The organism is Nitrospira tepida (assembly GCF_947241125.1).
Taxonomy (GTDB): domain Bacteria; phylum Nitrospirota; class Nitrospiria; order Nitrospirales; family Nitrospiraceae; genus Nitrospira_G; species Nitrospira_G tepida.
In genome coordinates this window covers 4,288,373-4,401,658 of sequence record NZ_OX365700.1, presented here as the reverse complement: position 1 = coordinate 4,401,658, position 113,286 = coordinate 4,288,373, and the positions used below count along the sequence as shown (strand labels likewise).

The 113,286-nt window shown below is 62.2% G+C and carries 113 protein-coding genes and 2 pseudogenes (2 of these 115 only partly in view); 72 read left to right on the top strand and 43 right to left on the bottom strand.

All coding sequences use genetic code 11. The annotated features are described in order from the left end of the window. From QWI75_RS20865 to QWI75_RS20845, 5 genes are all read right to left on the bottom strand, one after another. Positions 1-1,929: the 5' portion of a pyruvate kinase gene (locus QWI75_RS20865; protein ID WP_289271299.1), read on the bottom strand. 12 nt of this gene lie to the left of the window's left edge; only the first 1,929 of its 1,941 coding nucleotides appear in the window; it begins with the start codon at positions 1,927-1,929; its stop codon lies off the left edge, out of view. 42 nt (positions 1,930-1,971) lie between these two features. Then, entirely contained in the window at positions 1,972-2,949 is a 978-nt protein-coding gene (locus tag QWI75_RS20860; protein WP_289271298.1) for an alpha-ketoacid dehydrogenase subunit beta, read from the bottom strand. A gap of 106 nt (positions 2,950-3,055) precedes the next feature. Beyond that, positions 3,056-3,976, bottom strand: coding sequence for a pyruvate dehydrogenase (acetyl-transferring) E1 component subunit alpha (pdhA, locus tag QWI75_RS20855; protein ID WP_370693658.1), 921 nt, complete (start codon positions 3,974-3,976; stop codon positions 3,056-3,058). 44 nt (positions 3,977-4,020) lie between these two features. Then, positions 4,021-5,787, bottom strand: coding sequence for an acetate--CoA ligase (acsA, locus tag QWI75_RS20850; protein ID WP_289271296.1), 1,767 nt, complete (start codon positions 5,785-5,787; stop codon positions 4,021-4,023). Between the two features lie 230 nt (positions 5,788-6,017). Beyond that, positions 6,018-6,923 carry a universal stress protein gene (locus QWI75_RS20845; protein ID WP_289271295.1) on the bottom strand — a complete coding sequence of 302 codons (906 nt, stop codon included), beginning with the start codon at positions 6,921-6,923 and terminating at the stop codon, positions 6,018-6,020. Between the two features lie 439 nt (positions 6,924-7,362). On the opposite strand from QWI75_RS20845, the gene QWI75_RS20840 reads away from it, so the two are divergent. From QWI75_RS20840 to QWI75_RS20800, 10 genes and pseudogenes are all read left to right on the top strand, one after another. Next, a complete protein-coding gene (locus QWI75_RS20840; RefSeq protein WP_289271294.1) occupies positions 7,363-7,674 on the top strand; it encodes a hypothetical protein in 312 nt (103 codons plus the stop codon). Positions 7,675-7,714: 40 nt separating this feature from the next. After that, positions 7,715-8,149: a CBS domain-containing protein gene (locus tag QWI75_RS20835; RefSeq protein ID WP_289271293.1), complete on the top strand. Its 435-nt coding sequence runs from the start codon at positions 7,715-7,717 to the stop codon at positions 8,147-8,149. Between the two features lie 429 nt (positions 8,150-8,578). Beyond that, positions 8,579-9,016: a CBS domain-containing protein gene (locus tag QWI75_RS20830; protein WP_289271292.1), complete on the top strand. Its 438-nt coding sequence runs from the start codon at positions 8,579-8,581 to the stop codon at positions 9,014-9,016. Positions 9,017-9,182: 166 nt separating this feature from the next. Continuing rightward, a complete protein-coding gene (locus QWI75_RS20825; RefSeq protein WP_289271291.1) occupies positions 9,183-9,674 on the top strand; it encodes an aminoacyl-tRNA deacylase in 492 nt (163 codons plus the stop codon). A 232-nt stretch (positions 9,675-9,906) separates the two neighbouring features. Beyond that, positions 9,907-12,789 (top strand): annotated as a pseudogene (locus QWI75_RS20820) (Eco57I restriction-modification methylase domain-containing protein); the annotation flags it as partial. 84 nt (positions 12,790-12,873) lie between these two features. Beyond that, positions 12,874-13,617 (top strand): Fic family protein, encoded by a 744-nt coding sequence (locus QWI75_RS23045; protein WP_441946980.1) that lies wholly within the window; start codon positions 12,874-12,876, stop codon positions 13,615-13,617. 446 nt (positions 13,618-14,063) lie between these two features. Beyond that, positions 14,064-15,050, top strand: a complete 987-nt coding sequence (locus QWI75_RS20815; protein ID WP_289271289.1) for an oxidoreductase — start codon at positions 14,064-14,066, stop codon at positions 15,048-15,050. A gap of 227 nt (positions 15,051-15,277) precedes the next feature. After that, positions 15,278-17,293 (top strand): toll/interleukin-1 receptor domain-containing protein, encoded by a 2,016-nt coding sequence (locus QWI75_RS20810; protein ID WP_289271288.1) that lies wholly within the window; start codon positions 15,278-15,280, stop codon positions 17,291-17,293. 644 nt (positions 17,294-17,937) lie between these two features. Further along, on the top strand, positions 17,938-18,192 hold the full coding sequence (locus QWI75_RS20805; protein ID WP_289271287.1) for a hypothetical protein: 255 nt from the start codon (positions 17,938-17,940) through the stop codon (positions 18,190-18,192). A 14-nt stretch (positions 18,193-18,206) separates the two neighbouring features. After that, complete coding sequence (locus QWI75_RS20800; protein ID WP_289271286.1) at positions 18,207-18,419, top strand: DUF2283 domain-containing protein; 213 nt, start codon at positions 18,207-18,209, stop codon at positions 18,417-18,419. 93 nt (positions 18,420-18,512) lie between these two features. Here the strand turns inward: QWI75_RS20800 and QWI75_RS20795 are convergent, their stop codons facing one another. The 6 genes from QWI75_RS20795 to QWI75_RS20770 are packed head-to-tail and all read right to left on the bottom strand — an operon-like array spanning position 18,513 to position 24,236. Further along, positions 18,513-19,850, bottom strand: a complete 1,338-nt coding sequence (locus tag QWI75_RS20795; RefSeq protein ID WP_289271285.1) for a nicotinate phosphoribosyltransferase — start codon at positions 19,848-19,850, stop codon at positions 18,513-18,515. After that, on the bottom strand, positions 19,847-20,428 hold the full coding sequence (locus QWI75_RS20790) for an isochorismatase family protein (RefSeq protein ID WP_289271284.1): 582 nt from the start codon (positions 20,426-20,428) through the stop codon (positions 19,847-19,849). The genes QWI75_RS20795 and QWI75_RS20790 overlap by 4 nt, the downstream gene beginning before the upstream one ends. A gap of 48 nt (positions 20,429-20,476) precedes the next feature. Next, on the bottom strand, positions 20,477-20,959 hold the full coding sequence (locus QWI75_RS20785) for an adenosine-specific kinase (RefSeq protein WP_370693657.1): 483 nt from the start codon (positions 20,957-20,959) through the stop codon (positions 20,477-20,479). 33 nt (positions 20,960-20,992) lie between these two features. Beyond that, entirely contained in the window at positions 20,993-21,157 is a 165-nt protein-coding gene (locus QWI75_RS20780) for an FmdB family zinc ribbon protein (RefSeq protein ID WP_289271282.1), read from the bottom strand. A gap of 5 nt (positions 21,158-21,162) precedes the next feature. Then, positions 21,163-23,658: a Lon protease family protein gene (locus QWI75_RS20775; RefSeq protein WP_289271281.1), complete on the bottom strand. Its 2,496-nt coding sequence runs from the start codon at positions 23,656-23,658 to the stop codon at positions 21,163-21,165. Positions 23,659-23,687: 29 nt separating this feature from the next. Beyond that, on the bottom strand, positions 23,688-24,236 hold the full coding sequence (locus tag QWI75_RS20770; protein WP_289271280.1) for a cold shock domain-containing protein: 549 nt from the start codon (positions 24,234-24,236) through the stop codon (positions 23,688-23,690). 242 nt (positions 24,237-24,478) lie between these two features. Here QWI75_RS20770 and QWI75_RS20765 point away from each other — a divergent pair, with 242 nt between their 5' ends. After that, positions 24,479-25,567, top strand: a complete 1,089-nt coding sequence (locus tag QWI75_RS20765) for a phosphotransferase family protein (RefSeq protein WP_289271279.1) — start codon at positions 24,479-24,481, stop codon at positions 25,565-25,567. Between the two features lie 58 nt (positions 25,568-25,625). On the opposite strand, the gene QWI75_RS20760 is transcribed toward QWI75_RS20765, so the two are convergent. Further along, positions 25,626-26,489 (bottom strand): universal stress protein, encoded by an 864-nt coding sequence (locus QWI75_RS20760; protein ID WP_289271278.1) that lies wholly within the window; start codon positions 26,487-26,489, stop codon positions 25,626-25,628. 482 nt (positions 26,490-26,971) lie between these two features. On the opposite strand from QWI75_RS20760, the gene QWI75_RS20755 reads away from it, so the two are divergent. From QWI75_RS20755 to QWI75_RS20720, 8 genes are all read left to right on the top strand, one after another. Then, entirely contained in the window at positions 26,972-27,475 is a 504-nt protein-coding gene (locus QWI75_RS20755) for a universal stress protein (protein ID WP_289271277.1), read from the top strand. Positions 27,476-27,496: 21 nt separating this feature from the next. After that, positions 27,497-27,925 carry a cupredoxin domain-containing protein gene (locus tag QWI75_RS20750; protein WP_289271276.1) on the top strand — a complete coding sequence of 143 codons (429 nt, stop codon included), beginning with the start codon at positions 27,497-27,499 and terminating at the stop codon, positions 27,923-27,925. A gap of 22 nt (positions 27,926-27,947) precedes the next feature. Next, complete coding sequence (locus QWI75_RS20745) at positions 27,948-28,895, top strand: universal stress protein (protein ID WP_289271275.1); 948 nt, start codon at positions 27,948-27,950, stop codon at positions 28,893-28,895. Between the two features lie 52 nt (positions 28,896-28,947). Further along, positions 28,948-29,445 (top strand): Hsp20/alpha crystallin family protein, encoded by a 498-nt coding sequence (locus QWI75_RS20740; protein ID WP_289271274.1) that lies wholly within the window; start codon positions 28,948-28,950, stop codon positions 29,443-29,445. Positions 29,446-29,611: 166 nt separating this feature from the next. After that, positions 29,612-29,830 (top strand): DUF2934 domain-containing protein, encoded by a 219-nt coding sequence (locus tag QWI75_RS20735; RefSeq protein ID WP_289271273.1) that lies wholly within the window; start codon positions 29,612-29,614, stop codon positions 29,828-29,830. Beyond that, a complete protein-coding gene (locus QWI75_RS20730) occupies positions 29,814-31,181 on the top strand; it encodes a hypothetical protein (RefSeq protein ID WP_289271272.1) in 1,368 nt (455 codons plus the stop codon). Before QWI75_RS20735 ends, QWI75_RS20730 begins: the two co-directional genes overlap by 17 nt. Before the next feature lie 134 nt (positions 31,182-31,315). Beyond that, entirely contained in the window at positions 31,316-32,476 is a 1,161-nt protein-coding gene (locus tag QWI75_RS20725; RefSeq protein WP_289271271.1) for a 4Fe-4S dicluster domain-containing protein, read from the top strand. Continuing rightward, positions 32,469-33,374, top strand: coding sequence for an FAD/NAD(P)-binding protein (locus QWI75_RS20720; RefSeq protein WP_289271270.1), 906 nt, complete (start codon positions 32,469-32,471; stop codon positions 33,372-33,374). The genes QWI75_RS20725 and QWI75_RS20720 overlap by 8 nt, the downstream gene beginning before the upstream one ends. On the opposite strand, the gene QWI75_RS22990 is transcribed toward QWI75_RS20720, so the two are convergent. Together QWI75_RS22990 and QWI75_RS20710 are read right to left on the bottom strand one after the other, a co-directional pair. Beyond that, entirely contained in the window at positions 33,332-33,790 is a 459-nt protein-coding gene (locus QWI75_RS22990; protein ID WP_370693597.1) for a DUF5615 family PIN-like protein, read from the bottom strand. The two genes, QWI75_RS20720 and QWI75_RS22990, sit on opposite strands and share 43 nt — an antisense overlap. Positions 33,791-33,793: 3 nt before the next feature. Then, a complete protein-coding gene (locus QWI75_RS20710) occupies positions 33,794-34,051 on the bottom strand; it encodes a DUF433 domain-containing protein (protein ID WP_289271268.1) in 258 nt (85 codons plus the stop codon). A gap of 202 nt (positions 34,052-34,253) precedes the next feature. Between QWI75_RS20710 and QWI75_RS20705 the strand changes: the two genes are divergently transcribed. The 9 genes from QWI75_RS20705 to tcmP all read left to right on the top strand — a co-directional run bounded on the left by QWI75_RS20705 (position 34,254) and on the right by tcmP (position 42,842). After that, positions 34,254-35,096 carry an NADH-quinone oxidoreductase subunit B family protein gene (locus tag QWI75_RS20705; RefSeq protein ID WP_289271267.1) on the top strand — a complete coding sequence of 281 codons (843 nt, stop codon included), beginning with the start codon at positions 34,254-34,256 and terminating at the stop codon, positions 35,094-35,096. Beyond that, a complete protein-coding gene (locus tag QWI75_RS20700) occupies positions 35,065-36,381 on the top strand; it encodes a Ni/Fe hydrogenase subunit alpha (protein ID WP_289271266.1) in 1,317 nt (438 codons plus the stop codon). The genes QWI75_RS20705 and QWI75_RS20700 overlap by 32 nt, the downstream gene beginning before the upstream one ends. 2 nt (positions 36,382-36,383) lie before the next feature. Next, the gene (locus QWI75_RS20695; RefSeq protein ID WP_289271662.1) at positions 36,384-36,878 is read left to right on the top strand and encodes a hydrogenase maturation protease; all 495 of its coding nucleotides are present in this window, start codon (positions 36,384-36,386) and stop codon (positions 36,876-36,878) included. Between the two features lie 114 nt (positions 36,879-36,992). Beyond that, positions 36,993-37,700, top strand: coding sequence for a DUF1122 family protein (locus QWI75_RS20690; protein ID WP_289271265.1), 708 nt, complete (start codon positions 36,993-36,995; stop codon positions 37,698-37,700). A gap of 40 nt (positions 37,701-37,740) precedes the next feature. After that, on the top strand, positions 37,741-38,847 hold the full coding sequence (gene fbp / locus QWI75_RS20685) for a fructose-1,6-bisphosphate aldolase/phosphatase (protein WP_289271264.1): 1,107 nt from the start codon (positions 37,741-37,743) through the stop codon (positions 38,845-38,847). A 67-nt stretch (positions 38,848-38,914) separates the two neighbouring features. Continuing rightward, positions 38,915-40,210 (top strand): diphosphate--fructose-6-phosphate 1-phosphotransferase, encoded by a 1,296-nt coding sequence (gene pfp / locus QWI75_RS20680; protein ID WP_289271263.1) that lies wholly within the window; start codon positions 38,915-38,917, stop codon positions 40,208-40,210. Positions 40,211-40,243: 33 nt separating this feature from the next. Next, entirely contained in the window at positions 40,244-41,095 is an 852-nt protein-coding gene (locus QWI75_RS20675) for a universal stress protein (RefSeq protein ID WP_289271262.1), read from the top strand. 176 nt (positions 41,096-41,271) lie between these two features. Next, positions 41,272-42,060: a DUF5131 family protein gene (locus QWI75_RS20670; RefSeq protein WP_289271261.1), complete on the top strand. Its 789-nt coding sequence runs from the start codon at positions 41,272-41,274 to the stop codon at positions 42,058-42,060. A 5-nt stretch (positions 42,061-42,065) separates the two neighbouring features. After that, positions 42,066-42,842 (top strand): three-Cys-motif partner protein TcmP, encoded by a 777-nt coding sequence (gene tcmP / locus QWI75_RS20665; RefSeq protein WP_289271260.1) that lies wholly within the window; start codon positions 42,066-42,068, stop codon positions 42,840-42,842. A gap of 10 nt (positions 42,843-42,852) precedes the next feature. On the opposite strand, the gene QWI75_RS20660 is transcribed toward tcmP, so the two are convergent. Then, positions 42,853-44,127, bottom strand: a complete 1,275-nt coding sequence (locus QWI75_RS20660) for an IS256 family transposase (protein WP_289271259.1) — start codon at positions 44,125-44,127, stop codon at positions 42,853-42,855. A gap of 113 nt (positions 44,128-44,240) precedes the next feature. Here QWI75_RS20660 and QWI75_RS20655 point away from each other — a divergent pair, with 113 nt between their 5' ends. Beyond that, a complete protein-coding gene (locus QWI75_RS20655; protein WP_289271258.1) occupies positions 44,241-44,702 on the top strand; it encodes a hypothetical protein in 462 nt (153 codons plus the stop codon). A gap of 3 nt (positions 44,703-44,705) precedes the next feature. Here QWI75_RS20655 and QWI75_RS20650 read toward each other — a convergent pair whose 3' ends face one another. The 3 genes from QWI75_RS20650 to QWI75_RS20640 all read right to left on the bottom strand — a co-directional run bounded on the left by QWI75_RS20650 (position 44,706) and on the right by QWI75_RS20640 (position 47,774). After that, a complete protein-coding gene (locus QWI75_RS20650) occupies positions 44,706-45,350 on the bottom strand; it encodes a response regulator (protein WP_289271257.1) in 645 nt (214 codons plus the stop codon). Continuing rightward, the gene (locus tag QWI75_RS20645; protein ID WP_289271256.1) at positions 45,347-46,828 is read right to left on the bottom strand and encodes a PAS domain-containing sensor histidine kinase; all 1,482 of its coding nucleotides are present in this window, start codon (positions 46,826-46,828) and stop codon (positions 45,347-45,349) included. Before QWI75_RS20645 ends, QWI75_RS20650 begins: the two co-directional genes overlap by 4 nt. A gap of 388 nt (positions 46,829-47,216) precedes the next feature. Further along, entirely contained in the window at positions 47,217-47,774 is a 558-nt protein-coding gene (locus QWI75_RS20640; RefSeq protein ID WP_289271255.1) for a hypothetical protein, read from the bottom strand. A gap of 477 nt (positions 47,775-48,251) precedes the next feature. On the opposite strand from QWI75_RS20640, the gene QWI75_RS20635 reads away from it, so the two are divergent. From QWI75_RS20635 to QWI75_RS20615, 5 genes are all read left to right on the top strand, one after another. Beyond that, positions 48,252-49,082: a carboxypeptidase-like regulatory domain-containing protein gene (locus QWI75_RS20635; RefSeq protein ID WP_289271254.1), complete on the top strand. Its 831-nt coding sequence runs from the start codon at positions 48,252-48,254 to the stop codon at positions 49,080-49,082. 286 nt (positions 49,083-49,368) lie between these two features. Continuing rightward, the gene (gene lpdA / locus QWI75_RS20630) at positions 49,369-50,778 is read left to right on the top strand and encodes a dihydrolipoyl dehydrogenase (protein ID WP_289271253.1); all 1,410 of its coding nucleotides are present in this window, start codon (positions 49,369-49,371) and stop codon (positions 50,776-50,778) included. Positions 50,779-50,809: 31 nt separating this feature from the next. Beyond that, entirely contained in the window at positions 50,810-51,916 is a 1,107-nt protein-coding gene (gene pdhA, locus QWI75_RS20625; RefSeq protein ID WP_289271252.1) for a pyruvate dehydrogenase (acetyl-transferring) E1 component subunit alpha, read from the top strand. Further along, positions 51,909-52,889, top strand: coding sequence for an alpha-ketoacid dehydrogenase subunit beta (locus tag QWI75_RS20620; protein ID WP_289271251.1), 981 nt, complete (start codon positions 51,909-51,911; stop codon positions 52,887-52,889). The genes pdhA (QWI75_RS20625) and QWI75_RS20620 overlap by 8 nt, the downstream gene beginning before the upstream one ends. 33 nt (positions 52,890-52,922) lie before the next feature. Further along, positions 52,923-54,359 (top strand): 2-oxo acid dehydrogenase subunit E2, encoded by a 1,437-nt coding sequence (locus QWI75_RS20615; protein ID WP_289271250.1) that lies wholly within the window; start codon positions 52,923-52,925, stop codon positions 54,357-54,359. 104 nt (positions 54,360-54,463) lie between these two features. Here QWI75_RS20615 and QWI75_RS20610 read toward each other — a convergent pair whose 3' ends face one another. The 13 genes and pseudogenes from QWI75_RS20610 to QWI75_RS22980 all read right to left on the bottom strand — a co-directional run bounded on the left by QWI75_RS20610 (position 54,464) and on the right by QWI75_RS22980 (position 61,513). Next, on the bottom strand, positions 54,464-54,901 hold the full coding sequence (locus tag QWI75_RS20610) for a CBS domain-containing protein (RefSeq protein WP_289271249.1): 438 nt from the start codon (positions 54,899-54,901) through the stop codon (positions 54,464-54,466). A gap of 53 nt (positions 54,902-54,954) precedes the next feature. Then, positions 54,955-55,311, bottom strand: coding sequence for a four-helix bundle copper-binding protein (locus QWI75_RS23060; protein ID WP_502890239.1), 357 nt, complete (start codon positions 55,309-55,311; stop codon positions 54,955-54,957). Between the two features lie 88 nt (positions 55,312-55,399). Then, a complete protein-coding gene (locus QWI75_RS20605; RefSeq protein WP_289271248.1) occupies positions 55,400-55,783 on the bottom strand; it encodes a DUF6496 domain-containing protein in 384 nt (127 codons plus the stop codon). Positions 55,784-55,810: 27 nt separating this feature from the next. Then, the gene (locus tag QWI75_RS20600; RefSeq protein WP_289271247.1) at positions 55,811-56,146 is read right to left on the bottom strand and encodes a DUF3175 domain-containing protein; all 336 of its coding nucleotides are present in this window, start codon (positions 56,144-56,146) and stop codon (positions 55,811-55,813) included. Between the two features lie 246 nt (positions 56,147-56,392). Continuing rightward, a pseudogene (locus QWI75_RS22985) lies at positions 56,393-56,554 on the bottom strand (DUF1272 domain-containing protein); the annotation flags it as partial. Positions 56,555-57,172: 618 nt separating this feature from the next. After that, the gene (locus QWI75_RS20595) at positions 57,173-57,655 is read right to left on the bottom strand and encodes a hypothetical protein (RefSeq protein WP_289271246.1); all 483 of its coding nucleotides are present in this window, start codon (positions 57,653-57,655) and stop codon (positions 57,173-57,175) included. A 312-nt stretch (positions 57,656-57,967) separates the two neighbouring features. Then, the gene (locus QWI75_RS20590; protein WP_289271245.1) at positions 57,968-58,198 is read right to left on the bottom strand and encodes a hypothetical protein; all 231 of its coding nucleotides are present in this window, start codon (positions 58,196-58,198) and stop codon (positions 57,968-57,970) included. Between the two features lie 320 nt (positions 58,199-58,518). After that, complete coding sequence (locus QWI75_RS20585; protein ID WP_289271244.1) at positions 58,519-58,779, bottom strand: helix-turn-helix domain-containing protein; 261 nt, start codon at positions 58,777-58,779, stop codon at positions 58,519-58,521. 17 nt (positions 58,780-58,796) lie between these two features. Then, positions 58,797-59,078, bottom strand: a complete 282-nt coding sequence (locus QWI75_RS20580) for a type II toxin-antitoxin system RelE family toxin (protein WP_289271243.1) — start codon at positions 59,076-59,078, stop codon at positions 58,797-58,799. A gap of 191 nt (positions 59,079-59,269) precedes the next feature. Next, a complete protein-coding gene (locus QWI75_RS20575) occupies positions 59,270-59,488 on the bottom strand; it encodes a DUF2283 domain-containing protein (RefSeq protein WP_289271242.1) in 219 nt (72 codons plus the stop codon). Between the two features lie 223 nt (positions 59,489-59,711). Further along, entirely contained in the window at positions 59,712-59,933 is a 222-nt protein-coding gene (locus tag QWI75_RS20570) for a hypothetical protein (protein ID WP_289271241.1), read from the bottom strand. A 213-nt stretch (positions 59,934-60,146) separates the two neighbouring features. Beyond that, on the bottom strand, positions 60,147-60,560 hold the full coding sequence (locus tag QWI75_RS20565; RefSeq protein ID WP_289271240.1) for a hypothetical protein: 414 nt from the start codon (positions 60,558-60,560) through the stop codon (positions 60,147-60,149). Between the two features lie 617 nt (positions 60,561-61,177). Next, positions 61,178-61,513, bottom strand: coding sequence for a class I SAM-dependent DNA methyltransferase (locus tag QWI75_RS22980; RefSeq protein ID WP_370693656.1), 336 nt, complete (start codon positions 61,511-61,513; stop codon positions 61,178-61,180). 85 nt (positions 61,514-61,598) lie between these two features. Between QWI75_RS22980 and istA the strand changes: the two genes are divergently transcribed. Together istA and istB are read left to right on the top strand one after the other, a co-directional pair. Then, entirely contained in the window at positions 61,599-62,936 is a 1,338-nt protein-coding gene (gene istA, locus QWI75_RS20560) for an IS21 family transposase (protein ID WP_289266912.1), read from the top strand. Next, entirely contained in the window at positions 62,933-63,715 is a 783-nt protein-coding gene (gene istB, locus QWI75_RS20555) for an IS21-like element helper ATPase IstB (RefSeq protein ID WP_289266911.1), read from the top strand. Before istA ends, istB begins: the two co-directional genes overlap by 4 nt. A gap of 74 nt (positions 63,716-63,789) precedes the next feature. Here the strand turns inward: istB and QWI75_RS20550 are convergent, their stop codons facing one another. Further along, on the bottom strand, positions 63,790-64,425 hold the full coding sequence (locus tag QWI75_RS20550) for a CGNR zinc finger domain-containing protein (RefSeq protein WP_289271239.1): 636 nt from the start codon (positions 64,423-64,425) through the stop codon (positions 63,790-63,792). A 158-nt stretch (positions 64,426-64,583) separates the two neighbouring features. On the opposite strand from QWI75_RS20550, the gene QWI75_RS20545 reads away from it, so the two are divergent. After that, a complete protein-coding gene (locus QWI75_RS20545) occupies positions 64,584-65,051 on the top strand; it encodes a VOC family protein (RefSeq protein WP_289271238.1) in 468 nt (155 codons plus the stop codon). A gap of 46 nt (positions 65,052-65,097) precedes the next feature. Then, complete coding sequence (locus tag QWI75_RS20540) at positions 65,098-66,015, top strand: pyridoxamine 5'-phosphate oxidase family protein (RefSeq protein ID WP_289271237.1); 918 nt, start codon at positions 65,098-65,100, stop codon at positions 66,013-66,015. On the opposite strand, the gene QWI75_RS20535 is transcribed toward QWI75_RS20540, so the two are convergent. After that, entirely contained in the window at positions 66,002-66,484 is a 483-nt protein-coding gene (locus QWI75_RS20535) for a nucleoside deaminase (protein WP_289271236.1), read from the bottom strand. The two genes, QWI75_RS20540 and QWI75_RS20535, sit on opposite strands and share 14 nt — an antisense overlap. Before the next feature lie 268 nt (positions 66,485-66,752). On the opposite strand from QWI75_RS20535, the gene QWI75_RS20530 reads away from it, so the two are divergent. The 9 genes from QWI75_RS20530 (at position 66,753) to QWI75_RS22970 (ending at position 75,471) form a co-directional block, all read left to right on the top strand. Then, positions 66,753-67,985 (top strand): glycosyltransferase family protein, encoded by a 1,233-nt coding sequence (locus tag QWI75_RS20530; protein WP_289271235.1) that lies wholly within the window; start codon positions 66,753-66,755, stop codon positions 67,983-67,985. After that, complete coding sequence (locus QWI75_RS20525; RefSeq protein WP_289271234.1) at positions 67,982-69,268, top strand: glycosyltransferase family protein; 1,287 nt, start codon at positions 67,982-67,984, stop codon at positions 69,266-69,268. Before QWI75_RS20530 ends, QWI75_RS20525 begins: the two co-directional genes overlap by 4 nt. Positions 69,269-69,375: 107 nt before the next feature. Further along, complete coding sequence (locus QWI75_RS20520; protein WP_289271233.1) at positions 69,376-70,083, top strand: mechanosensitive ion channel family protein; 708 nt, start codon at positions 69,376-69,378, stop codon at positions 70,081-70,083. 373 nt (positions 70,084-70,456) lie between these two features. Further along, complete coding sequence (locus QWI75_RS20515; protein ID WP_289271232.1) at positions 70,457-71,467, top strand: sodium:calcium antiporter; 1,011 nt, start codon at positions 70,457-70,459, stop codon at positions 71,465-71,467. Positions 71,468-71,490: 23 nt separating this feature from the next. Beyond that, positions 71,491-74,262 carry a cation-translocating P-type ATPase gene (locus tag QWI75_RS20510; RefSeq protein ID WP_289271231.1) on the top strand — a complete coding sequence of 924 codons (2,772 nt, stop codon included), beginning with the start codon at positions 71,491-71,493 and terminating at the stop codon, positions 74,260-74,262. 49 nt (positions 74,263-74,311) lie between these two features. Further along, positions 74,312-74,512: a dodecin family protein gene (locus tag QWI75_RS20505; protein ID WP_289271230.1), complete on the top strand. Its 201-nt coding sequence runs from the start codon at positions 74,312-74,314 to the stop codon at positions 74,510-74,512. Between the two features lie 95 nt (positions 74,513-74,607). After that, positions 74,608-74,883, top strand: coding sequence for a hypothetical protein (locus QWI75_RS20500; protein WP_289271229.1), 276 nt, complete (start codon positions 74,608-74,610; stop codon positions 74,881-74,883). 253 nt (positions 74,884-75,136) lie between these two features. Continuing rightward, positions 75,137-75,295 carry a DUF4258 domain-containing protein gene (locus QWI75_RS22975; RefSeq protein WP_370693596.1) on the top strand — a complete coding sequence of 53 codons (159 nt, stop codon included), beginning with the start codon at positions 75,137-75,139 and terminating at the stop codon, positions 75,293-75,295. Further along, positions 75,292-75,471: a hypothetical protein gene (locus tag QWI75_RS22970; protein ID WP_370693595.1), complete on the top strand. Its 180-nt coding sequence runs from the start codon at positions 75,292-75,294 to the stop codon at positions 75,469-75,471. Before QWI75_RS22975 ends, QWI75_RS22970 begins: the two co-directional genes overlap by 4 nt. A gap of 1,031 nt (positions 75,472-76,502) precedes the next feature. Here QWI75_RS22970 and QWI75_RS20495 read toward each other — a convergent pair. From QWI75_RS20495 to glgX, 9 genes are all read right to left on the bottom strand, one after another. After that, positions 76,503-76,982 (bottom strand): FKBP-type peptidyl-prolyl cis-trans isomerase, encoded by a 480-nt coding sequence (locus tag QWI75_RS20495; RefSeq protein WP_289271228.1) that lies wholly within the window; start codon positions 76,980-76,982, stop codon positions 76,503-76,505. Between the two features lie 107 nt (positions 76,983-77,089). Then, complete coding sequence (locus tag QWI75_RS20490) at positions 77,090-77,719, bottom strand: peptidoglycan-binding protein (protein ID WP_289271227.1); 630 nt, start codon at positions 77,717-77,719, stop codon at positions 77,090-77,092. 44 nt (positions 77,720-77,763) lie between these two features. Beyond that, positions 77,764-78,051: a hypothetical protein gene (locus QWI75_RS20485; protein WP_289271226.1), complete on the bottom strand. Its 288-nt coding sequence runs from the start codon at positions 78,049-78,051 to the stop codon at positions 77,764-77,766. A gap of 18 nt (positions 78,052-78,069) precedes the next feature. After that, the gene (locus QWI75_RS20480; RefSeq protein WP_289271225.1) at positions 78,070-78,591 is read right to left on the bottom strand and encodes an FKBP-type peptidyl-prolyl cis-trans isomerase; all 522 of its coding nucleotides are present in this window, start codon (positions 78,589-78,591) and stop codon (positions 78,070-78,072) included. Between the two features lie 4 nt (positions 78,592-78,595). Beyond that, the gene (locus QWI75_RS20475) at positions 78,596-78,784 is read right to left on the bottom strand and encodes a hypothetical protein (RefSeq protein ID WP_289271224.1); all 189 of its coding nucleotides are present in this window, start codon (positions 78,782-78,784) and stop codon (positions 78,596-78,598) included. A 53-nt stretch (positions 78,785-78,837) separates the two neighbouring features. Beyond that, a complete protein-coding gene (locus QWI75_RS20470) occupies positions 78,838-79,266 on the bottom strand; it encodes a CBS domain-containing protein (protein WP_289271223.1) in 429 nt (142 codons plus the stop codon). A gap of 362 nt (positions 79,267-79,628) precedes the next feature. Continuing rightward, positions 79,629-80,300, bottom strand: coding sequence for a response regulator transcription factor (locus QWI75_RS20465; protein ID WP_289271222.1), 672 nt, complete (start codon positions 80,298-80,300; stop codon positions 79,629-79,631). Beyond that, positions 80,297-81,430, bottom strand: coding sequence for a sensor histidine kinase (locus QWI75_RS20460; protein WP_289271221.1), 1,134 nt, complete (start codon positions 81,428-81,430; stop codon positions 80,297-80,299). The genes QWI75_RS20465 and QWI75_RS20460 overlap by 4 nt, the downstream gene beginning before the upstream one ends. 5 nt (positions 81,431-81,435) lie before the next feature. Continuing rightward, entirely contained in the window at positions 81,436-83,607 is a 2,172-nt protein-coding gene (gene glgX, locus QWI75_RS20455; RefSeq protein ID WP_289271220.1) for a glycogen debranching protein GlgX, read from the bottom strand. Between the two features lie 462 nt (positions 83,608-84,069). Here glgX and treZ point away from each other — a divergent pair, with 462 nt between their 5' ends. The 4 genes from treZ to QWI75_RS20435 all read left to right on the top strand — a co-directional run bounded on the left by treZ (position 84,070) and on the right by QWI75_RS20435 (position 89,100). Further along, positions 84,070-85,956, top strand: coding sequence for a malto-oligosyltrehalose trehalohydrolase (treZ, locus tag QWI75_RS20450; protein ID WP_289271219.1), 1,887 nt, complete (start codon positions 84,070-84,072; stop codon positions 85,954-85,956). A gap of 95 nt (positions 85,957-86,051) precedes the next feature. After that, the gene (locus QWI75_RS20445) at positions 86,052-86,966 is read left to right on the top strand and encodes a mechanosensitive ion channel family protein (protein WP_289271218.1); all 915 of its coding nucleotides are present in this window, start codon (positions 86,052-86,054) and stop codon (positions 86,964-86,966) included. A gap of 38 nt (positions 86,967-87,004) precedes the next feature. Beyond that, positions 87,005-88,054 (top strand): putative zinc-binding metallopeptidase, encoded by a 1,050-nt coding sequence (locus QWI75_RS20440; RefSeq protein WP_370693655.1) that lies wholly within the window; start codon positions 87,005-87,007, stop codon positions 88,052-88,054. Continuing rightward, positions 88,051-89,100, top strand: coding sequence for a D-alanine--D-alanine ligase family protein (locus tag QWI75_RS20435; protein ID WP_289271216.1), 1,050 nt, complete (start codon positions 88,051-88,053; stop codon positions 89,098-89,100). Before QWI75_RS20440 ends, QWI75_RS20435 begins: the two co-directional genes overlap by 4 nt. A 42-nt stretch (positions 89,101-89,142) precedes the next feature. On the opposite strand, the gene QWI75_RS20430 is transcribed toward QWI75_RS20435, so the two are convergent. Further along, positions 89,143-90,195, bottom strand: a complete 1,053-nt coding sequence (locus QWI75_RS20430) for a potassium channel family protein (RefSeq protein ID WP_289271215.1) — start codon at positions 90,193-90,195, stop codon at positions 89,143-89,145. Positions 90,196-90,482: 287 nt separating this feature from the next. On the opposite strand from QWI75_RS20430, the gene QWI75_RS20425 reads away from it, so the two are divergent. From QWI75_RS20425 to QWI75_RS20325, 21 genes are all read left to right on the top strand, one after another. Beyond that, positions 90,483-90,749 (top strand): YtxH domain-containing protein, encoded by a 267-nt coding sequence (locus tag QWI75_RS20425; RefSeq protein ID WP_289271214.1) that lies wholly within the window; start codon positions 90,483-90,485, stop codon positions 90,747-90,749. A 75-nt stretch (positions 90,750-90,824) separates the two neighbouring features. After that, entirely contained in the window at positions 90,825-91,061 is a 237-nt protein-coding gene (locus QWI75_RS20420; RefSeq protein WP_289271213.1) for a hypothetical protein, read from the top strand. Between the two features lie 830 nt (positions 91,062-91,891). Next, positions 91,892-92,203: a twin-arginine translocase TatA/TatE family subunit gene (gene tatA, locus QWI75_RS20415; RefSeq protein WP_289271212.1), complete on the top strand. Its 312-nt coding sequence runs from the start codon at positions 91,892-91,894 to the stop codon at positions 92,201-92,203. A 162-nt stretch (positions 92,204-92,365) separates the two neighbouring features. Continuing rightward, a complete protein-coding gene (locus QWI75_RS20410) occupies positions 92,366-92,692 on the top strand; it encodes an isoamylase early set domain-containing protein (RefSeq protein WP_289271211.1) in 327 nt (108 codons plus the stop codon). A 77-nt stretch (positions 92,693-92,769) separates the two neighbouring features. Beyond that, on the top strand, positions 92,770-93,408 hold the full coding sequence (locus tag QWI75_RS20405; protein ID WP_289271210.1) for a TetR/AcrR family transcriptional regulator: 639 nt from the start codon (positions 92,770-92,772) through the stop codon (positions 93,406-93,408). 26 nt (positions 93,409-93,434) lie between these two features. Continuing rightward, on the top strand, positions 93,435-94,685 hold the full coding sequence (gene glgC / locus QWI75_RS20400) for a glucose-1-phosphate adenylyltransferase (RefSeq protein ID WP_289271209.1): 1,251 nt from the start codon (positions 93,435-93,437) through the stop codon (positions 94,683-94,685). Between the two features lie 22 nt (positions 94,686-94,707). After that, complete coding sequence (gene treY, locus QWI75_RS20395; RefSeq protein WP_289271208.1) at positions 94,708-97,605, top strand: malto-oligosyltrehalose synthase; 2,898 nt, start codon at positions 94,708-94,710, stop codon at positions 97,603-97,605. Continuing rightward, positions 97,602-97,892, top strand: a complete 291-nt coding sequence (locus QWI75_RS20390) for a hypothetical protein (RefSeq protein ID WP_289271207.1) — start codon at positions 97,602-97,604, stop codon at positions 97,890-97,892. Before treY ends, QWI75_RS20390 begins: the two co-directional genes overlap by 4 nt. Beyond that, the gene (locus QWI75_RS20385; protein WP_289271206.1) at positions 97,889-98,554 is read left to right on the top strand and encodes a DUF5752 family protein; all 666 of its coding nucleotides are present in this window, start codon (positions 97,889-97,891) and stop codon (positions 98,552-98,554) included. The genes QWI75_RS20390 and QWI75_RS20385 overlap by 4 nt, the downstream gene beginning before the upstream one ends. Before the next feature lie 18 nt (positions 98,555-98,572). Next, entirely contained in the window at positions 98,573-100,258 is a 1,686-nt protein-coding gene (gene treS, locus QWI75_RS20380; RefSeq protein WP_289271205.1) for a maltose alpha-D-glucosyltransferase, read from the top strand. A 41-nt stretch (positions 100,259-100,299) separates the two neighbouring features. Beyond that, positions 100,300-101,499: a glycosyltransferase gene (locus QWI75_RS20375; protein WP_289271204.1), complete on the top strand. Its 1,200-nt coding sequence runs from the start codon at positions 100,300-100,302 to the stop codon at positions 101,497-101,499. Positions 101,500-101,577: 78 nt separating this feature from the next. Further along, a complete protein-coding gene (locus QWI75_RS20370; RefSeq protein ID WP_289271203.1) occupies positions 101,578-102,855 on the top strand; it encodes a glycosyltransferase family protein in 1,278 nt (425 codons plus the stop codon). Next, positions 102,848-103,555, top strand: a complete 708-nt coding sequence (locus tag QWI75_RS20365; RefSeq protein ID WP_289271202.1) for a mechanosensitive ion channel family protein — start codon at positions 102,848-102,850, stop codon at positions 103,553-103,555. The genes QWI75_RS20370 and QWI75_RS20365 overlap by 8 nt, the downstream gene beginning before the upstream one ends. Positions 103,556-103,615: 60 nt before the next feature. Then, positions 103,616-105,709 carry an alpha-1,4-glucan--maltose-1-phosphate maltosyltransferase gene (locus tag QWI75_RS20360; protein WP_289271201.1) on the top strand — a complete coding sequence of 698 codons (2,094 nt, stop codon included), beginning with the start codon at positions 103,616-103,618 and terminating at the stop codon, positions 105,707-105,709. A 34-nt stretch (positions 105,710-105,743) separates the two neighbouring features. Further along, a complete protein-coding gene (locus tag QWI75_RS20355; protein ID WP_289271200.1) occupies positions 105,744-107,426 on the top strand; it encodes a putative maltokinase in 1,683 nt (560 codons plus the stop codon). 70 nt (positions 107,427-107,496) lie between these two features. After that, entirely contained in the window at positions 107,497-109,425 is a 1,929-nt protein-coding gene (gene glgB, locus QWI75_RS20350) for a 1,4-alpha-glucan branching protein GlgB (protein WP_289271199.1), read from the top strand. A gap of 332 nt (positions 109,426-109,757) precedes the next feature. Next, positions 109,758-110,063: a hypothetical protein gene (locus tag QWI75_RS20345; protein ID WP_289271198.1), complete on the top strand. Its 306-nt coding sequence runs from the start codon at positions 109,758-109,760 to the stop codon at positions 110,061-110,063. 159 nt (positions 110,064-110,222) lie between these two features. Further along, a complete protein-coding gene (locus QWI75_RS20340) occupies positions 110,223-110,657 on the top strand; it encodes an alpha/beta hydrolase family protein (protein ID WP_289271197.1) in 435 nt (144 codons plus the stop codon). 44 nt (positions 110,658-110,701) lie between these two features. Beyond that, positions 110,702-111,955, top strand: a complete 1,254-nt coding sequence (locus QWI75_RS20335) for a TolC family protein (protein WP_289271196.1) — start codon at positions 110,702-110,704, stop codon at positions 111,953-111,955. A gap of 17 nt (positions 111,956-111,972) precedes the next feature. Beyond that, on the top strand, positions 111,973-113,175 hold the full coding sequence (locus QWI75_RS20330; protein WP_289271195.1) for an efflux RND transporter periplasmic adaptor subunit: 1,203 nt from the start codon (positions 111,973-111,975) through the stop codon (positions 113,173-113,175). 4 nt (positions 113,176-113,179) lie between these two features. Further along, positions 113,180-113,286 carry the 5' portion of an efflux RND transporter permease subunit gene (locus QWI75_RS20325; RefSeq protein ID WP_289271194.1) on the top strand. The gene runs 3,061 nt beyond the window's last position, so only the first 107 of its 3,168 coding nucleotides appear in the window; the start codon lies at positions 113,180-113,182; the stop codon falls past the right edge of the window.

The following is a 113,286-nucleotide window of genomic DNA, read 5'->3' as shown; positions in this document are numbered from 1 at the left end:
CGAGCCGGCATACCGTGCGGCCTGAGGCGCAGCCTCACGAGCGGACTCGTCACCGAACCGGTCGAACAGACCATGCTGCGCGGTGATCTCGCGAAAGACCTGCCGTTTCTTGATCCGTTGCCGCTCTCGGGAGCCCAACAGGTCCGCCAGCGTCTTGACGGCTTCAAGGACATATTCGCCCTTGTTCAGCATGACGCATTCCGCCCGTTGGCCCGTCGCCGCGTCGGTGATTTCGGCTCTGGCGGGCAGGCCGCTCTTGGCCAGGTTCTCAAGCACCTGCGTAGCCCAGATGGCGGGGATGTGGGCGGCTTCGCAGATGCAGAGAATATCTTCCTGAACCAGAGCTAAGTGTTCGAAGCCGACCTCGACGGCCAGATCCCCCCGCGCAATCATTACCCCGAACCTCGGCAGGTCCAAGCCTGCCATAATCAGTTGAGCCAGCCGATGAATGGCCTCTCGCGTTTCGATCTTGATCACGATCCCGATATCCGGATCGCCGAGCTCCTTGAGGGCCGAGCGCAGATCATCGAGGTCGCGCGGCTGATGGACGAAGGAGAGACCGACCGCGGTGGCATGGCCGACGACAAACCGCAGGTCATCCTGGTCCTTCTCGGTCAAGGCCGGGATATCGATCGGGGAATCAGGAAAATTCAGCCCCTTTTCGGCGCGGATGCGGGCGGGGATGTGATGAGGAGCCGTGATCTCGAGCTCAAGATAATCCGCTTCGATGCTCCGCACGACCCCCGCGATCTTCCCATCATCGATGAAGATTCGATGGCCAAGCGCGACCGATTCCAACACGGCCGGCAACGTGCAACTGATCCCGGCCGGTCCATCGGCCTCCGCCGGATGTCCGAGGCGGGCGGGATCTCGATACAGGCGTAACCGGTCTCCGGCCTGCACCCGCAGCGCGACCGGCTGTGAAACCACCGGTCCGACCCGGAACAGGTGCCCCTGCGCGGATACCAATTCGGTGCCTTCCTCGATGTAGGCGGTCCGGTTCAGTCCGACGCGCACCCGCATCGGGCTCACTCGCTCAAGCACCCGCAGCGCTCGCCTGCGCCCGCGCGTGTCCGTGAACGTGAGGTCCTCGCCAAGCGAAAGGCTCGCCACCCGGTCCTGTTGAGGGAGGGCGATGATGAATCGGGACGGTTCCCCGGGTTCACGGACGCGCCTGGTCTGCTCGGTCTCGGTCGTCAGATAGCCTTCAAGGACGCAACGGGGTCGCCCTCGCAGATCCTTCTCGACCGAGAGTTTCAAGGGGCGGGTAGTGGGCCGGAGGGGGCCGGTCCGAACTTTCGGCCCGGCCAAGTCCATGACGATGCGGCAGCGCCGTCCGACGCTCTCGCCCCGTCGTGCCAGCCGCTCCTCGGCATCCCGAACGGCTTGAATCAGCCTCAGCCACTCGCGGCTGCTGTCGTGCGCACAGTTGATCCGCGCGATGTCCATGCCCTTGAGCAGGAGTTGCTCCAGCAATTCCGGTTGCCGCAGGGTGTCGAGATCCAACGTGACCATGATGCGGGTCTGGTGATGGGGACGGGGACGACCGAGCAACCTCGTGGCACGCTGGGACAGCAACGAACGCGCTTGGGCAAAGTCCGGAGCCTTGAGCGGAATATCCGGCGGCTGGTAGCCAAGGTTCTGCAATACTTTTCTCAGGCTCGCGATCACGGACCCTTCCAGCCGACCGAGCGAGGAGAGGCCCCGCTCGACCAATTCCAGTTGCAGGTCCTGTAAGTCGTGCTCTCGCAGCGCCAGGTAGGCCAGCAAATTATCCCGGCTGCATTGACAATCGGGATCGGAGGAGGGAAAACGTCCTTGAGCCTGTGCGGCCTTTCGGGTGATGTCCTGGAACAACGAGACCAATTTCTCCCTGAGCGGATCGGGATGAGTCGCGCCCGGTTCCGTCGCTGACGATGCATGGGACATCCTGTTGACCTCTGCGCCTGTCTTGTCAGGGACGCTTGCCGATCATTTGGAGACCATCGACCGTGCCGTCTTGACGATCGTCGCCACCTGCGGGAGCGCCGCATCTTCGAGATGCTTGGGATAGGGCAAGGGCACCTCCGCGCTGCAGACCCGCGTGACCGGCGCGTCCAACGCATAGAACGCCCCTTCCATGATCCGGGCGCTGATCTCGGCGGCAAAACTGCCGGTCCGCCAGGCCTCGTCCACGATGACGGCACGATGGGTCTTGGTCACCGACGCCAGCATCGTCGCCTCATCGAGCGGCCGCAAGAGGCGCAGGTCGATCACCTCGGCGTCGATGCCATCCCCGGCCAGTTGCTCCGCCGCGGCCAGGGCCTTCCAGAGGCACCCGCCGAAAGTGATGAGCGAGATATCGTGTCCCGGCCGTCGCACGGCCGCCGATCGGATGTCCACCGGTCCGGCTGTCTCATCCAGCTCACCTTCCATCGGATACAAAAACGCATGTTCGAAGATGAAGACCGGGTCTGGCTGTTGCAGCGCGCTCAAGAGCATCCCCTTCGCGTCGGTCACGGTGGCGGGGGTCAGCACCGTGATCCCGGGAATGTGCGCGTACCAGCCTTCCAAACTGTGGGAATGTTGCGCCGCCACCTGCCGGCCTCCGCCGGTGGCCATGCGGACGACCAACGGGACGTTGAACTGGCCGCCGGACATGTGGCGGATGGTCGCGGCATTGTTGAGGATCTGATCCAAGGCCAGCAGGCTGAAGTTCACCGTCATGACCTCGACGATCGGGCGCAACCCTCCCAGCGCGGCCCCGATCCCGGCCCCGACAAAGGTCGATTCCGAGAGCGGCGTGTCGCGGATGCGATCCGGGCCGAACTCGTCCACAAATCCTTTGCTGCAGCCATAGGTGCCGCCGTATTTCCCGACGTCTTCGCCCATGAGGAACACGCGCGGATCATTCACGAGCGCCTCGCGCAATCCGGCGCGGACAGCCCCTCGGTAGGTGATGGTAGGCATGTCGTCTCAGTGAAAAGTGGAAAGTGGAAAGCGAGGAGGGACATCCTCACTTTCGATTCTCTCGCCTCTCACTTCCGGCTCTTCACTTTTCACTCCTCACTCCTTGCTATTCCGTGTACACATCCTTCTCCAGGTCCTCGACCGGCTCCCAGGGGCTTGCGTCGGCAAAGGCCACGGCCTCGTCGATTTCGCCCGCAATCTGCCGCTCCAGTTTCGGAAGATCTTCGGAACCGATGGCCTTCCATTCCCGCATGAGCCCCTCGAGGGCGGGGATCGGATCGCGCGCCTTCCACTCCTCCACCTCCGCCTTGCTTCTGTAGAGCTCCGGGTCGTACATCGAGTGCGCGCGAAACCGATAGGTCTGGCATTCGAGAAAGCGGGGTCCGGCTCCGCGCCGGACCTCGTCCACGGCGGCTTGCGTCGCCTCCATGACCGCCAACACATCCATGCCGTCCACCGCCTGGGCCGGCATCCCGTAGGCGCGGGCCTTGGCCGCCAAGTCCGTCTGCGCCTGATGGCGGGCGAGCGCCGTCCCCATCGCATAGAGGTTGTTTTCGCACAGGAACAGCACCGGCAGGTTCCAGAGCGAAGCCAGATTCAAGGATTCGTGGAACTCTCCCTCGGCCACCGCCCCGTCGCCGAAAAAGCAGGCGGTCACGCGCGGTCGATGCTGCATCCGGTCCGCCAGCGCGAGGCCGACCGCGACCGGGAGGCCGCCGCCGACGATCGCGAGGCCGCCGTAGAAGCGCCGCGATGCGTCGAAGAAATGCATCGAGCCGCCGCGCCCCCTGGCACACCCGGTCACTTTGCCGAACAGTTCCGCCATGAGGCTCCTCATCGGCGTGCCCCGCACGAGCGCATGGCCGTGCTCCCGGTAGGTCGCGACGACGGCGTCGGCGGGCGCCAAGCAACGAACGGCCCCGGCCGCGACCGCCTCTTCGCCGATATACAGGTGCAAGAACCCGCGGATCTTGCCCAGGCTGTACAGCTCGACGCACTTCTCCTCGAAGCGCCGGATGCGCAGCATCTGGTACAGCAGATCCAAGGCGGTCAGGCGATCGACGGCGCGGGTCACGACGAGCCCTCCAAGGTCGAAAGGTCGCCCTCCGGGAGCCCGAGCTCGCGGGCCTTCAGGAGGCGCCTCATGATTTTTCCGCTTCGGGTTTTCGGCAGGGAGGGAAGAAACGCAATCTCCTTCGGCGCCACGACCGCGCCCAGCCTGGTTCGGGCGAAGCCGAGCAATTCCTTCTGAAGCGAAGGAGAGGCCTCATAGCCGTCCTTCAACGAGACGAAGGCCTTGACGATTTCCATCGCGACCGGGTCCGGCTTGCCGATGACGCCCGCTTCGGCCACCGCCTGGTGTTCCATCAGCACGCTCTCGACTTCGAAGGGACCGATCAAGTGTCCGGAGGTCTTGATGACGTCGTCCGACCGGCCGACGAACCAGAAATAGCCGTCGGCGTCCCGCTTCGCGAGGTCTCCCGTGAGGTACCAGCCGCCGGCGAAACATTTTTGGTACCGGGCTTCTTCGTTCCAGTAGCCGCGGAACATCGACGGCCACCCTGGTCGCAGGGCCAGCTCGCCCTGGACGTCCGGACGGTCGACGACTTCCACCCGGCCGGCTTCGGTCTTCCGCACGATCGCGGCCTCGATCCCGGGCAACGGCTTCCCCATGGAACCGGGCCGCACGTCCATCGCCGCGAAGTTGGCGATCATGATGCCGCCCGTTTCCGTCTGCCACCAGTTGTCGTGAAAGGGATGGCCGAACGCCTGCCGGCCCCACAGGACCGCCTCCGGATTCAACGGCTCACCGACGCTCGCGCAGAAGCGCAACCGCGAGAGGTCGAACTTGCGCGGCAGATCGAGCCCCGCTTTCATCAGCATGCGAATCGCCGTGGGGGCTGTGTACCAGACGGTCACGCGATGATCCTGCAAGAGGCGGTACCAGCGTTCCGCGTCGAAGTCGCCCTCGTCCACGATGCTGGTGACGCCGTTGGCGAGGGGCGCGATGATGCCGTAGGAGGTCCCAGTGACCCAGCCGGGATCGGCGGTGCACCAGAAGATATCGTCCCTGTGCAGGTCGAGCGCGAGCTTGCCGGTGATATGGTGCGCGACCACGGCCTTGTGGACGTGAATCGCCCCCTTGGGCCTGCCGGTCGTGCCGCTGGTGAAATGCAGCAAGGCGCGGTCTTCCGGATCGGTGGGAGCGATGGCGTGGCTCTCCGACGCGGATTCGAGCAGCCGATGAAAGTCCAGCGTGCCGGGGAGGTCGGTCCGTCGGCGATCCGGCCCGACGAGCAGCACGTGGCGCAGATCCGGCAGGCTGTTGCGCAGGCCGGCGACCTTGCGCTGATAGAGCGGTTCCGTGGTCACCAGCGCCGTCGCGCCGCCGATGCTCATCCTGGCCCGAATCGGCTCCGGCCCGAAGGCGGAGAACAGGGGACAGAACACGGCGCCCTGTTTCAGCGTGCCGAGCGCCGCGATATAGAGTTCGGGGATGCGGCCGGCCAGCACATACACACGGTCTCCTTTCTCAACGTCCAATGCCCGCAGGACGTTCGCGAACCGATTGCTCAGCCGATGCAGCAGGTCATAGGAATAGTCTTCGACGCGCCCGTCCTTCGAGATCCAGCGAAGGGCGACATGGTGACTCTTTGGACCGAGCGCATGTCGCACCACCGCCTCATGCGCGATGTTGAGGCCCCGGTCATCCGGGAGCCCCTCCAGCTCGCGACGGGCCTCCTCCCAGGTGAAGCGCTCGCGCACCGCCGCATAGTCGAACAGATGTGGAACGACTTCCCACTCTCGCCGGGATTTAATGATGACAGGCCAAGCCACAGACAAAGGCTCCAACTGAAAAACGGTCAACACCGGACCATTCAGGCACAATCAGACGCGACGCGGTCCGACAGGTCACGCCAAGGAGATACCAGGCAGGGATTGGCGTGCTTTTCACGGTCGGCCGATGAATGATGCGAACGGCCATCACACCCGTTGAACTGGCCAGCCGAAGCATGCGGGTTCTCGTCAAAGAAGAATGCCTCCCCCCGGGTTGTCGCAGGGCGGTTCTAGATCTGCCGGCGTTTCACGACCAAGACCGAGCAGGGCGCATACTTCAATACGTTTTCCGCCACGCTGCCCAGTTCGAGCCGCTCCGTGCCCTCGAGCCCGCGTGAACCGACGATGATGAGGTCGGCTTTGAGTTGCTCGGCATGCTGGAGAATCTGCTCGCTCGTATGTCCGGTGCGCACCTCCGTTGTGACGCTGCACCCGGTTTTCAAGACCTGGTCCCGATACTGATTCACCAGTTCCTGAGCTCGGTCGAGTTGAGGGCGAGTGAGGTCTTGAAGTTGAGAGGCTGGCAGAACCTGCGCCGCCATCTCCGTCAACCCGTCGCCTGCGACGGAGAGCACCGACACATGAGTCGCCTCCTGAAGCAACCGCTGGCAGGCGAACTCGCAGGCGCGCCGGGAATGTTTGGAGCCGTCCACGGCGAGCACGACCCGGCCGAGCGAGGCAAGCGGGCGTTTGACGATCAGAACGGGACAGGGCGCCTGCGTGAGCACGTGACGCGAGACGCTGCCCAAAAGAAATCCCCGGATATCGCTGAGTCCCCGTGAACCGAGAATCACGAGATCGGTCCGGCGCCGTCTCGCTTGCGCCACGATGCTGGCAGCCGGACGACCATGAGCAAGGGCGGTTTCGATCTTGGTCTTGGCGCTGGTGCCACCCTGGCCCAGCGCCACCGATGCCGCCTGGGCCATCTGACGCAGCAGGGTCGTCCCTCGCTCATCCAGCGCACGGATGACCCGAGCCACTCGCGCCGGGCTGGGGGACCCGGACGATCTCGGCAGGCGCGGCTCAACGGTGTGGAGCAACAGCACCCGCTCCGGAGGCCGGTCTGCCAGCACTCGCAAGGCCTCCACTCCCCAACGTGAATACTCGGACCCATCGACGGCGCACAGGATGTTCATGGCGGTCCTCCCGTTCTTGCGCTCGGCTCATCGGCTCCTGGCGAAGGGCGACATCCATGAAACGAAACGATCGCTCGGTTGAAATGGGAATGCCCTTCCCTGCCTCGCCGTTCAGGCCTCCCGGCGAAAGCCTGCATCACACGTGCCCGAGTCAGGGAAGCATAACGGAAACGGCGCGATTGGAGCCGATGGTCCTGTCATGAAGTCAAAAGGGATTCTGTCAGAAGCACGCCTGCGGCCTTTTGCGTCAGGTTGAAAGGGGATCGCTGGGGCAATTGTCGCCAGGAATGTGGAGAACGGGGAGGGTCGCCACTCCTAACAAAAAGGCCGACAAAGGGCCCGCAAAGGGTTTGGAACGGAGCTTGGAAGGTCGGACGATGGCACTCGCTTTGCGTCATCCAGCAACAATCAGCCCGACCGTCCGCGCGAGGGTGAAGCGGTGTCGATCTTATTGGATGACCTGGAACAAGGCGTCTATCGCCGATTTGTCGATGTGTTGCGCCTGTCGACCATCACCCCCCGTCCCTCGCTGGATGCAGCAGGGTTACGCCGTTGTCCTGACGGCCAGATCCTCGTCCCGGTGACGATGGATGCCGAACGGCCCTCCTTGTCATTGGCGATGTTGATGGCGCATAAATCCGACTACCTCTATCGGCGCAGCGGTTGCCGGCTCATCCTGACCCAGCGACCGTTGCGCGATCCGGCCAAGCAAGTCTATGTCTGGAACGGAACCTGGCAGACGTTGGAGTGACCCATGCCGGCGGCGGCGAGACAGGAAGGAGATGAGACCCATGGCCAACGAGAGGACACAGCAAGCCGGAGCCGGGCCTGCCGCATTCGACCAACTCAAGGCAGCGGATCTCATGGAGCGGGCGGTGCAGTCGGCGCATGTGCAGACCAAAGCCGACGTGATCGCCTCGATGATGATTGAGGGGTTCGGCGGGGTGCCGATCATCGACGATCGGCGGAGGCTGGTCGGGATCGTGACCGAGTTCGATCTGTTGGCGGCGCTGGACCAGGGCAAACGGCTCGGAGATCTCTCCGCGGGCGACATCATGACCAGGACCGTGGTGAGCGTAGACGAGCATACCGACGTGCGCACGCTCCTCTATGTTCTCCAAACCAACCACGTCATCCGTGTGCCCGTCGTGAATCGGGACGGTCTGTTGACCGGCATTGTCGCCAGGCGCGATGTGCTCCAGGGCTATCTGGCCTCGCGGGGCTGACCGGCATCGGCATGCTTGGATAGCCGGCTCCGTGGCAATTGGGCACAGTCCGGAGGGCGATCCTGTCCCGTTTCGCCACGTGACATGGTGACGATGGCCTGCCCGCTGGAGCGGCAATATAGATTCTCGGCAGATAGCTGCGCGGTTCGTAGAAACCGCCCCATCAAGGCCTGGCATTTTCCTTGCGTCTCGTATAACGTCGTGACATCGTGGCAGGTGGGTTTCGTCCAACTGCGAGCGCCACCTGCCCGAGTTGATCCTTCAGCGGGGGCGGTCATGGCTGTCCGCTCTGCAGATGCTCCCTCGTGGTCCCTTCCGTTCGCCGTCCGGTTCCCGATGAATCGGCTCCGATCTCGATTATCTCTTGCCCTCTTGCCATTATTCCTAGTCCCAGACCGATTGACAGCGCGCAGGCGCGGGAGGTGAGCCATGAGAGCGACGGAGTACATGGTGAAGGCGTGCGATCCCAAGACCTTGACAGTCCACAGTTTGATGCAGGATGCCGTGTACACCGTCGGACCCCAGACGAACGGCGTCCGGATCGCCGACATCCTGAGCGAGCACGGGTTCGGCAGCGTGCCGGTGGTGGACGACGAATGGACCCTATTGGGGCTGGTGACCGAGTTTGACCTGCTGCGAGCGCTCCAGGAAGGCAAGAACCTGCGGGACGTGACCGCGCGCGAAGTGATGACCCCCCACGTGATCACGGTTCACGAGGAGATGCCCGTGATGGATCTGATCGCGCTGCTGCAGGAGCGGCATTTGATCCGCGTGCCGGTCGTGCAAGGGAAGAAGCTCATCGGCATCGTGGCGCGACGGGACGTGTTGTTCGGCTACGTCAAAGCGACGGCAACCTATTGGCCGTGAGGCTCATGAGAAGGCGTCAACGGTCAACCGTCAGTCGTCGGCCGCGGAAAGATGAACGATCAAGAAGCAAGGAGCAATCCTCACGTGAGCGTCACCTGTCCTTGCACGATTGACGCTTGACGTGTGGCGTATGACGACAATCTCCGATTGAGAAAGGAGTCGTGCCATGCCACCCCTGCTGCTGAGAAGGCTCCAAGATTTCTTGGACGCGCAACGCATTCATTATGAAGTGCTCGACCACCACGAGGCCTATACGGCCCCGGAAGTGGCGCATACGCTCCACGTGCCCGGGAAAATGCTCGCCAAGGTGGTGATGGTGAGCGCCGATGGAAAGTTGCTGATGACGGTGCTGCCCTCTACTTGGCAGGTGGACTTGGCCCGCCTGCAAGAGGTGCTGGGAGCCCGGTACGTGCGATTGGCCAGCGAATCCGAATTCAAAGGCCTCTTCCCCGACTGCGAAACGGGCAGCATGCCGCCGTTCGGCAACCTGTACGGATTGGACGTCTACGTGGATCGGTCGCTCACCGAGGACGAGGAGATCGTCGTCCAGGCGGGATTTCATTCCCGGGCGGTGAAGCTCCGCTACGACGACTTCGCGCGGGCCGTCGAGCCCAAGGTGGCCGAGTTCCATCGGGCGCCGGCGGAGTCGGCGTACTAAAAACGACGCAGGCGAACGGAGTTCCCTACAATCGCTTCCCGAACGCGGGCGCCTTGGCACCGAGGGTAAGGTGCGCTAAGCTTCCGCAGGATCTTCAGTTGCAAGGCACCCTCCATCACGTTCGACTCTTCAACTGCGGCCGGCGACGATCGATCGCCGCGGACTCTGACAAATTGACAAGTGGTGGGCTTCTCCCTAGACTCGCCCGCGAATCGGTGCAGGGAGGGTCTTTATGGGGCAGGCTCCGGGTATCATCTCAGACCTGATCGAGCGGTTTGATCGAAACCGGGAGGCCTACAAAAGCCAAGGCTACAACGAGACCCAACTGCGGCGAGAATTCCTCGATCCGTTTTTCGAGGCCCTCGGCTGGGATGTCGCCAACAAGGCCGGTCATGCCGAAGCCTATAAGGATGTCATCCACGAGGATGCCATCAAGATCGGCGGCGCATCCAAAGCGCCGGACTACTGCTTTCGCATCGGTGGGGCGCGCAAGTTTTTCCTCGAAGCCAAGAAGCCGGCTGTCAACGTTAAGGACGAGATTCCTCCCGCCTATCAACTCCGCCGCTATGCCTGGTCGGCCAAGCTCCCGCTCTCGATCCTGACCGACTTCGAAGAATTCGCAGTCTACGACTGCCGGACACGCCCGAACCCCTCCGACAAGCCGGGCATCGGCCGCATCCACTACTGGACATACAAAGACTATCCAGCGGAATGGCACAAGATTGCGGCCATCTTCTCGAAGGATTCGGTCCTCAAAGGTTCCTTCGACAAGTATGCGGGTGCCGAGAGGAAGCGGGGCACGGCCACCGTCGATGCCGAATTTCTCAAAGAGATTGAGAGTTGGCGGGAAGCTCTGGCTAAGAACCTGGCCCTGCGCAATCCCAAACTGTCCGTCCAAGAGCTGAACTTTTCGGTCCAGCGCACCATTGATCGCCTCATCTTTCTCCGGATCTGCGAGGATCGCGGCGTCGAGTCCTATGGGCAGCTTCAGGGGCTGCAGAACGGCCAGAACATCTACAGCCGGCTCCGCTATCTCTACGACCGAGCCGACGACCGTTACAACTCTGGCCTCTTTCATTTTCATCCTGAAAAGGACCGGGCTGAATCGCCGGACGATCTGACACCGCGGCTGAAGATCGATGACAAGGTACTCAAAGACATCATCGGGCGCCTGTACTACCCGGAGAGCCCCTACGAGTTCTCGGTCTTGCCTGTGGAAATCCTCGGGCAGGTCTACGAGCAATTCCTCGGGAAAGTGATTCGGCTAACCGCAAGCCATCAGGCCAGGATCGAAGAGAAACCGGAGGTGAGGAAAGCCGGAGGCGTCTATTACACCCCCGCGTACATCGTGGAGTACATCGTCAAGCACACCGTCGGTACCTTGTGCCAGGGCAAGACGCCGAAGCAGATTGCGAAGCTCAGGATTCTAGATCCCGCCTGCGGATCGGGATCGTTCCTGATCGGCGCCTATCAATTCCTGCTGACCTACCATCGTGATTGGTATGTGAAGGACGGGACTGACAAGCACAAGAAAGAGCTTTTTAAGGCCACTGGCGGCGATTGGCGTCTCAGGACCGAGGAGAAAAAACGCATTCTCCTGAGCAACATATATGGCGTGGACATTGACCCCCAGGCTGTCGAAGTCACCAAGCTCAGCCTGCTGTTGAAGGTTTTGGAGGGGGAGAACCAGGAGTCCCTGCAAGAGTTGTTATTTGGACGAGTGCGCGTACTGCCCGACCTGGGCAAAAACATCAAATGCGGCAACAGCCTCATCGGGCCGGATTACTTTGCCGGGCAACTGATACCGGATGAAGACGAAGTGCGCCGAGTGAACCCGTTCGATTGGCAGGCGGAGTTCCCGGAAATCATGAAAGCAGGAGGCTTTGATGCGGTGATCGGGAATCCGCCGTACGGTGCTTACTTTTATGGGCAGGACAAAGCCTACTTGAGTTCAAAATATCCAAGTCAGACTTATCAACTTGATAGCTACCTTCTCTTTCTAGAACGTAGCATGAGAAGCCTCGTTCGACACGAAGGATTTTATGGGATGATCATTCCCAATCCCTGGCTTACGAACCTGCTGCAGACCAAAATCAGGCGGTTTGTATTTGAAGAAACACGAGTTCGAGAGATTGTGCACTTCAAATTCTCTGTGTTCCCAAAGGTGACAGTCGATACCGAAATTGTTCTCCTACAGAATGCACGCGCTCAAGATGGGGAGGTTGTAATAAAAGTGTTCGAGTCCTTGGGAACATTTCTCTTTGGTGCTAATGGCCAAGGCCTTAGAACGATTCTTCACAATCAAAAGAAGTGGGAAAAGCTGAAAGGTGACACGGTCAATATTTTCGCAAGTCCAAAAGAGGAGACTTTGCTTGAAAAATGCAAATCGAACAGTGCCGCACTAGGTTCACTTTGTGAAATCAACGTGGGAATCAAGCCTTACCAAGTTGGGAAAGGTACTCCTCCACAAACCAAAGCGATTGTTCAGAGTCGGCCATTTGATAGTAATCGACAGAAGACCACCTCATTTCGGCCTTATCTCCGAGGTTCCGACATAAACCGTTTTGTCATTGCGCCATTACAGCCACGCTTTTTAAGGTACGGTCCATGGCTTGCCGAGCCAAGGCCAGCTGCTGACTTTGACGCACCAGTGAAGATTGTAATGCGGCAGACAGGTGACAGCCTTGTTGCTGCATTGGACGACAGACAGTATCTCTGTCTTAACAACATGCACGTTTTGGTCCCACATGAGAATGAGGTTTCAGCTAAGTTTCTGCTCGGGGTGATCAACTCGAAGCTTCTTAACTGGTGCTACCAAGCATTGAATCCAGAAGCCGGTGAGGCTCTAGCCGAAGTTAAAAAGACAAATGTCGAGCGGCTTCCAATAAGAATTCTAAGCCTGTGTGACAAGGCGGATAAAAGCAGGCATGATCAGATGGTCTCGTTGGTCGAGCGCATGTTGGATTTGCACAAGCGTCTCCCAGAGGGCAAGACACCTGCCGACAAGGACCGTCTCCAGCGCCAGATCAACGCAACCGATCAGGAGATCGACCGCTTGGTGTATGACCTCTATGGTTTGACGGAGGAGGAGATCAGGATCGTCGAAGCGGCGTCGGTTGCATCTTCGCCGAAGCTGAAGGAGAATGAAGACCATGAAACAGAACCCGAACCAACCGATCGACCTGGCCCAGGTCCAGGCATGGCTACAACAGTGGCGGAAGCAGCACGATACGCCCGCGAAGGTGGCGGCAGCACACCGGAAAGTCCTTTTGGAGCGCGTGAGCCAGTCCATGGCGTTCGAGAACCAACCGGTCAGTACGGAACGCCTGAGGACCCTGACGGGACTGAAGAGCAAAGCGAGCTAAGCTCCACTCGCGAGTTCGACACCGCCGAAGGTCGCCTTTCCTATCCGGAACTCTCTGAGCGGCTGGCCGTCCCCCTTGTCGCGATCTACGACGAGATCCTGCAAACGAACCCGGATCAGATTGTCATTACCTCGGAGTGGCTCTGTATTCGGCACAAGCGACTAGCCGGTCACCTGTATCCTGATTGGGCCGGACGGTTCCGTGATGTGAATGTGCAGGTTGGTTCCCACAACCCACCGCCGTTCTATGAAGTACCGATTCACATGCGGACCTTCTGCGATGACCTAGCCGAACGTCTGCGACATGATCCCGGTGCGACTGTCAGGCGTGCGGCAGAATTCCTCGCCTGGGCAGACTGGCGCTTCCAATGGATTCACCCCTTCAAAGATTTCAATGGCCGCATCGGCCGAGTGCTCCTTGGTGCACTGTTATACAAGCTTTCCCTCCCACATATTGAAACCGCTCCAATTGAACCATTATCCAGGCGCAATTATCTCGATGCGTTGCAGACCGCCGACAGTGGAGACCTCACCCGTCTAACAAGCATATGGTCTCATCGCCTTTCTGAAGCACTTTGATGGATCCACTGACTCCGATTGGATCGCTTCTCAACAGCCTCATTCAGCTTCTGCCAAAACTGATTGGTTGGCTTCGGTCCCCGATAGCAGGTGAAGTCTCATGCCTGCGATATGAGGAGAGGCGGATCAACTCTAATGACTCGATAGTTGTGATCAGTCCTTGGCCACGTCGCTATCATGTAAGGCTTGCTTTGACGAACCGTAACAGTCGAGTTGTCTATATTAAGACAATTTCGCTCGCCATCGGGCAACAGAAGGCATATCAGCAGGTGAGAGTAGACTCCTTCATACGACTCGATTCACATGAGATACAAGTGCATGACCTGGTTTTCCCTCTGGACGAAAGCGAGCAACCGACAGAAGGTGGAAAGTTTCAAATCGAGATTGCGCCTACGGTAGGTAGGAGTACGACAATCTCTGGCACGTTTCCACTTGGCTGAAATCTCATGAAACCCTTCCGAGCCTTGCGGATTCATCAAGATCAGGGCGTGAGCCGCGCCAGCCTGGAAACCCTGCGCCTGGAAGACCTGTCATCCGGTAACGTGTTGATCCGCGGCCGGTATTCCAGCGTCAACTACAAGGATGCCTTGGCCGTCACTGGGAAGGGGAAGATCCTCCGGCGCTTCCCGCTCGTGGGCGGCATTGACGTCGCCGGAACGGTCGAGGCGTCGGACGACTCCCGGTTTCATATCGGCGATCAGGTGCTGGTCACCGGCTATGGCCTGAGCCAGGACCATGACGGCGGCTATGCCGAATATGTGCGGGTTCCCGCCGACTGGGTCGTGCCGGTGCCGGAGAGCTTGAGCCTCTTTGACGTGATGGCGCTCGGCACCGCCGGGTTCACCGCCGCCCTGGCGATTCAGCGGATGGAAGATAACGGGCAATGTCCGGATCAGGGTCCCATCGTGGTCACCGGCGCGACGGGCGGGGTCGGGAATTTCGCCATCGACCTGTTGGCGGGACGAGGCTATGAGGCGGTGGCTGTCACGGGCAAGCGGGAAGCCGTGAAAGACTTGGAGGAACTTGGCGCGCGGCAGGTCCTGTTCCGCGAGGAGTTGAGCATGGGGCGACAACCGCTGGAAAAGATGCAATGGGGCGGGGCGATCGATAACGTCGGCGGCGACCTGCTCGCCTGGCTCACCAGGACCATCTCTCTCTGGGGCAACATCGCCAGCATCGGCTTGGCAGGCGGAAGCGAGCTGCATACGACCGTGATGCCGTTCATCCTGCGAGGGGTGAGCCTGTTGGGCATTTCTTCGGCCAATTGCCCGATGCCCCTGCGCCGCCGTATCTGGCAGCGGCTGGCGACGGATCTGCGCCCCCGGCATCTCACCCGCATCGTCACTGCCACGGTGCCCTTGGATGCTGTGTCGGCGGTCTCCCAGCAGATGCTGGCGGGAACGCATCGGGGCAGAACTGTGGTCAAAATCTAATCTGAAACCAGATATGGCACCAGATAGATGAGATCAAGCTGAGATTCATGCCTTAAACCTTGTCAGTCGTTCCACCTTCTCGTCGAATGAATCTGGACGGCATCTCCTGTCGTCGGTCAGACTCTGTGCCCCCTAGGTCACCCGTAGATGCTTTGGTTGCAGTGTGAAGTTGAGCGGCTATAACATGCTCGTCTACAAGACTGAAATGTCATAAGAGGTTTACAAACGTGTCGAATCCGGATCAGCTCGTCGAGCGCTTTCTTGGTGGTGATCCAATAGCCGGTACGCAGGCGCTTCGTGACCTACTGGTGCTTGGGAACTCTGGAGAAGACGCGTTGTTTTCACGTAGGATCGAAGATCCGAAGACGATGCAAGTGCGTCGTCGCTGGCTGCAATACGTTGCCTCCCGTCCTAATGTGGGGACGGTCCGGCTCATCGATCGGATGGAGAACCAGGACCGATTCAAGGATGCCCATGTAGCGGCGTACCTTTTCGCTGGAATCAGCGAAAATCCTGGGGTCATGCGCGCGTTATATGCACAACTTTCGAACGACTTCAAGGATTCACAACCCACCAGAGCCACGCTTCTCGACTACGATCCAGCCTGGAACCGCTTGCTGGCGTGGGGCTACGCTGGGGGTGGTGCCGCAATGCTGTGGGACAATGTAAGCGGCAGCCGTTTCGCGTGGGAAAAGCTACGTACATCTGCATTTCGTGGCGCCTGCGCCGCGTTTGCGAGAACCGGCGAAGATCATCATAGATGGGCGATCGAGCAACTCATCACTCATGAATGGCCGGGGTACAAGCTTACCGAGATCAGTGACCAACCTGACACGAGGCTTTCTAATGAAGCGCTTCATGGTGCTGAATTAGCAGGAGAAGCTCATAATGTATTTCTGACATGGCGTCATGGGAAGGTTGCCGACCACATTCTTGCCCGTTGGTCTAAACATGCGCACTGGCGCGTCCGTGACTTCGGCGCTCAAATTCTTGCGAGCCTCGGTTTTCAGCGAACCGTGAGGCCAGTGACGGAGTGGCTTCAGCGTGAACCGGTTCAATCGGTGCGGATCTCACTCCTTCATACTTTGGAGCGGAGTGAAACAGTATCTGGTACTGACGCCTTGATCGATCACTTCACTTCATCTCGCCAAGAGGGGCAGCCCCATATAGCCAAAGCTGCATGGCGAGCAAGCGACAAGAACCGGGCGCTGGCAGTATTAAACGCGGTTGTAAAAGGGGATGATCCCACTTCCGCAGAAGCAGTGGTATCGCTCGCTCGTCTGGGCCAACGACATCCGCAGCTTCCCAGATTGCTTGATTCGCATGACGACTACTGGCGGCTGAATGCTGCGCTCGCAGTTGCTTACATTGGTGACAGAGCATTGTTGGAGAGTGTTCTTACCATGCAGCGTGAAGCCGCTACTCCTCTTGAGCGTATCGGACTTGCTGCGGCGGCGGCCATACTTGGGCGACCCAACGGTGCGATAAGACTAAACTCCGAACTTGTTGCTGCGGCCAACTCGGAGGATTATTTCAAACGTGTGGACCTTTTCTTTGTGCATCGCTTTCTTCAGTTGGCTGTACTGGATGGACTTGCAACCGGGGGTGAACAATCTAAGAACCATCTGACCGCTTGGCGGGCTGAAATGGAGCCACTTGATCCAGTTCTAAGGCCCGTTGAATTGGCAATGCCAGGTTCGGCACCGCCTTCAACTAGACCAGTGCCTGTGGCAAAGAACGTGCCTAGCGAGGGCCATGGTGGGCCGGCTCAAGTTGGTAGGGGTCCCCTCAAGCTCTTCATCTCGTACAGCCACAGAGATGAAAAAATGCGTGCTAAGTTAGGCGAGCATCTGGCACCTCTGGTGGATGAGGGTTTGATCAGGATCTGGCACGACCGGGAGATTGAAGCAGGTGCTAATTGGGAAGGAGAGATCAATAAGGAGATCGGGGAAGCGGATCTCATCTTATTGCTCGTCAGCGCGTCCTTCCTTCAGTCCCGGTATTGTCGAGAGGAGCTCTTGCGGGCGATTGGGCAGCGTACCGTTGGGAAGTCGGTGCCAATTCCGATCATCTTGCGCCCTTGCGATTGGGTCAGTGTGTTTAATCAGGGCGATTACAAAACGCAAGCCTTACCGCGGGATAACCGGCCTGTGGCGAGCGGGCGTTGGCCTAACCATGATGCCGCGTTCGAGGCGATCGTGAGAGAACTGAGAGTAAAAATTGAGCGGATGCGAAGCAAATAGATCACACGTCGATCAAGGGACAGTGATACTGCCTTCTGTCATTAAAACGGGCAATTAACTGGCCAACGGACCATAGCTTCGAGGTGCAGACACTCGGGGTTGCGTCATGATGCGCTGGCGTCAGAAGGCCGTTCCTGATCGTTCCGTCGGCCACCGCAACTGTGAGGCGACGCCAGAACGTCAAGCCGTCGCGGTGGCACCAGGATCAGCCTGCGTTCGCCCCGTTTCCGCCATGACGCGAACCCTCCGTGTCCACCCTTCCAGCCGGGGCCGGCATGATGGCACCTCGTCCGATGACCCGCGCAATTTCCGATAAAGCCCCTGATCTGCTCTGCAGGCGTTCGGATGCTTCAGGGTCGGCATGGGGGTGACGCGGCCTTCGCTGCAGGAGCGGGGACCCACCGAGGGCTTGTCGAGCAAGAAAGCCGAAACTGATCAAGGCACCATGGTCGCAGGCCGTGGCCGCTGGAATTTCGGAAGGTCTTCCGTTCGGCAAGGCCCCGGAAGGGTCGCTCCGAGAAGCGCGGCAGCACAGACCCCATGCCGGCACTCAACTTGAGTCACCCACACGATTTCCCGAAGAGCCATGAAATCTATAGCTTGTTGGACAAAGGGATGGTGATCGAGTAAGGTCCGGTCCAAGTATGAAGCCGATTCGCCTCTCTGCGCATGCAATGGGATATACTCATCGTCGAGGATTCACCGTCGAGGAGGTCATCGACACGATCCGAAACAGTTCATGGGAACAGGCAGAATTGGGGCGACTTCAGTGCCGGAAAGACTTTCCTTTTGGCCGAGAATGGAATGGGAAAACCTACGCCACCAAACAGGTCAGGCCGGTGTTCGTTGACGAACCATCTGAGATCTTGGTTGTGACCGTCTACACGTACTATTTTTGAAGGGAGATCGTTTCATGAGAATCAGTTACGACGCAGAAGTTGATGCCCTCAGCATCCTCTTCCGAGACGCGACCGTCACCACAAAACACTTGGCCGAAGGCATTGCTGCCGATTATGACAGTGATGGAAGGTTGGCGGGGATTGAGATTTTGGACGCGGTGAAGCGGTTCGGCGACCAGGAGACACTCCGCCACGTGGTACTTGAAGGCATCGGTCCAGCCGCGTAGTCTCCTTGAACACAGTTCTGCTCGCGCGGCGGGGCGGCGCAATCGGGACGAGTGGGCATCTGAAACAGGTTGACCTTCCTTGAACGACAAGGCCTACCCGCGCTCATCCACGGTTTTTGCCAAGTCCTGCAGCGTTGGGGAGATGCGGACATCGAAGGGCGGGGCTTCATCGAGGCTCTGGAGCGGAGCGGGGAGGGAGGCCAGCTCCCGTTGGGCGCGCGCGCGGATCTCGGAGAGCGACTCAGGCGAACCGACGCGCCGGCCCTGCTTCATCACCTCCTGCAACAGCGGGCGGCCCTCCTGCCGGTCCTCCAGCGTCGTCACGATATCGTAGGCCAGCCGGCCCTCCGGCCCATCACCATGCCGATACACCTGTTTGCGGCCCGGCCAGGTCGCCTTCCCTTCGGATCGCTTTCGGCAGGGTCGTCCCGCATACTCTTGCAGCTTATAGGCGCAGTCGAGTGACGGGGCGTCGGATGACGTCGTCATGGCGGTCCCCACGGCAAAGCTGTCGATCGGGGCGCCGCTCGCCGCCAGGTCACGCAGCCGATATTCGTCCAGATTGCCGCTCGCAAGGATCTTGGCCTCGCGCATGCCGCCTTCATCGAGAATTTTCCGGACATTCCATGCATGCTGCGCCAGGTCTCCGCTGTCGAGCCGTACGCCTTTCACAATGATGCCTTTGGTTTTCAGCGTCTGGGCCAGCTTGACGACCTTGTGGGCCGCCGCTTCCGTGTCGTAGGTGTCGATCAACAACACCACATTGTCCGGCTGCGCCAGCGCGAAATGCTCGAAGGCCGTGACTTCGTCCTTGTGGGCTTGGACGAAGGAGTGGGCCATCGTGCCATAGAGCGGAATGCCATACTGCCGCCCGGCCAACACGGTGGCGCTGCCGGCAAACCCTGCAAGATAGCTGGCACGGGCCGCAAACAGCCCAGCCTCGGCTCCGTGCGCGCGCCGCAGCCCGAAGTCGATCAGCGGTTTCCCTTCAGCCGCCAGGACGGATCGTGCCGCCTTTGAGGCGATCAAGCATTGAAAGTTGAGAAGGTTCATCACGCGCGTCTCGACGAGCTGGGCGAGCGGCAGCGGCGCGATCACGCGCAGGATCGGTTCATGCGGAAAGAAGACGGTGCCTTCCGGCATGGCCTGGACGTCGCCCGTGAAATGCAACCTGCGCAAATAATCCAGGCAGGTCTGGCTGAACCGGCCGGTTGAGGCCAGCCAGTCGATCTCGTCGGCGGTCAAGCGGAGGTGTTCAAGGAACTCCAGTACCTGCTCAAGCCCGGCGGCCATCAAGAAATTCCGGCGTGGCGGCAAGCGCCGGACGAAGAACTCGAACACGGCCTGCTCCACCATGCCCTGCTCGACGTAGGCCTGTACCATGGTCAGTTGGTACAGATCGGTCAGCAGGACGCCGGCGGAAGGGGTCATGATGCCAGGTCCTCGAGTCTGGTCGGACGGGCGCCCAGTCGGATCATCTCATCCTCTGCCTGCTTTCCATCGGTTGGGCTGGCATTGACCGCACAGATCCCGTCCATGAGCAGGTGGACGGTGTAGCCGAGCCTCAATCCGTCCTTCACGCTGTTGAGGACGCAGTAGTCGGTGGCGAGCCCGCCGATGAAGAGTCGCCGCACGCCCTGCGCGCGCAGCTCCCGGTCGAGCGAGGTCTCTTGAAACGCCGAATAGGCTTCGCGATCGCGCGCGGTTGCCTTGTAGATAGTGAAGGCCTGTGAAGGAGGGTGAAACGACGGGGGCGGCAACGCTCCGGCTGTGTCGGCTACGCAATGGACCGGCCAGGGGCCGCCCCGCTCCTTGAAGGAACAGTGGTCAGAAGGGTGCCAGTCCCGGGAGAGCCAGATCGGCAAGCCTTTGGCCTGGAACCGTTCCATGTAGCGGTGCAGCGCCGGCAGGATCCGGTCGCCGCCTGTGATCCCAAGTGCGCCGCCCGGCAGAAAATCGTTCTGAATGTCGGCGATGAGCAGGGCATCGCCGGCGGTGAGCGCAATCATGGCGACGACTCCGTCAGCCGCAGCGCGCAGGTCTCCTGCGCGCCGCGCTCAAAATTTATAGCCGATCGTGCGAAGGAACGCCCGCCGCTTGAGGACATCCTCCGGTCCTTCGATCCCCTTCGGTCCCTGCCCGTCCACCACGCCGAGAATCGCGCGGCCAAGCTCCGTTTCCGCCACGATGACCTGCACCGGGTTGGCTGTGGCGCAGAAGACCGTGCAGGTCTCCGGAACCTGCCGGATGGCCGGGAGGACGTTGATCGGATAGCAGTCCTTCAACAGGATGAGAAACGAGTGCCCCGCTCCGATCGCGATCGCATTGCGCCCGGCCGATTCCACCAGCGCCTCGTCGGTCCCGCTCGTCCGCACCAGACAGGGACCTGAAGCTTCGCAGAACGCCAGGCCGAAGGCAATCCGGGGCACGGCATTGACCAGCGCCTCGTGCAGGTCCTCGACCGACTTGATGAAATGGGCCTGCCCAAGGATGACGTTGGTTCCCTCCGGGCGGTCAATGGGGATCGATTGGAGGATAATGGGCATAGAACAACCTCCACCTTGTCGCGCGGCTCAGCTCTTCTTCGTCGTCTTGGCCATGAAGGAGGTGATGATCTGCTCCAGGCGCTTGCTCCCGCAATGGGGGCAGGTCGCGTTCTTCGCCTCATGATCCTTCAGGGTCAAGGCGATCAGCGATTCCTTTCCACAATCCAGGCATTTGTAATCGTACATCGGCATGGTGGTTACTCCGGATGTGGTGTGGTAGGTAAGTGTCTCGACCGGAGCCGGGCGGGGGACGAAGGACGGGCCGATTCCTTTCCGGTTTCAACCGGCCCCGAGCTTGCTTTGGCGACCATCTCGCCCCAGCTTGCGACGATCTGGGCGAGTTCCTCCATCCGCAGATCGACGCGGCCGAAGAGGCTCTCCTCCGGATAGAACCCTTCCCGATCCCGTTCTCCTGCGGCGAGGCCCGTCATGAGTTCCACAGCTTCTTCCACGCTGTTCACGCCGTACACCGCGAAGGTCCCGGTTTCCACGGCCTTCACGACCTCGGGCCGCAGCGCCAGGTGCTTGATGTTGCGGGCGGGAATGATGACCCCTTGCCGGCCGGTCAACCCGCGCCGCCGGCAGGTCTCGAAGAAGCCCTCGATCTTCTCGTTGACCCCGCCGATCGGCTGGATCTCTCCCAATTGATTCACGGACCCGGTGATGGCGAGCGACTGTTTCACCGGCACCTCGGCCAGGCTCGACAGGATCGCGATCAATTCGGCCGCCGCCGCGCTGTCGCCTTCGACTTCGGAGTAGGTCTGTTCGAAGGTCAAGGTGGCGTTCAGCGCGAAGGGGTGCGTGCCGGCGAATTTGCCGGCCAGATAACCGGCGAGCGTGAGCACGCCCTTGCTGTGCACGTGGCCGGCCAGCTCGGCTTCCCGTTGGATGTCGATCACGCCTTTGGTCCCGACCGACACGCGGGCGGTGATCCGGCAGGGCCGCCCGAAGGCATAGTCGCCGAGCAGGTGCAGGGAGAGCCCGTTGACCTGGCCCATCACCTCGCCGTCCACGTCCACCAGCAAGGTGCCTTCGCGGATCTCATCCTGAATCCATTGTTCGGCGAGATTCGAGCGGCGGCGCTTGTGGTCGATCGCGGTTTCGACATCGGCGTCGGTCACCAACCGGCGGCCGTCCCGCTGCGCCCAGAATCCGGCCTCGCGGATCAGGTCCGAGATGAGGCTGAAGCGCAGGGACAGGCGATCGTGCCGCTCGGCCAGGCGGAATCCCCGGTGGATGACCGCGGCGACCGCCTCCTTGCTGAAGTGGGGAAGCTGCTCGTCGCGGCAGACCCGAGCGATGAAGCGGGCATATTGGCGGTCCTGTTGCTCGCTCCGCTCGATATCCACATCGAAGTCGGCCTTGACCTTGAAGATCTTGCGAAAGTCCTCCTCGTAGGCCTGCAAGAGCTGGTACACGATCGGCGGGCCCACGAGAATGACCTTCACGTCGACGGGTATGGGCTCCGGCTTGAGCCCGATGGTCGAGAAGCCGACGTATTCGCTCGCGTCCTCGATCGTGAGGTGGCCGGTCTTCAGGACCCGCTTCAACGCATCCCAGGAGAACGGCTGGCGCAGGACGTCGACCGCGCTCAGGACGAGATAGCCGCCGTTCGCCCGCAGCAGCGCGCCGGCTTTGATCTCCGTGAAGTCCGTGTACATGACGCCCATATGGGCCTTCCGCTCGATCTTTCCGATCAAGTTGGCATAGGTCGGATGCGATTCATCAATCACCGGCGCGCCCTGGTCCGCGGCATGTTCCACCAGCAGGTTGACCTGGTAGCGGGTCAGGTCGGTTCTGGGCGAGGCCCCGTCGATCGCAAGAAAGGGCAGCGCCGGCTTGTCTTTCGGCAGGAAGTCCCGATAATGCGTCACCACGTCTTCATGCAGGCGGTCGAGATAAGCGCGGACATCCGGCATGGCCTGATAGGCCTGCCGCACCGCCGCAAAGCGATCTTCCATGACCGTCTGCACGACCTGCCGGTCCAGGTCCAACAGCCGCCGCTCCGCCTCATGGTCGAGCGCATGGATGCGGACATGAAACTCACGGATCTCGCTTTCGAGCGCCTTGCGCTGCTCGCTGAGGGCACGCCGTTCGTGATCGGAAAGCTGCTCGATCTCTTCCTCGGTCATGGGCCGGCCGGATCTCAACGGGACCAGGCCGAAGCCCATCGGCAGCTCCTCAAAGCCGAACCCGTGCTCGCGGCCGAATTCATGCAGCTCCCGGAACAGCGCCTTCTTTTTCGCTTCCGTTTCGTCGTGAATCTTGGCCTTGGCGTCCAGGTAGGGTTTGCTTTCAAAGGTCGTAGGAATGTCCCGGCGAAGGCCTTGGACGAAGACCGCCATGGCCTGTGCAAAGACGCGGCCCTGTCCGGCGGGAAAGCGCAAGCAGCTTGGCTGAGAGGGATCCTGGAAATTGTTCACATAGCACCAATCCGGCGGGGGCGGCTCCTCTCGCGCCATCCGCCGGACCATGCGGCGCACCAAGGAGGCCTTGCCGGTGCCGGCCGGGCCGGCGACGTAGAGGTTGAAGCCGGGACCCTTCATGTGGAGTCCGAATTCCAAGGCCTCGACCGCGCGCTCCTGGCCGATCGTCTCATCGAGCGGCGTCAACTCGCCCGTTTGTTCAAAGCCCAACCCCTCCGGGTCAATGACGGGAGTCAGCAACGAGGGCGGCAGTTTGAATTTATCCATGGCGCCGGGACTCCTGCAGGGACAGTCGCTTACACGTGGGAAAGGGCGGGCAGGGGCTGGACCGTCGTCGCCTGCGGCCCCTTCTCCCCCTGCTCGACGTTGAAGAGGACTTCCGTGCCGTCCTCCAGCTCGTCAAAGGCCAAGCCCCGTAAGGCGTTCTTATGAAAGTAGACTTCCCCGCCCCCTTCCTGAAGAATGAACCCGTAGCCGGACTTGGGAAAGAGCTTGCAGACCACGCCGCGCGACGGCGGCAGGGGCGGAAGGCGCAGGTCTTTGCTGGTCCGCTTGTCGCGAAACTTCTGCAACTCGGTCTGGACCGCGGCAAAAGCGGCCCGGATCGCCTCCTCGAAGGTCTTGTCCTCCTTGCGCGCCGTGACCACCTGCCGTCTCGGGAGCGTGATCACGACCGTCGCCTCGGCGACATTCTTCAGCTTTTTGTGACGCCGGTTCTTGATCAGGCTGACCCGAGCATGCAACATGTCCGCATGCCCGCGTTGAAGGTCCGCCATCCGCTCTTCGATCTCGGTTTTCCATCGTGGCGTCATGGCGACATTGCGGCTTTGAATTTCAAGGTCCATGATGGTCTCCTCCTGTCTCGTCCAGTTGACAACCTTCTCACACAGCAAGGCCTGTGCCCTTGGCCGGTCTCGTCTTGGATCGGCATAAAGGGACCGTCCTGCTGTGGGAACTGGCGTTGGAACAGTCGTCCTGTGGCGCATTTCTCCACAGTCCATCGACGATCCATGCAGCCCTATGCGTCATTCACTGGATCGTCCGTCCGGATCGTCCGCACAACAGGTGACTTGCGAAAGGAATGGGCATGCCGACCCTGAAGAAACGCCACCTTGAACAGTATTTGCGGCAGCGGTTCGGGCGGGGAACCGAGTTGCTGTCCTATGGAAGAATCGGGCAGGAATCGTCCGAATCGGACCTGAAGGGGTTCGGCTATGGCAAGCCGATCCGCGTGACCTACCGCATGGGTGGGCAGGTTAGGAGCGTCGTCCTCTCGACCATGAGCCCGGGGCCTTTCGGCCATGAGCATCCGGCCGACCGGGCACAGGCCATGTTGATGGACTACGATACCTACGGCAAGCTGCCTCGCCATGTGAAGGCCGTGGACGTCGGGGCCTTCGCAGGGGACGGATCGCTCTTCTCCGTGGCGGACGCGCGGGAATTCTTTGTTTTGATCGAATGGGTCAAGGGGCAGAGTTACCACGTCGATTTCGAGCGGTTGCTGGCCGGCGGGCGATTGAGAACGCTGGACCGGCAGCGAGCCGGGGCCCTGGCCCGGTATTTGGTTTCGATCCACCGGGTGAAACAGCGCGACCCGGCGCTCTATCGCCGCCGCATGCGCGAGCTGATCGGCCATGGCGAGTGCATCATGGGGTTGACCGACAGCTATCCGGACCGCTACCGGTTTATCGACGAAACCCTGCTCCGCTCGATCGAGGAGGCCTGCAATCGGTGGCGCTGGCGGCTCCGCTCTCGGGCTTCCCGGCTGGCTCAGGTCCACGGGGACTTCCACCCCTGGAACATCCTGTTCCGCGCCGGCACTGATTTTAGTGTGCTGGATCGCTCGCGGGGTGAATGGGGGGAGCCGGCGGACGATGTCACCTCCCTGTCGATCAACTACCTCTTCTTCTCGCTCCAGCGGTCGGGGAGATTGGCCGGTCCGTTCGAGGTGCTGTTCCGCCACTTTTGGGACAGGTACCTGGAGGCCAGCGGGGATCATCATATCCTTGAAACGACGGCGCCCTTCTTTGCCTTTCGCGGGCTCGTGATCGCGAGCCCGCTCTGGTATCCCAATCTCACGATCTCCATGCGCCGCACGATCTTCCGGTTCGTGCAGAACGTGCTCGCGGCCGAACGGTTCGACCCGGCCATGGTCAACCGCTACTGTCTGGAATGACTGGCTGCGCCGAACTTGGGGCATGACCTCAGCACTGAGCACTCAGCACTGCTTCTCGTCAATGGAACAACAGCACCGGGCAGGGAGCACGGTGGAGCAATGTATGGGAGACGCTTCCGAGCACGAAACGGGTCAGACCCTCTCGTTGCCGACAGCCGATCAACAACAGGTCCGGTTTGGCCTTCTGGATCTGTTCCGTGATCGCGACCGCGGGAGAGCCAACCAGGACGAGCGGCTTGGCTCGATACCCCATGGCTACGAGCTGCTTCACCAGGTCCTCCAGGAACCAGGAGGCTCGCTCGACCACCTCCTGTTCCATGGCTTTGCTCACGGCGGCGCCGGCCGGCCAGGGTGGCGGAGAAAACGGCAGCACGGTGAGCACCGAGATCTCCGGCATGGCACGGAAGGGCTTGGCCTTGAGCCATCGGATCGCGGCTTCCCCGTCCCACTTCCCTTCAATCGCCAACAGGACCTGGTCACAGGTCCGAACGGGGCGATTGACCACGAAGACGGAACAGGGCGCGTGGGCCACGATACGATGGGACACGCTGCCGAGCAGGAGTTCCTTCACGGGGTTGAGGCCACGGCTGCCCAGCACGATCAGGTCGGCATGGGTCTCGGCAGCCAGGGCCAGGATCACATCGGCGGGCTTGCCCGTTTCCAGCCTCGTCTGACTGGGACCCACGTTCATCGGGAGGCTGGCGTTCGCGGTCGCGAGCATGCGCTCACCCTCCTCCTGCATCGTCTTCTGAATGTTTTGGAAGAGCGCTTGAGAGGCTTCCGGCACGACCATGGGAAAGGCCGGAACCGGGACATCCAACACGTGAACGACCGTGACCTGTTCGGCCCGCGCCAGATGGGCCAGCGCTTGGGTCGCTGCATGTGATTGATCCGACCCGTCTACAGCCAAGATGATCCGCATGGAGCCTCCCTGTCGCTGAACACGCGGTTAGTGACAGTCAGTGGGGCAGAAGAAGGTCAAATAGACAAAGACCGCAAGACCGATCACGACCGCTCCGAACAGAAACCATTGCGCTCGACTCATCCTGTGATCCCCCTGCCGAGCGTCCCTGCGGAAACCACACAGGGCGCTTATGCCCACCATGGGTTGAGAGAGCAAGACCGGTGCCTTCTCCCGTAGTCGGCCTCGGTCAGGCAACAGCGCTGTGCGCGCGATCGGGTAGTCCCATGGCCTATTCAGCCGAACCCCATTGTAGCCTTCCGCTACAGAGCCTGGTCCGCTCCTGTAGCAGGACACCACCTGACTCCCTATGGAGAGAAGGGCCCAGTAGCCGAATCGCATCGATTTTCTGTAATACGCTCATCAGCTCCCGAGTCTTGTGGATGGCATTGTGATTGCTCAGCTCTTTCCGAGAAGGCGAGCGCGATGAACGAAAGGTGGCGATGATGGCGGAACGGCGATTTGAACGGATTCTCATCCCCGTCGATTTTTCCCCCTGTTCGGAGGAGGCGTTCCGGCTCGGCCTGTCGCTGGCGCGCCTCTATCAGGCCGAGGTGCTGCTGCTGCACGTCATCGACACCAAGTCTCTTCGCATGCTCAATCGGCTGGGCTTGGCCCAACCGTCCGAGGAAAAGGGACAGATCAAGCGCCTCCGCCACCATGCGCGGCTGGATGCGCGACGGCTCCTGTCGATGGAAGAGGCCAAAGGCGTGGCGATCCGCCGGCTCTTGGCGGAAGGGGTGCCGTTCGTCGAGATCGCCAAGGTGGCGCGCAGCGAGCAGGCTGGCTTGGTGGTGATGGGGAGCTATGGAGGCTCGGTGGGCAGCGTGGAGAAGATCTTCTTCGGCAGCACGGCGGAAAAGGTCGTCCGCACGGCCGGCTGTCCGGTGTTGACGGTCCCGTTGCCTGGCCGGCCGGTGAGCCGCTCATCCAAAGGCGGCGCATAAACATCCTTCAAGGGAGCAGCTATGAAGAGCACATGGTGGGGTCCGGTTGTCGCGGGGATGGTCGGGTTGGTCCTGTTCATCGGGGCAGGGGAAGAGGGCGGCCGATCCGATGCGCAGTCCGAACAAATCATGGAAGTCGTGATCCGGAACAGCACGTTCATCGCGAAGCAGGCCCCCCTGGCTCTTAACAGCCCCGTGAGGATCGTCGTCAGGAACGAGGATTCGATCCGTCACGACTTCGGTTCGGCGATCTTTCAGAATACCCAGACTCAGATCGAGCATAACGGCGTGATCGCATACGGCTCCACTGTGGGCGGAGTGTTCCTCGACGGCGGCCGCAGCGCGACCATTCACTTCACCCTTCAACGGCCCGGCCAGTACGAGTTTAAGTGTTCCATCCATCCCGACATGAAGGGGGAGATCCTGCTCATGTCGGTCGGCGCCGTGTAGCGAGACGAAAAGGAGAGGTCCGATGAGCGTCGGTGCGACGGGATCGGCTGTTTCGAAGATTCTTCTGGCCACGGATGGGTCCGCCTCGGCGAAGGAGGCGGAATCGTTCGCGCTGATGATGGCGGCGGCCTATGACGCGAGATTGGACGCCCTGTCGGTGCTGGAATTCGAACCGGGGCGGGATCTGGAGTACGACGTCAACCGCCGGTATCTCGAAGACCGGCGGCGCGAGATCAGGGAACAGGGCGCGGCATTGATCCAACGGGCCGAAGCAGCCGGCGTCAAGATCGAGCGGCACGAATCCGTCGGGATTCCCAGCCGGGAAATCATCGCGTTGGCCGAACGGTCTCGCCACGATCTGGTCGTGGTCGGGACGCACGGGCGAACCGGATTCGAACATGTGCTGATCGGCAGCACGGCCGAACGGGTCGTGCGAGGGGCTCCCTGTCCCGTCGCGACCGTGCGGGGGTCGAGGGCGGCTGGTCGCGAGCCGAGCGCCGCCAGGACGACGGAAACCGGCAATGGATTACGCGCACTGCTGGTCGCGGTGGATTTCAGCGATTGCGGGCGGTCGGCGGTCGAATATGCCGTGCAATTGGCCGACCGGTTCGGGAGCGAGGTCACGCTGCTGCATGTCGCGGAGCCGGTCGCCTATGGGCTGGACTTCACCCTGGGCCATGCCCTGACCGGGCAGGCCTTCCGCAAACAATGCGAGGAGTCGATGGCCCAGTTGGCCGGGTTGTTCTCGGGACGAGGGTTGAGCGCGCGCCACGAGGTGCGATCCGGCATCCCGGGCGATGTGATCCGGCTGGTCGCGCAGGAGCGGGGCAGCGACGCGATCGTCATGGGCACGCACGGCCGGCGCGGATGGTCTCAACTTCGATTCGGCAGCGTGGCAGAAGCGGTCATCCGCTATGCCGATTGCCCCGTCTTTACCGTCCGCAGCCCGAAGTTCAAACCTGCGACGTGATGGTCTGTATGTCGTGGTGCGCGGCATGCCCCGCAGAAAGGAGGAACGATCGATGGCAAAAGCAAAATCCAAAGGCCGCACAGAGCTCACGCCAGTCAAGGAAAGCGGCCTGCCGAGCGTGTTCGACCGAGACTTTGGCTCGCTGGTCGATGAACTTTTGAAGCGGCCGTTCGGGAGCCTGTTGAACCCGGAGCGATGGGGCCTGCCGAAGGATTGGCCGGTTCCGACGCCCCGCGTGGACCTCTTCGAGGACAAAGGCGACATCGTGGTGAAGGCGGACCTGCCGGGCATGAGCAAGGAAGACATCGAGGTCAATCTGTCCGACACGACACTGACCCTGCGGGGCGAGAAGAAGAAAGAAGCAGAGGTGAAAGAAAAGGACTATTACCGGATGGAACGGTCTCACGGCCTGTTCCGCCGGGTGATTGAGTTGCCGTCCGAGGTCCAAGCGGACAAGGTGAAGGCGTCGTTCAAAGACGGCGTGCTGGAGATTCGCCTGCCGAAGACAGAGGAAGCCAAGCGCAAGGAGCGGACGATCCGGGTGGACTGAGCCGAAAGAGAAGAAGCACGTGAGGAGTCTCTCCGGCGCCGTAATAAAGCCGTCTTAAGGGGAATCTCCGCCCGCATCATATTCGATACAGCGATAAAGAGCGGGCGGTTCAACCAAGGTTGGTATAGAGCCGCCGGTTCAACCGAGGGTTGGTATGGAGGGAACAATGAGTGTAGCGGCAAAGAAAGCAGGGAAGGCTCCACGGCGGGCACAGTCCGGCTCCAAGAGCCAGCCTATCGAGCTGCCGGAAGGGATGTGGGAGCGGATCCAGAGCAAGGCCCACGAACTCTGGGAACAGCGGGGCCGGCGCGAAGGCTATGCGCTGGAGGATTGGCTGGAGGCCGAGACGAGCGTCATGGAAGAGATCCATGAAGCTCGCGAGTGAGCTGACGGCCGGCGTCTGGGTCGAGGTTCCCGAGTCGTTGGATGCCTTGTTGGCGCGGCTCGATGATCTGGCCCGGGCGTCCGGATTTGCGCTCCAGCGGGAACTGGCCCTGAACGAGGCGCTGCGGCCCTACGTGCAGCGCCGCGAAGGCTCGGTGCTGGCTCCCTTGCCGCAGGAGGTGCAGCTCGCGAACCTCTTCCTCTATGCCGACTACTATCCGCAAGACGGCCAGTTGACGCTGATCGAGCAGTTGCGCGATGTGGTCACCGAGCATATTCCGGAGGAGGAACGGGTCTGGATGGACCCGCTGAAGCACTCCTTCCTCGATTTGCTCGAAATCGTGCGGGCGGAAGAGAGCGATGCCGCCGTGCGACTCACGCTCCGCTCGTTGGGAGACGGGCGGCAGTGGACTGTCGTGGGGAGCGCCATACTGAAAACCATTCCCGTGGGCGAGGCGCTGCTGACGCGTCTGGTCCGTAATCCTTCGCCGGAGAACGAACGATTCGTCATCGCCGGCTGCGCGCTCCGGCTGTCGGCTGCCGATGGCCAGAGCCTGATCGAGTCGGTTCAAGAGACCAGACGCACGCTTGAAATGCAATCGGGCTCCTTCGCGCTCGGCGAATGGGCCGAGTTCGCGAAACGGTACGGGCAAGTCCTGCTCTGGGGCTACGCCCAGGCCAGATATGACGCCCTGGTCGAGGCGGTGGTCCAGATCCGGTACGTCACCCCGGAAGGCCGGCCCTTTCTCTATGCGGTGGCGCTTTACGAGCACCATGAGTTTCGATTCCTGTGCGACGGCATGGCAGAGTTGAAGGGCTTCGATCCGGTTCAGGACCGGACCGGCGAGCAGGGCGAGAAGGGACAGGACGGGAAACCGCCCGCGAGGATCTGGGAATTTCGCACCCCGTCGCTGGTCGCCCGGATCACCGTGACGCCCGTGCAGTTGATCGTGGAATGCGATGCGCCTGATCGGCTCGAAACTCTCAAGCACCAACTGGCCTCCGCCTTCGGCTATGCCTTGCACTTTCGCGGCGAAACGACCGCGCCGCCGCCTCGGCGGGTGACCGAGGAAGACCTCGCCAAAACCGAATCCTATCAACTGACGGTCACCCCGGAAGAGGAGCGGGACCTGTTGCGGTCATTTTTGGAGTCCGTGTACTTGACCTGGCCCGACACGGCCTCACCCGCGCTTGGAGTCCAGACCCCGCGCCATGCCGCCGCCGATCCCGTCAAGCGGCGGCAGGTGGCCGAACTGATCGCGCAGTTGGAACGGGACGATCTGGGGAAGCGCCGCACCGGAACCCCGGCCTATGACTATGCGAAGCTGCGGGAGCATTTCGATCTTTCATGAGGGAACCGCTCCTCTGTGCCTCTGCGTCGATCCTTCTCATTTCGTAATTCATCTGCTCCCTGCCCGGTCGTATCCGCTCCTCGAAATATGGCAAGATCTGCCCGGCAACCGCTCAAGGTGAGATCACGGCCCTCATGACTTATCCGACTCCATCAACTCCGCTGTCGGGACGTTCTTCCTATCTGCTGCCCCGTTCGGACTTTCAACGGCTGCTCGATACATTGGACTCGGCCGGCTATCGCGTGGTCGGTCCGCACGTGCAGGACGGATCGGTGGGATGGAGCCGCATCCGCACCGTCGGCGATCTTCCCGTCGGCTGGACCGACGAGCAGGCGCCCGGAGCCCATCGGGTGAAACAGACGGGCGGCTCCACCCTGTTCGGCATCGTGCACGGCGCGCAATCGGCCAAGCCCTTCACGTTCGCGCCGCGCGAGCCGCTCATCACGATCGAGCGAAAGGGGTCCGGCTTGTCGGCGACCCCGGTACGGCCGGTTATCGAGCGAATCGCGCTGCTGGGGCTGCGTGCCTGCGATCTGGCCGGGCTCGCCGTGCAGGATCGGATTTTTCTGCGCGATGCCTATGCCGATCCCTACTATGAGGCAAGGCGGAATGGCCTGTTTCTCATTGCCGTGAATTGCACGAGATCGGTCGAGACCTGCTTCTGCGCGTCGATGCAGAGGGGGCCGCGCGCGACCAGCCTCTACGATCTCGCCTTGACCGAGTTGGGCGAGGAGTTGCTGGTCGAAGTCGGGAGCGAGGCAGGAGCGGAGATCGTGGCGAAGTTGAATTTGCCCGAATCATCGGAAGCCATCCGAGCGGAAGCAACAGCCCGCATCGATCGTTGCGCCGAGAGCCAAACCAGATCGTTGCCTCAAACCGGCTTGCCTCAGGTTCTCTATGAGGCCCACGACCATCCTCGTTGGGATCAGGTCGCGGCCCGTTGTCTCTCCTGCGGCAACTGCACGATGGTCTGCCCGACCTGTTTCTGCCATGGGGTGGAGGAAACGCCGGATCTCCGGTGGCAACGCAGCGAACATGTGCGGCTCTGGGATTCCTGCTTCACCCAGGAGCATGGCTACATCCACGGGAAGAATATCCGCCCGACGATCAAGGACCGGTACCGGATGTGGCTCACCCACAAGCTGGGTTCCTGGATCGATCAATTCGGCACCTCCGGCTGCGTCGGGTGCGGGCGCTGCATCACCTGGTGCCCGGTGGGCATCGACCTCACGGAAGAATTGCCGGCCCTGATGGAGCCACGGTCGCCAGGACAAGGGGATGAAGGGAATGAGTGAGCATCCGATCGGAGACAAGCCAATGGGCGCCGTGCCGATGGCCGACAGGCCAGACATTGCCGCGCAGCCCAACCCCTATCTGATCCGGCCCGCGGTGATCGTCGATCGGGTGCGGGAGGCGGAAGACATCCTCACCTTTCGCTTGGCCTTGACCGACACAGCCGGCCAGTCGCCCTTTCGATTCCGGGCCGGCCAGTTCAACATGATCTATCTCTTCGGGGTGGGCGAGGTGGCGATCTCGATCGTCTCCGATCCGGACGAGCCGAACCTGCTCGATCACACCATCCGACTGGTCGGGCGCGTGACCAAGGCCATCGGGCAACTGCAAAAGGGAGACAGGGTCGGCATTCGCGGGCCGTTCGGACAGGGCTGGCCGCTGGACGAGGCGCGCGGCAAGGACGTCGTGATCGTCACCGGCGGGTTGGGCTGCGCGCCGGTGGTCGGGGCCATTCAATATATCTTTCGCCGCCGCGAGCAATACGGAGCGGTCAAGATCCTCCACGGCGTGAAGACACCGCACGATCTCCTCTATCGAGAACGGTTCGACCTTTGGCGACGCTCCCCCAATACGGAAGTGCTGCTGACCAGCGACCGGCCGGACAAGACTTGGCGGTATCACATCGGGGTCGTGACGGAACTGTTCGAAGCGGTGCAGCTTGACCCGCATCGCACGTTGGTGCTGATGTGCGGGCCGGAAATCATGATGCGGCTGGGGGTGCCGATTCTGCGCGCCCGCGGCATTCCCGCGACGGCGATCTATGTCTCGCTGGAGCGGCACATGGAATGTGGCATCGGTCTCTGCGGCCATTGCCAGATGGGGCCCTATTTCCTGTGCAAGGACGGGCCGGTGATGCGCTATGACCGGATCGAGCCGTTTATGGGACGGGAAGGGATGTAGGAGGACGGGAGCTGTCGCTCGCAAGTGACTGAGCGGATAAGAGATGCGCTGTGCACTAGCCGACGGGTCCACCGAATCGGACCCGACCGGGAGTGGACTACGACGACGAAGTTGCCGGCAAGGCGATCGCCGGCCTCATCGATCAGATCGACCACGGCTTTTGGCAGTGTTTTGCGAAGGCTCGCCGGGTATCGGACGAAAATCACTCCGCTGGACGACCGCAAGTGTGCATAGACCAATTGGCCGAAGTCCTTGTCTTCGGTGAGCAGTATTCGTCCTTTCCGTACGGCGATGTCGATGACCTGAGCATCGTCTGAGCGAGGAGCGAGTTCAGCGACGGCAAGGACATCATGACCGGTAGAGCGGAGGGTGCGAACGATGGAAAAGTCGCAGCTCTCATCCGCCAGGAAGCGCACCGCTCAATGTTTCGCTCGTTTTCGGGGAGGAGTCGAACCCAGCAAGACTGTGTCCTCGTGAGCGACCATATCGGCGGCGTAGCCGATCGCAGCCTGAATGTCGGCCCGTTTGAGGCGCGGGTAAGAATCGAGCAGGTCGTCTATGGTGGCGCCCTCGCCGAGTTTCCGAAGAATCAATTCGACCGGAATCCTGGTGCCTCGGATCACGGGCTTGCCCATCATGATCTTGGGATTGATTTCGATGCGATCCGTCACGGTCATGCAGACACTCTGGTCATGTATCGAGCCAAGCTTAGCATGGTTCACCAAGTCTTGAGAACCGCCTCTCTCTCCTGCGCAGCAAGCCATAGCTGCTGTCGGAGGCCGTGGTGGATACCCACATACTATTACAGTAGACTTGCCACCGACGAATCGCGCAGGCTAGCCGCCCGCTTCACGAACATTTCTGAAGGGGGGACATGTTGTGGCACAGCAGGGGAGTAACGAAGAGCGGCGGCATCGTCTCCGACTGGCGGTTTACAAGTTTGCCTCCTGCGACGGCTGCCAGTTGAGTCTCTTGAATCTGGAGGACGACCTGTTGGCGCTCGGCGAGGCGCTGGACATCGCCTATTTCCCGGAAGCCTCCAGCCGCATGGAGGACGGCCCGTTCGACCTGGTCCTCGTCGAGGGGTCGATCTCCACGCCGGAGGACACTTCGCGCATCCTGGCGGTCCGCGAGCAGGCCCGCCTGCTGATCACGATCGGGGCCTGCGCCACGGCCGGCGGCATTCAAGCGCTTCGCAACTGGACCGACGTGGAGGACTACAAGCGGGTCGTCTACCCCAGCCCCGCCTATATCCAGAGCCTAAGCACCTCCACGCCCATCTCCGAGCATGTGCGGGTGGATTATGAACTGTGGGGTTGCCCGATCGACAAGGGCCAACTGCTGCGGCTCATCACGGATCTCTTGGCCGGGGTGAAGCCCAAGCTCCCAACCCATTCGGTCTGCATCGACTGCAAACGAGCCGGCCATGTCTGCGTGATGGTGGCCAAGGGGCTGCCCTGCCTCGGGCCCGTCACGCGCACCGGCTGCGGTTCGCTCTGTCCCAGCATGGGACGAGACTGTTATGGCTGCTTCGGGCCGGCGGAGGGAACCCCGGGCGGCCCCGGCGCCCCGCCGAATACAGCCTCGCTCGCGCAGCGGTTCCATGGAAGCTTGAATTTGATTCCGGTGGATTTGGTCCGCCGGTTTCGCGGTATCAACGGATCGGTCGGTCCATTTCGGAACGAGAGCCATGCCTGGGACAACCGACGCGAATCAACCTGACAAGGAACGGACCATCGCCGTCAACCTGATCGCCCGCGTGGAGGGGGAGGGAGCCCTGCGCGTGACGGTCGAAGGCGGGCAGGTGAGGGAGGTCGAACTCAGGATCTTCGAGCCCCCGCGCTACTTCGAAGCCTTCCTCCGCGGCCGGGACTACCGCGAGGTCCCGGATATTGTCGCGCGCATCTGCGGCATCTGCCCGATCGCCTATCAGATGAGCGCCGTGCACGCGATCGAACAGATCTTCGACGTTCGGGTCGAGGGGAGCTTGCGTGAGCTGCGGCGGCTCATCTATTGCGGGGAGTGGATCGAGAGCCATGCCCTCCATATTTATCTCCTCCAAGCCCCGGATTTCTTCGGCTACGAGAGCGGGATCGCCATGGCCAAGGACCATCCGGAACTCGTGTCGCGCGGCTTGCAGATCAAGAAGGCCGGCAACCACATCATGAGCCTGTTGGGCGGGCGGTCGGTCCATCCGGTCTCCGTGCAGGTGGGCGGCTTTTCCCGGGTGCCGAGCCGCGACGAGCTGAATAGTCTGGCCGACGAACTACGCCGGGCTCGCGACGCGGCGCAGGACACGGTCCGCTGGGTGAGCCGGTTCGAGTTCCCCGACTTCACGCAGGACTACCAGACAGTGGCGCTCCGGCCCGCAGACGAATACCCTTTCAACGAAGGACCGATCGCGTCGAACGGCGGCCTGGCGATCCCCGCCTCCTCGTTCGAGGAACGGTTCCGCGAGCAGCAGGTGCCCTATTCAAACGCGCTCCACTGCACGCTCGATGGCCTGCCCTATCTGGCCGGGTCGCTGGCTCGGGTGAACCTCAATGTTGACCGGCTCTCGCCGCTCGCCAAGCAAGCGCTGGCGGAGACAGGGCTGACGCTCCCTTTGCGGAATCCCTTCCACGGGATCGTGGCGCGTGCCGTGGAAGTGCTCTATGCGTTGGAAGAAGCCCTGCGGATCATCGATCAATACGAGCCGCCGCCGGCTCCGTCGGTGCCGGTCACCGTTCGCGCCGGAACCGGCATGGCCTGCACCGAAGCGCCGCGGGGTATTCTCTACCATCGCTATCAGGTTGATGCCGGCGGCACGATCCAAGAAGCCAAGATCGTGCCGCCGACCTCCCAGAACCAACGTCGCATCGAAGAAGACCTGCGGGAGTTTCTTCCCCGTATCCTGGATCGCTCCGATCAGGAGGCGGCGCTGGAGTGCGAAAAGGTCATCCGTTGCTACGACCCCTGTATTTCCTGCGCCACGCATTTCCTGCGCTTGGAGGTCGAGCGGCGGTGAAGATGAGCCCTGCCGGGATTGATCATGGTCAGGCCGGCCCTGCGCTGGCTGCCACCCGCATCATCGGGATCGGAAACGGCTTGCGCGGCGACGATGCGGTCGGATTGGTTGTGGCGCGGCGCCTGCGAGATTTGGTTAGCCCTCCTGTGCAAGTCGTGGAGGCCGAGGGGCCTTGCCTCGATCTACTGGAGCTGATCGGAGGGGTCAAGAAGGTGGTGCTCGTCGATGCGGCCGGCGGCCCCGGGCCGGAGGGACGGATTCATCGGTTCGATGCGACGGCCGGACCGATCGGCCGCGAAGTCTTCCCGACCTCGACCCATGCGATCGGGCTTGCGGAAGCGATCGAGATCGGCCGCGCGCTCGGCAGGCTGCCGGCCGTCACTCTGGTGTACGGGATTGAGATCGGAACGGCGTCCATCGGGAACGGTCTATCGCCGGCTGTCTCCGCCGCGGTGGAGGAAGTGGCCGTACGCATCCTGCGCGAGGTGGGCGAGTGACCGAGGTCTGCGCCTCCACGCACGGTCATTCTCACGATAGCAGAGAGCTTCTTGAACGAAGGATGGGGCGATGCGATAGGGGAAGCTGGATGAAGGGAGAGGGTGTCCGCTGTCATGGTTGAATCATTGAACGGACAGGCAGTTGGGCGGTATCGGTTGCGTGTTGAGGTCGTTGGACGACCTCGGTACGTGGATCAGCGGGACTTTGCCCTGTATCTCATTGATCCGGACGGCTCCCGATCACATGAGCCGCTGTTCCAAGGCCGCTGGAATGCGGGGCGGCCCTCGAGCTTCGTGCCCGCCTGGATTGATGGGGAATTTGCACCCCCGCCCTTTCCTCACCCTCAGGATGAGGGGGAGGGGTTGGGAGAGGGGGAGGGCCTATTCGGGGAGGTGGCGCGATGTCTGGGCGCGCTCATTCCGGCCGGCGGCCGCCTGTGGCTTGCCTACGAAAGCTTTGGCGCGGAGAGCTGGTTAGAGCGCGAGACGCGAGCCGCGCTGGCGGCGCATGTCCCGGCGGAAGCGACCCCGATCGGGCTGCTGCTGGTCCGCGCAGGTTGCTGGAGCGGCATGCACGATTGGGATTTCCCGGAGGGTGGCCGTGAAGGGTTTCGGAAATTGCAGGGCAACAAACCGCTTCACCTGGAACAGGCCTACCAATCGGGGATCGCCCTGATGCGGGCACTGCACAGCTTTGCTGCGCTACGGACTGCCGATGAAGTCACGCGACGCGCGCAGGCACGGGCGGCGCTGGTTCAACAAGAGGTGGAGCAACGGATCGCGCGGCGGGATTGGCCTGCGGCGGTCAGGTCAATCAGCTAGAGAAAGCGAAGGAGGAGGCTCTATGGAAAAGGAGACAGCAATGGCGAAATCAAACAAGCTGACGATCAGCGTCATCAAGGCGGACATCGGCGGATGGGTCGGCCATTCGGCTATTCATCCTCGGCTCGTGGAGGTGGCGACCGAGGAACTGTCCGCCGCGCGCAAGCGCGGTCTCCTCATCGACTTTCACGTCACCGCTTGCGGCGACGATCTGCAGTTGATCCTCACGCACCGGCAGGGGGTGGATAACGAGCAGATCCACAAACTGGCCTGGGACACGTTTGTAAAGGGCACCGCGGTTGCGAAGGAGTTGCATCTGTACGGGGCCGGGCAGGATCTGCTGAGCGATGCGTTCAGCGGGAACGTGCGCGGGCAGGGGCCCGGGGTGGCCGAAATGGAGATCGTGGAGCGGACTTCCGAACCGGTCCTGGTCTTCATGGCCGATAAGACCTCGGCCGGCGCCTGGAATCTCCCGCTGTTTAAAATGTTTGCCGATCCGTTCACGACGGCGGGGCTCGTGATCGCGCCAGGGATGCATCAGGGGTTCCGGTTCGAAGTGCACGACATCCGCGAGCACAAGAAGATCCTGTTCGACTGCCCGGAAGACCTCTACGACATGCTGATGTTTATCGGCACGCCGGGGCGGTTCACGATCAAGCACGTGTTCTCGCGCGCGGACGGCACGATTGCCGCCGTCTCGTCGACCGAGCGACTGTCCTTGCTCGCGGGGAAATACGTCGGCAAGGACGACCCGGTGATGGTCGTGCGGGCGCAGCAGAATTTTCCGGCGGTCGGCGAGGTGCTCGAACCCTTCCGCTATCCCTGGATCATCGAGGGCTGGATGCGCGGGTCGCACTATGGGCCTCTCATGGCGGTTCCGATCAAACAGGCCACCCCGAGCCGATTCGACGGTCCTCCACGCGTGGCCTGCCTGGGCTTTCAGATCGCAGACGGACGGTTGATCGGCCCCCGTGACATGTTCGACGATCCGGCGTTCGAGGAAGCGCGGCGCGAAGCCAACCAAGTCGCCGACGTCCTGCGGCGGCATGGGCCCTTCGAGCCGCACCGCCTGCCGCTGGAGGAAATGGAATACACGACCTTGCCGCAGGTGATGAAGAAGCTGGAAGGACGGTGGGAGAAGCTGTGAGAAGAGCTCTGAGTTCTGAGTGTCGAGTGATGAGTCAACTCCGAACTGAGTCAGAACGGAAGAACCGATGAGTGAACCTCGAACAACGATCGGCATCCTGGTCGGGGGCGGCCCAGCGCCGGGAATCAACAGCGTGATCAGCGCGGCGACGATCCGCAGCATCATGGGCGGCTGCAAGGTGCTGGGGATCCAGGATGGCTTCAAGTGGCTGATGATCGGCGACGCGAGCAAGACCAAGCCGCTCTCCATCGCGGAGGTCAGCCGGATACACTTCCGGGGCGGGTCCTATCTGGGTACGTCGCGGGCCAATCCGACCAAGAAGCCCTCTGACCTGGACATCGTTTTCGCCACGTTACAACAGCTCGGCGTCTCCCGGCTCATCACCATCGGAGGAGACGACACGGCCTTTTCCGCCCTAAAGCTCGACCAGCAAGCGGCGGGCCGCTTGCTGGTCGTCCACGTGCCGAAGACCATCGACAACGACCTGGACCTGCCGTACGGCATCCCCACGTTCGGGTTTCAGACCGCTCGCCACGTCGGCGTCGAGCTCGTCAAGAACCTGATGGTCGACGCGATGACCACGTCGCGGTGGTATTTTGTCGTGGCCATGGGCCGCAAGGCCGGGCACCTCGCGCTCGGCATCGGGAAAGCAGCGGGCGCAACGCTGACAGTGATTCCTGAGGAGTTCTCGAAACGTCCGATCCGTCTTGCCACGCTCGTGGATACGCTGGTGGGCGCGATCATCAAACGACGCAGTATGGGCCGAAACGATGGGGTCGCCGTCCTGGCCGAAGGGTTGGCCGAATACCTGAGCCCGGAGGACTTCGGCGGACTCGAACACGTGGAGAGGGACGATCACGGACACGTGCGTCTGTCGGAAGTGGCTTTGGGAGACGTGATCAAGCGGGCCGTCGAACAAGCGCTCAAGGAATTCGGGATTACGACCACGGTGGTGACCAAGGAGATCGGCTACGAGCTCCGCTGCGCAGACCCCATCCCGTTCGACATGGAGTACACCCGGGACATGGGCTACTGCGCCGCACAGTTTTTGCTCGACGGCGGCAGCGCCGCGATGGTGTCTATCCAGAATGGGCGGTTCGTGCCGATTCCGTTCGAATCGATTCTGGACCCGCTGACGGGCCGGACGCGCGTGCGGATGGTTGATGTCACGTCCGAGTCCTATCAGATCGCGCGCGGGTACATGATCCGACTCTCCGCCGACGATTTCGAGCGACCGGAAGAGATGGCGCGGCATGCGGCGCTCATCAAGATGACGCCCGAGACGTTTCGGGCCAGATTCGAATACCTGGTCACCTCTGAGCATGGGGGACTGGCCACGCGGCCGCGCGGTGCCTATCCCTGAGTCGATGGCCCACTCTGAGAAGGAGAGAGCGTGATGAAAATCCTGCTGGCGATCGATGGGTCGAAATACGGGCGCTGGGCGACGGACTGGGTTGCGCGGCTTCCGCTGGTCGACGCGAAGAAGGTGACGGCGCTGCATGTGGTGGACCTCTCGGCGTTGAAGATGCCGCTGGTGCCGCATCCGGTGCCGGCCTGGGATGCGCCCTACGTGCAGAAGGAGGCGCAGCGGCTGGAGGAACGGGCGGACGCGGTGGTGAAGGAGACGCGCGCGCGGTTTGCGTCGCTCAAGATCAAAGCAACGGTGCTCCGCGAGCACGGCTCGGTCGCCGAGGCCATACTCCAACAGGCGAAGGGCGCCGGGACGCTGACCGTCATCGGGAGCCGCGGGCTCGACGCGCTGGATCGGTTCATGCTCGGGAGCGTCTCCACCAAGGTCGTCCATCATGCCAAGGGCTCGGTGCTGGTCGTGCGGGAGCCGGCTCGCCCGATCCGCCGGATCGTCTATGCGACCGACGGTTCCAAGGCTTCTTTGAAGGCGCTGCATTTTCTGGAGCGGCAGTTTGTCCCGAAGAAGGATAAGGGGCCCGCCATCGAAGTGGCGGTCCTCTACGCCATGCCCCTGCTGAAGTACCCGGAGCTGAGAGAGCCGGGCCATCGCCTGGTCGAATCGGCCGCCGCGAAACTGGTTCAGGCCGGCTACCTCGTCGAGCCGGTGTTCAAGATCGGCCACCCGGCGGATGAGATCATCAAGTTCGCCGAGCGACGACAGAGCGACCTGGTGATCAGCGGCGCCAGGGGGCGAGGGGCCATCGCGCGGTTCCTGCTGGGCAGCGTCTCCACGAGGCTTGTCCAGCACAGCCCCTGTTCGGTCCTGGTCGTGCGGTAGGTGCGTTAAGCGTGAAACGTGAAGCGTAAGATGGGGATCTGAGACGACAGGTCTCTATCGGCCCGACTTGTCTATACATGGTCATGGCGAAGGAATTCTGTTCAGCGCCCAGGCAGAAGTACTACAATGACCTCATCAGCAAAGCCACCCAAAGCAAAGCCATCCGATTTTAGCCTATGAGTGACCACTCCAAGATTGAATGGACCGACGCGACATGGAACCCGGTCCGCGGGTGCTCGAAGGTCAGTCCGGGGTGCGCCAACTGTTATGCGGAAACGATTGCTGAACGTTTCCGTGGTGTCCCAGGACACCCCTTTGAACAGGGGTTTGATTTACGATTGGTTCCGGAGAAGCTCGCAGAGCCCTTGCGGTGGCGGACCCCCCGAATGATTTTTGTCAATTCGATGAGTGACTTGTTCCATGAGCAGGTCCCTGATGACTACATTGTGAATGTCGCGCGCGTGATGCGAGTGGCGAACTGGCACACCTATCAAGTGTTGACCAAACGTGCGGAGCGAATGCGGGACCTGCTCAGGGGGAAACTTCGATTCGCATCTGCTCAATCAAACATTTGGTGGGGCGTGAGTGTCGAAAACAGGAAGCACGGTCTTCCTCGCGTGACATATCTGCGTGAAGCTCCGGGGCGAGTCCGCTTCCTGTCGATCGAGCCTTTGCTTGAAGACCTCGGCCCGTTCAGTCTCGAAGGTATCAATTGGGTTATTGTGGGCGGCGAAAGCGGTCCCGGAGCCAGGCCGATGGCCAAAGCCTGGGTACTTGCGATTCGCGATCTATGCAATCAGGCTCAAGTCCCGTTCTTTTTCAAGCAATGGGGCGGAGTCAGAAAAGCAGAGACGGGTCGAGAGCTAGATGGGAAGACTTATGATGAGTTTCCGGCTCGTCCTCTTAGGACTATCCCATCCGAAGCTGAATTGTCGGCCATTAGGGAAGAGATAGAGTTTGCTTGATCCCTATGGCGGCTGAGGATTTCCACGATAAGCCTTTCAACGAGGGAACGCTCACCAAACTCCAAATCTTCGAGCTCTATGCCCGCGAGTGGTTTCCGGTGTTCTTGTCGGTCAAGAGACCCTGGTGTAATGCAATCCACGTTTTCGATTTCTTTGCTGGTCCAGGAACTGATTGTGTGAATGTGCTCGGTAGTCCATTACGGTTGCTACAGCAGCTTCGGAGCTACCAAACAACTGAGGGGTGGGGAAAAGTTCGCATCTATGTGCACTTCTACGATGAAGATGAGGATAAGATTACTCAATTAAAGGACAACATCGTCGCGCATGACCTTCGTTTTCAGGATGTTACCTTCGACATCCAGCCTCTGCGATTTGATGATGCCTTTACGGTATCCGCTCGGACATTGGCCCTTCAGGATGCGGCCAAGCTGGTATTCATCGACCAGACTGGTGTCGCTCAGGTGACACCAGATGTGTTCCATAGGCTGATTAGCTCACCAACTTGCGACTTTCTGTTCTTCCTTTCGTCGTCAACTCTACACAGATTTCATGATCATCCAGCCATAAAGCAAAAGATAGTTCGACCAGATGACTACTACCATGTCCACCGCAAGGCCTTGGAAGAGTCAATCCCATTCTTAGTTGAAATTGCGAAGCGGCCTCCCCTGTGGGGTGCACGTCGTGTCCGTCAACAGAGGCTTCTTTTGACCTTCGGCCTGACAGCCGGCCTCCGCATTGGCTCCAGGATCAACGATCGTCACGCGGTCCATAGCATTCTTTAGGCTCCTCCGGTCAGGCGATGCGGGTCTCGGTCACGGCTTCGCGCTGGATGTCCCGCTGAAGTGCCTCGTGGAGTTGGGTGAGATGCCGATAGCCTTTGATGCGTCGCAAGCGGGGTTCGATCGCCAGCACGGCACTGGCCACCCAGCGGTGTTTCTGATCCGACGTGCGCCAGCGGTCGACCTTGTCCGTCAGTTGGCCGAGTTGGGCGTTCAGCGACTCCAGACAGTTGGTGGTCTTGAGGCTGCGGCCCAGCGTGCCGAACAGCCCCAGCCGATGCAGCGTCAGGGTTTCCTCCAGCCCTTCGTCCAGGCTGGCCACCGCGGAGAGATTGATGGTCCGCAGCTCCTGCCGGAGACGGAGCAAGGCGGCTCGGGCGTCCGTGTAGGTCGGCCGCTCATAGGCCTGCTGCACCCGCCGCCGCCATGGGGCCTGCTGTCCCTTGGGCAGATACCGCACCACATTCTCCCGTTTATGCCACTGACACCGTTGCACGACGGCCTGGCGGCCGAAGACGGTCTGGATCGCTTTGCGCAGCCCCTTGGCGCCATCGATCACGCAGAGCAGCCCCTGGTCCGTGCGCAAGCCTCGGGTCACCAGGTCTCGCAAGAATGCCGCGCAGACCGGCTCGTTTTCGGTGGCGGTCTGCACGAATCCCAGGATCTTCTTCTCGCCCTGCCGCGTCACCCCCAGCGCGAGCACCATGCTGTCGTCCGCAAAGGTCTTGCCGTCGAGGACGAGCACGACCACCTCGTCCTGCTCCAAGCGGCGTTCGCTCAGCTTCCGCAACTGCCGGGCGCTGGCCCGCATGAAGCGTCGTGAGACGCTGGAGGCACTCAGCCCGAACGCCTCCGGGACCGCTTCCGCACAGGCTTCATATCGGCGGCAACTCAGGCCGTGCAGGACTTTGCGGAACAGCCCCGCATCGGCTGCCCGTGGGTCGCCCAGGGCCTGGTAGGTCGGTAACGCCACCTCCACGTTCCGGAAGCGGTTCCGGACTCGCCTGTAGGTGATCGGCAGTTTCTGATCCAGCAAATACACCGAGCCCCGCTGCTGACACCAGCGCACATAGCCCGGCTGGCCGCCGGTCCGGCTATACCGTTCGCCCGCCAGGTCAGTCACTTCCGCCTCCAGGGCGTCCCCGACGGCTTGCAAGCCCAGCGGGATCAGGGCTTGGATAAGGGCCACGAGGCTCGCCCGCTCGTCCACCGCCGGGATGGCGTCCACCGCCCGCCGGCGGATCGGTCGCACCTTGCCTTCTGTGGTGATTCGGATTACGTTTCTCATGAAGCGGCTCCTTTCGTTGGTGTGGGGTGGTGGTTGTCTGATCCACGGTCACCGCACAGCACCACAAAGGCAGCCGCTTCGTCAATTTTCAACTAATCCTGGCACACCCTCCCTTGGAATATTACCGCAGCCTGCTTCCCCCTCAATCGGAGTATTACCTGGCCCCATTCTCTATAAAGAAGGGAGCGAACATCTATGGTCTCATTTTTGGCTCTGCGCATCCGCTGGGAATAGACAAATTCCTAGACGTCGCTTGGCGCAGCGATGAAGTCAGTGGAGAGGCCAATTTTTCGATCAATCGTGAGAATATCAGAGCGGAACAGATGCTGCTTCCCATGGAAGAGGTTAGGCCAACCAAGATCACTGCCTTCGAAAAAGAGTTAGAGACTTTGCTCAGAGGTGGACAGCTATTTAATGAGGCAGACGTTATGCGAGTGTGTTTCGAGCACGGCGTGAAGAGGCAACATGCTAGACCAGTTCTCGCGAAGCTTAAGAAAGAGGGGGTGATCGACTTGGATTTTCAAGTGCCCGATGTCAATCGTTACCGTTCTCCACGTCAGATTCGCTTCATCTGAAAGCTACAAACTCGTCAACCCGTGGGTGACGGCGTATTTCACGAGGTCGGCCGTCGTGTGCAGGTTCAACTGCTGCATGATGCGGAACTTGTGGAACTCGACGGTCTTCACCGAGACATGCAGGAGCTGGGCGATGTCTTTGGTGCCTCGGCCCTCGGCGACCAGTTGCAGCACCTCGCGCTGGCGCGGGGTGAGGGTCGCGCTTGGACGGGCATGGTCCTGGGACGACGAGGAGGCGAGAAACGAAGACAGCACATCCTTGGCGATGAGCGGAGTGAGGTAGAACTGTCCCCGCAGCGAGGCCCGGATGGCTTCGCCCAATTCCGAATCGGCCGACCGTTTGAGGAGATAGCCGGAGGCGCCGGCGTGAAACGCCTCGGTCGCATAGGTCGGACTGGCATGCATCGTCAGGACGATCAGCTTGCTTTCCGGGACGAGCTTCTTGATCTGCCGCGCTGCGTCGAGGCCGTTGAGCAGCGGCATCGAGATGTCGAGCAGGATGACGTCCGGTTTCAACCGTTGAGCGGCCTCCACCAGCGCGCGGCCGTCCTCGACGGTGCCGACTACCTCGCAGTCCTCCTCCACGAGCCGGCGCAGGCCGGCGAGCAGGATCGAATGGTCGTCCGCCAAGAGCACGCGCGGCTTCATGGGCTCTCCTGAAACGGCCGGGGAATCCAGGCGCAGACCTTGGTGCCGCGGCCTGGCAGGCTGCGAATGCGAAGCACACCGCGCTGGTGACGCAGCCGTTCTTCCATGCTGACCAACCCCAAACCCTGGCGCGGCGGCGCGCCGGGTTCCGCAGAAAACCCCGTGCCGTTGTCCGTCACGGAGAGGCCGATCCCCTTCTCGGACCCGCGGAGGCGGATGGCGGCTTCAGTGGCTCTTGCGTGTTTTGCGACGTTCTGAAGACTCTCCTGCACGACGCGAAACAGGCAGGTCGCGACCGCGAGCGGAAGCGTGCCTGGAAGGTGCTGTTCGGTCACCCGCACAGTGAGGCCCGTGCGCTTGGCAAAATCCTGCGCGTGGTCGCGGACCGCCGGCGCCAATCCCGCATGCTCCAGCAGCGAGGGGTGCAGCCCATAAGCCAGGCGGTGGAGATCATCGGAGAGGCGGCCCAGTTCTACCCGCAGGGGGGCGAGCCGGGTGGAGAGCGCGACCGGCGATTCGGGCGGGCGTCGCTCCAGCGCGGCCAGATCGAGCAGGATCGCGGCCAAACGCTGGCCGATGTCGTCGTGGAGGTCCCGCGCGATGCGGCGCCGTTCCTCCTCCTGCACGGTGATCAGGCGGGACGCCAGCGCCTGCATCTGCTCCTGATTCCGATGCAGGGCCTCTTCCGCATGTTTTTGGGAGGTGATATCGGAGACCAGCGCAAACAGGCCGCGGACCCGTCCCTTGTCGTCCCGGTCCGGGAGATATCGCGCGAGCAGCCAATGGAGCCCCTCATCCGGGACCTCGATGGGATATTCGTAGAATACGGGCCGGCCGGCGAGCGCATCCTTCAATCGGGATTCCATGACGGCGTAGGTGGTCGGTCCGACCAGGTCGCGAACCGACCGGCCCAGGATCTGCGCGGTCGGAATGCCGAACAGCTCCTGATAGCGCTGGTTCACGAAGCGGTAACGAAGCTCCGCATCGATGTACGAGAACAGCTCGGGGACATTGCCGGCCAACACGCCGAATTCGTGCTCCAATCGGCGGAGCATCTCTTCCGACCGTTTGTGGCGGGTGATGTCGATGCTGAGTTCCAGGATCAGATCGTGCCGGCCGGCGAGGTCGCGCTGAAGCGCCCAGCGGCTGAACACGATCAGCGGCGCGCCGTCGCGACGGACGTGCGTGAGTTCGCCTTCCCAACGCCCTTCCTGCGACAGGAGCCGGGTCACCTCGTCGAACGGCAGCGGGAAGCGCGTGTTCAGGAGCGAGGCCGCCTCGCGGCCGATGACGTCTCTCAACGGCCACCCATACAGCCGTTCGGCCGCTCGATTCCAATAGAGAATCCGGTCCTGGAGATCGCGAACGATCACGGCTTCGTGGGCCAGCTCCAGCATCTCGGTCTGATGGACGAGACCCTGGTCCATGGCGAAGGAGCCGGACCAATCGGCGAGAACGCCGGACTGATGCGCTGGCATGGGAATGACTCCGGTACGACCAGATAAAACGGGCAACAGAGACCGCGATGGCAATCGAATGCCTCCCGCCATACGAACTCCCGGTGGCTCACCGGAGTATGGCGGCTCGGTCAACCCCGGTGCTGTACTTATGGTCACTCTATCGCCAGCCGGCGGCTTACACAAGGGGAGCGCTCGAAGACCTGTCGGACTTCGGGATCGAACCTGTGTGAGGACCAGCGGAGTGGAGAGACCAGAAAGAGGCCGCGCGAGGCAGGCCGGGCAGTCAATCGGCCTGCCTCGCGCGAAGGATCGGAGCCATTCGCCCTGGAGGGCTTGCGACGGATGGTCCGATCGTCGCAGCCGCGGCCCTCGTGAGGGTCGCGGCTGCGGGCCTCGATGGTCCACCTCACTTCTGTTCCGGAAATTCCCTGGTGATCCTCGCCGCGTCGTCCGTGAGGCCCAGCGGCTTCTGCTGCGTGTAGCCGGCCCATCGATCGGATGTGGCGGAGGTCGTGACGGGTTCTCCTTTCACTGCAGCCTCCGCCCGTTTTTGAATCATGGCCTTGATCGGCTCGACATCGGCGGCGCTGTACCACCCTCTCCGCACGCCGTCGTCGAAAATGGCGAGCGTGCGACGAACGTAGTCCTCCGCCAAGGTTTTATTGCCGTTCTTCAGGGCCGCCGCGGCGCCATTGAGTTGCCGGATCACATGGGCCTGAGGCGTGTTGCCCAGCGCGTTGATGAACACCCGGTTGTACGGCTCCTGGCGAAGTTGATGGGCGATGTCCTCCACCCAATCCGCGGTCACGGTCTGTTCCGAGGAGGGGGCCAGCCAGTCCGCCGCCTGACTTGGCGCTGCAGCAGCCAGCAGCCCGACGGCCGTCAAGCCGGCGGCCACGATGCCGCTCAGACCGGTAAAACCATGGTGCCGGCCGATGGTTGTTTCGGGGTATCGTGTGCGCATAGCCATGCCTCCTTTGCGTGAGTGACTGATTACTTACGTCCTGCGACGCTCCTGATGCATCCCTTGCGATGATCGGCTGCGCGTCGCGTCCTCTCCTTCCATTCTCCAAAACAATCGCGAAGGGAAACACTGGGAATGTTTTGAGAGCCGGACGGAAATGATCCTGGCGCAGCGGATCATGCTCTTCCGCCTCCAAGCAGGAGACCCGGAGACCATCCCCGCCAGGGGTCGAGCCCGGTCGGGACTGTACGTTCGCGCTGGACTGGTAAGAATGGTTGCGCGATCTAGTAAGACCCCTAGATTCCGAAGCCGGCGAGGATTGCTAGAAGTAAGGGAAAGTAGGGCCCGATGGACGCGCATGCGCCTAGGCGCATGCGCCGGCACCACGGGATGATTCATTTTCGCAGCAGGCGATGCGGCGGCTTGCCGGGGCCATCCCGAGCCGGCGCCGAACGAGCGAGGAAGGAGAGGTGAGCGATGAGGTGTGATCAGAAGAGTCGGAAGCCGATCAAATCATCGACAGTGCTGTTGGGCTGGTGCTCCATGCTTTCGTTGTTTTTATGGATCGGCGGCGCGCCTACGGCGCAGGCCGGCGGGACCGTGACGGGCAAGGTGACCTATTCAGGCAAGGCCGAGCAGAAGGAGTTCGTCTTCTCCAAATTCCCCAATGCCGCATTCTGTCAGAAGAATCCCAAGCAGGAGTTGGTGGACGGCGAGAAACGGATCTTGCCGACGATCACGGTGGCGAAAGATGGCGGGTTGGCTGCGGCGGTCGTGGCCGTGACGGACGTCGAGGACAAGGCGTTCATGGACGGGTACAAGGGCACCGAGGTCGTGGCCGAGTTTTGCGAGTTCCTTCCCTATACCGGCGTGGTGGTGAACAAGACCAGCTTCCGCGTCGAGAACCATGACGCGGACCCTGACGATCCCAAATCCGTCAAAGGCGTGTTGCACAACCCGCACTCCTTTGAGGTGAAGGGTCCCAGCTCCAGCACCATTTTCAATATTGGTCTGGCTGAAAAGGGATCGAGCCTGGATAAGAAGATTATCCTTCGCAAGGAGAAGCAGGGGTCTTACCTTCGCCTTCAGTGCGACCAGCACGAGTTCATGCAATCGTTCTTCCTGCCGGTGAAGAACGGGCACTATGCAGTGGCGAAGGAGGACGGCACCTTTGAAATCAAGGACGTGCCGGCCGGCAAGCACAAGCTCGTGGCCTGGCATCCCTTTGCCGGAGAGATCGAAGCGGAAGTCGATGTGCCGGAAGGAGGCACGGCGCAGGCGACGTTTGCGATCAAGAGCAAGAAATAGCCCTGCCGGCTCCTCCTGCCAAGGGAGCCCTGTCGCGCGCCGACCGGCGCGCGACAGGGGAGCCGTCATCCGATGGTGATGCCACCGATTCTGGCTGCCCCGCCGCTGCCCCGCCCATCGTTCTGCTTCTTCAGAGTCACGTGGCCCATCCATGTGTTCCGCAGCCGGCTATCCGCTCATCCACCGCTCCTCTTGCCCATCCGAATCGATGCTCGCCTATAGACGTCCCCCCCGAGAAAATCATAAGCTCCAAGAAGGCATATGGTGAAGGCAGGGGACGGGTGCGATGGCCAAGCAGGACTATGACCTCATCGTCGTCGGCGGAGGGCCGGGCGGGTACCTGGCCGCAATCCGTGCGGCCCAGCTCGGCATGAAGGTGGCCTGTGTCGAGGAGCGCGAACAGCTCGGCGGCACCTGCCTCAACGTCGGCTGCATCCCTTCCAAGGCCCTCTTGAACTCGTCGGAGAAGTTCCGGGAGGCGCAGCAATCGCTGAAGGGCTATGGTGTGTTGTGCGAAGGGGTGGCGCTGGACCTGGCCGCCATGATGGAGCAGAAGGCCAAGGCGGTGCGGACGCTCACGAGCGGCGTGGCCCATCTGTTCCGGAAGCACAAGATCGACCATGCGAGAGGACGCGGCCGGCTCCTTGGCCGGCGGCAGGTTGAGGTCCGTCCACCGGAAGGGTCGCCATTGGTCTTACAAGCACCAGCCATCATCCTGGCGACCGGGTCGGCGCCTGCATCCCTGCCCGGGTTGGAGATCGATGAAGAACGGATCGTGACCTCCACTGGGGCGCTGAGCTTGAAGCAAGTTCCCGAGCACCTGGTGGTCGTGGGCGGCGGCTATATCGGCCTGGAATTGGGATCGGTCTGGGGCCGGCTCGGCGCGCAGGTCACTTGTGTCGAAATGCTCGAGCGGTTGGCGCCGGGCACGGATGGAGAAGTGGCGCAGCTCCTTCAAAAGGTCCTGGAACAGCAGGGCTTCTCGTTCCGGTTGCGCACCGGCGTGAAGGCGGCGCGTGCGACCAAGAAAGGGGTCGCACTGACGCTGGAGCAGGCGGGAGGCGGCAAGGGCGAGTCGCTCACCTGTAGCCATGTCCTGGTGGCAGTGGGCCGCCGGCCCTATACCGAGGGGCTTGGGTTGGACAAGGCCGGCGTGGCGCTCGACGGCAGAGGCTTTATCACGATCGACCGAGAATTTCGCACCAGCGCCGAGGGGATCTTTGCCATCGGCGATGTCGTTCGCCAGCCCATGTTGGCCCACAAGGCGTATGATGAAGCCACGGCCTGTGTCGAGATCATCGCGGGTCGCAGGGGCTACGTGCATTACGACAGTATTCCGGCGATTATCTATACCTGGCCGGAGGTGGCCGGCGTCGGGCGGACCGAAGAAGAGTTGAAGCAACAGGGCCAGGCCTATCGAGCGGGGCGCTTCCCGTTCCGGGCGAACAGCCGGGCGCGCTGCACCGGCGAGTTGGACGGGTTCGTGAAGATCCTGGCCGATGCCGAGAGCGATCTGGTGCTGGGCGCTCACATCATCGGGCCGGACGCCGGCACGATGATCCATGAGATCGTGGCGGCCATGAAGTTCGGCGCAACCGCGGAGGAACTCGGGCGCATGGCCCATGCCCATCCGACCCTCAGCGAAGCGGTGCGGGAGGCGGCGCTGGCGGTCCACGGCCGCGCCTTTCATATGTAGTCTGTCGTCGCCGCGAAAAAGGAGCAGGCGGATGCCTAAAAAAACGATCAAGATCCCGGCCAAGCTCGACTACCTGTCCATCTTGGACGAGCACGGCAAGCTGGATCGCAAACTGGAGCCCAAGTTGTCCAAGGAGCTGCTGCGGACGATGCATGACAAGATGCTGCTGGCCCGGCGCTTCGACGAGCGCATGTTCAGCTTGCAACGGCAGGGCCGGCTCGGCACCTTCGCGCCGGTGAAGGGCCAGGAGGCGGCGCAGATCGGGGCGGCGGCGGCGCTGAACGAGTCGGACTGGATCGTGCCGGCCTTTCGTGAGCTTGCGGCCTATGTCTGGCGGGATCTCCCGCTGGAGGGTCTGCTGCTCTACAACGCCGGCTACAACGAGGGCGGCCGGGTGCCGGATGGCGCGCACGTTCTGCCGATCGCGATTCCGGTCGGCTCGCAGATGCTGCATGCGGCCGGACTGGCCTACGGATTGAAACTCCAGAAGAAGCGCGAGATCGCGATGACGTTCTTCGGCGACGGAGCGACCTCCGAAGGCGACTTCCACGAAGCCATGAACTTCGCCATGGTCTATGCCTGTCCGATGGTCTTCATCTGCCAGAACAACCACTATGCGATCTCGGTGCCGCGGGCCAAGCAAACGACCTCCCGCACCCTCGCGCAAAAGGCCTTTGCCTACGACATGCCCTGCATGCAGGTGGACGGGAACGACGTCCTGGCCGTCTATGCGGCCGCCAAAGAAGCGGTCGAGCGCGCGCGCACCCGTCACATCCCGACCTTGATCGAATGTGTCACCTATCGGCTCTCCGTGCACACGACGGTGGATGATCCGAGCAAGTACCGGTCGCAGCAAGAGGTGAAGCAGTGGGAGAAGCGCGACCCGATCCCGCGGTTTCAGCGCTATCTCAAAAGCAAGAAGCTCCTGTCGGACGCCGATATCAAAAAAACCGAAGAGCAAATCGAGCAGGACATTGCAAAGGCCGTCGAGGCCTGGCAGGGCCAGATGGCCAGGCTGACCGATCCCTCCGTGATGTTCGAGCACCTCTATGCGGAGATGCCCCCGTCGTTGCACGCGCAGCGAGAGGCCTTCCGGAAAGAGTGGGTGGAACGAACCGATGAGGCTGCCAATGGCTGAGCTGACGATGGTCCAGGCGATCAATCTCGCGCTGCGGCAAGAAATGAAGCGCGATCCCACCGTGGTCCTGATCGGCGAGGACATCGGGGTTGATGGGGGAATCTTCCGCGTGACCGACGGCCTCCTGAAGGAGTACGGGCCGGAGCGGGTGATGGACAGTCCGCTGGCGGAATCCGGCATCATCGGGTTCTCGATCGGCATGGCGATCTCCGGGCTCAAGCCCGTGCCCGAGTTGCAATTCTCCGGCTTCAGCTACTTCGCTTTTCATCAACTGGAGGGGCACGCCGCGCGGATGCGCTGGCGGTCTCAGGGCCGCTACCACCTGCCGATGGTGGTCCGGATGCCCCAGGGGGCAGGCGTGCGGGCGCTGGAGCATCACTCCGAAAGCAGGGAAGCGTACTATGGCCATACGCCCGGGCTGAAAATGGTCATGCCCTCGACCCCGCGCAATGCCAGGGCGCTGCTGCTGAGCGCGATCCGCGATCCCGATCCGGTGATCTTCCTCGAACCGACGGCGAATTACCGGGCCTTTCGCGAGGAGGTACCGGAGGAAGAGGAGACGATTCCCATCGGGGAATCGAAGATCGTGCGCGAGGGAAACGATCTCACGATGATCACCTATGGGACGATGGTGCGGCGGACTCTTGAGGCGGCGGAGCGATTGCACGCAGAAGACGGCATCGAGGCGGAGGTAATCGATCTCTTGACCATCTCGCCGCTGGACGACAGGAAGTTTATCGAGTCGGCGCGCAAGACCGGCCGGGTCGTGATCGTCCATGAGGCGCCGCAAACCTTCGGGCCGGGCGGCGAGATCGTCGCTCGATTGGTCGAGCAGGCGTTTCTGCATCTTGAGGCGCCGATCAAGCGGGTGAACGGGTACGACATCATTGTGCCCTATTTCGCCAGGGAGCAGGCCTATATCCCGGACGCCGAACGGATCGTCCGCGGCGCGAGAGAGGTGCTGCGGTTCTGATGGGGCGCCGGTGCGAGTGAAAGGATTCCGTCGATGGCCAAGCTGTGGACATTTCAAGATCCCGGAGAAGGCATCCACGAAGCCGAGGTGCTGAAGCTGCTGGTCGCGCGGGGCGATCGTGTGAGAGAAGGGCAGGAGGTCCTGACGGTCGAGACGGACAAGGCGAGCTTCGACCTCTCCTGTCCCTATACCGGCGTCGTGGAGGAGATCGCGGTCAAGGAAGGCGACCGGATCAACGTGGGCGATCCGTTGATGCGCATCGCCGAAGAGGGTATCGCGACAGCGGGGGCGCCCGGTGCGCCGACAAAGCCGGCGAAAGAGGCGAGGCAGACGAAACCGGCCGAATCGGCCAAACCGGCAACGAAGACCAAACAGGAACCGGAAGCGGAGAAAACAGGGGCGCAATCTGAAGCCGAGCCGACCGACATGCAACCGGACGAGCATGCGCAGGAGGAGGAACCGGCATCGGGTTCACGCAAGGAAGCGACAAGCGCAGGGGCCGCTCAACAGGGACCGGTCCTGGCCTCTCCCGCAACCAGACGCGTTGCGCGGGAGTTGAAGGTGGACTTGCGATTGGTGCCGCCCAGCGGCGAAGGCGGGCGCGTGCTTACGGACGATGTCCGAGCGTTTGCCGAAGGACAACCGAAGGATCGAAAGACCCCTGCTGCTGCGCGGGGCGAGAGGGCCGGGAAGGCGGCGGGAGACCGGCAAGTCGCGCCGATCGAACGTCCGGTGCTGCCGGATTTCGGCCAGTGGGGCGAGATCGAGCGGGTGCCGCTCCGGTCGGTTCGCCGGGAGACGGCCAAGCGCATGGCCCTCTCCTGGTCGCAGATTCCCCACGTCACGCACAACGACGTGGCGGACATCACGGAACTGGAAGCGTTCCGGCAACGGCACGTAAAGGTCATCGAGGCCAAGGGCGGCAAGCTCACGCTCACCGTGCTGGTGATGAAGGCGGTCGTGGCGGCGTTGCACGAGTTCCCTCGGTTCAACGCCAGCCTGGACCCGGAGAAGGAAGAATTGATCCTCAAACGCTATTACCACCTGGGGATCGCGCTGGACAGTGAGCGGGGGCTGCTGGTGCCGGTCATCCACGACGTGGATCGCAAGAGCCTCACCGACCTGGCCGTGGAGTTGTTTCAACTGGCCGAACGGGTCCGCAAGGGTGACGTGAAGCGGGAGGACGTGAGCGGGGGGACCTTCACCATCACCAATCCCGGCCCGATGGGCGGGACCACCTTCACGCCGATCATCAATTACCCCGAGGTGGCGATTCTGGGATTGGGGCGCGCGCGGCTCCAGCCGGTGGTCCGCGGGACGGTGGAGCAGCCAGAGATCGTGCCGCGGCTGCTGCTGCCGATTTCTTTCGGGTTCGACCACCGGATCAACGACGGGGCCGACGCCGCGCGCTTCGTCAACAAGGTCATCCACACGCTGACCAACCTCGAAGCCTACACGCTGGCGATCTGAAACATGAAATGAGAAATGTAAAATGTCAGACGGAGACGTCACCTCCTCAGGAGCCGCGCGTTCTTCCCCGAGTGCCATCACAGCGGTCCATGGGCTCGTCCGGCTCAGCGCCGGGGTTGAGCCGGACGGGATACGTTCTCCAGTACCGATCCGCTGATGGTGGCATCCGTCCCATGCACCGCCAGATCCCCTAACGATACAATCCCGACCAATTCCTTGGCCCTGGACAGAATCGGCAGGCGCCTGATCTGTCGTTCCGCCATCAACCGGGCGGCCTGTTCCACGTCGTCATCCTCAAAACAGTAGGACACCTCCGGGGTCATGGCCTCTTGGACCCTGACAGTCCTTGGATCGCGGCGATCGGCCATGACCCGGACCACCAAGTCCCGATCGGTCACCATGCCGATCAAACGGTCTCCGTCGCAGACCGGGATGGCGCCGATGTTCAGGTTCTTCATCTTGGTCGAGGCGTCCTCGGCTGTCGCATCGGCGGAGATCACGTCAACCTGCGGGGTCATGATTTCTTTGAGCCGAGGCATCATCAATCTCCTTTCTCATGGTGCTCTCTTTCAGGTCAGGCATTGCGAAGTGCCGGCTAGGCGGCCTTCGCTCCCGCCATCTCTCGGCAGAGGTTGGCGCATCGCCGGCATTCCTCCGCACAAGGACCGCACAGGGCATGATGCGGCGCATGCTGCTCGCAGACCTCCGCACAGGCGTCGCATGTGTCGGCGCAGAATCGGCATAGCGCTTCCATGAATTGCGACCCCCGGCTCATCCAGGCTGCCGCCAGAGCACAGATGTCGGCGCAGTCTCGGCAGAGCCTCGTGCAGCGGGCCATCAGTGCTTGATCATGCCCTCCGCCATGCATGCCGATCATGTCATCGCTGCAGGTGTTGCAAATCTGAGCGCAGGACCAACAGGCTGCGATGCAGTCCTGCTGCTGTCGACTCATTCGTCGCGGGGTTTGCTGGGTCTGTTGCATAGAATCCTCCTTTCCCGGTGAAAGCGGATCAGAAAAGTGTTCATGATCGCCGAGCAGATCATTTCTTCCGTCTGGCCTGCCGGGACAAGGCCGTTGAAGAAGCCGCACGGCGTCCCTCCCGTTTCAACGCCCGCAAGGCGGCTTGGGAGCGCCGGGAGGACCGTTTCCGTGGGCGGTGGCGCTGCCCTCGCTCGTAGGCCCGCTCCGCGCTCTTCCTCGTGCGTTCGGATGTTTGCCCTTTGGGCGGCGGCTTGAGCGGGACACCGGCCTTCCGGGCTTTCGATAGCCCGATGGCAATCGCCTGTTTCGTCGAGCGGGCGCCGTGCTTTCCTTCCCGGACATGACGAATCTCCTCTCTCACGAATTCTCCCGCCTGCGTTGAAGGAGCCTTGCCGGCTCGTTGTTTGGCCCGTGCGCGTCGAACCGTGGCTTCTTCCGGCATGATGTTCTCCCTTTGGGCGGCAGGAAACTAATCCGCGGCGGATTTGTCTCGTGATTTCCCGAATAATTGGCGGAGTTCGACTTTCGCCTGCTCCAACCTTTTCTTCTGTGCCGAGCCTAATCTCTTGCCGCCCCGATTGATGTGAAAATTGAGCATCGACATGGCCGACTGATAGGGCGTCCCTTTGCGACGGCGGCTGCGCAGAGCCGACCGTTTGAGCGAGGTGGCGATCTGACGGGGAGTCTCTTTGGTGAACACGCCCGGTTCCAGATCGAGCGCATCGCTGCGCTTCATCACGTCGGCCGACCAGCGTCGTCCTGTCTTCGGTTTCCCCTTTGTCGATGTCCGTGTCCGCGCGGCCATGACTGTCTCCAACGATCCTCCTAATTCACCTCTATCATGGGGCCAACGGGATGTGACCAGGGAAAATCCCTCGTCGGGCACGGCCCGGCACGGCAGCACAAGCGAAGGCGACCAGGTTCTTGGGCAGGTTCTTTGGATTGATTGGAAGGACTGGCTATTTCGATGCCTGCCGGCTGTCTGGGCGGAAGGAGACGAACAGGAGCGAGAGGGCGCCGATCGCCCCTGCGATCATTCGCTTCGAATACGTTAGCGCCTCTCAGGCGGGATGGTTCTGATGGCGGCCGGGAACAACGCATGAGCTGCGACATCGACCGGCCGGTGTTTGACCGTCGTGCTCGCCGGGTCCTTGCCGAGGAAGTTGTCTCCCTTCCAGTTGTTCGCCGGCCTAATGGGTCTGGGCACGAAGCCGTGTCGTAATAAGGGGTCTAACCCCTTAAATCACAAAAAGTTATCCTGTTGCTGACGGTGAGTTCGTCGAAAGCGTTGAGTGGTGATAGATATCGACCCTCACGAATACGTGTTCGACTGAAATTCAGAATGTCCCCCTTTCTCATCCATGTGCATTCACTGTCCGTTTAACCGCAGATAGCGTGTCTGAGGTTGGACAGTTTCGTCCGTGTAGCATCGTCCAGTTGGTACATACTCAACGACTTTAGCGTTCTTGATGTAGAAGATGTTATTGCAAACGATTTGTCCACGTGAGCAGGTAGTAAACGTATTGGCATTAACAAAATTGCCTGTTGCGGTGGCCCCACCGGTCCCGAAACAGTTCCCAACATCCCTCCCGTTGACATAGTTTCGGATCTCAATACCGCTGTCCGTCAGAGTGCGATACATGGGCAAAGTGATGAATAGCGAATGCGTATCCAAAGCTTCGACAGGCATTCCAACCCAGGCATCAAGATCTTGTTGTCGCACAGTTGTTTGTCGCACAGCCGTACAGCCTGCAGCTAATTCCAGGATGGCCACAATCAATGCAGCTAGGATTATTCTCATGGTCACCATATATGCAGTCTAGGAGGTGAACTACACTAACTCATCGCTCTTGTTCAGCCGAGGAGGTCGCCAAGTTCTGCAGCTCTTTCGAGTTGATTCAGATAACAGCTTCCTAACATTGTCGGCATCAGCCGAGTTTTCTCTACCGTTTCCTGTATGGACAGAATTTGAGATTCGAATCAATTTGTGCACAGCTTGATCGACGGCTTCGCGATTTGGCGCTAGCCCAAAACACTCGAATAGACGGTAACAACGAACTGCGTGGGTTGTGCCTGCTAGCCGACTTGCATAACGCCGCATCGTATCCGCCACCTCAGTCATAGCTTCCATCTTACCGGTACCAGGATTCGCATAGCGATCAGCGTAATAGACGAGCCCAAAAAATATTTCGCCTATCACTTTCGCTTGCTCATGTACCGGCTCAACCAAGAACCGCTGCACAATCTGGCTGAGGCTAAATACAACAACGCCGCCAATAATCGTGAGTGCAGAAGTTAATAGTACGTCGAACATCCGCTACTTCCTGGTTACCGAAATAATCCGTGAACAGTGATAAAGACCTTTCTTGGGCGATAGTCTTTCGCGCTGGACCATCTTAGGCCGCGAAAGGGAACTCTGGGACACTATCCTCACTTACGGAATCTCTGTCAAGCGTCAGATCTAGGTAGTTTCAGCCATGCCCGTGGAATAGGTCCATATGGACCTGCCGTCTTGTTGAGGCGACGGTCGGTACTCGAACCGGTCAATTTCACAGGTGCAAGGGGAGGCCGGCGTTGAATGGGAAAGTTCGGATGTACCGCTGCCCTTAGCCCTGCGCTTCATCCGTCAGACCGCGCGCCCGCCCAACGTTGCGGCGAGGTACCAGAATGCCGCAAGCAGGAGCCCGGTGAGGACGAGCAGTCCTAATGCGAGGGCTTGCAGCACCCGGGCGCGAAAGGCCGCTTCCGCTCCGTAAACCACGGGCATGTCGCGGATGAGGCGAACATTGGGAGGGGGGAACCGTTGGGCGCAACGGACCTTGGCGCCGAGGTTCCAGAAATACGCGGCGAAGATCAAGATGAGCTTCGATAACAGGGCCGACGAGAAAAAGTAGGCCGATCTGATCCGGTCGCCTGCGTCCGTCGCTTCGGACGGAATCTGCTCGCGAATTGCCCCCTAGATGTTGTCCAACGGCCAGGATCAGCAGAATGACTTCAACGGGGGCCTTCAATTCATTCTTGATCACGCGTCGTATCGGATATGGAGCTACGCACCGTTTGTAAACCATGCTGGAATTATCTGTCTGGTTGGTCGCCAGCATGAATAGGGAGCTACTTCGTCTCGCCAACGAGCCGAACGGATGGCCGAGCGGGAACTGGCCTATTCCAATGTCAGAATCAAGCTGCAGAATCCCGGTCAACTTCCCATCCCGGAAAGACCAAGACCGCCGGGTGACACTTCAGGGCTCGCGCGAGGGTCCTGGCGCGCTCAACGCCAAGTCGGATACGATCATTTTCAATTGCGGAGAGAGTTGCCTGAGGAATGCCTGTTAGCCTGGCCAACTCATTCTGGCTATATCCTTGTAATTCGCGAATGATACGAACCGACTCCCCGGAGGATACGGTGATGCGCTTTTTGGCTGGACGAAAGGGTTTCATCTTAGACTCTCCGATTCTTAGCCTCTCCGATATTCATGGGGCGTGATGTGAACCACCTGAAATAAGGACTGCCCGGGAATCACTCGATAAATCACCCGATACTTCGCTCCCAAGCGAGATGATCGATATCCATGTAATTCCCCATGCAAGGCTTCGTCATGAAATCCTTTGATCAGTCTCAACCCAGTCGGACCGGAGATGGCTGCAATATCCTTCCACTTCTCGTAACGCTTCAAGATATCAAGAGGTGTACCATCGAGTTGTTTTTCCACCCGACGGTGCTCTTCGATCTGCCACACGTCGCATGGTAGCCATGTCTTATATGGTATGTCAAGAAATTGTCCTGGGCGGTAGGATGGCAGGAGTGTGTTAGCCTGCATTCTGCATGACGATAAGGGCTTAGCCTTCTGCCTGTTGTCATCATGATTCAAATGTGAGGGCTACTGTCCGAGTTCGGCTGCTGCATTCTGGGGTCGGCTGAAGGTATCTGTCAGGAAGCGCTGATTTCGATCTTACCGGGAATCTTGCTGAGGATCAGTTTTTGTAGTTCGACCTTATTGGCGGCATTGTCGATATCAATACCCACCAACCGTCCACTGGCATCGTAACCGAGCACGACACCCTCGGAGACCCCGGGACTTTCCACGGTCGGTCTTTCAGAAAGATCGATATAGAGTGAATCAGTATGCGGATGATAGCTGAGCTTCATGATTCAATGAGCTGATAGGGCGAGGAACTGCCTCTGTTGCCTTGTCAGGTAGGCCTGAACTCGTTTCATTACGAGCTGTTTGCGCGGAGGAGACCCACTACTGCGTCAACGACCCGCTTCAACGATTGCAACTTAAGGATGCCAACCTCCGAGATGATGAGGCCCAGGTTGGCGGTGGAGAGTTTGGTCTGCGACAAGTCGGAGAAGGGAAAGCGGACCAGGACTATGGCACCTGCTGCAGGTGCGACCATGCCTCGTCCTCCTCCGGTAGGTTCCAGTCCTCTGCGAGTGCTGCTTCACTGAGAAGTGCGCTCTCGGCGACTCCTGTTGCTGGACGTTCCTCCAGGATCATGACCAGCGCTCGCCGGGCTGCAGGAAGATGGACCTGCTCCAGCAGTCGCACATGACCGTGCTCATCGATCACGGCTTCGACCGTTCGGATCATCGTGTCACCTCACTGCTGAGAGTATACAGAAATCCAGCCGTCTCTGCCTAATGATAGGTAAGTGTACGAGAGAGGCTATGCGACAAGAGCCCCTTCTCCGTGCAGTGTTCTTATCCAAGGACGAGCCCATGGCACATCAGGCTTGCAGATTCTCTATCAAACACTGGCATTGCCAATACCCATTGTTGCCCAGCTTATTTGCCCGGTATGAGATCAGGTCGCTCGTTCACTCAGTGTGCTGAGGACATACCAAAACAGCAGCAGGAGGAGCAGAGTGAATACCAGCAAGCCCATCGCGAGGGCTTGCAGCCCCCGGGCGCGAAAGGCCGCTTCCTCTCCGTAAACGACGGGCGTGTCGCGGATGAGGCGAACATTGGGAGGGGGGAACCGTTGGGCGCGACGGACCTTGGCGCCGAGGTTCCAGAAATAAGCGGCGAAGATCACGAGCGGCGCCGATAGCAGGACTGCCGAGATCAGGAAAGCCGATCTGATCCGGTCTGGCGCCCTCGTCGGTTCGGCAAGAAGCTGCTCGCGGATCGTGCCCTGGTGCTGTTCAACCGTCAGGATCAGCAACGTGCCGACGACCGCTCCGATGGCCAGAAACACCAGCGCGAGTCGGCGTGCCACGACCCACATTATTCATGACGGTTCGTCGCGAAATCGCGAAGTCGCCAAGCGAGACAGGCACGCGGAGCCGTGAGGGAGGAAGGCATACTTGAAACAGTATGTTGACCGACCAAGCGGCGAGCCTGCCTGCCCCCATGCCCAGAAGCCGCATGGAGGCTTGTCGCAGCGGCGAATCCGCGATTGCAGCAGAACGTTCATGAATAATGTTGGTTAGGATCGGCTGGCTGGACTTCGCGTGTCGGCGCCGCATTGCGGCGTGGTTTGCACATTTCCATTTCGTCTGACCGCTCTGTCATGACTGCTGTCTCCGCTGAATGGGACGAGGCCTGCGCGACCTGATCCGTCTCACGATCATCCGCCGGATGATCATGAGGCGCTCTTGCTACGGCCGAGCTGTCTTCCGGCACAGCACGGAGAGGTGGCCTCGCGACGAAGGGTCGTCGATCTCCCACAGGAGGATGTCGAAGCCGGCCTCGCGCAACAGGACGGCCGCGACGTCCGGAGCATGACCGCTGTAAGAGAACTCTACATTGAACATCCGATCAGTGAACTCGCCGTCGCTTCCGCCCAACGAGAGCAAGACCGGCCCTCCCGGCCTCACCCACCTGTGCAGGTTGTCAAACAGCGCGGGATGCTCTGCCTTCGGGATGTGAGATCGAATCCCAGGCGATGATGCCGTCATACCGATCGGATAGTGCAATCGAGACCATGTCACCCACGATCAGTTCGGCCTCGGGGCAATTGGTCCGGGCCAGGTCCAACATGGCCAACGAGGCATCGACCCCTGTGAGCCGGAACCCGCGGTCGAGCAGGTATCGTCCGATCGGCTTTCCCGATCCGCACCCGAGGTCGAGGATGTGGGCCCCGGGTGCGGTAAGATCGAGAAACCGATCGACAGATGGTTGCTCGCGGAATCCGGACGCATGGCGTTCTTGCGACCATTGGTCCGCGATCAGGTCGTAGTGTCAGCGGTCATCCAATAATCCCCAGGTGTGGTCATTGAATTTTCCCCACCCTCCTAACTGAAGGAGGAGGGAGATGGGACTTGACGAGACGGGAGCGTCGGCGATCATGCGTGCCCAGGGGGACCAATCTGGGGAGGCATGCATGGTGGATCAGGAGCGATGGGCGGAGATTCGACGGTTGTTTCACGAGGAGCGGGTGTCCATTTCAGCGATTGGGCGGCGGTTGGATCTGGATCGCAAGACGGTCCGGCGCAGTCTGCGGCAGACGACGTGGCACCCCTATCGCCGGGCAGCGGTGGCGGAGACGCTGCTCACCGCCCATGCCGACTTTGTGCGGACCCGCGCCCCGCAGGTGGGGTACTCGGCGCGGATTCTCTACCAGGAACTGCGGGCGAGCCGGAGCTACACCGGCAGTTATGAGACGGTGAAGCGGTGTGTGGCGCCGCTGCGCGAGGTCCAGCTGCAAGCGGAGCGGGCCCTCCTCCGCTTTGAGACCCCGCCGGGGCAGCAAAGTCAGATTGATTGGGGCCAGGCCACCGTGCCCTTCCGCACCGGTCCCGTCGTGGTGCACGTGTTCGTGCTCACCTTAGGGTTCAGTCGCCGCGGCTTCTATCACGCGTGTGCCGATGAGCGCCTGGCGCAATTTCTGGAGGCCCATGAACGGGCCTTTGCCCATTTCGGCGGGCACACCCGCGAGCATCTCTATGATCGTCCGCGCACCGTGTGCTATGCGGATGAGACCGGCCGACGCCTCTGGAATCCCACGTTCAAAGCCTTTGCCGACTATTGGGGCTTTGAGCCCCGCGTGTGTCGGCCCTACCGGGCGCAGACCAAAGGCAAAGTGGAATCGGGCGTGAAGTATGTGAAGCGGAACTTTCTGCCCGGGCGGACGTTTGTCGACGTGGTGGACTTCCAGGCCCAGCTCGACGAATGGAACGTGACGATCGCCGACCAGCGCCTGCACGGCACGACTCATGAGCGACCGATCGCGCGGTTTGAGCGAGAACGCGAGCACCTCGTGCCACTGGCGGGCCAGCGCGGCTTCCAGCAGGAGGCGCGGGTCTCGCGGATCGTGGCTGAAGACTATCTGGTCAGCTTCGACACGAATCGGTATTCCGTGCCCTTCCGCCTGATTGGGCAACGGGTTGAGGCGCAACGGCGGGGCGACACCATCCATATCTTCCATCGCGACCGCGAGGTGGCCACCCATCCCGTGTTACCCGGCCGCCACCAATTCCGCATTCTGCCGGAGCACGGCCCCGGCGCCAGTGCCCGCATTGCGCGCCAGCGCCGGTCAACCCTGAGCGAACTGGCCACTCACCCCGGTGCGGTCCCGGAGGTCGAAGTGCGGGATCTGGCGTGCTACGAGGCGGTGTGCGGGAGCGCGGCGGCGCACGAGGTGCAGCCATGAACCCGGCGCAACTGGAACGGCTCCGTGAACAGCTGACGCGGCTGCGGCTCCTGAAGAGCCGCGAGCGGCTCGACGCCCTCTTACAGGAGGCGGCGGCCAAGGACCTGTCGTATGCGGACTTCCTCGATCAGGTCCTCAGTGAAGAAGTGACCGCCAAAGCGGAGAAGAACATTACGATGCGCACCAGTCTCGCGCGGTTTCCGTTTGTGAAGAGTCTGGAGGTCTTCGACTTCGCCTACCAGCCGTCGCTGGATAAGAAGCAGATCCAGCAAGTGGCCACCTGCCACTTCATCGAGCACGGCGAGAATCTCGTGATCTTGGGGCCGCCCGGGGTCGGCAAAAGCCACCTGGCCATCGGGCTGGGGCTCAAAGCGATCGAGCGAGGCTATCGGGTGTTGTTCACGACGGCCGCCGCCATGATCGCCACACTGACTCGAGCCCTGACGGAGAATCGGCTGGAGGACAAGCTGAAGCTCTACACGATCCCGCGGTTACTGATCATCGATGAGATCGGCTATCTGCCCATTGACCGCACCGGGGCCAACTTGTTTTTCCAACTCATCTCGCGTCGCTACGAGAAGGGGCCGATGATTCTCACCAGTAACCAGAGTTTCGGGGCCTGGGGGGAGGTCTTCGGGGACCGGGTGCTGGCGACCGCGATCCTGGATCGGGTCCTGCACCACGCCATCACCATCAATATCCGTGGTCATTCGTACCGGCTCAAGGAGAAACTTAAAGCCGGTTTGGTGCGCGTCGAAGAAGCCGCCACGACCACGTAACCAGGGTGGGGAGTTTTCGATGACCATAACTGGGGAAATTTGGGTGACCCTTGACACGTAGGGGGCGCGGTCCGTCATCCTCTGTCGTTTCGGCTGGAGGTACCCCGCAGCCGGCGGTAATGCGCCGCGACCTTCATCCGATTTCCGCAGGCGCTCATGCTACACCAACGGCGGCTGTGATTCTTGGTCGTGTCGTAGAAAAACAACACACAGGCGGCATTCTCGCACTTCTTGATGCGCGACAAGTCGCCGTAGCAGAGCAGGTTGCCGGCGGACTCGGCGATCGGCAAGAGCAGATGGGCCGGCTCCGAAAAGTTCGCGTGGAGCCGCTTCTCGAACCCGCCTCTCGTTCGACGAACCTCGGCATAACTGACCTGATTGTTCAGCAGGTCATTGATTGAGGCGAGGGTGGCCGGCGGCACCGGCTTGCCCTTGGCCAGGCGCTCCGCCATCTGCCGCAGAATCCCTCTGAACTCCAACGCCCGTCCCAACGCCTGGCCAGCCCGAGGCCTGTCCCCCCAGGCCGCAACAAGGTCCTGTGCCTGCCGGCCGTCGAGCACCTTCGCCTCTTCAAGCCAGGCGATGAGATCGGCGAAGCTCGTGAGCCGATCGACCGGGCGGCCTTCCGCCACAACCTGCGTGTTGATGAAGTCCAACCACAGGTCATTGCCGATGAAATAGAATTTTCCGGCCGTTCGTTCCTCCGTCATCGTCCTGTCCCTGACTCGGCCAAGATCTCCCGGGAAAAATTAACCGGCAAAGTAAGTCTTGACAGGTTAGCACGACGATATGGTAACCTTCAAAACATAGTATAGAAGGTTAGCCACAGCGGTTCCAGGTCGGTCACATTTCACAGGGAGGTCAAATCATGGATCAGCAGGACGCGCGGGCTCAGAGCTTCCAGACAGGCCATGTCGGGTTGAACGTCAGCGACCTGAAACGGTCAAAGCAGTTCTACCGAGAGGTGTTCGGCTTCGAGGTCATGGGCGAATCTCAGCAAGACGGTCGCCGGTTCCTGTTCCTCGGCAAAGGGCGGAACCTGGTGCTGACTCTCTGGCAGCAGGCATCGGGCCGATTCGAAAAGCAGCGCCCCGGGCTGCACCACCTGTCATTTCAAGTCGGAGCGATCGAACAGGTGAAAGAAGTCGAGCGGAAACTGCGCGAGTTGAACGTGCCGTTGCTCTATGACGGGATCGTGCCGCATGGGGAGGGCATGCAATCCGGCGGCATTTTCTTTGAGGACCCGGACGGCATCCGCTTGGAGATCTATGCGCCGGAGGGCGCAGGCACTTATTCGGCGCCGACACAGGGCGCGCCCTCCTGCGGCTTTTTCTGAGTGGCTCAAGGCGGAGCCAACGAGACAAGAGAGAGGAGCCACCACCATGACATCGCCGTACCATGAGGGAGAGCTGGCCGTTCAAGCTCGGGCGGGAGTGCAGGAGATGGCGAGCCGGGTCGGCCGATCGATCGGCTCAACCATTCCACCGGCGGCCCAGGATTTCTTGGGCCGCCAGCCGATGGTCATTGTCGGAACGGTTGATCGAGATGGATTCCCCTGGGCCACGCTGGCGACCGGCAAGCCTGGTTTCATGCAAGCCTCGGACGAACGAAGGGTGAGCATCGCGGCCCAGCCGCCTGCCGGTGATCCCATGGTCGAGAACATCGGGAGCAACGGCCAGGTGGGCTTGATCGCGATCGATCCCGCGACCAGGCGGCGCATGAGAGTGAACGGCAGGGCCGAAGTCGGACCGGACGGAACGATCGTGATCCAGGCGCAACAGGTCTACGCCAACTGTCCCAAGTACATTCAGGCTCGCGCGTGGGGGCTGAGCGATCGCTCAGCCCCTTCCGCTCGGCGGGTGTCGGATGATGCCGAACTGAATCCGGTGCAGCAACGTTGGATAAGGGAGGCGGATACGTTCTTTATCGCCAGCAATCATGAGAGAGGCGGGGTGGATGTCTCGCATCGAGGCGGCCATCCCGGATTCGTTCAGGTATTGAACGAGCGCGTGCTGATGTGGCCCGATTACGCCGGCAACATGATGTTTCAAACGCTGGGCAATCTTGCCGTGAACCCCAAGGCCGGCCTGCTGTTCCTGGATTTCAACGGAGGCGGCACCCTTCAACTGACCGGACGGGCCGACATCCTATGGGATGGAGCACGCAGGGCTGGATTCCCCGGCGCGGAGCGCGTGGTCGAATTCCATGTGGAGCGGGTCGTTGAGACTGCGCAGGCCAGCAGCCTGCGCTGGAGATTTGTGGACTATTCCCCGTTCAATCCAAGCATTATGAAGTCTTAGATGGACCACGATCGATCTGCCGCCAGGCCTCGTACAGGTCCTGCTCGGCGGGGCGCAGCGGCATATAGGCCAACTGCATGGATTGCTCGGAGAGGGGCTTCGCCAGCTCGGCGTAGAGGCTGCCCGTCGAAAGCCCGTAGGGCTCGGCATCTTCGTTGGAATAGGCGTAGTAGACTTGGCGGATGCCGGCCAGGTACATGGCCGCGAGACACATGGGACAGGGGTGGCCGCTGGCGTACATGACATGGCCGTCAAGCCGCTGGTTCTGCTGCTTGCGCGCGACCGCGCGAATGGCTTCCAGCTCGGCATGCGCCGTCGGATCGTGGCTCGATAGCACGGTGTTGACGCCGGTCGCGACAATCTGGCCGTCCTTGACCAGCACGGCGCCGAACGGGCGGCCTTTCCTGGTCCGCACGTTGTCCAGCGCCAGTTGAATGGCCAATGCCAGATGCTCTTCGGGCTTTGACAAGTGGTCGCTCCTTCGCGGTGCGGTCGTGACTGTCGGTCTCACTATCCGCGCTTGCGGCCACTCTGTCAATCATCGCCCGTTCGACGGTCCCGTGGCCGGTCTTCCCCGCCGCTTGCCATGGACACCCCTGATCGTACCGATCGGCGCCACCTCCCTTCGCATCCTTGTCTAAGCCGGGCGAATATCGTACAAGTGAGGCATCAAGGCTCGGCCGCGGCATTCGGAGCCAAACGCGCCGCGCCACTCACAATAATAGGAATCACCCGACATGGCCGATTTCTTCCAAAACGGGGTCGTCACCGTGCTTCACCGGCTCGGCCCGCCGAACGTCGAACGGTTGGAGAACGAGCTGATCCGTTATGGCGAGATCAATCCGATCGCGTTGGTCCTTCCATCGCTCTATTCCGAGCTGGAACGTCCGGCCTTGCAGAGGATCATGAAGGAGCTGGCGCAGGTGCGCTATCTCAACGAGATCGTGGTGGCCCTGGGCCATGCCTCGGCGCTGGAGTTCCGGCGCGCCAAGGAATTCTTCAAGGTCTTGCCGCAGCGGGTCCGGCTTGTCTGGGTGGATGGCCCGAACATTCAAGAGATCCTCAAGACCCTGACGGGGCAGGCCATCGACGTGGGGTTGCCCGGCAAGGGACAGTCCTGCTGGCTGGCTTTCGGCTATGTGCTCTCGCGCGGGCAAAGCAACGTGATCGCGCTCCACGATTGCGACATCGTGAGCTATCAGCGGGACTACCTCGCCCGCCTCTGTTATCCGGTCACCAACCCGAACCTCGGCTATGAGTTCTGCAAGGGTTACTACAGCCGGGTCACCGATCGGTTGCACGGCCGGGTCACCAGGCTGTTCATCACGCCGATGGTCAGGAGTCTCGAACGGCTCGTCGGGCCGCAGCCCTTGCTGACCTTTCTGGACAGTTTCCGGTATCCGCTGGCCGGCGAGTTCGCCATGGTCCGGGATTTGGCCTGGATCAATCGCATTCCCGGGGACTGGGGCCTGGAGGTGGGCGTGCTGGCCGAGGTCTACCGCAACTGCGCGCTCCGGCGGATCTGCCAAGCCGACATCGCCGACGCCTACGAGCACAAGCACCAGGGCCTCTCCGCCGACAATCCGGAGGGCGGCCTGCTCAAGATGTGCGTGGACATCACCAAGTCCCTGTTCCGCAACCTGGCGAGCGAGGGGATCGTGCTGCCGGAAAGCCTGCTCAAGACCCTGCGAGCCACCTATCTCCAAACGGCGCAGGAAGCGATCCGGCGCTATGAGGACGATGCGGCGATCAACGGCTTGCAGTTCGACCGCCATCAGGAGCGGACCGCAGTCGAGACCTTTTTGAAGGGGTTGAAGCTCGCGACGGAGGTGTTTCTCACGGACCCGCTGGGCGTGCCGATGATCTCGAACTGGAGCCGCGTCGCGCATGCCGTGCCGGACATCTTCCACCGACTCCGCGACGCGGTCGAGCAAGACCATGAGTGGGACCCCACCGGGGGCAAGGGATGAGCGGCCAGATACCGGATTCGTTCGTCGCGCTGACCGAGGAGACGGAGGCCGTCGTCCAGCGGATCGGCACGGCCGACATCCTGGTCGGCATTCCCAGCTTCAACAACGCCGACACGATCGGCCACGTGGTGCGGGCGGTGAGCGCCGGGTTGGCCAAATACTTTCCCGAGCAGCGCGCCGTGCTCGTGAATTCCGACGGAGGCTCGACGGACGGGACGCCCGACGTCGTGGCGCAGACCCTCGTGGATTTCTCCGCCATGCTGATCAGCGACCAGCAGAGCCCGCTCCAAAAAATCGTGACGCCGTACCACGGCATCCCCGGCAAGGGCAGCGCGTTCCGCACGATCTTCGAGATCGCCCGCCGGCTCAAGGCCAAGGCCTGCGCGGTGGTGGATTCGGACCTGCGCAGCATCACGCCCGAGTGGATGGACCTGCTCATCAGCCCGATTCTGGACGAAGGCTTCGACTACGTCGCCCCCTATTATCTCCGGCACAAGTACGACGGCACGATCACCAACAGCATCGTCTACCCGCTGACTCGAGCCCTGTACGGCGAGCGGATCCGCCAGCCGATCGGCGGAGACTTCGGCTTCTCCGGCCGCTTGGCGGAACATTACTTGAACAAGCACGTGTGGGAATCCGAGGTCGCCAAGTTCGGCATCGACATCTGGATGACGACCGAGGCGATCGCGACCGGCGGACGGGTCTGTCAGAGTTTCCTCGGGGCTAAGATCCACAACCCCAAGGACCCGGCGGCGGATCTGTCGGCCATGCTGGTGCAGGTCTTGGGGGCGATGTTCGCCTTGATGGAGGAACATCAGGGGCTCTGGACCAAACTCCAGGGGACCAACGCGGTGAAGCTGTTCGGGTTTCAATATGCGGTCGGGGTCGAACCGGTCAATGTGAACGTCGAGCGGATGATCAACACGTTTTATCAGGGCCTCACGGACCTGGAGCCGGTCTGGAATCAGATCCTCGGGCCGGACACGATGAAGGACCTCCTGGCCCTGCGCCGGGTGTCGCACCAGCAATTCCACATCGCGAACGAGGTGTGGGCGCGGCTGGTGTACGACGCGGCGGCGGCTTACCACAAGCGCGTCATGCCGCGCGAGCACCTATTGAAGGCGTTCACGCCGCTGTATCTGGGCCGCACCGCCAGTTTCGTCCTGGAAACGCAGGGGTTGACGACACAGGAGGCGGAAGGCCGGATCGAGCAGCTCTGCCAGGCGTTTGAGCAGCAGAAGCCGTATCTGATCGCACGATGGGGCGATCAGACGGCGTGAAGACGGGCCACGTAAATCGTGAGACGGGAGACGGAAAACGGATTGATGCGTGACGTTGAACGGCTGTCGCTTGACGTTTGACGGTTCACGTCCGCGAAGAGGGCAACATGACAGATTTCTGGACAACGGCGCTGCTCGCTCCCTTGGAAGCTCTGGCGAGGCAGATGCTCGAGCTGCTTCCGAACGTCCTCGCGACCGTCATCATTTTTTCGGCCGGGCTGGCGATTGCGTGGGTGCTGGGCAACGGGGTCGAGCGGTTTCTCCGCGCGATCGGTCTCGATCACCTCTGCAACCGGTTGGGGCTCACGACGGCCTTGATCCGCGGGGGGGTCAAGTATGATCCCTCTCACCTGGCCGGGCGCGGCGTCTATTGGGTGGTGCTCTTGTCCGCCACGATTGCCGCCCTGGGGGCGCTCAACCTTCAGCCGATCAATCAATTCGCCCAGTCGTTCCTCGCCTACATGCCGCACCTGTTCGTGGCGGCGCTGATTCTGCTGGCGGGGTTTCTGCTGTCGAATTTCATCTCCCAGGCGGTCCTGATCGCCGCCGTCAACGCCAACCTCCGGCCTGCCCGCATTATCGCGGCCGCTTCGCGATGGGGCGTGCAGTTGGTCGCCGTGGCGATGGCGCTGGAGCAGCTCGGGATCGCGCGCAACATCGTCGTGGTCGGGTTCGGGATCACCTTGGGCGGCCTGGTCCTCGCGGCCTCGATCGCCTTCGGCTTGGGCGCCAAGGATCTGGCCAAGGAATATCTCGAACAGCGGTTCTCGCACCGCCGCCCTGAAGACGGCGGCGACGACCTGCGTCATCTGTGAACCGCCTTCGTTGAGGCATTTGGCGACAGGCCGGCCTGAGCGGATGCCCAGTTCTGCCTCAGCGACCCCTTCCACATTCGTATCGGCTCGATCCGTTTCCGCATCCGTCGGGATGCCGTCGCGTGTTTGCCGACTGGCACTTCCCGTGCACGACTCCGGAAGGTCGGGCTCCTCTTCCCTGCGGCTGTCCCTGTTGCGTCATGCAGCGGTATCCGAAAGGAGTGCGATATGGATCAGTTGGCGTGGCTGGCCTTGTTGGCGATCGTCGTCGGTCTCATCGGGGTGGTGGTGTTGATCAAGGGACGAAAGCCGCGGCGATGAATCGTTGTCAAGGCTGTCGCCGGCATGGACCGAGGGCTCGACGGAGGGACCGGTGACCGCCTGGCTCATCCTCGCCGGCAGCGCTGTGGTGATCGTCTACGCCGGCACGAAACTTTCGCGCTACGGCGATGACATCGCGGACCTCACCGGTCTCGGCCGGCTCTGGATCGGCGTGGTGCTGATGGCGGCGGCAACGTCCTTGCCGGAGCTGTTCACGACGGTCAGCGCGGCCTGGATCGACGCGCCGGATCTTGCGGCAGGCGATCTGCTCGGGGCCGGCATGGCCAACATGCTGACGATGGGGTTGATCGATCAACTGCACCGCGGGAAGCGGGTCTGGCAACAGGCGGCGTTCGAACATGCGTTGGTCGCGGGGCTCGCGATGATTCTGACATCGCTCGTGGCCTTCTTCATCCTGTACGGACCGGAAGTGGAACATGGCGGCATCGGATGGGTCAGCCTGCTGCTGCCGACCTTGTACGTTCTCGGCATGCGGGTGGTCTATCGGCAGGAACTCGTCAAACGCCGGGAACGGGAGCAGGAGTTGGTGGTCGAGGCCAGGGCGGAGGAGGAGCCGCAACGGCTCAGCCGGCGGGCGGCGCTGAAACGGGCCGGGATGAAATTCGCCGTTGCCGCGCTGGCCCTGTTGCTCGCCGCGCCGTTGCTCGCCTCCTCCGCCGATCAGGTCGCCAAGCAAACCGGGGTGAGCGAGTCGTTCATCGGCACTTCGTTGGTGGCGATCACGACTTCTCTGCCGGAGCTGATCACCTCGTTGGCCGCGGTGCGGCTCGGCGCCTTCGATCTCGCGGTGGGCAATCTGTTCGGAAGCAACGCCTTCAACATGGCGGCCTTCGTGTTCGTCGATCTGGCCTATCGGCAAGGGCCGCTGTTCGGGGATCTGGACGGCGCCCATGCGCTCACCGCGCTGTGGAGCATCGTCCTGATGAGCACCGCGCTCATGGGCATCATCTATCGGGTCGAGAAGCGGGTCGCGCTGATCGAGCCCGACAGTTTTGTCATCATTCTGGGGTATCTGTTTGGGCTCTGGCTGCTCTTCCATTAGATCATGTCTAGATCATGTCGATCATGACGAATCAGACCCCCGCTCAGCAGACGCGATCATGGCACGCCACGGCGGTCGAGGAACTTTGTGCGCAGCTCGATGCCGATGCGCAGGCCGGCCTGAGACAGGAGGACGCGGCCCGGCGGCTTCGGCAATACGGGCCGAATGAGCTCCCCGAGGCTCCTCCGACATCGATCCTCACGCTCCTGCTGTCGCAGTTCACCAGCGTCATCATCTGGGTCTTGATCGGCGCGGCGGTCATCTCCGGCTGGCTGGAAGATTGGATCGACGCGGCGGCCATCCTCGCCATCGTGCTCCTCAACGGGCTGTTGGGGTTTATCCAGGAGTATCGGGCGGAGCAGTCCCTGGCGGCCTTGAAACGCCTCTCGATGGCGACGGCGAAGGTGCTGCGCAACGGAACGGTCCGGTCGATTCCCGCGCGCGAGCTGGTTCCGGGCGATCTGGTGCTGGTCGAGGCCGGCGATCAAGTTCCGGCTGATATCCGGCTGACCTACGTCGCGGGCTTTCAGACGCAGGAGGCCTCGCTCACCGGAGAGTCCACGCCGGTGCAGAAATCCAGCGAAGGCTTGGCCGGGAAAGACGTGCCGCTGGCCGAGCGGGCCAATATGGTGTTCATGGGGACGGTGGCCGTGTCCGGGAAGGCGCGGGGTCTGGTCGTTGAGACCGGGATGCGGACCGAACTCGGGCGCATTGCGGCGATGATCCAAACCGCGGCAGAAGCGGAGCGGACCGCGACCCCGCTGCAACGGCGCTTGGAGCAGTTCGGCTATACGCTGTTGTGGCTTGCCCTCGGGGTCGTGGCGGTCGTGTTTCTGCTCGGCGAGCTGCGAGGCGAGCCGCCGGTGGCGATGTTTTTGACCGCGGTCAGTTTGGCCGTCGCGGCGGTGCCGGAAGGCTTGCCGGCCATCGTGACGATCACGCTGGCGCTCGGGGTCACGCGCATGGTGAAGCGCCAGGCGCTGATCCGCAAACTGCCGGCGGTCGAAACGCTCGGCTCGGCGACGGTCATCTGCTCGGACAAGACCGGCACCTTGACCAAGAATGAGATGACCGTGACCAGGCTCTTCATGGACGGGCAGGTCTTCGAGGTGACGGGGGAAGGCTATCAGCCGGATGGTGACCTCAAACCAGTCGAAGCGGCTGCGGCTTGGGCGGGAGAGCGCCACGGCTCGGGCAGCACGGAACCGCCGCCCGGCATACGGGAATTGCTGACGGCCTCGGCGCTCTGTAATGGGGCCACGTTGCAACAGGAGGACGGAACCTGGCGCGTGCTGGGCGATCCGACCGAGGGGGCGTTGCTCGTGGCGGCGGCCAAGCTGAACCTGTGGAAGGATGAGCTGGAATCCCGTTGCCGGTTCATCGGGGAAGTGCCCTTCGATCCTCAACGGAAGATGATGACGGTAGTCCGGCAAGCCGGCAGTGAGGTGACGGCCTACGTGAAGGGCGCGCCGGATGTGCTGCTGTCACGCTGCACCGATCTGATGACCCTGGACGGAAAGCGCGAGCCCCTGACCGACGAGGTGCGGCAACGGATTCTGCGCGCGAACGATGCCTTCGCGCGGGACGCCTTGCGCGTGCTCGCGATGGCGGAGCGGCCGGGGCTGGAGATGCCACCAGCATTGACGTCCGATGCCCTCGAACGGGACCTCCTGTTCCTCGGCCTGGCCGCGATGAAGGACCCGTTGAGGCCGGAGGCCAAGGTGGCCGTGCAGGTCTGCCGCGAGGCGGGCATCCGAACCGTGATGATCACGGGCGATCACAAGGACACCGCGGTCGCCATTGCCCGAGATCTGGGCATTCTGGACGGTGATCGTGCGGCCCTGTCCGGAGTCGAGCTGGACCGATTGAGCGACGAGCAGTTGGGCGCCCGCATCGAGCGGGTCGGCGTCTACGCCAGGGTGTCTGCGGAGCACAAGCTTCGCATCGTGAAGGCCTGGCGATCGCGCGGCGCCGTCGTGGCCATGACGGGCGACGGCGTCAACGATGCGCCGGCCATCAAGGAGGCGGACATCGGCGTCGCCATGGGGATCACCGGCACGGACGTCACCAAGGAAGCTTCCGATATGGTCGTGATGGACGACAACTTTGCCTCGATTGCCGCGGCCGTCGAGGAGGGGCGGGGCATCTTCGACAACATCCGCAAGACCATCCATTTTCTGCTCTCCTGCAACGTCAGCGAAGTGCTGGTGATGCTGTTTGCGACCCTGATCGGGTTGCCGCTCCCCCTATTGCCCATTCAGATTCTGTGGATGAATCTCGTGACCGACGGCTTCCCAGCCCTGGCCCTGGCCGTGGACCCCAAGGCTCCCGGCTTGATGCGACAGCCGCCTCGGCGGCCGGACGATCGCCTGTTGGATAGAGGCAGATTGCTCGCCATCGGCGGGCAGGGTCTGATGATGGCGGTTATTGCCTTGGGGGCCTTTGCCTATTGCCTCTATGGTTTGGGACAGAATCTTGAGCAGGCCCGGACCGTCGCCTTCACAGTCATGGTGCTGGTTCAGTTGGTGCATGCGTTCAATTGCCGGAGCGCCGACCATTCGCTGTTCAGGTTGGGCGTGACGACGAATCCCCAACTTCTGTTGGCGTTCGGGCTCTCGCTCGGCGCGCAATTGGGGATTCTTTTGGTGCCGGCTGCCGCCTCCCTCTTTAAGGCCGGGCCGCTTCCGCTGGCCGACTGGGGATTGATCGCGTTGCTCAGTCTGCTGCCTTTTGTCATCATGGAGCTCTGGAAGTTTTTCAGGAGTTGCAAAGCCGATATGAAGCCAACCGGGTAAAGGTTGAGGGGAAACTCGCGGGTGCTCACCTATCAACAGGAGGTTCGCCATGTCTGTCGCCAAAGTCATCGAGCTCAGTTGCGAATCGACCCACAGCTTTGAAGACGCCATCAAGCAGGGCATCGACAAGGCCTCGAAGACCGTCCGGAACATCAAGGGGGCTTGGGTCAAGGAACAGCAGGTCGTCGTGGAGGGAAACAAGGTGACGGCCTATCGCGTCGATCTGAAGATCACGTTCGTGCTGGAATAGGCCTGTGGCGGATGTCGGCCGGTTGCGGGCTTGATCGCCGGGGCGATCGACCTGCGCCATCCGACCGGAACATTGTTCGGATGGGAGGTGACGAGATGGCAACCAAGAAAGCCGCGTCCAGGAAAGCTGCATCGCATTCCGGAGGGAATGGGCGAACCAAGCAAGGCGGCGTGACGGCGAATCCGCTTGCCAGGGCCGTGGCGGCAGCCAAGACCATGAAGAAGAAGGGTCGAGTGACGGCCGCGTTGAGCAAGCCTCATCGGGGAACCTCGGACGCGACTGCGCTGGCACGAAAGGTCTCTGCTGCGAAGAGAGGCAGAAAAAAGGAGCAGGTCACAGAAGCGCTGGAGGAATCGCAGCGTCGCCGGTGAGGAGTCTGCCGCTATCGTTGAAGGACTCTTGGCAGGATGCTGAGAAAGTCTGCCGTTTCGCGACGTCATTCGGATCTTCGGGGCCGGCTACTGGCGGAAAGGCAGGCAAATTTATGAGCGAGAAAATCAAGTACACAGACGAACCACTCGGAAACCTCAAGGTCGTTCCTGACTTCCTTCCTCGCCCGGAGGAACTTGTCGTTCGGGAGGAAGGAGTCAAAGTCACCATCGCGATTGTCCGGACTATCCCAAAGTGCCCTGTGTTTTGGTGCTACAGAGAGACAGAGATGGCAATCCGATACATGTCGTGCGGGGCATTCCCAAAGGACACTCGGAGCCAGCGGTTGTCGTGACTGCTTATCGGCCAGACCCCGAGCAGTGGCGGGATGGATTCATGAGGAGACGCGAATGAGGAAGCAACGGCGGACGAAGCTGGTTCACGAAGGGCGATATCTTGCCGAAGTTGATGTCGAGCTTCTGGTGACCGATGACGAGTGGTCTCCCTACCTATCGGTCCAAGACGCATACAAGCTCGATGATGTGCGTGAGGCGTTGAAAAAAGGGCTCTTCCGGAAATCGTGTGGGTGAAGTTGATGACTCCGGCTGACGTTGGACCCGTTGCATCCAGAAAGGCAACGGGTTCCCCGACACTCGGGTTGCGTCATGATGCGTTGGCGTCAGGAGGCCGTTCCTGGTCGTCCTGTCGGCCACCGCGACTGTGAGGCGACGCCGGAGCGTCAAGCCGTCGCGGTGGCACCAGGATCAACCTGCATTCGCCCCGTTCCCGCCATGACGCGAACCCTCTGTGTCCGCCCTTCCAGCCGGGGCTGGCACGATGGCACCTCGTCCGATGGCCCGCACAATTTCCGGAAAAGCCCTTGGGTTGCTCTGCAGGCATTGGGGTGGCTTCAGGGTCGGCATGGGGGTGACGCTGCCTTCGCTGAAGGAGCGGGGACCCACCGAGAGTTTGTCGAGCAGGAAAGCCGAAACTGACCAAGGCACCACGTCGCAGACCGTGGCCGCGGGAATTTCGGAAGGGTTTCCGCTCGGCAAGCCCCGGTAGGGTCGCTCTGAGAGGCGCGGCAGCACAAGCCCCATGCCGACCCTCAACTTGAGTCACCCACACAAAATCCTGAAGAGCCAAAAAAGGAGATACGACGACAGCGGCGCGGTACGGTCGCATCTTCTCTCTGACCCCAATTGGCGTCTGACCATCGTTTTGAGGCGACGCGTAACCGAGCGCCTCGCTCCTCCATCAGGCCCGTCGGCTCCTCCGGCTGAAGGAAAAGCGCCAGCCGCGGAACTTACCTGCCATCGGTCCCGTCCTGCTCCTCGTTGTCTCCATGAGGCAATTGGCGACAATGACCAAGCTTCCCGCGACCTAAAGTTCCCCAGCCATCCTGCCAGTCGGATGGATCCGATGAACAGGCTGTCATGTAGGAGTGACACAATGAACTCGCGGATAACCGCGCTTTGAACACAACAGATCGTGGAGTCACAGACGCAGGTGCGTTCGCACGTAAGGTGTCGGCTGCGAAGACAAACAGGCGAAAGGAAGAGGTGACGCACACGCTGGAGGAAGCTCAGCGAAGCCGGTGATGCGAGCGGACCGGGGACCCTTACGAAGGGTCCCCAGATGACGCCGCGCCGGCGCCCTGTTCGGCCGGGCCAAGGTTCTCCAGAAGCTCCACGTCCAGAACCAGGGCTTTCCCCGCCAACCGGTGGTTGGCATCCAAGGTCACCGTGTCTTCCGCGATGTCGGTGACGACGGCGTGCAGCGTGTCGCCTTCCGATTTCTTGATCTTGAGCCCGAGCCCGACCTCCGGCGTGATCTGCTGATTCGTAAACCAGGAGCGGGAGACTCGGCTGGTCAATTCCTGTCGATAGGGGCCGAAAGCCTGCTCCGGCGACACGGTCTCCGCTTTTCGCTCGCCCGGTTTCATGCCGATGATGAGCCGTTCCATGCCGGCGATCACCATGCGCCGCCCCGTTTCGAAGACCAACGGCCCTGAACTCTGGGAGGAATCGACGACCGTGCCGTCCTCCAGCCGTCCGATATAGTTCACGCGCACGATATCGCCTACTTTGACCTCAGACATATGGTCCTCCTTCCGTCATGGTCGAATGGCGTACTCCGAACGATGCTGTCGTGGTGGAATCGACGACGGCCTCTTCCTCGGTGGCCGTTGCGTCAACCCGGCCGTGCTTACTTGGTCAGAGAGGTCCAGGTTTTCGGTCCTACGACACCGTCTTCAGCCAGCCCATGCTGCCGCTGATACCACATCACGGCCGCCCTGGTGTCTCTCCCGTAAATGGCGTCTGCGATCACAGGGAGCCCCCGGCGGCGCAGGAGACGCTGTAGTCGCTTCACGTCCGGTCCCGTCATGTTCGGCCAGGTGAGGCGGATTTGACGACGAACCTCTTTTCCCCGAGTCGGCGCGCCGGCGGCTGGCCGCCGGGATCGCACGGCACGGCCGGTTGGCCGAACTTTGGCGGTCATGACCGCCGGCTGCTTCTGCGATGGCGCGGCCGCGCGCGCCCGCAGTCCCTGTTCCGCCTGTTGCAATCGAGCCGCGAGCTGCTGATTCCTTCTGGCCAGATCCTCCGCCTCGCTCTTGAGACTCTCGTTGTCCCGGCGGGTATCCGTCAGCCGTTGCTGAATTTCCGTCTGGCGTTCGAGCAGCCGCGCATTGTCCGTTTCCAATTCTTCGATCTGCGCCTGGAGCGCCGGCGGCCAATAGTCGCAGCCGCTCACGGCCAACGCCCCTGCCATTCCGGTGAGACGTAACAGGCTGTACGGGGACGCGCTCCGTGATCCATTCAACAGACGAACCATGCTGTCACCTCCGATCTATGACAGGCCGATCAGCCGCGGCTTCTTCAGGGAACTTCCCGGGTCTTGTCTGTGCCGTACCGAACGGCCAGGATGGATGAGAGCGGCACGGCCAGCCATTCCTCCGCGCTCCCTTGGGTTTTCCGCTTGCGAGGCAGCTTCCACGCGAGCCCCATTTGCGAAACCCCGGTGGTCCCGCCGCCCCCGAGCACGGCCCGTCCGTTGTGCCGGAATTCATAGGAACCGACGACCGCGGTGGCGCCCTCGACGGCATGCCAGACTCCGTCGGTCAGGAGCACGGCGGTGACATCGTTCAGATCGATCGACGGTCCCATCGGTCGCCGGGGCCCCCGTCATGCCAGGCCGAAGCGTTTGAGGCCGCCGAGGAGCTTGCCGTGGCCGTTCACACCGTTGACCCCTCCGTCAACTCCGGAGGAGGCAGGTTTGACGATGCCGATCACTTCGATCGACAGCCGGATGGTCTTGCCGGCGAGCTTATGGTTGGCATCGAGCCGTACGCGGCCGTCCTCTATGTCGGTGATGACGACGGGCACCAATTGGCCGCTCTCGTGACGAATCGTCAGTTCAAGCCCCACATAGGGGGTGATGCCGAGCGCCTGAAAGCCCTGTTCAGTCACCTCCGCGGTCAAGTCGTCCCGGTAGGGGCCAAAGCCCCATTCGTACGTCAGGTGCTCCATTTTGGATTCTCCCGGAGCCATGCCGACCACCGCAACTTCCAGCCCCGGGAGAACCGATCCGTCTCCGACGACGAAGTCGATGACTTCATCGCACGAGGTGCTGTCGATGCTCGTCCCATCCTCCAGGGAGAGGCGGTACCGAACCGTCACGCGGTCTCCGAACTCCGCGCGGTGCATCGGCTCAGGTCTCCTCTCCCTGCTCCAAATAGGCGTCAAAACACTGTTTGTGCCAGACATGGTCACCGTCCGGCGATGTATGGCCCTGGTCTTGGGCCCACACGACCTGATCCTGTTGCTTCACGGGACCTTTGCAATGGGCGCAGGCAAACTGGCGCCGGCTGGTCCCAGCCCTGTCAACTCGGACATTCATGGAAAGCTCCTTCTTCTTGCGGGCCTACGACGACGTGGCATGTTCAGCCGACGCTATTCTTCTATCTGTGGCCCCAGGCCGACCCGCGCCCGCAACAGATCGTGTCGGGTGATGGAACTGACGACCGTTCCGTCTCTGATCACGGGCAAGACCAAAATGCGGTAGTCGTCCAACAGCCTCGACGCCGTCACCAACGGCGTGTCTTCGCTGATGGAGATGGGATCCTTGCGCATGATCTCGCCGACCTGCCGCTCGCCCAGGCGCTCTCCGCGGTCCATGGCGCGAAGCAGATCCAACTCGCTGACGAATCCGACCAGGACCCCGTTGTGATCGACCACCGGCGCGCCCGTCGCATGCGCGGTCAACAGCGCCATGGCGGCGGAAACACCGTCGGCGTCCGCGCGGAAGCAGAGCGCATTCGTGGTCACGATCTCCTTGACGGTTTGAAAACCTTGCTCGGGGGTGCCTTGAAGCGTCATCATTTCCCTCCATACCGCGCTTTGCGAGATCCGGCGGCTCATCGGGCGCAGCCCCTCTTCATTGACGCCGCCGGAGAAACCCCACCAGGGATTTTCCTTGTCTCATACCGCGCTTTGCGAGATCCGGCGGCTCATCGGGCGCAGCCCCTCTTCATTGACGCCGCCGGAGAAACCCCACCAGGGATTTTCCTTGTCTCATACCGCGCTTTGCGAGATCCGGCGGCTCATCGGGCGCAGCCCTTCTTCGTTGACGCCGCCGGAGAAACCCCTCACGTTGCTTTACTCCGCTCCCTCACCCTACCGCCGCCGATTCGGCGGGGGAAGTGACGGATGTCCTGTGATCGGATGCGGGATGTCCCGGAAGATCAGGGACAAATGTCCCGGCGGAGATGGGAGAAGTAATAGGCGAGAGCCTGCGAGCGGCTCTTGACGCGAAGCTTGGTATAGATGGTGGTGAGATAATTGCGGACGGTCTTCTCGTGGAGGCGAAGCGCGCGGCCGATTTCCTTGTTGGTTTTGCCCTGCGAGACGAGCGCGAGCACCCGTTCCTCCTGCATCGACAGCGGGTCGTGCGCCGGCGCCGCCGGCGAGGCCGGAGGCTCGTCGCGCCTCTTCCGCAGGCGTTGCAGCGTCGGCGGGTCGAGGATGGATTGACCGGCGGCCACCGCCTCGATGGCCCGGATCAATCGGGTTTCGTCCACCTCCTTCAGCAAATACCCGTGAGCTTCGGCCGCCATGGTTTCCATCATCGCCTCTTCGTCTTCGTACGAGGTCAGGAACAGGATGCGGGTCCGGGGGACCGTGCGCCGGAGTTCCCGGCTGGCGACGACCCCACTGCCGTCGGGCAGCCGGATGTCCATCAGCGCGACATCCGGTTTCAGACGCCGGGCTTCCGACACCGCCGTGGCGACGGACCAGGCCTCCCCGACGACCTCGATCGTCGGGCTGCTGGTCAGGAGCGAGCGGAGCCCCACGCGGACGACCTGGTGATCGTCCACCAGCAACACGCTGATCTTGTTCTTGGCCGGCGCGGTCATCGGGCCTTCACCGGAAGACGCAGCATGATGCGCGTGCCTCCGCCGAAACGGCTCTCCACGCTCAGGTGCGCGGCCAGTTGGCCGGCCCGGGCCCGGATGTTGCGCAACCCGCGGCCGGCATGATCGCCGATGGTCCGGACGTCGAAGCCCACGCCGTCGTCTTCGATGAGCAACGTGGGCGCGCCGTGGCAGCGACGCACCGCGATCAGCCCGTGTTGCGCGCGGGCATGGCGGAGGCTGTTGCTCATGGCTTCCTTGGCGATCTGGATGAAGGACAACCGTTCCATGGGCGACAACTGGCGGGACACCCGGGGGTCCACCTGGACCTCCCACTGGATGAGCCCGGTGGCCTGCATGCCTGCGGCCAGGGATCGCATGGCCTCCCGCAGGCTGTGCCCGCGCGAGGCCTCGGGCTCCAATCCGGCAATGTAGAGGCGGAGGTCCCGGAGGACGGCGTTCAGCCCGGTGGCGGCATGGTTCAGCAGTTGCTGGGCGCGCCCTTGATCGGCGGCCAATACCTGCCGGCATTCCCCCAGGTTCAACCCGACGGCGTAGAGAGATTGAATGATGTCGTCATGCAGGTCCCGCGCGAGCCTGGCCCGCTCATCCAGGGATTGGCGGAGTTGGGCTTCGATCATCTGCCTGGCCTCTTCGGCAAGCTTGCGCCTGGTGATGTCGATCCAGAGGCCGATCAGTTGGCGGGGCCGGTTCGTTCCATCCCCCTGCCCGCTGACAGCGTCCAGAAACCAACGATAGGTTCCATCGGCGGTTCGCCACCGGTATTCCACGATGCCGGCGTCCCCCCGGCGAGCCGCTTGGAAGACCTGTCGCACCCTGATGCGGTCCTTGGCGTGGACGCGGGACAGCCAGAGTCCGGGTTTGCGAAGAAAGTCGTTCGTCGCGAAACCGGTCATCCGCGCGACCGTCTCGCTGATCCAGGTCTTGGAAAAGCGGCCCAGCGGCCTCGCGGCATACACGACGATCGGCAGGGGCCCGCGGAGCGCGGCATCGTAGAGGGCGTCGGCCTGGGGCGGGACGGCTTGGCCGCATCGACGGGCGGCACCGGCCTCCGGGGAGGACGGGCGAGGCCGCCGCCCGGCGGACCTTCCTCTGTGACGCCTGCGAGGCACGCCGATTACGCGGTTCCACCGCCGGCATCCGAAGCGGACGCCCGCTGTTGGCTTCGGAGTTTCAGCACGGCGATGGTCCGCGCGCTGAGCGCATACTGCTCGCCCCCTTTGAGGACGACGACTTGCCGGCGATGCCCGTGGTCCCATGACGTGTCGAGCACCGATTGCCAGCGCACGCCGCGTTTATGCGCGGGCAGGGTAAAGTCCAACGGCTCGTGATGCGCGTTCAGCAGAATCAACAGGGTATCGTCGATAAGCCGCCGGCCTTGTTCATCGGTCTCCTCGATCGCATCCCCCGCCAGACGCAGCGCGAGCGAGCGGACGAATCCCCGGTCCCAATCCTCGTCCGTCATCTCCTTGCCGTCGGGACGAAACCAGGCCAGGTCCTTGACCTCCGATCCCCGGATGTGCCGCCCCTGAAAGAATCGGCGCCGGCGCAAGACCGGATGCTGTTTGCGCAATGCGATCAGGTTGCGCGTGAATTCCAACAAGTCCCGCCTGGGTTGATCCAGTTGCCAATCGAACCAACTGATGTCGTTGTCCTGGCAATAGGCGTTGTTGTTGCCGCGTTGGGTCCGGCCGATTTCGTCGCCGCCGCACAGCATCGGGATGCCCTGCGAGAGGAACAGGATCGCCAGAAAGTTGCGCTTCTGGCGTTCGCGCAATTCCAGGATGGTCCGCCCGTTGGTCGGACCCTCCACCCCGCAGTTCCAACTTAGGTTGTCGTCGGTCCCGTCGCGATTCTGCTCGCCGTTGGCTTCATTGTGCTTGTGGTTGTAGGACACCAAATCGTGGAGCGTGAACCCGTCGTGGGCCGTGATGAAGTTCACGCTCGCGAAGGGGCGCCGGCCGCTCGCGGCATAGAGATCGCTGCTGCCCGTCAGGCGATATCCCAGCTCCGCCACCTGGCCTCCGTCGCCCTTGACGTATCGCCGGATCGTGTCCCGATATTTGCCGTTCCATTCCGCCCAGCCGACCGGGAAGTTGCCCACCTGATAGCCACCCTCGCCGAGGTCCCAGGGCTCGGCGATGAGCTTGACCTGGGAGAGGATCGGATCCTGGTGGAGAATGTCGAAGAAGGCGCTCAGCCGATCGACTTCGTGCAGCTCTCGCGCCAGGGCCGCGGCGAGATCGAATCGGAATCCGTCCACGTGCATCTCGGTCACCCAGTAGCGCAGGCTGTCCATGATCAGTTGCAGGGTCCGCGGGTGCGTGACGTTCAGCGTGTTGCCGCAGCCGGTATAGTCCATGTAATACCGTTTGTCGTCGGCGACCAACCGGTAGTAGGAGGCGTTGTCGATGCCGCGAAACGACAGCGTCGGCCCCAAATGGTTTCCTTCGGCCGTATGGTTGTAGACCACGTCCAGGATGACCTCGATCCCGGCGCTATGCAACGTCTTGACCATGGTCTTGAACTCGCGCACGTGCCGGCCACGGATGGGGGACACGGCATAGCGGATGTCCGGCGCAAAGAACCCGATCGTGTTGTAGCCCCAGTAATTGGTCAGGCCGCGGTCCGCCAGATGCTTGTCACGGACGAAATGGTGCACCGGGAGCAATTCGATGGCCGTGACGCCCAGGTTGACGAGGTGGTCGATGATGGCGGGAGTGGTCAGGCCCGAGTAGGTGCCGCGCATATGGTCCGGGACCTCGGGATGACGGGCCGTCATCCCCTTGACATGGGCTTCATAGATAATCGTCTTCTCCCACGGCGTCTTGAGCGGGCGGTCGCCCCCCCAGGTGAAGGCGGAGTCGATCACGACGCACTTGGGCACATTGCCGGCATTGTCTCGTTCGTCAAAGGCCAGGTCCGCGTCCGGGTGCCCGATCGGATACCCGAACATCGCGTCCGACCACTCGATGAGGCCGGCGATGGATTTGGCGTAGGGGTCGATCAGCAATTTGTTGGGATTGAATCGATGGCCTTCCGCCGGCTCGTAGGGGCCCTGCACCCGGTAGCCGTAATGCTGCCCCGGCCACAATCCGGGAATATACACGTGCCAGATTTGATCGGTCCGCTCCTCGAGCCTGATCCGATGCGATTCCTGCTTGGCGCGCGGATCGTCGAACAGGCAGAGTTCCACTCCCGACGCGTTCTCGGAGAACAGCGCGAAATTCACTCCCTCTCCATCCCACGTGGCCCCAAGAGGGTAGGGTTTTCCCGGCCAAACTCTCATGAAACAGCCTCCAAGACGGCGGTTGCGGTCAGGGTCGTTGTCGATGCCTACAAGTTCTAACGGGCCGGCGGGCTGCTATGCAAGGCCTCGCCCGGGAATTCTCCGGCGCCGCTGGTGTAGGCGCGAGGCATCTGGCAGACTGCGCAAAGCAGAGTTTGAATCGGGAGAAGGGCGAGGAGAACCCTGGCAGGGTTTCTCCGGCGGCCCATGAAAGCGGAGAATGGGAACACGCACAAGGTGCTTCTCCGCCGGCTCAGTTACAAAAGCACAATGAATAGCCGGCGGTTCAAGCGTAGCTTGGTATAGAGGGGGCTACGCCCGATGAGCCGCCGGCTCTAGCAAAGCTCGGTATGGAGAAAGGCGAAAGAAAAGCCACGTGAGGTGTCTCTCCGGCGGCGCCCATGAAGAGGGGCTACGCCCGATGAGCCGCCGGCTCTAGCAAAGCTCGGTATGGAGGGTCTTATGGCCGACGATCCTACGCAGATCAAACAGCTCGATCTTAGCGCGCGCTATCTCGGCGACGACTCCACGCGGTTCCGCGTGTGGGCGCCGCGGGCCAAGGACGTGGCGGTCCGGTTGCCCGGCGCGGTTCCCAGGCTGGTACCGATGAAGCCGCAAGACTTCGGCTACTTCGAGGCGGTCGTGCCGCAGGTCCGGCCTGGCGACCGGTACCTGTATCGGCTGGACGACCGGATCGAGCGGCCGGATCCGGCCTCGCAGTTTCAACCGGAGGGGGTGCACGCCGCGTCGGCCGTCGTGGATCACTCCTCGTTTCACTGGACCGATCGAGGCTGGCGGGGGTTGCCGCTGGAGGAGCTGATCATCTACGAGCTGCACGTCGGCACCTTTACTCAGGCCGGCACCTTCGAGGCCGTGATTCCACTGTTGGACTATCTCAAGCAGGAGGTGGGGATCACGGCGATCGAGCTGATGCCGGTCGCGCAATTTCCGGGACGCCGGAATTGGGGGTACGACGGCGTCTATCCCTACGCGCCGCAATCGTCCTATGGCGGGCCGCAGGGGCTCAAGCGGCTCGTCGATGCCTGTCATGCCAAGGGCCTCGCGGTGATCCTTGATGTCGTGTACAACCATCTCGGGCCGGAGGGCAACTATCTCGGCGAGTTCGGTCCCTACTTCACGGATCATTACCGGACGCCTTGGGGCTCGGCCATCAATTACGACGGTCCGGACAGCGATGGGGTTCGCCACTATGTCGTCAGCAACGCGCTCTACTGGACGACCGACTTCCATATCGATGCGCTCCGGCTGGACGCGATTCACGGGATCTATGATTTCGGCGCCCAACATATCCTGGACGAGATCGGCGCGGCCGTGCATGACCAGGCGGCCAGGCTGGGCCGCCGCATCCTGGTGATTGCCGAAAGCTCGCTGAACGATGTCCGAATCATTTCACCCCGGGATCAGGGGGGCTACGGGTTGGATGCCCAGTGGAACGACGACTTTCACCATGCGCTCCGGACGAGCCTGGTGAGCGAGCGGGCCGGCTATTATGAGGATTTCCACGGGTTGCCGGATCTGGCGACGGCGTGGCAGGACGGGTTCGTCTATGCCGGGCAATATTCGCGGTTTCGGCGGCGGCGGCACGGCAATGCCTCCCGCGGGCGTCCTCCCGTGCAGTTCGTCGTCTTCGCGCAGAATCACGACCAGATCGGCAACCGCGCGTTGGGCGATCGTCTCTCCACGTTGGCGCCGTTCGACGCGCTCAAGGTCGCCGCGGCCTCCGTCCTGTTGAGCCCCAGCGTGCCGTTGCTGTTCATGGGCGAAGAATATGGGGAGACCGCGCCGTTCCAATACTTCATCGAGCACGGCGATCCGCAATTGGTCGAAGCGGTGCGCCGCGGGAGGCGGGAAGAGTTCGCCTCGTTCGGCTGGCGGGAGGACTTGCCCGATCCGCAGGACGTCGCCACGTTCGACCGGTCGCGCCTGCGGATGGAGACGCGCGCGCAGGGGCGTCAAGCGGAACTGCTGCGCTGGACCAAAACGCTGATCGACCTGAGAAAGCGCGTCCCGTCGTTGGGAGCGGCGGTTTCGGACCGGCATCGGCATCAGGTCCGGCTATTCGCGTCCTCCCAGGTGCTCGCGGTCCATCGATATGGCGAGGGGGAACGGTCAGCGCTGATCCTGCTGGGGTTCAGTCCGAGGCCGGTGTCGCTCGCGCTCCACGAGCCGGCCGGGTTGTGGAAGCTGTTCCTGGAATCGACGAGCGCTGAATCAGGTGGATCAGGAGAGCACCGGCTTCCGGCTGAGATCCGGATCACGGCAGGGGGGGCAACCCTCAGCCTGCCGGCCTATGGGGTCGGCGTCTTCCTGTCCGAGGGCACGTCGTGAGCGGAAAGTCTGTCTGACGGCAACCGGGCTGACGGCAACCGGGGCCGGTCATGCCGCCGGCGCGACCGGCCGGTTCCGAGAAAGGGAGGGCATTCATGGGAGAGTCGTTCTGGGCGCGCTTCTTCGAACGATCGTTGGATTGGTTGGCGACGTCGGGACTCCGGATCGTCGTCATCAGCGTGGTCCTCATGGTGGCCCTGAGCCTGGTCAAACGCCTGACGGCGAGGTTCCGGCGTTTGTATGAGGGAAGGCTGCCTGGTCCGTCGGAAATCAAACGCGCGGACACGCTCGCGAGCGTGGTGCGCGACGTGGCGCGGATCGTCGCCATGGCCGTCGGCGGCATGATGATCCTGTCGGAGGTGGGGGTGGATCTCAAGCCCCTCTTGGCCGCGGCCGGCTTGGGCGGCTTGGCCATCGGGTTCGGCGCCCAGAGTTTGGTCAAGGATGTGATTTCCGGGTTCTTCATTCTCTTGGAGGACTCGGTCCGGGTGGGGGACGTCGTCGAGATCGCCGGCGTCGGCGGGCTGGTCGAAGAGGTCAAGCTGCGGACCATCACCCTGCGCGACCTTTCGGGGAACGTTCATGTCGTGCCGAACGGAGCCGTGGACAAGGTCAAGAACATGACAAAAGGCTATTCGTTCTATTTGTTTGACGTGGGCGTGGCCTATCGGGAGGATGTCGATGAGGTGATGGCCGTCTTGAAGGAGATCGCCGCGGAGTTGCAAGCCGACCCGACCTATGCCGCGGACATTCTCGAACCGTTGGAGATGCTGGGGGTCGATCAATTCGCGGATTCGGCGGTCATCATCAAGTGCCGGATCAAGACCCGACCGATCCAACAGTGGCGGATCGGCCGGGAGATGAATCGACGGATCAAGAAGACCTTCGACGCGAAGGGGATTGAGATTCCGTTTCCCCACCGAACGATCTATTGGGGAGAACCCAAGAACGGCGCGCCTCCGGCCTTGTATGTTCGGGGGATGCAGGGAGCATCCGAAGGGACCGCATGAGCGACCGGGCGCGCGGTCGGGAAAGCGGCGAATTCGTCATGACGCCGAGCGACACCAGCCCGACGAGCGGCGACGGCGAGCCTGCGTGGGCCGGCTGGTCGGACGAGCAATTGCTGGATCTGCGCCTGTGCGACCTGCGTTTGGATCTTAAGCGGAGCCAAGTCCGCGAGCAGATCGATCGGCTCCACGGCGAGTTGGCCGCCCACCGGCTGGTCTTTCGGCCCCATTGCTGGCTCTCCAGCGAGTGGTTCAGCCCGGACGGCGTCCCGGGCATCGCCATTCCCTTTTACCTGGCGCACCCGCGCCTCGCCAAGCTGGAGCTGAACCAAATGCTGGAGGTCGAGGGCGGCACGCCGGAATCCTGCATGCGCATTCTCCGGCACGAGGCCGGCCATGCCATTGAAAACGCCTACCGGCTACGGCGACGCAGGGATCGCCGGCAGTTGTTCGGCAAATCCTCGACGTCTTATCCGAAGTTCTACACGCCCAAACCCTACAGCAAGAGTTTCGTGTTGCACTTGGACATGTGGTACGCCCAAAGCCATCCGGACGAGGATTTCGCGGAGACCTTCGCGGTCTGGCTCAATCCGGACTCCATGTGGCGCGAGCGCTATGCCGATTGGCCGGCCTTGAAGAAGCTCGAGTATGTGGACGGGGTGATGGGGGACCTGGCCGGCAAACCGCCGCTCGTGCGGTCGCGCCTGCAGGTCGATCCGCTCCCGCGATTGCGCAAGACCCTGCGCGACCATTATCGGGACAAGCGCCTCCGGTACGGCCTGGAGCATCCGACGTTCTATGACCGCGACCTCCGCCGGCTGTTCACTGACGCGCCGGAGGCCGCGAACAACAAGAGCGCGGCGACGTTCCTCGCGCAGGTGCGCAAGGAAGTCTGCCGCAAGGTCGCCGGCTGGACCGGCGAATATCGCTACACGATCGACCGGGTCCTGGAGGACATGATCCGGCGATGCCGGGAGCTGAATCTGCGGCTGGCCTCGCCGGAGGAACAGGCGAAGATGGATTTTGCGGTGCTGCTGACGGTCCAGACCATGAACTATCTGCACAGCGGCCGCCACCGGGTCGCGCTATGAAGAAACTCCGCGTGCTGGTCCTGGTGCATGCCGATCTGGTCCCGCCGGAATCGGTTGAGGGGGTGGATCTGTCCGACGCGGAGTGGAAGACGGAATACGATGTCGTCAGCACATTGCGGACGCTGGGGCACGAGGTGCGCCCGCTCGGCGTGAGCGACGAGCTGGCCGTGATCCGGCGGGCCGTGGACGAGTGGAAGCCGCACATCGCCTTCAACCTGCTGGAGGAGTTCAACGGGGTCGCCATTTATGACCAGAACGTGGTGTCCTATTTGGAACTGTTGCGGGTTCCCTACACGGGATGCAACCCGCGGGGGTTGATGATCGCGCGCGACAAGGCCTTGGCCAAGAAAATTCTCCATTACCATGCCGTACCCATCCCGGAGTTCTTCACCGTCCCGCCGGGCCGTACGGTCAAGCGGCCCAAGGAGCTGGCCTTTCCGCTCATCGTGAAGTCGATCTCGGAGGAGGCGTCCTTGGGCATTTCGCAGGCCTCCATCGTCGAAGACGACGGAAAGTTGCAGGAACGGGTGGCGTTCATTCATCAAAGCCTGGGGACGGGGGCCCTTGTGGAGCGGTATATCGAAGGACGCGAGCTGTATGTCGGCGTGCTCGGGAATCGGCGCCTCCATACCCTGCCGGTGTGGGAGCTCTATCTCGACGGGCTCCCGGCGGACGCGAAGCGGATCGCGACGCAGCGGGTGAAATGGAGCCGCAAATATCAAAAGAAATACGGGGTGACGTCCGGAGAAGCGAAGGACCTGCCGGACGGGACGACGGAGACGGTGGGCCGTCTCGCCAAAACCGTCTATCACGTGCTGGGACTCAGCGGCTATGCCAGGATCGATTTCCGGCTCGATGCCTCGGGACAGGTATCGCTCCTGGAAGCCAACCCCACCCCGCAGATCGCTCAGGGCGAAGATTTGGCCGACTCGGCGGCGCACATGGGTCTGGCCTACCCAGCCTTGATCAAACGCATTCTGGATCTAGGCCTGCGCTGGAAGCCGGCGGCCATTCTCTCCGATCGAATCGCCAGCGGATCATTTTGACGACTTCCGGCTCCTTCGCGTCCCCAATCCCGCGTCCGGGAATCAGGTGGTCGTCGCGGGGTCCTGCACCGATTTCAGCAGGATGAGCCGGTCGCCCGCCTTCAACGTCAGGCCCCCCTGAAGCTCGGCGAGCGAAACGATCCGTCCCTCGCGGTACACCCGCACCACCAGATCCGGCGCCAAATCTGAAGCCCGTTTCCCCACTTCGCCGGGCTCGATCGGCCGTTCAATCAAATTGATCCGCCCGCCGGCGGTCAACAGATCCAAGAGATATTCCGTCAGATGCTCCTGATCCACCGCGGCCGCCAGGGCATAGCCCCCGACCGTGGCGGGGGAGATCACGGCATTGGCGCCGCCCTGCCGGAGCAGCTTGACGTTCTCCTCCTGCTTGGCGCTCGCGAGGATACGGACCGTCGGATTCATGTGCCGGGCCGTCAGCACGATCAGCACGTTGGTATCGTCCCGCCCGGCTGCGACGATCACGGCCTTCGCCTTGTCGAGCGCCACGCGGGTCAGCATGGCCTCCTGGGCCGCATCGCCGCACAACGCCGTCAAACCGGCCGAGGTCGCGAGCCGCACCCGCTCTTCGTGCTCTTCGATCACCACAATCTGCGACGCGGCTACGCCTTTCGCCAACAGCTCTTTGACGGCGGCCGAGCCGGTGTGTCCATACCCGCACACGATGATGTGGCGGTCCAAGCGCGTCTGCAACATGGCCATGCGATAGCCCTCCACATATTGCCGGATGATCAACTGATAGGCGGTCCCCAGGAACAGCAGCCATACGAAAATGCGGATCGGCGTGATCACGAGCGCGTCGATCAACCTGGCGCGGGAGGTGACGGGGACGATGTCGCCGTAGCCGACAGTCGTAATCGTGATCACGCTGAAGTAGACGACATCGACGAACGAGATCTCGCCGTCGGCCTGATCGCGCAATCCATCGCGGTCCACCCATAAGAGGGCGAGGACCGCGCAAAACAATAGGATCAGGATCGCCGCGCGCAGGAGCAAGGTGCGCCCGGGCGTCTGGTCGGAGGGCAGATAAAGAATTTGCGACGACCAGCGGGGCGGATGGGCGGCAGGAGCAAACATGCGGGCGCGAGGGTACCAAGCGGATGGCGCGAAGTCAAAATGACAGACGCCGTTGCATATGGCTGCCGTGAGCGGGCGGCCCGCGCCTTCCTCCGGGGTCGTGGACGTGTAGTACAGAATGTGACTTGACAAAAAATAGCGGCGCACCTATAAAATTGACCAGTCAGTCAATTATGGTTGGTAAGTCATTTAAACGGAGGTTCGATGATGCCGACGGCGCGGTTGATCGAAGAGGCCTGATCATCCGGCGAACCTCATCAGGCGGAACGCAGAAAGGAGAGACCCAGATGGCACAAGGGACACACACGGCAGCGGTCGGCGGAGTCATGTTTCTCGTCGGAGTGGCCGTGGGGGCCGCGGCAGGTCTGTTGTTGGCCCCCCATTCAGGAACCCGTACCCGCCGACGCATCAGGAACTTCGCGGAAGATGTAGCGGAGGATCTGGGCGAGCGGGCTGAAGAGTTTCGTGACGAGGCGCGACGAGCGGTCCATCGGGTGGCCGACCAGGGGAAGGCCTTCGTGGAGCGGGGCAAGGAGAAGCTGGGGGCCTCCTGACGGTGAGAGCAGGAGCCCCTCTACGACCCCGGCGTGCAACGCGGCGCGAGATAGCGATGGAAAGGAGGTCGGGAGATGGTGCCGACTGTGAAAATCCTCGGTCGTGTACGACGAGTCAATCTCGTCAAGACCCTGCAGGATGCGATCACCCTGCGCAGCGAGGCCTCCTGTGACCTGTGCGGAGCCAGGCGCTATTCGCTCGTGGCGCGTGCCGCTGCAGCGACCGGGACCGCTCGGCTGGTCGCCCGCTGCGCACAATGCGGCGTCGAACGATCGGTCGGGCTTTGGGAAGGCAATGCGGCGACCGTGTGAGCGGCGGCTGGTCATTCAATGCAGGCTAGGGAAAGCCCTAGCCGTTCCATGCAAGGGCGCGGCGTAAGATGAAAAATCCGCGGTGTGGAGCCGGGCGACGTGAGGAGTTCGCTCCGGCGGCATCAAGGAAGAAGGGCGTCGCCCGATGAGCCGCCGGTACAACCGGAATGAAGACAGAAACACTGGAGGTGTTTCTCCGCCGGCGACAAGGAAGAGAGGCTGCGCCTGAAGAGCCGGCGGTTCAAGCGAAGCTTGGTATGAGAAAAAGAAAATCCCTGGTGGGGTTTCTCCGGCGGCGTCAATGAAGAGGGGCTGCGCCCGATGAGCCGCCGGCTCAAGCGAAGCTTGGTATGGAGCAAGACGAAGAGAATCACGGGCGGTGTTTCTCCGGCGCCGACGGATACGATAAGACGATAAAGAGGCGCCGGGTCTAGCAAGCTTGGTATGGAGCAAGACGGGGAGAATCACGGGCGGTGTTTCTCCGCCGGCGGCAAGGAAGAGAGGCTGCGCCTGAAGAGCCGGCGGTTCAAGCGAAGCTTGGTATGGAGGGGGATGTCATGGTATGTGCCCGATGCGAGGGATGCATGGTGCGCGACGAGTTTTATGATTATTCCGATGACACCGGGCAGGGTCACTTCGACGGATGGCGGTGCATCAACTGCGGTGAGATTTATGATGCCCTCATTTTGCATCATCGAACGCGGCCGCCTCAACAACCCCATCGCAGCGAACGACGCTGGCGGGCGTGGGGACAACCAAGCCGGACGAGTCCCTGGATAGAGTTTGCCGATACCGCCTAAATCGTGATTCCGGAGAAGGAGAGGTGAACCATGTTCGGATCGTTTGGCTGGATGGAACTCCTCCTGATCTTGATCATCGTCCTGATCATTTTCGGTGCCGGCAAGCTCCCCCAGTTGGGAGAGGGGTTGGGGAAGGCGATCAAAGGGTTTAAGAAATCCGTCCACGAGGCGGAGGCGATGGATGTCACGCCGGACCGGCCCTCCGATGAGCCGGGGCCGCCGGCCGGCTCCCAGCCGCCGGGAACGGAGATCGCGAGACAAGATGGCGGGGTTGCGGGGAACGGCCTGGATGTGGCCCGTGAGGCCGGCCAGACCTCCTCACGGTCGGAACGTGCCGGGTGAGGAAAGGGTGGGTCTTGCGGCCGGGCTGGAAATCACCATTGTGTCCGGGGCGTGCATCTCGGATAATCGACAGGCTGTGACTCCGCAGATTAGGTCTCGGGACTCGTTTTCAGAAGGAGAACGATAGGCCCGTTCCGCAAAGTTGAGGAGGGAGGTGCGGGTATGGGGAAAGCAAGTGACGGGACGGGTAAAGCCGGCGCGACGTCCAAGAAGAAAACGCGGGCCGCCGCCAAACTCGTCTCATTCGAGCATTTTGCGCCGGCGGCCCGCGTCGTGGCGCTGGTCGGAGATTTCAATCAGTGGGATCCGTCCAAACATCCGATGAAGTTGGGGGCGGGCGGCCAGTGGCAGGTGGCGGTTCGGCTCAAGCCGGGAACCTACCAATACAAGTTCGTGGTGGACGGCGATCGCTGGGAGGATGACGCCGCGAATCCGAACAAGGTCGTCAACGAGCATGGCACGTCCAATTCCGTGTGCGAAGTGCCGTAAGGACCGGCTCATCCGGTTGGAGGAGGCAGAGGGGCGAGGCTCGCCCGCAGGGTAAACGAGGGCGAAAGAGGGGGGATATGTTGGAGGGAATGACTGCGGGCATGGCCGGTTCCATGACGAGAGTGGCCCGCCGAAAGGAGCGAACCAGGCGGGTGCTCATGGAAGTCGGGTTGGCGCTGTTCTATGAGAAGGGCATTTACTGGACCAAAATCGAGGACATCACCGAGCGGGCCGACGTCGGAAAGGGCACCTTTTATCAGTACTTCGATACAAAAGAAGATCTGCTGGCCGCCCTGCTGAAGCAAGGGCTCGACCACCTGTTGACTCAGGCCAAGGACTCCGCGGCCGGCGCCAAGCCCGGTGTCGCGACGCTGCACAAGATCGTAGAGAGCCGGCTGCAATTCTTTCTCAACCATCCGGAGTACCTGCTGCTGTTGCACCAGATCCGCGGCTTACTCCAGCTCAAGACCCAGGCGAGCCGGCGCCTGCGGGAGATTTACAGCGCGCACATCGATCAATTGGGAGAGGTGCTGCTGCCCGCGCTGAACGGCAAAAACAAGCGGGGCCGTTCGGCGCGCGAGTTGGCGACGGCGCTCGCGGCCTACACCTCGGGCTTGCTCACCTATCATCTGGTGCTCGACCAGGAAGGCGGGTTCAGGCAACGGGGCAGTAAGCTTGCGGCGCAGATCCAAGAGAGCTTGACGGCGTTGTTGTGAGTCGGACGACGAAAGGAATTGAGGATATGAACCACCCAGGGCGGCAGACCCGTGTGCTGGCGATGATCATGGCGGGCGGCAAAGGCGAGCGGCTGATGCCGCTGACCGAGCAGCGCAGCAAGCCGGCGGTGCCGTTCGGCGGAAAATACCGCATTGTGGATTTCGTGCTCAGCAACTTCCTCAATTCCGGCGTGATGTCGATGTATGTGCTGGTGCAATACCGATCGCAGTCGTTGATCGAGCATTTGCGCCGGGCCTGGCGGATCGGCGGGCGCATCAAACAGCACTTCATCACCGTCGTCCCGCCGCAGATGAAGGCCGGCGGAGGGTGGTACGAGGGGACGGCCGATGCCGTCTTCCACAATCTGAACCTGATCGAAGATTTCGCCCCGGACCTCGTGGCGGTGTTCGGAGCCGACCACATCTATCGCATGGACATCGGCCGGATGGTGCGGTTCCATCGGGAACGGGGCGCCGAGGTCACCGTGGCGGCGAGACCCGTGCCAGTCCATGCGGCCAAGGGGTTCGGGATCATCGAAGCCGACCGCGAGGGACGGATTCGTGGTTTCGAAGAAAAGCCGAAGAATCCCAAGCCGATGCCGCAGGATTCCGAGCAGGCCTTCTCGTCGATGGGCAATTACATCTTCAACGCGGACGTGCTGCTGAGGGTGTTGCAGGCGGATGCGGCAAGAACGGGATCGCACGACTTCGGCCGCGACATTATCCCGTCCCTGATCGGGCATACCAGCCTGGTCGCCTACAACTTCATGGACGACGAAGTCCCCGGGCTCAAGCCCTACGAAGAACGGGGTTACTGGCGCGACGTGGGCACGCTCGACGCCTATTGGCAGGCCCATATGGACATTCTGGGCGAATGTCCCATCTTCGACCTGCGGAACAGCGACTGGCCCATCCTGACCGATACCTTCGACGGGCCGACGGCCAGCTTCGCCAAGGCGCGCATCGAGGATTCGATGGTCGGGCAGGGCAGCCAGGTCATCGACGCGGAGATCCGGCGGTCCGTGATCGGGCGCAACGTGCGGATCGAGCCGGGGGCCCGCATCGACGAGTGCATCGTGCTGGACGGGACGGTCATCGGGGCCAAATCGCGGCTGCGCCGCGTCATCGTCGACCGGTTTAACGTGATTCCCGCCGCCACGGAGATCGGCGATGACGCGCGGGAAGACCGGCAACGTTACCAAGTCACCAAGTCGGGACTCGTCGTGCTTCCTCGGGGCCGGGCGGCCCGCGTTGACTTGGCTCCCACGGGACGGTAGAGCACACGGGAGGGGCGTGTTTGTGGCACCGGCAAGATTTCCGCTTTCCACCTATCGCGTCCAGTTCAACACCGCCTTTCCCTTCGTCGAGGCGACGAAGCTCATCCCCTATTGGCATGGGTTGGGCATCACGGATTGCTACTCGTCTCCCTACTTCAAGGCCGTGCCGGGCAGCCCGCACGGGTACGACGTCGTCGATCCCACGGCGCTGAACCCCGAAGTCGGGACCCCTGAGGAGTACGAGGCGTTCGTGAAGGCCCTGCAGGCCTCCGGCATGGGGCAGCTCCTCGACGTCGTGCCCAATCACATGGGGATCGGGCGGATGGTGAATACCTGGTGGGCCGACGTCCTGGAAAACGGCCCCAGTTCCCCCTATTCCATCTTTTTCGACATCGATTGGGATCCCGTCAAACGCGAGCTGCACGACAAGGTGCTGCTCCCGATCTTGGGGGACCTCTATGGGCATGTCCTCGAAAACCAGGAGATCACGCTCGAGTACGAGGAGGGGGCCTTCTTCGTGCGCTACTACGATCACCGCCTGCCGCTGTCGCCCCGGTCCGGCGCCAAGGTCCTGGCCTACCGGCTCGACCGGCTGATCCAATGCGTGGGGCGCGGTCATGCTCCGATCGAGGAGCTACAAAGCATTATTACCGGACTCGGACACCTCCCGCCCCGCCACGAGCGTGATCCCGCCAGGGTGGAGGAGCGGTACCGCGAAAAAGCCATTCTGCGGAAGCGGCTGGCGGCGGTGGTCCGGGACAGCGCGGTCGTCGGCGCCTTCATCACGGACAATGTGGCGCTGTTCAACGGGACCAAGGGTGATCCCCGCAGCTTCGATCTGCTTGATGATCTTCTGGACGCCCAGGTCTACAGGTTGGCCTACTGGCGCGTGGCGTCGGAGGAAATCAACTACCGGCGGTTTTTCGACGTCAACGAGCTGGCGGCGATCCGGGTCGAAGATCCGGTGGTGTTTCAGGAAGTCCATCGGCTGGTATTCCGGCTGCTCAAAGAAGGGGCGGTGACCGGCTTGCGGATCGACCACGTGGACGGCCTTTACAGTCCCAGCGAGTATCTCACCCAGTTGCAGGCCTGGGCCCGCCGTGAAATGGCGCCCTCAGAGGAGAAGGACCGGCCGCTGTATCTGATCGTGGAAAAGATTCTCGGCAAGGACGAGCCGCTGCCCGAGACCTGGCCGGTGTACGGCACTAGCGGGTACGATTTTATGAACCTGGTCAACGGCCTGTTCGTGGACCAATCGAGCGAGCGGCGGATGACGGACCTCTATGCCCGGTTCATCCATAAACGGCTCGTCTATCAGGATGTCGTGTATGAATCGAAGAAGCTGATCATGCAGGCCGCGATGTCGAGCGAGCTCAACGTGCTCGGCCATTACCTCAACCGGCTGTCGGAACGGGACCGGCGATCCCGCGATTTCACCCTGAACAGCCTGACCCATGCGATCCGGGAGATCGTCGCCTGCTTTCCCGTGTACCGGACCTATGTGACGGCGGGAGCCGGCGGGGTGTTGGACCGGGACCGGGCCTTCATCCGGCTGGCCGTGGCGAGGGCGAAGCGGCGGAACCCGGCGCTGAGCGGGCTGGTCTTTGATTTCGTCAGGGATCTGCTGCTGAAGCAGCGGGACGCCCGCACCGAAGAGGACGAGCGGCTCCAGCAGCAGTTCGTCATGAAGTTTCAGCAGATCACCAGCCCCGTCACGGCGAAGGGGGTGGAGGATACGGCGTTTTACATATACAACCGGCTGGTGTCGCTGAACGAGGTCGGCGGCGATCCCGAGCAATTCGGCCTGTCCGTGGAGGCGTTTCATCGCGCCATGCAGGAACGGCAGGCCCGCTGGCCGTTGGCGCTCTCGGCCACCTCGACGCACGATACCAAGCGGAGCGAGGACGTGCGGGCCCGCATCAACGTGCTGTCCGAGCTGCCCCAGGAATGGCGGTCCCACATTCTCCACTGGGCGAAGTTGAACAAACGGTTCAAGACGGAGGTGGAGGGAGACGAAGCGCCGGACCGGAACGAGGAATATCTGTTGTATCAGACCTTGATCGGAGCCTGGCCGTTTGAAGAGCTGGACGCCATGGGGTTCCGCTCTTTCCAAGCGCGCATTCAACAATATCTGGCCAAGGCGCTCAAGGAAGCCAAGGTCCACACCAGTTGGGTGAACCCGAACCCGGCCTATGAGGAGGCGGTTGCGAACTTCATCGACCGGATTTTGGATCAGTCGAGGGCCAATCCGTTTCTCCAGAATTTTCTCCCCTTCCAGCGGCGGATCGCCGCCTACGGCCTCTGGAACTCCTTGGCTCAACTGGTGCTAAAGTTGACGGCTCCCGGCGTGCCGGACTTCTACCAAGGCACCGAGCTGTGGAATTTCAGCCTCGTCGATCCTGACAACCGCCGGCCGGTGGATTTTTCGGCGCGCCGGCGGTTGCTGGAGGAGCTGCAACAGGCCTGCGCTTCGTCGCCGGAACGCACGGCGTTGGTGCGGCACCTGCTCGAGCATCGGACGGACGGCCGGCTGAAATTCTACGCGCTGTTCTCGTTGCTGACCTATCGCCGGTCCCGGCCGGAGCTGTTCTCCAACGGCACCTACGTGCCGCTGGGCATCGTCGGGGAGCGAAAGGACCAGGCCTGCGCGTTTGCGCGTCTGGAACAGGATCAGGCCGTCGTGGTCGCGGTGCCCCGGCTGGTGACTCGGCTTTGCGCCGACGCCAACCGACCTCCGATCGGACCGGAGATCTGGGGCGAGTCCTGGATGACGGTGCCCTCCTGGAACGCCAGGACGCACTACCGCAATCTGCTGACGGGCGAGAATCTCGCTCCGTCCTTGGCGGAGGGACGCCACGTGTTGAGGCTCGGGGATGTCTTCCGAGAGTTGCCCGTCGCGGTGCTGGAGAGGCTCACATGACCGGCCGGCCGCCCGCCTATCAGAACGACGTTTCGAGCGGCATCCGCTCCGGGCCGGCCCTGCTGGACCATCGCGACTCGTGGTTGGGCGCCGAGGCGGGCGTGCGGTCGCAGCCGGGCTGGTCTCCAAGGCCGGAACCCAAGCGGATCAGCCGGCGCCGGTGGAAGCTGGTGCTCAGCGGGATGTTTGCCGCGGGGGTGGCAATCGGCTGCCTCGTGGGAATGGCGATCGGATGGGGGCGCGGGGCCGTGGACTCGCGCCCACGCCATCAGGGCAAGGGATCATGATGGAACCGACAGCGGTTTCTCCGTTCACCTTCATCGGCTGCAGCGAGCTGCAGGAGAGCCTCGGGCAGCAGGCGGACGACGAGAAGGAGCTGGCCGAGATGCTCGAAGAGGTCCCGCTGGATTCCGTGCACTTCCACACGCACAGCTACTTTCTGCGGCATCGATTCATCGAACGGGTCTACCCGAACGATTTCGCGCAGTGGGTCGTGACGCAGGTGGGGGACCACATCCTGGGGGAAAAACTGGCGGTGGTCGATCCGTTCGACTATCCCAATATGGAAGACCTCCGTGAGGAGATCATCTCGATCATCGACGACCATCTGTCCCGGACGCCCATCGTCCCGCGGGTCGTCTTTGGTCGGCCCTTTTACTTCCATCGCTCGCGCATCCTGGAGGTGCCGACCGGAGTGGAAGCCCGCACATTGGGGGAGTTTCGGCGGGCCGTCTCGGAGATCGACGTGAGCGCGATTTACTTTCATATGTTCGAGGCGCATTTCCGCCTCCACCGAGAGGAAAGCGATTTTTCCGCCTGGATTCGCACCGGGCTGGGGCTGCCGGACCTGGCGGACCGCATTCGCGCGATCAATCCGTATCTGGGCAGCCTGGAGCGGCTGCGGTCCAGCCTATTGACCGCCTGCGACGGCTACGTAGCACGAGGGTGAAGGAAACAGGAGAGGAGCATGTCGGTGCCGGCACAGGATCCGCAATGGTACCAAGACGCCGTCTTTTACGAGCTGCATGTCAGGGCGTTTTACGACGGCAACGACGACGGCATCGGCGATTTCGCCGGGCTCGCCCAGAAGCTCGATTATCTGGAGTGGCTAGGGGTGGATTGCCTTTGGCTCCTGCCCTTTTATCCCTCGCCGCTGCGCGACGACGGGTACGACGTGTCCGACTTCCTCAGCATCGCCCCGTCCTACGGCTCGACGGAGGATTTCCGCCGGCTGTTGGATGAAGCGCACCGGCGCGGCATGCGGGTGATCGCCGACCTGGTGCTCAACCACACGTCCGATCAACATGCCTGGTTCCAATCCGCCCGGCGGTCTCCGCAGGCGCCGACCCGGCACTACTATGTCTGGAGCGACACGGACCAGAAATATACCAAGGCGCGGATCATCTTCATCGACACGGAAAAGTCCAACTGGACCTGGGACCCGGAGGCGCAGGCCTACTATTGGCACCGATTCTTCAGCCACCAGCCGGATCTCAACTATGACAATCCCGCCGTGAGGCAGGCGATGCTGGAAGTGATGTCGTTCTGGCTCGATCAAGGCCTCGACGGCTTTCGCTGCGACGCCGTGCCCTATCTCTTTGAACGCGAAGGCACCCTCTGCGAGAACCTGCCGGAGACTCACGCCTATCTCAAGGATATCCGCCGGCAGATCGACGAACGCTACGAGGGCCGGATTCTGCTGGCGGAGGCGAATCAATGGCCGAGCGACGTGCGGCCCTACTTCGGCGAGGGCGACGAGTTCCACATGGCCTTCCACTTTCCCCTGATGCCGCGCCTCTTCATGGGGCTCCGGAGCGAGGACCGCGGGCCGATCATCGACATGTTCAAGCACACGCCGCCGATTCCGGCCGGGTGCCAGTGGTGCCTGTTTCTCCGCAACCACGACGAGCTGACGCTGGAGATGTGCACCGGAGAAGAGCGGGACTACATGTACTATGCCTACGCCCGCGATCCGCAGATGCGGCGCAACATCGGGATCGCGAGGCGGTTGGCGCCCCTGCTGGACAACGACCGGCGAAAGATCGAGCTGCTCAACAGCATCGTCTTCACCCTGCCGGGAAGCCCCATCATCTATTACGGCGACGAGATCGGCATGGGCGACAACATCCATCTGGGGGATCGCAATGGCGTCCGGACGCCCATGCAGTGGACGCCGGACCGCAACGCGGGGTTCTCCAGGGCCGACCCAAGCCAACTCTTTCTGCCGCTGGTGGCCGATTCCGTGTACGGCTACCAGTCGATCAACGTGGAGGCGCAGCGGCAGGCTCCGCATTCGCTGCTCCATTGGATGCGGCGCATGATCGCCATCCGTAAGCAGCACAAGGTCTTCGGCCGGGGGACGTTGGAATTTCTCGCCCCGTCGAACGACAAGATCCTGGCCTATCTGCGGCTGTACGACGGCGAGGCCGTCCTGCTCGTCCACAATCTGGCCGGCTCCGCGCAGCCGGTCGAGCTTGATCTGCGGCGGTTCAAGGGCCGGTCCCCCGTGGAACTCTTCGGAGAATCGCGGTTTCCGCCCATCGGCGACCTGCCCTATCTCTTGAGTCTGGGGCCCTACGGCTCCTATTGGTTCAGTCTCCCTCCGGCCCGGTCCTGGGAGGGCGAGTATGGGCTTGAATGGAGCGCGATCTGAATGGCCGGCGCAAAGCGGCCGGAGAGGGACTGTCGGCGTCGATGAATCCTGTTTTAGACGACTATCGGGAAGTGGCTCCGAAGGGGACGGTCGATTTCCTGTACCGGATGAGCGAGCTGGTGAAGGGCCGGAGCTTTCTCCACGTGACGGCGGTGCGGTATGGGGGCGGGATGGCCGAGGTCTTGCGGCGGCTCGTGCCGATGATGAACGCGCTGGGCGTCGAGGCGCGATGGGAGGTGATTGCCGGCACGCAGGAGTTTACCGCGGTCGCCAAGCGGCTGACCAACGCGCTCCAGGGTCGGGACGAACCGATCACCGCCGACATGTATCACACCTATGTGGAGATCAATGAACGCAACGCCAAGGCGCTCAAGTTGGATGCGGACATGGTGATGATTCACGATCCGCAACCGGCGGGGATCGTGGAGCATCGGGCAGGAGGCTGCTGGCTCTGGCGCTGCCATTTGGATTTGGCCCAACCGCAGCGCCGCGCCTGGACGTTCCTCCGGCGGTACGTGCTGAAGTACGATGCGGCGGTCTTTTCCCTCTCGGGTTTCGCGCAGCGCCTGCCGATTCCGAAATTTCTCATCCAACCGTCCATTGATCCGTTGAGCCCGAAGAACCGGGAGATGACCAGGGGCGAGATCGGTCCGATCGTCGATCGCTTGGGCATTCCACGGACCAAGCCGATCCTCCTCCAAGTGGCGCGGTTCGACCGGTTCATGGACCCGCTCGGAGTTTTGCAGGCCTATCGGCTGGTGAAAAAGCACCACGATTGCCGGTTGGTCCTGGCAGGCGCCGGCGTGATGCACGATCCCGAGGGCGAGACCGTGCTGAGCGAGCTGCGGGAGGCGGCCGAGGGCGATCCCGACGTGCATCTCATCCAACTGCCCCCGGAGGCCGATCTGGAGATCAACGCCCTTCAGCGGGTTGCGACGGTGGTCATCCAGAAGCCGATCAAGGAGGGATTCGGCGTGACGGTGTCGGAGGCGATGTGGAAGGGCAAGCCGGTGATCGGTAGCGCGGCGGGGGGAATCTCCGTCCAGATCATGGACGAGGTGACCGGATATGTCGTGCGATCCGCCGAAGGCGCGGCCTTCCGGATCCGATACCTGTTGAACAATCCGGGGGTGATCCATCGGATGGGGGCGGCGGCGCGGGAGCACGTCCGCCGCAATTTTCTCATCACGAGGCATCTCAGCGACTATCTCACGCTGCTGAATGTGCTGGTGTGCCGGTGAGCCCTGTCGATGGCCTCCGGCCCTGCGCCGAACGCCGGCAGATTTGGCATGCCTGACGTGCTGGAATGGAGAGAGGGCATGAGCGAGCAGGCGGCGCTGCCTGAACCTCCAGGGGAGGTCGTCCAGCGGGTTCGGACGGCGGCGGTCATCGTCGCCGTGCAGACCTTCAACAATGCCCGCACGATCGAGCCGTTGGTGAAGGGAATCGTGACCGGACTCCGGCAGTATTTTCCCGGGTCGCCGGGCCTTATCGTCAATTGCGACGGCGGATCGCAGGACGGGACGCCGTCGATGATCGAGGGCCTGGCCGGCGAGTACCCCGTCCATCTCATGGGCGGAGCCTCCCTCGGGGGCTATTCGACCTTGCCGACCCTGGCGACCGAGTCCGGCATGCCGGGAGGAGAGCAGGGCCTGAGGGACCTCTGCGCGATCGTGGAGCAGGCACAGGCGACGGCCTGTCTGATCCTGGACGGGAACCTTCGTTCACTCACGCCCGAGTGGATGGATCTGCTGGGGAGGCCGGTGCAGGAACGCGGCGCGGACTTCGTCATCCCGCTCTATCAGCGGCATCGCTACGACGGGACGCTCGCCCACAATCTCCTCTCTCCGCTGTTGCGTGCCCTCTATGGGAAGCGGCTGCGGTACCCCAGCGGAGGGGCCCGGGCCTTGTCCGGGGCGTTCGTCAAGGAAGTGCTCGCGAGGCTGGACCGGGAACGGGCTGTCCTGGGCTGCGGGTTGGACGGCACGCTGACCACGCTCGCGCTCACCGGCGACGCGCAGGTCTGGCACGCCTATGTGGGAACGAAGGCGCAGGACGGACCGTTTGGCCCGGCCGATTTGGCGACCGTTCTGTCCCAGACGGTGGGCTGTATCTTCCATGCCATGGAGGAGTACGAGTCGCGGTGGGAAGCGGTCAAGGACTCCGCGGAGGTTCCCTTGTATGGGAAGGTCGAACATGCCGGTGCGAGCGAACCGGTTCAGGTCGCCCGCATGGTGGGAGGGTTCAAGCAAGGGCTGCGCGACCTGCTCCCCCTCTGGGACTTGATCCTCCCGCCTGAGACCCTGGATCAGATCCTGCCGCTCGGCATGCTCGACCCCGACGAATTCCGCTTTCCGGTCGAGCTCTGGGTGCAGGTCGTCTATGACTTTGCGCTGGCCTATCACGATCAGGTCCTGCACCGGGACCACCTGTTGAAGTCGCTGACGCCGCTCTACCTCGGACGGACGGCGTCCTTCGTCCTGGAGACCAAGGACGGCCCGCCGTCGGACGTGGAGGCCGCGGTGGACTCGATCGGCGACACATTCGAACGGCTGAAACCGTACCTGCTTGAACGATGGAGGTGGCGCAATGAGTGACATCTGGCGCGACACGATGGTCGCCGCCTTTCGTGACACCATGGTTCAAATCATGCTGGTGCTCCCGAAGCTGTTGGCGTTGCTCACGTTCATCTTGTTGGGCATCGTGGCGGCCTGGCTGGTGAAGATGCTGACGGTGCGCGTGCTCGCCGCGTTTCGCTTCGATGCGTTGTGCGAGCGCTTCGGCCTGAGCGCGGCCCTCTCGAAGGCCGGCGTGAGGCGATCCGTGTCCCAGGTGGCCGGCCGCCTGCTGTTTTGGACGGTCTTTCTGTTGTTCACCTTCATGGGAGTCGATGCGGTGGATTTGCCGGCGACGGCCACCTTGATCAGCCAGATGATGAGTTTCCTGCCGCGCGTCCTGGCCGCGGCGCTGCTGCTGCTGGTCGGGGTCCTGGCCTCGAATTTCTTTTCAGAGGCGGTGCTGATCGCCGCGGTCAACGCGCACATCCATGAGGCGCGGCTCGCGGCGACCCTGGTGCGCTGGGGAATTCTGCTGTTCACGTTCGCGATGGTGCTGACGCAACTGGGCATTGCCAACGAGATCGTGGTGGCGGCGTTCTCCATCACGTTCGGCGGCGTGGTGCTGGCCTTGGCCATCGCGGTCGGACTGGGATCGAGAAATGTGGCGCGCCGCGCGATCGAGCGCCGTTGGGGTGGTAAGCCTGAACACGATGACGTGGACGAATTGTCGCACATTTGATTCCGTCGGCGGTCCGCCCAACGGGCGGAGGATTTTCCGAGTGGATGGGGAGAGATCCGGATGGCTCGGCAGAGCAAGGACCTGAAACAGCGCGCTCCATCGCATGACCGGACGAAGGCGGATCAGCCGCCGGGAGGCGGCGGCGAAACCCGCGCGAGCCGGCCGGATCAGGACGGCCGGCAACGGGTGGTGATCGAGGGGGTGAAGCCGGAGATCGACGGAGGGCGGTTTCCCATCAAGCGGGTGGTGGGGGAGACCGTGGTGGTGGAAGCCGATCTCTTTGCCGACGGGCATGACGCCCTCTCCGGCGTCCTGCTGTACCGGCATGATAGTAGCCGGGAATGGCAGGAGACGAGGTTTCAATTCGTGACCAACGACCGCTGGCGCGCCTCGTTCCCCTTAAATAGGATCGGTGTCTACCATTATGCGATTCGAGCCTGGATCGACCGGTTCGGGTCCTGGCAGCGCGACATGAAGAAGCGGGTGGCGGCGGACCAGGTGTCGTCGATCGATCTGCTCGTCGGCGCGCGCCTGCTCGACGAGAGCGCGTCCCGCGCGCAGGGCACCGACGCGGATCGGCTGCGGCGGGTCGCAGAACAGTTGCGGAAGGAGCCACGGCCTTCGGCGGAGCAGCTCGCAGCCGCGTTGGGAGAGGAGATCGGCCGGTTGATGGCGATCTATGCCGACCGGAGGTTCGCCACGACCTATGGGAAGGAACTGTCGGTGACCGTCGATCGCGAACGGGCCCGCTTCAGCGCCTGGTACGAACTATTTCCCCGCTCCTGCGCGCCGGAGCCGGGCCGGCACGGCACGTTCACGGATTGCGAGTCGCGGCTTCCCTACATCGCCGACATGGGGTTCGACGTCCTGTACCTGCCGCCCATTCACCCGATCGGGCGGACGTTCAGAAAGGGGAAGAATAACGACCCGAACGGCGGGCCTGATTCGGTCGGGAGCCCCTGGGCGATCGGCTCGCACGAGGGTGGGCACAAGGCCATCCATCCCGAGTTGGGGACGATCGAGGACTTTCGCCGTCTCATACGCAAGGCGGGGGACTACGGCTTGGAAGTCGCGCTGGACCTGGCGTTTCAATGTTCACCGGATCATCCCTACGTGAAGGACCATCCCGAATGGTTCAAGAAGCGGCCGGACGGGACGATTCAATATGCGGAGAATCCTCCGAAAAAATACCAGGACATCTATCCGATCGATTTCGAGACCGAACAGTGGGAGACGCTCTGGGCCGAGCTCAAGCGCGTCGTGGTCTATTGGGTGGAACAGGGAGTCCGGATTTTTCGGGTGGATAACCCCCACACGAAAGCCTTCTGTTTCTGGGAATGGTTGATCGGCGAGGTCAAGCGCGACCATCCGGACGTGCTGTTCCTGTCGGAAGCGTTCACGAGGCCGAAGGTCATGTACCGGCTGGCCAAGCTGGGTTTTACGCAATCCTACACCTACTTTGCCTGGCGCACGTCCAAGGCCGAGCTGACCGAGTACCTGACGGAGCTGACCAGGACGGAGGTGCGGGAATATTTCCGCCCGAATTTCTGGCCCAATACCCCGGACATTCTGACGGAACAGCTTCAGCACGGAGGACGGGCGACCTTCATGTCCCGCCTCGTGCTGGCGGCGACCTTGGGCGCGAGCTACGGCATCTATGGACCTGCCTATGAGCTCTGCGAGCATCGCGCAATCCGGCCGGGCAGCGAGGAGTATCTGGATTCCGAGAAATATGAGATCCGTCACTGGCCGATCGACCGGCCCGACAGCCTGCGCGAGTTCATCGGCCTCGTCAATCGGGCGCGCCGGGGCAACCCCGCGTTGCAATGCGACGACAGCCTGCATTTCCACCGCGTCGATAACGAGTACTTAATCGTCTACAGCAAGCACACGGAGGACCGGTCCAACGTCATCCTCGTGGTCGTGAACCTCAGCCCGCATCATGTGCATGCCGGCTGGATCGACCTCGACCTGGACGTGTTGGGACTGAAGCCGGATCAGCCGTTTCAGGTCCACGATCTGTTGACGAACGCCTACTATCTCTGGGCCGGGTCGAGAAACTATGTCGTGGTCGATCCGCAGTCGGCGCCGGCTCAGGTCTTTGCGGTCCGGTCGCGCCTCCGGACGGAGCAGGATTTCGACTATTACTTATAATAAAGATTCGCCCGGGCGGAACGGGGAGAGATCGGTGGAACGTCTGCGGGTGCAGGAACATTGGTCGGATGTATTCGGGCTTGGCGGGCGGGCCGAGCTCGAACGGGTGTTGCCGTCGGCGTTGCCATCGGTCCGATGGTTTGCCGACAAGGCGAGGGAAGTCCGTTCCGCGACCGTCCAAGAGGCTGTCCCCTTCGCCCATGGGACGACCCTCTCGTATCTGACCTTGATCGAAGTCAGGTTCACGGACGGGGACGCCAAAACCTATGTGCTTCCCTGGTCGTTTTCGCCGGACCGGCTCCCGGGATCGGATCAGGGGAAAGGGCCGTCGTTGGTGGTGCCGGTGGAGATCGAGGACGGGCCGGTGCCGTCATCAGGCTTCCTGTACGATGCGCTGTGGGATGAAGGATTTGTCTGGGCGCTGCTGGATCTGATCGAATCGAGCGGCCGGATTGCGGCCCATGGAGGTTGGATCGCCGGGTCCCGTCCCGACAGGATGGAAGGGAGAGCAGAGAGGGGAGGGGGGATCGGCGCGGCCTCCTCGGGAAAGCGGCCGAACTGCTCCGTCATGGCCGCGGAACAGAGCAACAGCTCGGTCGTGGTGGGCGGGCAGCGCATGCTCAAGCTCTACCGCCAACTTGGCGAAGGGATCAATCCGGAGTTGGAAATCGGCCGCGTGCTGACGACCATGCGGTTTCCCCATTCGCCGGCCCTGCTCGGCTCAATGGAGTATGGCCGTCCCGACCGGGAGCCGGTCACGTTGGCCATCGTGCAACGGTTTGTCAGAAACCAAGGAGACGCCTGGCGGTTCAGTCTCGGCGCGGCGCAGGAATTTTTCAGCCGGGTGGCCGCGCGCGGCCTGTCGCGATGTCCGGCTCAGTTTGCCGGTCCCTCGCCTCTGGACTGGTCCGACGAGGACTGTCCCGACCTGGTCCGCGAACTGATCGGGTCCTATCTGGGCTCCGCGGAACGGTTGGGCGCCAGAACCGCCGAGCTGCATGTCGCGCTGGCCCAGGCCTCCGCCAATGTGAATTTCGCGCCGGAGCCCGCGACACACGAGTACTGGACGATGCGATACGAGTCGCAGGCGAGGCTGACCGAGCGCGCCTTGGCATTGCTTCGCGCCCAGAGTCATCGGTTGCCGGCGGCTGTTCGAGAAGAAGCGGCCTGCGTCGCGAACCTGGAATCGGTGATCCTCGCGCAGTTCAGGGACGTGATGGAGCGCGATCCGGCGGCCTGGCGCATCCGCTGTCACGGCGACTACCATCTTGGGCAGGTCTTATGTTCCGATGGAGACTTCATCATCATCGATTTCGAAGGGGAGCCGGCCCGTTCGTTGGCCGAACGGCGGACCAAACATCCCGCCATGGTCGATGTGGCGGGCCTGCTGCGGTCCTTGCATTACGTTCCCTTTGCCTGCCTGGATCGGATGCGTACCCTGCCGGGCGCTTCGGAATCGGATCCGCCGGAGGACAGAGAGGCTTGGGCTGAATGTTGGTCGGGTTGGGCCAGTACCCGGTTTTTGAAGGCCTACGTGTCCGGCGTCGCTCGACAAGACCTCTGGCCCGCCGAGCAGGAGGAAGCCAAACTCCTCCTGGTCTCGCATCTCCTGGAGAAGGCGGTCTATGAACTGGCCTATGAGCTTAACAACCGTCCCGGCTGGGTCGGGATTCCGTTGAAGGGCATTCTGAAGACGCTGGAATTGACGCGTCGGTGAGGGGCATGCCGGAGTGGAGGAGAGCCTGCCTGCTCCCTGTCATCATAAGAGACGGGAAGGGGACTGAGATATGACCATGCATTACGGGCAAGACATGACGATCGCGGAGAGCCGCCGCTTCAGCGAGGATGATCTGCACCTGTTCAATGAAGGCACGCATTTCCGGCTGTTCGACAAGCTGGGCGCGCATCCGATCGAGGTGAACGGAGGCATCGGCACCCACTTCTCGGTCTGGGCTCCCAACGCGGAGTCCGTGTCGGTGGTCGGGGATTTCAACGGGTGGGATGCCAGTCGTCATATGCTCCAGCCTTCCGGAAGCTCGGGGATCTGGGCCGGCGTGGTGCCGGGAGTCGGGAAAGGCACGCTCTATAAGTACCATATCCGCTCGCGCCACAACGGGTATCGGGTCGACAAGACCGATCCCTTCTCCTTCTTCAATGAAATCCCGCCGAAGACGGCGTCGATCGTCTGGGACTTGAATTATGACTGGCAAGACGGCGCGTGGATGGCCGGCCGCCGCAAGCATAACGCGCTGGAGGCTCCGCTCTCGATTTACGAGGTGCATCTGGGATCGTGGCGGCGGGTCCTCGCGGAAGGCAACCGGTCGCTGGGTTATCGGGAGCTGGCGGTTCCCTTGGCCGAGTATGTGCGGGACGCCGGGTTCACCCATGTGGAATTTCTCCCGCTGATGGACCATCCGTTCTTCGGATCCTGGGGGTATCAGACGACCGGATACTTTGCGCCCTCCGGCTTTTACGGCACGCCGCAGGACCTGATGTTTCTGATCGACGTGCTGCACCAGCACGGGATTGGGGTGATCCTGGACTGGGTGCCCTCCCACTTCCCGACCGACGAGCACGGGCTTGGGTTCTTCGACGGCACGCACCTCTACGAACATGCCCATCCGCACCAGGGGTACCATCCGGATTGGAACACCTTCGTCTTCAACTACGGCCGGAACGAGGTCCGGAGCTTCCTGATCAGCAGCGCGCTGTTCTGGCTGGAGGCTTACCATGCCGACGGCCTGCGGGTGGACGCGGTCGCGTCGATGCTGTACCTGGACTATTCGCGGAAAGAAGGCGAATGGATTCCGAATCAGTACGGAGGGCGGGAGAACCTGGATGCGATCGGATTCCTTCGGCGGTTGAATGAGGAAATCTATCAGCGCCATCCCGATGTGCAGACCTTCGCCGAGGAATCCACGGCCTGGCCGATGGTGTCGCGCCCGACTTACATGGGCGGCCTCGGGTTCGGCATGAAATGGGACATGGGCTGGATGCACGACACGCTCGAATACATGCAACTGGACCCGATTTACCGGAAGTTTCATCACAGTAACCTGACCTTCCGGCTGTTGTACGCGTTCCATGAAAATTTCGTCCTGCCCCTGTCCCATGACGAAGTCGTCTATGGGAAAGGGTCGCTCCTGGGAAAGATGCCCGGCGACGACTGGCAAAAGTTCGCCAACCTGCGGCTCCTGTTCGGCTACATGTTCGCCCAGCCGGCCAAAAAGCTCCTGTTTATGGGCGGCGAGTTTGGGCAATGGAGCGAATGGGCGCATGACGGGGAGTTGGAGTGGCAACTTCTCAAGGAAGCTCCGCATGCGGGCTTGCGGCAATGGGTTGCCGACTTGAATCGCGCCTATGGCGCCGAACCGGCCCTTCACGAGCGGGATCTCGACCCGGCCGGCTTTGAATGGATCGATTGCCACGATGCGGAGGCGAGCGTCATCAGCCTGCTCCGAAAGGGCAAGTCCACGGACGATCTCGTGGTCGTGGTGTGTAATTTTACGCCGGTGCCGCGGTTGAATTACCGGATCGGCGTGCCGCGCGGAGGCCGGTGGCGGGAGATCCTGAACAGCGATGCGCGGATCTACGGCGGATCGGGCTGGGGCAACCAGGGGGCCGTGGACGCGGTGCCGGTCCCGCTGCACGGCCGCTCCCATTCGCTGACCTTGACCTTGCCGGCCCTGTCGGCGCTCTTTCTCAAGAGCGGATAGGGCCGAGGCTGGTCCGTTCGGTGCCGCCGGCCTCGCATCCCGTGAATGATCGTGGCGCACCGTTATGATTCACGGTTTCGGCCCTGTTCGATCGAAGGAGCCCTCTCCATCGGCAGAAGGTCTTTCCGGGCCGGTCTGTGCGGCGGCGCGCTGTGAGCCATCCTTGCAGTCCATTGAAACGTGACGGTTGATTGGCGCTGCGGTACTCGGTTGGCACCGTGTTTGCTCATCGGAGACGGCGGCATTGAGGGGAGAAACAGTGCGGACGGCGCAGTTCGGCTCGGGAAATTGACAGTTCTCCCGCGGAGCACGTACTATGAGGCCCGAATCGCATGATCTCCCTGTTACAGCATCACTACCGATCTCGGAGCCTGCTCGCCGCCACGGCGTTGTTTTGCATCGGGATCCTCTGTCTGGGCGCCGCCGCACAGACCCTCGGGATGCCGATCGCGTTTTGGGACTTGGAGCCGGATTACGATTCATCGGAATCGTTGTTCGAGGATGTGTTGGGCTCTCCCCGCGACGTCGTGGATGCGGGTCCCATGGCGCGCTTGCGTGTCCAGGACATGGGGACAATTCCCCTCCTGCTGCTCGACCATTCCCTGTTCCGTCCACCTTCTCCGTTACAGCTCAGCTAATCGACCAGCTGGCGGGACGACGCGGGGCTGCCGTTAATGGGCGGCGGGCGTCGATCGTGAGGAGCCGCCTGCCTCCGAGGCCGGCGTATCTTGCAACCGCCATCTTCTGGCCACGGAGATGCCGATCGAACGTCAACGGTGATGCATGGGGAATGTCTGATGAGATTCAGAACAATCATAGCGGCGGGATCGGTCGCGCTGAGCCTGTGGGGCTGCGCGGCCGGCCGGTCGCCTGAACCTGAACGGCCTGTGCGGTATATCCAGATTCGGGAGACGGTCGAACCCTTGGTGCTCTACGCGACGGTCGGAGACGAAGTGCGGTGGCAGAATCTTCGGCCGGAACCGGTGCGGATCGGCCTGCTCGGCAACGAAGACTGGACCTCGCCCGGGTGCGGGAAGGGGTTCTCCTGGCTGGGGCTGCCGCGCGAGTTCGTCACGATCAAGCCGCGGGATTATGTGAGCCTCTGTTTGTCGCGCGCCCGCACCCTGCGTTTCAACGTGTGGATGGATGCCGACGATGTCAGAGGACAGATCAGCCCGACGGCGACGATTCGGGTAATGGAGAAACCCAACGATTCCGGAGGACCGGGATGACGCGATGTCCGGTAGGGATCCGGTTCTCGCAGAGGAGAAGACACATGGCTCGTCACAGCAGACTCGCGCTTGCATTGTGTTTGGGGGCTCAACTCATGATCGGGACGTCGCTCCAGGCCAAGGAGGGCGACATCCCTTCCTATGAACTCGATACGGTCATCCAACTGGCGCTGGAACGGAATCCCGTCATGACCGAGGCGCAAGGGCTCATCGATCAATCGCAAGGGCAGCAGATCGCCGCCGGGGCCTATCCGAATCCGACCCTGTACGGGCAAAGCGGACGGGGCGCCATCCGAGACCCCAGCCTGGGGGTGGAGCTGACCGAATATGCCGTGACCGTCGGACAGCCATTGGAGTGGCCGGCCAAGCGCGCCGCGCGGCAGCGGGCCGCAGACGCGGGCTTTGCCGGGGCCGGCGCCGGATTTTCGGAGAAGCAGTTGAACCTCATGGCCGAGGTGAGGATCGCCTTCGACGAGTTGTTGTTCGCCCAGCGACAGGCCGAGCTCGCTCAGCAGAACCTGGCCATCGTGGAGGACGTCAAGCGGATCGTCAATACGAGGGTGCGGCTCGGCGAGGCGCCGCAGTTTGAAGCCATCAAGGCGCAGGTGGAAGTCTTAAAGGCCAACCAGGTGGTCACGCGGGCTCGCAATACCGTCCGCGCCACCAGGGTGGCGTTGGACACTCTGACTGTCGGTGCGCTGGGGCGGGTGTATACCATCAAGGGGGACTTTCGGCCGATCCCGAGCGAACTCCACCTCGAGGACCTGGTGGCGAACATGTTGAAGAACCATCCCTCGCTCAATCGGTTGGCCAGGCTCGTGGAGCGGGCCGACTACACCGTTGACTTCGAGCGGCAGGCTCGGGTTCCCAACGTGACCGTCGGCGGAGGCTATTGGCGAGAAATCGGGCGGGAGGCGGTGACCGCGAACCTCAGCGTGCCGGTGCCGATCTGGTATCAGCGCAAGGGCGAGATCGCCAGCGCGCTCGGCGTCCGGCGCCAGCAGGAGGCCGAACTGCTCCGGATGCGCAATGAGCTGCTTCGGGCGGTGAATCTGCATTATCAGGACGTGCAGACGACGGCCGAGCTGATTCGCGTCTTCGAAGAGGGATTGCTGAAACAGGCGGAAGAAGCGTTGCGCATCGCGCAGTTCAGCTTCCGGCAGGGCGCGGCGAGCCTGCTCGAAGTGCTGGATGCGCAGCGGGTCCAGCGGCAGATTCTCTTCGATTACACGCAGGCCCGGTACGATCTGTCCATTTCGCTGACGCGCTTGGAACGGTCGATCGGCGGGCCGCTCTAAGCGCGAACGGAGCACCTATGACCAACATGGATCAGATCGCGCGAACGTGGAGTCTGCGGGCCGCGGTGGTTTCCGGGCTGCTGCTGTTGGCTGGCTGCGACGCAAAGGGACCGAATCAGGCCACCGGCGCGGCGGTGGAGGACAAGAAGGCGCAGCCGGGCGTCATTCGCGTCACCGACGAAGAGATGCAGAGCGCCGGCATCCAGGTGGAACCGGTCGTGCGATCCGAGTTCCGCACGGTGCGGAGCTTCCCCGGCACGGTGGTGCCGAACGAGCATGCCTTGGCCAACATCACCACGCTCGTGCGCGGGCGTGTGGTGGACGTGTACGTCGATCTGGGGCAGGAGGTGAAGTCCGGGGCCCTGCTTGCCATTCTCTACAGCGCGGAGCTCGGCATGGCGCAGTCGTCCTATCTCAAGGCGAAAGCCAAACTGTACGTGGCCGAACGTTCCTATCAGCGCGCGCGGACCCTGCTTGAAGAAAAAGTGATCGGCTTGGCCGAAGCCCAGCGCCGCGAAGGGGAGATGATCAGCCTGCGTGCGGAAGAGCGCGAGGCGCAGGATCGGCTGCGGCTGCTCGGCATGACCGAGGAGGAAATCCAGCACCTCGACCGTGAGCAGAAGATCCGATCGTATGTGCCGATCACGGCGCCATTTGATTCACGGGTGATCGCGCGCAACCTCACGAAGGGGGAGGTGGTCGAGGTCACCGAGAAACTCTTTACCGTGGCCGACCTGTCGGACGTGTGGGTGTTGGCCAACATTCCGGAGAAAGATATTCCATTCATCAAACCCAGCGGCTCTTCCGGCCCGAGCCAGTTGGTCGAGGTGCTGGTCAATGCCTATCCGGATGAGGTCTTTCACGGGAAAGTCACCTATGTCGGGGACGTGCTCGACGCCAAGACCCGCACGATGAACCTCCGCCTGGAGCTGCCCAACCCCGAGCGGAAGCTCAAGCCGGAAATGTATGCGACGATCCGGGTCTATTCTGCGCCGGAGAAGGACGTCCTGGCCGTGCCGGAAAGCGCGATTCAGCGGGACCGGGAACGAAAATTCCTGTTTGTGCAGCGCGATCCCCACACCTTCGAGCTGCGAGAGGTCAAGTTGGGCGAATCCGACGGGCAGATGGTCAAGGTCCTGGACGGGCTCCTGGAAGGCGAAGCGGTGGTGACCAAGGGCGCATTTGTTCTTAAGTCGGAACTGCTCGGAGAACAGATCTAACGAGATGCTCGCCTCCCTGTTAGATCTCTCGCTTCGTCAGCGGGTTCTGGTCGTCACCCTGGCCTGCGTGCTCACGGCCGGCGGACTGTACGCATTCCGCACCATCGCCAT

Excerpts from the sequence above, each read along its gene's own strand:
- treZ (WP_289271219.1), top strand. The coding sequence starts at position 84,070 with ATGGCCGACGATCCTACGCAGATCAAACAGCTCGATCTTAGCGCGCGC.
- QWI75_RS20510 (WP_289271231.1), top strand. The coding sequence starts at position 71,491 with ATGACGAATCAGACCCCCGCTCAGCAGACGCGATCATGGCACGCCACG.
- QWI75_RS20410 (WP_289271211.1), top strand. The coding sequence starts at position 92,366 with ATGGGGAAAGCAAGTGACGGGACGGGTAAAGCCGGCGCGACGTCCAAG.
- QWI75_RS23045 (WP_441946980.1), top strand. The coding sequence starts at position 12,874 with ATGGCTACAACAGTGGCGGAAGCAGCACGATACGCCCGCGAAGGTGGC.
- QWI75_RS20765 (WP_289271279.1), top strand. The coding sequence starts at position 24,479 with ATGCCGACCCTGAAGAAACGCCACCTTGAACAGTATTTGCGGCAGCGG.
- QWI75_RS20795 (WP_289271285.1), bottom strand. The coding sequence starts at position 19,850 with ATGACCCCTTCCGCCGGCGTCCTGCTGACCGATCTGTACCAACTGACC.
- QWI75_RS20805 (WP_289271287.1), top strand. The coding sequence starts at position 17,938 with ATGAAGCCGATTCGCCTCTCTGCGCATGCAATGGGATATACTCATCGT.
- QWI75_RS20720 (WP_289271270.1), top strand. The coding sequence starts at position 32,469 with ATGAGTGAGCATCCGATCGGAGACAAGCCAATGGGCGCCGTGCCGATG.
- pdhA (WP_289271252.1), top strand. The coding sequence starts at position 50,810 with ATGCCTAAAAAAACGATCAAGATCCCGGCCAAGCTCGACTACCTGTCC.
- tatA (WP_289271212.1), top strand. The coding sequence starts at position 91,892 with ATGTTCGGATCGTTTGGCTGGATGGAACTCCTCCTGATCTTGATCATC.
- QWI75_RS20615 (WP_289271250.1), top strand. The coding sequence starts at position 52,923 with ATGGCCAAGCTGTGGACATTTCAAGATCCCGGAGAAGGCATCCACGAA.
- QWI75_RS20745 (WP_289271275.1), top strand. The coding sequence starts at position 27,948 with ATGAGCGTCGGTGCGACGGGATCGGCTGTTTCGAAGATTCTTCTGGCC.
- glgB (WP_289271199.1), top strand. The coding sequence starts at position 107,497 with ATGACCATGCATTACGGGCAAGACATGACGATCGCGGAGAGCCGCCGC.
- QWI75_RS20490 (WP_289271227.1), bottom strand. The coding sequence starts at position 77,719 with ATGGTTCGTCTGTTGAATGGATCACGGAGCGCGTCCCCGTACAGCCTG.
- QWI75_RS20365 (WP_289271202.1), top strand. The coding sequence starts at position 102,848 with ATGAGTGACATCTGGCGCGACACGATGGTCGCCGCCTTTCGTGACACC.
- QWI75_RS20800 (WP_289271286.1), top strand. The coding sequence starts at position 18,207 with ATGAGAATCAGTTACGACGCAGAAGTTGATGCCCTCAGCATCCTCTTC.
- pfp (WP_289271263.1), top strand. The coding sequence starts at position 38,915 with ATGAGTGAACCTCGAACAACGATCGGCATCCTGGTCGGGGGCGGCCCA.
- QWI75_RS20725 (WP_289271271.1), top strand. The coding sequence starts at position 31,316 with ATGACTTATCCGACTCCATCAACTCCGCTGTCGGGACGTTCTTCCTAT.
- QWI75_RS20815 (WP_289271289.1), top strand. The coding sequence starts at position 14,064 with ATGAAACCCTTCCGAGCCTTGCGGATTCATCAAGATCAGGGCGTGAGC.
- QWI75_RS20540 (WP_289271237.1), top strand. The coding sequence starts at position 65,098 with ATGACATCGCCGTACCATGAGGGAGAGCTGGCCGTTCAAGCTCGGGCG.
- QWI75_RS20780 (WP_289271282.1), bottom strand. The coding sequence starts at position 21,157 with ATGCCGATGTACGATTACAAATGCCTGGATTGTGGAAAGGAATCGCTG.
- QWI75_RS20650 (WP_289271257.1), bottom strand. The coding sequence starts at position 45,350 with ATGAAGCCGCGCGTGCTCTTGGCGGACGACCATTCGATCCTGCTCGCC.
- QWI75_RS20530 (WP_289271235.1), top strand. The coding sequence starts at position 66,753 with ATGGCCGATTTCTTCCAAAACGGGGTCGTCACCGTGCTTCACCGGCTC.
- QWI75_RS20700 (WP_289271266.1), top strand. The coding sequence starts at position 35,065 with ATGCCTGGGACAACCGACGCGAATCAACCTGACAAGGAACGGACCATC.
- QWI75_RS20695 (WP_289271662.1), top strand. The coding sequence starts at position 36,384 with ATGAGCCCTGCCGGGATTGATCATGGTCAGGCCGGCCCTGCGCTGGCT.
- QWI75_RS20825 (WP_289271291.1), top strand. The coding sequence starts at position 9,183 with ATGCCACCCCTGCTGCTGAGAAGGCTCCAAGATTTCTTGGACGCGCAA.
- QWI75_RS20735 (WP_289271273.1), top strand. The coding sequence starts at position 29,612 with ATGAGTGTAGCGGCAAAGAAAGCAGGGAAGGCTCCACGGCGGGCACAG.
- QWI75_RS20370 (WP_289271203.1), top strand. The coding sequence starts at position 101,578 with ATGAGCGAGCAGGCGGCGCTGCCTGAACCTCCAGGGGAGGTCGTCCAG.
- QWI75_RS20845 (WP_289271295.1), bottom strand. The coding sequence starts at position 6,923 with ATGAACATCCTGTGCGCCGTCGATGGGTCCGAGTATTCACGTTGGGGA.
- QWI75_RS20335 (WP_289271196.1), top strand. The coding sequence starts at position 110,702 with ATGGCTCGTCACAGCAGACTCGCGCTTGCATTGTGTTTGGGGGCTCAA.
- QWI75_RS20375 (WP_289271204.1), top strand. The coding sequence starts at position 100,300 with ATGAATCCTGTTTTAGACGACTATCGGGAAGTGGCTCCGAAGGGGACG.
- pdhA (WP_370693658.1), bottom strand. The coding sequence starts at position 3,976 with ATGCTGCGCATCCGGCGCTTCGAGGAGAAGTGCGTCGAGCTGTACAGC.
- QWI75_RS20640 (WP_289271255.1), bottom strand. The coding sequence starts at position 47,774 with ATGCGCACACGATACCCCGAAACAACCATCGGCCGGCACCATGGTTTT.
- QWI75_RS20835 (WP_289271293.1), top strand. The coding sequence starts at position 7,715 with ATGGCCAACGAGAGGACACAGCAAGCCGGAGCCGGGCCTGCCGCATTC.
- lpdA (WP_289271253.1), top strand. The coding sequence starts at position 49,369 with ATGGCCAAGCAGGACTATGACCTCATCGTCGTCGGCGGAGGGCCGGGC.
- QWI75_RS20425 (WP_289271214.1), top strand. The coding sequence starts at position 90,483 with ATGGCACAAGGGACACACACGGCAGCGGTCGGCGGAGTCATGTTTCTC.
- QWI75_RS20635 (WP_289271254.1), top strand. The coding sequence starts at position 48,252 with ATGAGGTGTGATCAGAAGAGTCGGAAGCCGATCAAATCATCGACAGTG.
- QWI75_RS20465 (WP_289271222.1), bottom strand. The coding sequence starts at position 80,300 with ATGACCGCGCCGGCCAAGAACAAGATCAGCGTGTTGCTGGTGGACGAT.
- QWI75_RS20440 (WP_370693655.1), top strand. The coding sequence starts at position 87,005 with ATGACGCCGAGCGACACCAGCCCGACGAGCGGCGACGGCGAGCCTGCG.
- QWI75_RS20430 (WP_289271215.1), bottom strand. The coding sequence starts at position 90,195 with ATGTTTGCTCCTGCCGCCCATCCGCCCCGCTGGTCGTCGCAAATTCTT.
- treS (WP_289271205.1), top strand. The coding sequence starts at position 98,573 with ATGTCGGTGCCGGCACAGGATCCGCAATGGTACCAAGACGCCGTCTTT.
- QWI75_RS20575 (WP_289271242.1), bottom strand. The coding sequence starts at position 59,488 with ATGAAGCTCAGCTATCATCCGCATACTGATTCACTCTATATCGATCTT.
- QWI75_RS20485 (WP_289271226.1), bottom strand. The coding sequence starts at position 78,051 with ATGGGACCGTCGATCGATCTGAACGATGTCACCGCCGTGCTCCTGACC.
- QWI75_RS20505 (WP_289271230.1), top strand. The coding sequence starts at position 74,312 with ATGTCTGTCGCCAAAGTCATCGAGCTCAGTTGCGAATCGACCCACAGC.
- QWI75_RS20345 (WP_289271198.1), top strand. The coding sequence starts at position 109,758 with ATGATCTCCCTGTTACAGCATCACTACCGATCTCGGAGCCTGCTCGCC.
- QWI75_RS20710 (WP_289271268.1), bottom strand. The coding sequence starts at position 34,051 with ATGACCGTGACGGATCGCATCGAAATCAATCCCAAGATCATGATGGGC.
- QWI75_RS20330 (WP_289271195.1), top strand. The coding sequence starts at position 111,973 with ATGACCAACATGGATCAGATCGCGCGAACGTGGAGTCTGCGGGCCGCG.
- QWI75_RS22970 (WP_370693595.1), top strand. The coding sequence starts at position 75,292 with ATGAGGAAGCAACGGCGGACGAAGCTGGTTCACGAAGGGCGATATCTT.
- QWI75_RS20740 (WP_289271274.1), top strand. The coding sequence starts at position 28,948 with ATGGCAAAAGCAAAATCCAAAGGCCGCACAGAGCTCACGCCAGTCAAG.
- QWI75_RS20660 (WP_289271259.1), bottom strand. The coding sequence starts at position 44,127 with ATGAGAAACGTAATCCGAATCACCACAGAAGGCAAGGTGCGACCGATC.
- QWI75_RS20570 (WP_289271241.1), bottom strand. The coding sequence starts at position 59,933 with ATGATCCGAACGGTCGAAGCCGTGATCGATGAGCACGGTCATGTGCGA.
- QWI75_RS20340 (WP_289271197.1), top strand. The coding sequence starts at position 110,223 with ATGAGATTCAGAACAATCATAGCGGCGGGATCGGTCGCGCTGAGCCTG.
- QWI75_RS20750 (WP_289271276.1), top strand. The coding sequence starts at position 27,497 with ATGAAGAGCACATGGTGGGGTCCGGTTGTCGCGGGGATGGTCGGGTTG.
- QWI75_RS20360 (WP_289271201.1), top strand. The coding sequence starts at position 103,616 with ATGGCTCGGCAGAGCAAGGACCTGAAACAGCGCGCTCCATCGCATGAC.
- QWI75_RS20770 (WP_289271280.1), bottom strand. The coding sequence starts at position 24,236 with ATGGACCTTGAAATTCAAAGCCGCAATGTCGCCATGACGCCACGATGG.
- QWI75_RS20775 (WP_289271281.1), bottom strand. The coding sequence starts at position 23,658 with ATGGATAAATTCAAACTGCCGCCCTCGTTGCTGACTCCCGTCATTGAC.
- QWI75_RS20445 (WP_289271218.1), top strand. The coding sequence starts at position 86,052 with ATGGGAGAGTCGTTCTGGGCGCGCTTCTTCGAACGATCGTTGGATTGG.
- QWI75_RS20390 (WP_289271207.1), top strand. The coding sequence starts at position 97,602 with ATGACCGGCCGGCCGCCCGCCTATCAGAACGACGTTTCGAGCGGCATC.
- QWI75_RS20830 (WP_289271292.1), top strand. The coding sequence starts at position 8,579 with ATGAGAGCGACGGAGTACATGGTGAAGGCGTGCGATCCCAAGACCTTG.
- QWI75_RS20435 (WP_289271216.1), top strand. The coding sequence starts at position 88,051 with ATGAAGAAACTCCGCGTGCTGGTCCTGGTGCATGCCGATCTGGTCCCG.
- QWI75_RS20670 (WP_289271261.1), top strand. The coding sequence starts at position 41,272 with ATGAGTGACCACTCCAAGATTGAATGGACCGACGCGACATGGAACCCG.
- QWI75_RS23060 (WP_502890239.1), bottom strand. The coding sequence starts at position 55,311 with ATGAGTCGACAGCAGCAGGACTGCATCGCAGCCTGTTGGTCCTGCGCT.
- QWI75_RS20610 (WP_289271249.1), bottom strand. The coding sequence starts at position 54,901 with ATGATGCCTCGGCTCAAAGAAATCATGACCCCGCAGGTTGACGTGATC.
- QWI75_RS20405 (WP_289271210.1), top strand. The coding sequence starts at position 92,770 with ATGTTGGAGGGAATGACTGCGGGCATGGCCGGTTCCATGACGAGAGTG.
- QWI75_RS20690 (WP_289271265.1), top strand. The coding sequence starts at position 36,993 with ATGGTTGAATCATTGAACGGACAGGCAGTTGGGCGGTATCGGTTGCGT.
- glgX (WP_289271220.1), bottom strand. The coding sequence starts at position 83,607 with ATGAGAGTTTGGCCGGGAAAACCCTACCCTCTTGGGGCCACGTGGGAT.
- QWI75_RS20495 (WP_289271228.1), bottom strand. The coding sequence starts at position 76,982 with ATGTCTGAGGTCAAAGTAGGCGATATCGTGCGCGTGAACTATATCGGA.
- QWI75_RS20760 (WP_289271278.1), bottom strand. The coding sequence starts at position 26,489 with ATGCGGATCATCTTGGCTGTAGACGGGTCGGATCAATCACATGCAGCG.
- QWI75_RS20860 (WP_289271298.1), bottom strand. The coding sequence starts at position 2,949 with ATGCCTACCATCACCTACCGAGGGGCTGTCCGCGCCGGATTGCGCGAG.
- QWI75_RS20385 (WP_289271206.1), top strand. The coding sequence starts at position 97,889 with ATGATGGAACCGACAGCGGTTTCTCCGTTCACCTTCATCGGCTGCAGC.
- QWI75_RS20520 (WP_289271233.1), top strand. The coding sequence starts at position 69,376 with ATGACAGATTTCTGGACAACGGCGCTGCTCGCTCCCTTGGAAGCTCTG.
- QWI75_RS20500 (WP_289271229.1), top strand. The coding sequence starts at position 74,608 with ATGGCAACCAAGAAAGCCGCGTCCAGGAAAGCTGCATCGCATTCCGGA.
- QWI75_RS20585 (WP_289271244.1), bottom strand. The coding sequence starts at position 58,779 with ATGAAACCCTTTCGTCCAGCCAAAAAGCGCATCACCGTATCCTCCGGG.
- istA (WP_289266912.1), top strand. The coding sequence starts at position 61,599 with ATGGGACTTGACGAGACGGGAGCGTCGGCGATCATGCGTGCCCAGGGG.
- QWI75_RS20595 (WP_289271246.1), bottom strand. The coding sequence starts at position 57,655 with ATGTTCGACGTACTATTAACTTCTGCACTCACGATTATTGGCGGCGTT.
- QWI75_RS20470 (WP_289271223.1), bottom strand. The coding sequence starts at position 79,266 with ATGATGACGCTTCAAGGCACCCCCGAGCAAGGTTTTCAAACCGTCAAG.
- QWI75_RS20525 (WP_289271234.1), top strand. The coding sequence starts at position 67,982 with ATGAGCGGCCAGATACCGGATTCGTTCGTCGCGCTGACCGAGGAGACG.
- QWI75_RS20730 (WP_289271272.1), top strand. The coding sequence starts at position 29,814 with ATGAAGCTCGCGAGTGAGCTGACGGCCGGCGTCTGGGTCGAGGTTCCC.
- QWI75_RS20755 (WP_289271277.1), top strand. The coding sequence starts at position 26,972 with ATGATGGCGGAACGGCGATTTGAACGGATTCTCATCCCCGTCGATTTT.
- glgC (WP_289271209.1), top strand. The coding sequence starts at position 93,435 with ATGAACCACCCAGGGCGGCAGACCCGTGTGCTGGCGATGATCATGGCG.
- fbp (WP_289271264.1), top strand. The coding sequence starts at position 37,741 with ATGGCGAAATCAAACAAGCTGACGATCAGCGTCATCAAGGCGGACATC.
- QWI75_RS20605 (WP_289271248.1), bottom strand. The coding sequence starts at position 55,783 with ATGCCGGAAGAAGCCACGGTTCGACGCGCACGGGCCAAACAACGAGCC.
- istB (WP_289266911.1), top strand. The coding sequence starts at position 62,933 with ATGAACCCGGCGCAACTGGAACGGCTCCGTGAACAGCTGACGCGGCTG.
- QWI75_RS20480 (WP_289271225.1), bottom strand. The coding sequence starts at position 78,591 with ATGCACCGCGCGGAGTTCGGAGACCGCGTGACGGTTCGGTACCGCCTC.
- QWI75_RS20420 (WP_289271213.1), top strand. The coding sequence starts at position 90,825 with ATGGTGCCGACTGTGAAAATCCTCGGTCGTGTACGACGAGTCAATCTC.
- QWI75_RS20545 (WP_289271238.1), top strand. The coding sequence starts at position 64,584 with ATGGATCAGCAGGACGCGCGGGCTCAGAGCTTCCAGACAGGCCATGTC.
- QWI75_RS20675 (WP_289271262.1), top strand. The coding sequence starts at position 40,244 with ATGAAAATCCTGCTGGCGATCGATGGGTCGAAATACGGGCGCTGGGCG.
- QWI75_RS20645 (WP_289271256.1), bottom strand. The coding sequence starts at position 46,828 with ATGCCAGCGCATCAGTCCGGCGTTCTCGCCGATTGGTCCGGCTCCTTC.
- QWI75_RS20600 (WP_289271247.1), bottom strand. The coding sequence starts at position 56,146 with ATGGCCGCGCGGACACGGACATCGACAAAGGGGAAACCGAAGACAGGA.
- QWI75_RS20790 (WP_289271284.1), bottom strand. The coding sequence starts at position 20,428 with ATGATTGCGCTCACCGCCGGCGATGCCCTGCTCATCGCCGACATTCAG.
- tcmP (WP_289271260.1), top strand. The coding sequence starts at position 42,066 with ATGGCGGCTGAGGATTTCCACGATAAGCCTTTCAACGAGGGAACGCTC.
- QWI75_RS20475 (WP_289271224.1), bottom strand. The coding sequence starts at position 78,784 with ATGAATGTCCGAGTTGACAGGGCTGGGACCAGCCGGCGCCAGTTTGCC.
- QWI75_RS20550 (WP_289271239.1), bottom strand. The coding sequence starts at position 64,425 with ATGACGGAGGAACGAACGGCCGGAAAATTCTATTTCATCGGCAATGAC.
- QWI75_RS20620 (WP_289271251.1), top strand. The coding sequence starts at position 51,909 with ATGGCTGAGCTGACGATGGTCCAGGCGATCAATCTCGCGCTGCGGCAA.